Origin of the sequence: Lascolabacillus massiliensis (assembly GCF_001282625.1) — a bacterium.
Taxonomy (GTDB): domain Bacteria; phylum Bacteroidota; class Bacteroidia; order Bacteroidales; family Dysgonomonadaceae; genus Proteiniphilum; species Proteiniphilum massiliensis.
This window is the reverse complement of sequence record NZ_CTEJ01000002.1, coordinates 463,872-579,214: the sequence shown is the minus strand read 5'-3', so window position 1 is coordinate 579,214 and position 115,343 is coordinate 463,872. Positions and strand designations below refer to the sequence as shown.

Below are 115,343 nucleotides of genomic sequence, written 5' to 3'. Positions count from 1 at the left end.
GGTCATTTGGTAGGACTTGCCATGCCTGATACCTACGGAATCGAAAACTTCAAGCGGGAAAATTTACCCATACTACCGCAGTTGTTCCAGCTTATTCCCCGTCAGGTAAAAACCGACAAAGGATATAAGCCAGATAGCGGAACGGTTAAGCAACTCAAGATTATCAAAGAAGTATTCGACCAGTGCGATAAGATTATCGTTGCGACTGATGCCGGAAGAGAAGGTGAACTGATATTTAGGTATATCTACCAATATCTTGATTGCCGGAAACCTTTCGTTCGCTTATGGATAAGTAGCCTGACGGATAAAGCCATCCGGGAAGGATTGCAGAATCTCAAGGACGGGACAATGTACGATAACCTTTTCCGGTCGGCAAAGGCAAGAAGCGAAGCAGATTGGCTTATCGGTATTAATGCTTCCCAAGCGTTAAGTATAGCTGCCGGAAGGGGGACATATTCTTTGGGACGGGTACAGACACCCACGCTGGCGATGATATGTTCCCGTTATCTTGAGAACAAGAACTTCGTTCAACAGAAGTATTGGCAACTGAAATTACAAACCGGGAAAGACAGCATCAAGTTTTCAGCCCTTTCAGAAGAAAAATTCGATAGCCAGCAACCTGCCATCGGCAAGCTGCAAATGATAAAGCATAGCGGTCAGGTGCAGGTTGAATCGGTGGAATGTAAGGAAGTGAACCAGGAACCACCGCTTTTGTATGACCTTACCACCTTGCAAAAGGAGGCAAATACAAAACTTAATTTCTCCGCAGATAAAACGCTGTCTATTGCACAAAAACTGTATGAAGGCAAGCTGATTTCATACCCCCGAACCGGAAGCCGTTATATATCACAGGACGTTTTCTATGAAATACCGGAACGTATTTCCCTGCTGGATACTTACGACCGGTTTGCCGGCTACGCAAAATCAATGAAAGGTAGTAATCTGAACCGTCGAACAGTGGATGATAAAAAAGTTACAGACCATCACGCATTGATTATAACCGAGAATAAGCCCGGCAGTTTACAGGCGGATGAACAAGCAATATACGAACTGGTTGCCGGAAGGATGCTGGAAGCTTTTTCGCAAAAGTGTGTCAAGGAAGTTACTTCAATTTCTCTCACCAGTGGCGACAGTATTTTTGCAGTGAAAGGAACAGTAATAAAGTCTGCCGGATGGCGGGCTGTTTTCAACACCCAAGAAGAAGGCGAAAAAAATACCGTTTTGCCAGCATTAAAAGAAGGTGATAATTTAGCTCTATCCGATATTGAGTTGCTGGAAAAGCAGACTAAGCCCAAACCGTTGCATACGGAAAGTTTGTTGCTATCGGCTATGGAGAACGCAGGGAAAGAACTGGAAGATGTCGAACTGAAAGCCAGCATGAAGGATTCCGGTATCGGTACGCCAGCGACACGGGCAGCGATTATCGAAACTCTCTTTACTCGTCAATATATTGTCAGGGAGAAGAAAGCCCTTGTGCCGACTGAAAAGGGACTGGCGGTTTACGATATAGTCCGGGACAAGAAAATCGCAGACGTGGAAATGACAGGGATGTGGGAAAATGCCCTTTCCAAAATAGAAAGCGGGGAAATGAATCCCGATACTTTCCATAAAAGTACCGAAGTTTATGCTTCACAAATAACCAGCGAACTGTTAGGAATGCAGCTCACCTTAAAAACGCAGCTGGATTTAATCTGTCCGAAATGCGAAACAGGTAAAATTATGCTGTATCCGAAAGTTGCCAAATGTGATAATACCGATTGTGGGCTAATCGTTTTCAGGAATAAAAGCGATAAGCAGCTATCCGACAAACAGGTTATGGAACTGGTAACAGCCAAGAAAACCGGATTAATAAAAGGCTTCAAGAGTAAAGCCAGGAAGTCTTTCGATGCTTCACTGGCTTTTGACGACCAGTTCAATGTTGTATTCGTTTTCCCTGAAAAGAAAGGGAAATCAAGGAAATAATCTGAAATTCCGTATCTTTACCACAGAAAATTCCATTATGAATAGATTTTATGCTATCCGTAATTGAGGATTTTTGTGGTTAGCACCCGGTGGGGACGCCGGGTGCTTTTCGTAAAAGCTATTTATGTAGAATAATAGACAATGAGTAAAGATGTAAAAAACAAAATTATAGTTCCGAAAGACTTGCATGGTTCTAAATTGCTATGCTTTCTTCATCCTAATAGATTTGAGACTGAGGATAAAAAACAAGCTGTTGAATTATTACATAAAATTTGCATGACAAATCTGACGGATTTCCACAAGTCAAATCAAATTAAAGATTTAATCCTAACAGAGGAAGAACGGAAGCTTGTTTTATTTCACGAATGGAACAATTCTGAAAACGCAGAAGTGAAATCACGCTGTAGTGATGTTCTTTGTAGATTTGAGAAAGATAAACGTTTCATAAAAGTAATAATATCAAATAATTATCTTGTCGCTTATCAGTTATTTGGTGAGATTGAATTTTTAATCCGCTCAATTACAGTTCGTGATATCAAGATTCTTAATACTGATGATTTTTTGAAAGATATCTTATCTGCAATTAACGATAAATTTAGTCATCCATTTTGGATTCAGAGAGTTGTTGATTCTATAAAAAAATCATACCCTGTAGAAAAACTTGAAAAATTATGCAATTATATTGAATGTCAAAAAAACAGCTTGATTGACGGTAATTATTCCGAAAAAAGAGAGTATATAAAAGCCCAATGCTCACTTAAAGTAATAAGTAAGCAGATGTTTCATAAAGAAATGGCTTTATGTTTTGAAAATGAAGCAGATGCCACTGTGAATAATAAAGAGCCGAATACTTTTTATCCGAATTTAGTTGATATTTACCAAAATGCATATAATGAAATTTTTCAAATTAAAAATCAAGCACCAGAAGAGTTTGAAAGGATAAAAGGTAAGTTGCTACAAGAAAAGTCTGATTTTATGGATATGCTTTCTCTCTGCGGTATTAAAACTCAAATAGAACTTTCTGATGATTTCATTAAAAGTGTAGAAAAATCCGTTTCAAAAATCACTATAGGTAATTTTATTGACACAATTAACCTGATGCTTTCAATTCCTTTCATGACTTCGGAAGGAGTCAGTTCCTATGAAGCAGCAGTGAGAAAGGCAAGCCCTGTGTCTTCTATGTTTGGACACAATCAGTTAGATAAAAAGGGAAATGTCGTAGGCGTAGCAGAGTCAGAGAAGTCATTAAAAACAGAAGCTCATATTTATTTTCGACAAAAAAGGCTGTACGCAATATGGACATATATCAATCTTCATCAATGGTCAAATATAAAATCGGAAGAGGATTTTATCTATTTCTATTTGCAAAAGGAAAAACCAGTATATATAGAAGAAGAAAACTTGATATTTTGGACTAAAGGAATTGCCGCAGGCTTAAATAAAGACTTTATAAGTGCATCTCATATCCTAATGCCATATTTAGAGCATGCTTTGCATAATATTGCTGAAATCACAAAGGGAAACATAACTACTTTAGAGAAAAAACGTCAAGAGGCTCCTTCTTTAGGTGTAATTTTCCCGATGCTTCAAGGCGTGATTGACGAAGAAATACTATATGAAATAGAATCCTTTCTACAAAATGGGATAGATGTCAATTTCAGGAATAATTTGTCTCATGGACTTCTAACTCATTTTGAAATTGAGAAATATGGAATCTATTTGTGGTGGATATGCTTAAAACTGTATTTTGAAGGAAAGAGTATAATTAAAATCGTTCCCTAATCAGTTTGTGCACATCCGAAGCCTTATAGTAACATCTTCCATCATCTAATTTGATGTAAGGTAGAATACCCTTTGCTCGATAGCGTTGAAGTGTGCGAAGGCTGACTTTCAAGAGAAACATCAAATCCTGATTATCTAAAAGTTGTTCACCATCCAAGCAATTACGTTGGGTTGTCAATCGTTCGATTTTCTTATCCGCCATTTCGAACCTGTCCATTATACGTTCCATCCAGGCGATGAATGTTTCTCTATCTATATTCATGACAATAACCGATTAAAAATGACCTTTGATAAAATAACTCTGATTTGAAGGATCTTTGATGATAATTTCCTTCTCCCGCATAAAACGGATATAGCTTTTCGCCGTGCGTTCCTTTACATCCATAATTTGCTGTATCTGTTCGCACAAATCTATATAAGTGATAAATGTTTGTTGGTCGAAAACTTCACGGGTAACGCTAACCAGTTCCTTTTCTTTCCGTTTCTCTTTCTCTTCACGGGGCTTTTCTCCAAGATACAGGTGCATTCCGACTTCTTTGTTCCAAGTGAACTGCATTAACGGAACATCCAAAGGACTGCCTTCACGAACTTTCAGAGCCTTCACGACTGATATAGTCGGATCATTATCCAACTCAATGGAAAGAATCGCAGCCGCTTTACGTTGCAGTTCCGACCCCAAGTGCCCACGAAGCTTTAATCCGTTCGGAACATAGTGCAATACACAAACAATACAGGTCTGATATATTCCAGCCAATCGGTAGAGTTCATCGACAACCCGCAAACTTTCGGCTTCATCATTGGCGGAATGTACCAAATCGGCAATACCATCTATTACAACCAACTGGATACCGCCATATTGATAATGAAACTTATCCATGCTTTGTACAATAGCCTGTAAACGTTCTTTGCGGGACATCCCGGTAAGACAGAAGGCTTTCAACTCTTCCGGCTTTTCTGCTTGTTTTGCCCTCTTTAATAGGTTGGAAACATTCTTAAACAGCTGTACTTCGGACTGTTCTGTATCATACAGCAGAACAGCTTTATTTTGACTGTTTTCGTATACATGGATTCCCAACGTATCTATACGAACATTTTCCGGTTTTATCGACCCAGCCACCAGTGCTGCCACATAGTTGCTTTTCCCAGTTCCTTCACCGCCTGTGATACAAAGGATATTTCCTTGTGTACCCAGTGGTACATCCCCGGCAGATATGATTTCCTGTGCTTTTGCCGGAGGATTATTAAAGTCTATTTCGCACGATTTCAGCATAGTCATAGTATCGCTGTATAGAGTATCTAAAAAATCAAGGAAGAGTTTCAGAAACGATTCACGGTTATTCCCAAGCCTGAAATAATCGGATATATCTTTCTCTTCTTTTGTTCCTGAAAGTGGTAATAGAAGGCGTTTTACGCCGTATTCTGCCAACTGTTTTTTATGTTTGGAAGAACTCTCAAGCCCGGTTTTATCTACATCATAAAGTAGAATGATATGTTTGAACCGGAATGACAGTTTATGAATGATTGTTGCCGGAATGTTTACGGTTTCACTGTTAAAACAGATTGCATGGAAACCCTTAGCTACCAGGGAAAGGACATCCTTTTCCCCGCCGGTAATAAAGACCGTATCGCCTTTGGCGGGCAGTTGTTCAAGTCCGAAACAATAATTATCGCCGATATCTCCGCCATACAGGAATCGTATTTTGGAAGACGGACGGTATAGCTTTATATAGCGTTTGGACTTATAGCCAAATATCGGTTCTGCCGAAGAAGAAGCAATGGAGTACGGCTTGTTATCGGAATTTTCACTTTTGAACTCCCGAACAGAACAAACTTTATATTGTTCCAATAGCTCCGAGTTTATCCCATATTTTTCCCAATACTCTAATTCATTTTGGGTGAATCTTTGTTCCTGGAAACTGTATGGCTTGGTTTTCTTTTCGGGAAGGATGGGTATAGTTGGCTTCGGGATTGATTGGATTGGTATTTCTGTATCTTCCGATAGCCCCAGCGATAAATCACGATTTATGCTTTTCAGGATTTCTACAAAATCAATGGTATTGTTGCAGTTTAATCCTTTCAGTTTACCGACAAAGTAGAAACAATCCCCGCTGTACTCATCATTTCCGAAATCTTTCAGGTTGTATACTCCGTTTTTCCGGTCGAAATATATATTACATGAAGCCTTTTTGTCTTCATATAAAGGATTAAAGAAATTACGCCCGACACGCCATTGACAGGTGATATAATGCTTGAAAACATTCAACCCGTTATTTGTTCTTTCTAAGATTTCTTCTTTCCTTAACATATAGCCTGTGATTTGTTACCAAGTCATTTAGACATTCCGAATTACTTTTAATCAGCCTTTCTTCCAGCATTCGTTTTATCTCGCCGATTTTATAAAAATAGCGTCCTCGAATATTAGAATAAGCAATTGTTCCTGATACCCGAAGTCTTTGCAATGTTTTGTCGCTGATTTTTAAGAATGTACAGACCTCATAACTATCCACCCAGATTTCATCTTCATTTATATTATCCGCTTCTTGCTTATTAAGAACATAATCTGCAATAGCATTAATCTTAGCCTCCAATTCCTTAAAGGCTTTTGATTCAACTGTTATGACATCCATAATTGTAACTTATTGATTTGTTGCAAAGGTCAGAAAGAATAAAATGCTGATTTCACAAGATAAACCCAAGTTGGGTGAGTTTTTTTTAAATAGCCTATATGTTGTTGGTTATGAATGAAATGTGTTTATGGGGTGTTTTACAAGCTATAAAAGGTCTAATTTTGATGAAAATTGGAACGATTTATCTGTTTTATCTCTGCTACTATTTATCAGCAGGATGAAATATCAATAATTGTCAATTATTAGGTTTCTTCATTTCTGTGGTTTATTTCAAACGTGTTTTCTATTCTGTAAATAAGTTCTAATTTAGAGGATGACACATTTGTTTTCTTGAATATATCTTTAGATAGGACAAAAGCATTTAAGAGAGCTTTGTTTAGACTTTTTCTTGTGATTATAGGAACAATGGTCTGATATTTATTGTACCAATAAGAAGAAATATCGACTTCCAGTTTTTTTGTTGGACTCTCCCAATGTTTTTCTGATTGTTCATATATCCTTATCAACCACAATGTGTGTTTTTGAATATATTGAAAGATATTATGTAGATGTGCATATTCTCCCCTTTGGAAAAGATTGGATGCAAAAAGTAAATTGTTTATTAATGAATCAGCAAGCCACTCAATTTGAGCTGGAGTATTACGAATTGGTTCATAAGGAGGCTCAATGTCATTTAATACATCTGTAAGTAAACCGTCCTTATCTACTAAATTCATCTTCTCTTTAAACTCAAATGAAGTGTGTCCTTGCCAACTTTTGATTATTGAAATCTCTTTTAATGGCAAAAAATGAAATTCTCCTCTAATGAGATTATCAAATATAACTACATCTGTACCAAATTCATTTACAAACATCAACGCTATTGGATTAACAGAAGATATCCACTTGTATTTATCTATATGGCAATCATCTCGAAGAAATATATAAAATTCAATATCCGAAAACTTATCGCCTTCTCCTTTTATAAAAGAACCATACATTAAGACAGCAGAAATAGTACAGTCCTCAATAGATTTTTTCTTAAATTCGTTAATTAAATATAATTGTTTCATATTCAGATTATTAATAAGCAGAAATTATATATTCTGCGTGTTTCTTATTTTATTTAATTCACTCAACTTGAAATCACCTGCTATCTGCATCATTCATTCGTTTATTAAGAGCAACTACCAAACGGTTTAAATAAGTCGTTCTTTCTCCTTTTCGTCCTCTAATCTCCAGAAATATCCGGTAAATATCGCCTAATTCAATATTGAATATTTTTTCAAATACTAAGGCTAAAACTTTCAAGTCAATATTCCCGGAATTGACACTCTGTTCGGCATGAACAGCATAAATTAATTCAACCAGAGCAGATTTTGTGTCTGTCCAAGTATGTTTGGTGTTAGTAAGCGAATTTTTGTCAAAGAGTTCTTCTCTTTGTTTCAATCTTGTCAACTCTGATTCCAGATAGGCTGCCAACATATCATTCGCAAGAAGTTTAGCGACTTTGAAATCGTAATTAGTGGAAAAATTGGGATCTCTTTCAAAATAAAAAGATTCCAAATTTAAACCCATTTCCCGCCGATTCCTTACAAAGTAATATTCATCCAAAATTGTTTTCCCAAGTCGGTAGTATTGAATAAAATCATTGTTTTTGTGGTAAAAGAAGTTAATGTTCTCTTGTTCCTTTTCCAAATATTCTTTGATTGTATCAAAACCACATACAGGCTTGTTTAATTCGATATTGTGTATCTTTTTGTAGTAAATTAATTTGGAGAATAACTTTGGTTTTGTTTCTTTGAAAAAATGGATTTCATCAGAATTAGTTTTGAAGTTTTCACTTAAAACTAAAGACTTCATTTCCACGAATCCTCTCTCTAATATCAGAATTATAGGAGGTACATCACGTATTATATTGGATACTTCCAGTTCCTTTATTTGTATCTGATCTTCTATCTGTTTTGATATATTTTCTATTTTTCTAATCATTTCAGTAGTTTTTAATGATAAGACTATCTCTGTAAATTGTTGATTTTACAGACTAATAACTTAAAAAAGGCATAGAGTATTTAGAACAAGAATGATAAACCCTTGTCAAACACACCCTGTAAATCTCTATCTTAAAAGTAATTAGTGATAGATAATCGAATCTAAATCTACGTTTATACCCATGATCCTTTCAATTTAATTATAGTTGAATACTATTTGTTACTCCTATTTCGTTGATGAAATATTCATCGTGTGAAATAATCAAGACTGTTCCCCGATAATTCTTGATTGTTTCCATCAAAATCGACAAGCTTGATAAATCAAGATTATTTGTAGGCTCATCTAAAACAAAAATGTCAGGAATGTGATTTGATATCATTAAACAACAGAGATAAAGCCGCATACGTTCGCCTCCGCTTAACGTTTGACAATTTTTATTCCACGATTCCAGTGGAAATAAAGCTCGGTTTAATCGGATTTTAATTTCATAGTCTGCCAAATTGTCTTTATTATACTGCTCTGCTAATTCCAATACAGTGAGAGGTTGGTTTACCTGCTCATATTCTTGATCGAGATAGACATACGAAAAATCAGATCTGATAACTTTGCCTTGTATTGGAGATAATTCTCCAAGCAATAATTTCAGAAAAGTTGTTTTACCACAGCCGTTATTCCCTCGAATGTGAATTCGATCACCACTCCTTATTTCAATATCGATAGGAGATTGCCAAAGAAATTTATCTTTCACATATCCGAAATTGAGTTCGTGGGCAGAGATTAGAATTTTCCCGTTATGTAGTTTCGTGTCCTCAAAATCTATTTTCAATTCTGTGTTTTGTAGCTGGCGATCCCGTAATGCAGATAGGCGTTGTCTGGTATTGTCAATAATATTTGAATGCTTTTCTCTCAATTTGGCAGAACTGTTTTCTGCTAAATTACCACGAGCATTCATAACGATTCGAGCAATACCACCTTTTTGTTTGCTTCGTTCACCTTGCGAGGTACGTTTTTCTTGTCGTTCTCGAACTTCCTGTGCTTTTTTTCGAGCTACCCGAAGGGCAGTTTGTTCTGCATCAATTTGCTGTTCTAAAGACCGATCTTCTATCTCTTTTTGTTCTCTGTAAAAATCATAATTCCCTCCATATAGCCTAATTCCTTTTGGAGACAACTCGTATGTTGTATCTAAAAGATTTAACAGGCTAACATCATGACTGACAACTACAACTGTAGTTTTTGTGTTCTGGATGTATTCATATAATATTTTCCGAGCAGACAGGTCAAGATGGTTGGTTGGTTCATCGAGTAAAACAATCTCCGGCTTATGCAGAGCCAATCCCGCCAATAGAACTTTCGTTTTTTCTCCTCCGCTTAATAATGAGATAGATGAATCAAGTTCGATGCCTTCTAATCCCCAGTATTCTAAAGCTTGACGACATCTGTTTTCTACCTCCCAATCATCGTTTAGAGTGTCATAGTAAACCTGTTCAGAAGCTCCTCCAAAAATTGCGTTGAGAGCATTTAGTTTTTCTGATACTCCGAGAGCTTCGGCAATAGTCTGCTCTTTGATGTTTATCTGCTGGGGAACATAGTAAGGCTTGGATTCTGTTCGGATATTACCGAAAGAAGGCATAAGTTCTCCTGCCAACAACTTTAGTAGGGTTGATTTTCCTACTCCGTTATTGCCAATAAGAGATACTTTCCCGCCACGTGAAACAGAAAAACTTACAGACTCGAATAGTGTATGTTGATTGAAATAGTGATAAGAAACATCACTGACGATAATACTCATTTTGCAACAATTAATAGTGATTCCAAAGAGGAATCGGATTAAACCGAAGGTATGTAGAACTCTATGGTGTCGGTTTAATTAAAACCAATTATTAATTGTTTATTTTCATCAGAGTATTTTTAAATTCGATTGCAAATGTATGAATAATAGTCGAATAAACCTAACCATTTCTTCAAAATGCTACATACGTGATTATCTCAATAGTCTATAACTCAATTTTATAATGCCGGAAGCGTAGGCAATATTTTCTCTCAATTCCCAATTAGATTCTTTGGGGTTGCTGGGAAACAATGGAATGCCTGAACCTAAAATTACGGGGATGTAGCAGATTTGCATCTCATCAACCAAGCCTGCATTTATGCACATGGTGATTAATTCTCCACCACCAGCTAGCCAAATATCCTGACTGCTTCTATTTTTGAGATCAGATATTCGTTCGATAATATTATCTGTTATAAACTCTATGTTTTCTTTTGTATCTATCGCTTTATGAGATACCACAAAAGTTTTCTTATCCTTGTATGGCCATAAAATATCCATGCATGATAATTCATGATAAGTTCTTCCTCCCATGATAACAGTATCTACAGAAGAACATCTTTCTCACCCCCGTAATAAAGACTGTATCACCTTTAGCAGGTAATTGTTCGAGTCCGAAGCAATAATTTTTACCAATATCTCCACCATATAGGAATCGTATTTTAGAAAATGGACGATACAGTTTTATATAATGTTTATTATTGTACCCGAAGATTGGTTCTGTTAATGATGAAACGATAGAATAAGGTTGATTCTCGTTGTTCACACTTTTGAACTCCCTGATGGAGCAAACTTTATATAGTGCTAATGTCTCAATGTTAATACCATATTGTTGCCAATATTCCATTTCTTTTCGAGTGAACCCTTGTTCTTGAAAACTGTATGGTTTAGATTTCTTGTCAGGAATTAGAGTCGCTGGTGCAGGATCTAATTGTATTGGAATGTCTATTTCTTCTGATAATCCCAATGACAGTTCTTGGTTAATCGTTTTTAGTATTTCTATAAAATCATTGGAATTATTACAGTTAAGCCCTTTCAATTTACCAACGAAGAAGAAACAATCTCCGCTATATTCATCATTACCAAAGTCTTTTAGTTTATACGTTCCGGTTTTTCGATCAAAATAGATATTACAGGAAGCTTTTCTATCCTCATACAAAGGATTGAAGAAATTACGTCCTACACGCCACTGGCAAGTAATGTAATGCTTGAAAACATTAAGTCCGTTACTTGTTCTTTCTAAGATTTCTTCTTTCCTTAACATAAAACTTATGATTTGTTACCAAGTCTTTTAAACATTCTGTATTACTTCTGATCAACCGCTCTTCTAACATTCGCTTTATCTCTCCGATTTTATAAAAATATCGCCCTCTAATATTGGAGTAGGTGATTGTTCCTGCCACTCGTAGCCTTTGTAATGTTTTTGCGCTTATTTTCAGGAATGTGCAGACTTCGTAACTGTCTACCCATATTTCATCTTCGTTGATATTTTCTGCTTCCTGCTTATTAAATATATAATCAGCAATAGCATTAATCTTTTCTTCCAGTTCCTTAAATGCTTTCGATTCTATTGTAATAACATCCATAATATTACTTATATGGAAAAGAATAGCTTTACAGAGAAAGATAGTTTAGAACTAATCTCTCAGATGATTCAACAGAGCAAAAAAAATATGGAAATAGGCAGTGGTAACATCTTGTTGTATTATGGTTATCCGGCTGTAATCCTGGCAGTGGTAATTTACTTATTGGTGCATATGACTCATAATCGAACTAATGATTTATACACCACTTGCTGCTTTTGTAGTTGCAATCTATATGCTTGCTTCATTGATAACTGACACATCAGTATTTGATTGGTGGAATTTGCTTTTCGGAGCCTCCTTTTTAATAATGATGGTTATACCAGGGTATATACTAAATAATAAAGCAAAAGAATCATGCTGAAAGAACTAAACCCGCTTATACATTCCCAACTCCGACTGGCTATCATGACTCTGCTTGTTTCGGTAGAGGAGGCTGATTTCAGTTATCTGAAAGAAAAGACAAATGCTACATCAGGAAATATAAGTGTACAGCTGGATAAACTAAGCAGTGCCGGATATATTAAGATAACCAAAGAGTTCGTGGGAAAAAAGACTCGTACTACATGTAGGTTGACTGAGGAAGGAAAACTGGCAATGGAAGAGTATATTGAGAATTTAAAATCATATTTGAATTTATAGATTAACTTTAAGTAAATCACTGCTTATTTTCATTGTTTTCGATTGAGTTTTCAGTAAATTCGTTTTCCGAATCAGTTAATGAAGTTTGAATAATTAATTAATACTATGTAGATATGGTAAAAGGAAATCCTTGCTCATTGAAATTATCTGTTATCTGTTCCATTTTTTTAGTGCTGTTTACCTATAGTGAGTTACATGCACAGGTAGGAAGTACTTTACCCGCCTGGTCTGAAGGTTATCTGGATATACATCATATTAATACAGGCAAAGGTGAATCATCATTTTTCATTTTCCCTGATGGAACAACTATGCTGGTTGATGCCGGTTCCTCTTCACGTGTAAGACCACCAAGACCAAATCCACAGCCAAACGCAAGCAGGATGCCGGGAGAATGGATATCCAGATATATTCTTCAAATGATGGAAGGACAACCGGTAAAGAAAATTGATTACATACTTCTAACCCATTTTCATAGCGACCATATGGGAGATCTTCAGTATCCCGGGGTAACAGACTCTAAAAATGGACCATACAAAGTGACAGGAATCACCCAAGTTGGTGATCTTGTTAAATTTTCAAAGATAGTAGACCGTGGGTGGGATTTTCTTACTCCTAAAGATGATTACTTTGAAAACTACAGGAATTTTGTAGATTGGCAGGTACAGAATAATGGAATAGTATATGAAAAATTGCGTGTTGGTTACAATGACCAGCTGACTATGGTAAACAGACCTGACAAATACAATAATTTTGAGATACGTAATATAGCAGCAAACGGTGTTATTTGGACAGGATTTTCTACAAATGTCAGAAATCATTTTCCATCACTTGAGAGTTTGACACCGCAGGAATATCCTTCTGAGAATATAAACAGCATTGCTTTCAGGCTATCTTATGGAAGGTTCGACTATTTCAATGGGGGAGATATCTCTACTGCAGAACCTTATGACTGGAGGGATATAGAAACTCCTATAGGTTTGGTTACAGGTCCTGTTGATGTCTGTATCGCAAACCATCATGCATATCTTAATGCAATGGGAGATTCTTTCCTGAAGGCTACCCGCCCCAGGGTTCATATTATCCAGGCCTCCTGTCCAACTCACCCTTCATCAAATGCACTATTAGGGATGTTGTCAACAGAGTTATATCCTGGTCCCCGCGATGTTTTTGCAACATATATTATGGATGAAGCACAGGTAGTGATTGGTCCTACAATTGACAAGCTGAAAAGTCAGCGGGGACATATTGTAGTAAGGGTAAGTCCGGGTGGCGATACCTACATGATATATATATTGGATGACTCATCTGAAGAGTACAAGGTTATAGCAGTTCATGGACCGTATAACTCCAATTGAAAGGTATTTATTTCACCTTCTTAACTATCAACTTATTTATTTTCCTCGATCTTCTTTTCTGAATTACCTCATATACAATTGGAATTATATAAATATTAAGCAAAGTGGAAGTAATTAATCCACCCAAAACAACTACAGCCATAGGACTCTGTATTTCATTGCCCGGCTTATCTCCTTGAAATACAAGTGGTATAAGAGCCAAGGCAGAAGTTATTGCAGTCATAAGGATAGGATTTAGTCTGTCAGCTGAACCTTTTAATACTGTGTCGTGAAGATTTTCACCATCCTGCCTCATATGCTCATATCGGGAAACGAGCAGAATCCCATTGCGGGTTGCAATTCCAAAAAGTGTTATAAATCCTATGATTGAGGGAATGCTTACGGTACCTGACGTTAACAATAGCGCAAAAACGCCACCAATAAGGGCAAGAGGCAGATTAATTAAAATGATGCCTGAAAGTGTCAGATCCTTGAATTCACCAAACAATAGCAGGAATATAACCAAAATTGCAAGTGTTGAGGTTATGAAAAGTGTACGCGATGCCTTTGATGCATTCTCAAACTGTCCCCCGTACTCTATTCTGTAACCTTCAGGTAGTGTAATCTCACTGTTTATCCTGTTTCTGATCATATTAACCGCACCATTCAGGTCATATCCTGATGAAACATTTGCCGAAACAACTATCTTACGCTGCACATTCTCGCGACTAATACTGTTTGGTCCTCCAACAGATACAATCTCGGCAACCTCTTCAATTGGTACTTTTCCGCCAAAACCTGTATCAATAAGTGCAGATTTTACCTGCTCTATATTAGTTGTATAATTGTCGTTGAGCTTGATTACCAGATCAAAGCTTCGCTCTCCCTCGTAAATATCGGCAAGTTTCTCACCGGGGAAAGCAAGATTTATGAATCGGTTGAAATCATCTATCGTTATTCCATATTTTGCCAGCATAAGCCGGTTGGCTCTTAACTGCAGCTGAGGAACCTCTGTTTGTTGTTCAACTGCCACATCCACAACACCTTCAATTTCCTGAATTGAATTCTTTATCTGATTGCCCATCATGAATAGTGAGCTAAGATCGGATCCAAAAATCTTTATCGCGATATTTGCCTGAGTACCTGACAGCATGTGGTCAATTCTATGTCCCAGGGGCTGACCAACAGATGTTACTACTCCAGGAATGTTAGCAAGTCTGGAGCGAACATCTGCTAAAAAATCTTTCCTGCTTCTATCTATCAGGTCAAAGTTAACCTCAATCTCAGCACTGTTTGCCGACTGTGCATGTTCGTCAAGCTCACCGCGACCTGTTCTCCTGGCTGTGCTGGTAACTTCTGGAATATCGAGCAGTTCTGATTCTATCAGATTGCCAAGTTTATTGTTTTCATCCAGAGAAATTCCAGGTTTGGTAACTGCAGTAATTACCAGCGAGCCCTCATTAAATTCCGGGAGGAAGCTCTGTCCAAGTGTGAAGAATAAACCTAAAGCTATAATAAACAGTGCAAATGCTGGATAAAGTACCTTTCTTTTATTATTCAGTGCAATGGAGAGAGTTCTTTTATATGCCGATGATAATCTGCGGGTAAGCCAGTTGTCTTTCTGTTTTTTCTCGAGATATTTTTCATTTGTCAACAGTAACCTGCACATCAATGGCGTCACGGTCATAGCTATAATGAGAGACATCGTGAGAGAAACTAAATATGCAATGCCAAGTGGTTTCAGCATTCGGCCCTCCATTCCTGAAAGGAAGAATAGCGGCACAAATGATGCAATAATTATAAATGTTGCATTGAGTATGGAAGCACGAATCTCTACTGATGCGTTAAAAACCACATCAAGCACAGGTTTGCGTTCAGTTTCAGGCAATCTATAATTCTGACGCAATCGTTTATACACATTCTCCACATCGATTACTGCATCATCCACCAGAGAACCAATTGCTATAGCCATTCCACCAAGTGTCATAGTGTTGATGTTCATTCCCAAATAGTGAAGTACAATTATGGTTCCCAGAAGCGATAATGGAATAGCAACAACAGATATTATTGTAGTTCTACCACTTCCAAGGAAGAGGAAGAGTACAATTATCACAAACAGCGCACCCTCTAAAAGCGCTTTGCCCACATTGTTTACCGAAGCTTCAATAAAATCAGCCTGACGGAAAATCTCACTGTCCATCTTCACATCTGCAGGGAATGTTTTTCTTATCTCTTCTAGATTCCGCTCAATATTTTCAGTAACCGCAAGAGTATTTATATGAGGTTGTTTTGATACTGATATTATTACTGCAGGCTTGCCATTCATAGATGCATGTCCCATCTTTACAGCACTTCCAATTTTCAGTTCAGCAACATCAGATAGCAAAATGGGACTACCATTCACAGTCTTAATATAAGTGTTTTTTAACTCATCTATACTGTTTGTGCGGGCTATACCTCTTAAAGCATACTCATTGCCATAATCCCTCAGAACCCCACCGTTTGAGTTACTGCTCATTGAAGCACCGGCTTTAGTGAGTTCTTCCATTGTAACACCATACAAATTCATCAGTTGAGGATCTGCAAGTATCTGATATTGTTTGTAATCACCTCCAATAATGGTAACCTGCGAAACACCACCTGTTGCCAGGATAGCAGGCTTAACAACCCACTCGGCTAGTGTGCGCAGTTCCATTTGCGAAGTGCTGTCGCTCTGCATACCTATAAAAAGTATCTCACCCATAACACTAGATTGAGGAGCAAGAACCGGGATTACACCTTCAGGCAAAACATCTCCAAGTGTTACAAGCTTCTCACTCACTACCTGTCGCGTTTTATATATATCAGCACCCCAGTCGAACTCCACCCATACAAATGATGAACCCTGTGCTGATGTTGATCTTACTCGCCTTACATCAGTAGCGCCATTCATTGCTGTCTCTATATGAAAGGTAACCAGACGTTCCACCTCTTCGGCCGACATACCCTGAGCATCGGTCATAACCACAACGGTAGGGGCAGTGAGATCAGGAAATACATCAACCTCCATATCCTGAGAAATATATAGTCCCCCAACTATAAGCAGAATTGCTGCAAGCAGAATAAAGAGCCTGTTATTAAGAGAGAAGTGTATAATTTTATTTAGCATAGCTTACTTCCTTAATATTAATGAACATGACCCGAATGGACATCGATTGCACCTGCCGATTGTGATAATTTCACCAATACAGCACCTTTGGCTATTACTCTTTCTCCTGCCAAAACTCCCTCTTTGATTTCTGTTCTTCTACCATCATTAACACCAATCAAAACGGGGCGCTTCTCAAACAATTCCGGTGTCTGTTGAACAAAAACGAAGTAATTACCCATCTCCTCCACAATTGATTCGTTAGGTACAGTTATCACGCTCATATTCCCATCTGTTTTCAGATAGAGATCAACCATACTGCCAGGTAGCAAATCTTCCCCTTTATCAAGCTGAATGGTTAACGTAATAAGTGGATTATTGAGATCAACCGATCTGCTATATAGTATGTTACCTGCAGCAATTTTATCAAGTGAGAATATCTTATCACTATTTAATATCCTGAAGTTCGCAGAATTGATATTATCAAGCTGGTCATAATATCTAGACTGTAATTCAGTTTGAATGATAAGTCTGTTATTCCTCGATATTGTCATAACAGGTTCACCTGCATTCACAAACTGACCATTCTTTACCAGTAGTTCATTTATGTATCCCGAAATAGGGGAGGAGACTTGCTGACTGCCAGCTTTGAAGTTTCTACTAAGGTTATTGTAATTCGCTTCTGCACGTTTAAACTCAGCCATGGCCTGATTCAGCTCACTTTCCGAAGCGATACGTTCTGCAGCCAGTAACTCTTTTCTTTCATATTCTGCTTTTGCTCTATTGTACTCACTTTCAGCTTCAGCAATGCGAACAGAGAGGTTGTTTTCAGCCATTGAACTACCATCTATTGTAAAAAGTGATTGTCCCGAATTCACTTGAGTCCCGGCAAACAGGCTGCTTCCCGTAAACTGAATTACACCTCCCATTGAGGAAGAGACTACATGTACATTTTCCGGTCTATTTCTTATTTGACCTGCTGAACGGATAATTTGACCAATGGTCTCCTCTTTAACCAACTCTGTTGAGAAATCTATTTTCCAGCTCTGCTCCTTCGAAAAGTTTACACTGTTTCCACTGGCAGCAATGTTTTCTCCTTCTGAGTGTGCTTCAGCATGTTCATGCTCCGCCTCGTGAATATCAGCATGTACCTCAACAGGCTCCATAGACACCACTGTTGTTGTACCATACGATTCAATCTCAAAGGAGAGTATGCCTGTTCCAGCTTCTGCCGGTATAATTTCAAACTCATATATTCCTTCATGAGTTGGACTTTCAAGTGTTTGTGATACTGTTTCACTTCCCATGTTTAGTTTCACAGTCACCCTCCCTTGATTCATCGGTTTAAAATCCTCCAGCAAGGTTATATGTGCCATAACATGCGCCTCTTCACCGGCAATAAGAGGTGAGGCAGTCACATACACCTCAAATTCAGGTGTGTATGATGTCAGATGGAGATACTCATTCACGTGATGAATATGATCATGTTCATGACTGTTGTTCCCGCAGCCAATAAATGAAGCCACGAAAATTGATATAATAATAAAAATATAATATGTTTTCATTTTGGTTTATTTACTCAGTTTATCCTATACTTCATTCAAGTACCTCCTCTAAAAAAGAAGCTGTATAAAGAAGTTTGATAATTAAATTGGATAAATCAGCAAACAGGGGGTGCTCTCAATCCCTGAGAGTCAGGCAGATAGTCGGTATAATCCGGGATGGTAAAAGTGTCGTAAAACTCAGATTGAAAATCTTCTATAAGTGTGTGATACTCATCAACTGCTGAAAAAAGCAACAGGAGCGGAGTAAGATCATTTACTTCAACTGTTAACTCTTCTCTTGAGTCGTCGCCACCTTTAAGAACAATATTAGCATCTGTACAATTCTTACTGTTATCCCGACAATCCCTGTCAGAGTTATCACAGTGATTTGAATCGCACTGGTTATGATCATGAGGTGTACAGTTTGATTTATGAATGCTTAATAAAACAATTGTGGAGTCGTCGTGATGATGATGAGGTATAACAGTATGAGCAAGCAGTATAAAGCCTGCAAAAATTAAAAAAAATGGTGCTATTTTTTTAATGAATCTCATCTTTTGCTTCTCACTCTTCAATTCTTACATATTATGATTCAGAATTATACTCCACAAAGTTATAGTATTTACTTATAAACTACAATATTAATAAAATATGTTTACAGATGTCTTGTTTTTATTGCAATTTTTCAGGTAATAAAAAAACAGGAGGAGAAAATTATATTTCTCCTCCTGCCCGATCTTTTTTAAATTTTCAGTGTACAGCTATTATAACTCTGACTTATCATCTTCTTCGGTTGGAACTATAAGTTTGTATCCTTTACCATGAATGTTGATAATTTCAATATTGGGTTCAGGTTTCAGCAACTTGCGCAGTTTAGTGATATAAACATCCATACTGCGGGCATTGAAATATGTATCCTCTTCCCATATCTGCTTCAGAGCGTGGTTTCTTTCGAGTATATCATTTGCATGAGCGCAAAGAAGTGAAAGTAGCTCAGACTCTTTTGTAGTAAGTTTAGTCTGAATGTCACCAATAGTCAGAATCTGTTTCTGAGTATCAAACATCATCGAACCAAAGCTGTATACCTGCTGTTCTTTGCTCTTCTTGCCTTTAACACGACGGATAATCGCTTCAATACGAAGAACAAGTTCTTCCATACTGAAAGGTTTGGTAATATAGTCATCAGCTCCTGCTTTGAAGCCTTCCAGTACATCCTCTTTCATATTTTTAGCAGTAAGGAAAATCACTGGAATCTCAGAGTTGATTTGTCTAATTTCCTTAACCAATGTTACACCATCTTTTTTTGGCATCATCACGTCAACAATGCACAGGTCGTATTTTGTTTTTACAAACCCTTTGAAACCGGCTTCCCCATCAGGGAACAGGTCGGTATCAAACCCTTTAGCCTGGAGATACTCTCTCAACAGCATGCCAAGATTTTCATCATCTTCGCATAAAAAAATCTTCAATTTTTCTTCCATATCATTTTTGTGTTATTACGGGTAAACTTATTATAAATTTTGTTCCTTTACCTAGATCACTATCAGCACGTATAGTGCCATTCAGATCTGTTACTATTTTCTTTACATAGGCCAATCCCAGTCCAAATCCCTTCACATCGTGCCTGTTGCCTGTATGTACACGATAGAATCTCTCGAATACTTTTTTAGCATCCTCCTTTTTCATTCCAATTCCATTATCCTCAATCGAGATAATGATTTTATTTCCTTCATTACGTGTGCGAATCATCAATTCCGGCGGCACATCTCTCTTGCGATATTTCAGTGCATTATCCAGAATATTAAAAAGCACGTTTGTAAAGTGCATTTCATCCACATATATTGTAGATCTCTCAGCCTGAAGATCAATATCAAGTGTACCTTCAAGTTTTTCCACCTTCAAAACATGCGTATTGGCAACACTCGCCACCAGATCGTTTGCATCTAACTCTTTCATCTTTAGTTTGGTCTTCTGCTGATCAAACAGTGACATATGCAATACCTTTTCTACCTGGAGGCTCAAACGCTTGGTCTCATCATTAATCACGCCGGTTACATGTTTAAACACTTCCGGTGATTTCAGAATAGACTCATCCTTAAGCATCTGTGATGCCAGTGAAATTGTTGATACAGGAGTTTTTAACTCATGCGTCATGTTATTAATAAAATCATTTTTCATTTCAGACAAACGCTTTTGCCTGAATAACGATACCATTGTAAAAATAAACGTTATCAATAGGATAAACGTGAAAATCAGAGATGGTATGAAGAATGAAAGTTCGCTATAAACATAATTTCTTTTTGTAGGGAAATATACCCTCAAAGTATTAAGCTTTGCCGATGAATCGTAGGGAAACAGTGTCTGAGTATATATCGCACTTCTGTCTCTGTTCGAAAAGCCCGGTGATGAATAAACCACTTCGTTGTTGAAATTCACTACCTGAAAACTGAACGGCTCATTCAATCCATTATAGGATAGCTCTAACCTGATGTTTTGCTCCAATCGGTTGAAGTCAACCCTGTTCTCTATAGGCTCATTGCTGGCACGATTCATTATCTTAAAGATAACTTCATCCAAAAGCGATCGTTCATGCAGATAACGTTTCGATAGTATTTGCTGCATTTCATACTGCGTCTTGGAGATTGTACTGGCATTCTGCCGAGGTGTAATAAATACCCTCTCCTGATCCTCTTCCGGACGTAACGATAGTTGCGGTCTGTTCGATTCAAGTTCCTGTCCACCAACATCAGCCTGCTCACCGGCAGTAACTGACTGCTCATTTGTGATGCCTTCTGTATTGCCCGACTGGCTATACTGCTGTGTATATCTGTTTTCCGACTCAATCATATCCTGTTCCAGGTAGTATAGTGTCTGGTCCTGTTCAAGGTCCCTCATCACATTATACAAGCTTCTGTTGACCTGTTCGTCAAACTGCTGGGTACGGATATTCATACTTGTCCGCATATATCTCACCTGCAGAAACAGCAAAGCAAAGAAAGCGGTAAACATCACTACGGCAAGCAACCAAATAGTCGATTTTTTCATACTTATTTTTACTTACCTCCGTTTTTATTACAATTTTAATTTCAAAGATCGTCTTTATTAATCAATAATTTAACAAATAAACGACTTTTTTGTTTAACATATCATCTTAAAATTGAAAAAATGAGTGAAAAAACCGATGTTTCAACAATAATTAAGAAAAAAAGGCCTATTATAGTTTTAAATTATGTTTTGTTAAAATGGGATTTTAAGTTTATTGTTATTAAAATTCATTTTAAACATTCTTCTAAAAACAACAAGGTATGGTTCCATGCCCTTTTTGCCATAACTTCGTCATATTCCTGCGATTCAGGATTAGTGAAAGTGTGACCTGTGTTTGCATATATAATAATCTGCCAGTCGGCATTACCCTCCTTAAGCTCTTTCACCAGATTGTCAAAATCTTCCTCAGAAACACTCTTGTCTTCTGCAGGGTGCTCTACCAGTACTTTGGTGGTGATAGGGCCGTTTGTACGAGAAATATCCTTACTCAATCCTCCATGTATAGAAACCACTCCTTCAACATCCAATCCTCCTCTTGCAGCCTCTAAAGCACCTGTACCACCAAAGCAGTATCCAATCACAGCAACCTTTTCTGCTCCCTGAGCCTTTAACTGCTCTAAAGCTAACGAGATTCTCCGTTGATATGCCTTATAATCATTTCGGTAGGTACCGGCCAACTTTGCAGCAGCGGCATTATCTTCAGGATTATTTCCTTCTCCATAAATATCGGCAATAAAAGCAATATAACCCTCTTTCTCAAGATCCATAGCAGCCTGTCGTGCTTCATTATCCACACCTCTCCAGGCAGGCAGGATAAGCACTCCCGGTAGTTTCTGCCCCGCATTTGAAGTTACAATACCGTTTAATTTCTGAGTTTCATCCTGATATGAAACAGTTTTGAGTGATTGAGAACTTACTCCCTGAAATGCGCTCATTAGTAATACAGTTAAAATTAAGACTCTCATATTCGTGATTTTTAGAATGTTTTAATCTTAACATTCAAAACACCTTTTTTGTTGAGTGTTAATCTTTTAAGATCACTTATTGATTAAGGTTCAGCCTGACACTAACACCGGCATTGCTGTTAATCATCGGATATGAGTTGGAAGATACAGTCGGTCTATGCTGTATCCTCTCATAAAATGCCCTCAGAGTCATTGTTTTGCTTAAAGCATAATCCGCAGTTAAATAAATTGATGTAGATTTTAGTCCACTCGCTGCCTGAGTAAATCCATCCTCAAGCTTTCTGATAAGTGCCTTAGTCGATTTATGAGACAAATCCATCCTTGTAGTAAGATTTGCATACTTGTAACCCATACTAACTATGAAATCATTATCACTTGTTTCCACAACCCTGTTTGAAGCAATATTTAGATTTAGTGCACGGGTTTTATTCAGTCGGACTGACATATTAACATCGTTGTAAAGTACACTTTGTGCCTCTATCAATGGGTTGAAGCTCTCGATTATGCTGACTGCAGGAATATCGAAAGGTGTTGTAGCAATAAGCGCACCTGACGCAGGATCCCGGATATAGCCCAGATTGCTGTTTTTGTTATCAGTAACCGGTTTCCAGCTTAAGAAAGATGAGTATGACCCAACTCTGTATTGAGATACATAACGATGGTTGAGAGTGAGCGAATTAATCCTGTAACTGATATTCCAGTTGGGCAACAGAGTTAGTATATCGGGAAAAGCAGTCAATCCCGTTTTATCCGGGTTTCTGCCTGTGTATGCCGAAATAAATGCGGGTATCAGAACATCAGCAGAGTTGGATTTTATCACTGGGTTACCTTCAGGAAAAATATCCTGAAGGTTTAAATTGCGATATTGCCCATGAACTCTGGTTGCAATAATCTCCCTGTTTTGCATGAACTTATTGAAGGCTTGGGTACCATAATTGGATATAGCAACTGTTGACATAGCAAAACTTCCGCCACGGATAACAGGCATACCATCCACCATATATTGCAATTCTGTTCTCCGGTTATCCTCATATATCATGTTCAAACTGATCAGTAGTCCTTTCACCGGCTCAATAACAGCCTCCATTCTCATATTATCGGTCTCATTAAAGAATGCCGGTGTGATGTTTTCCTCATTAATAACCAGAAGATCATTGTCAAGTGCACGTTTCACGAAGTCCATTCCACCATCCAAACCAAAAGCAAAGGCAATTCCCGGCTGTAGTACCCCTGAATTGCTGTGCTGACCAAATATATCACCTATAACAGGTTTATATCCGGGCAGATCTGTTCTCGTTTTATATCCAAGGTTAATGTTTATAGTCTTCAGAGGCGATTTCCGGTATAGCGTGGTGAAATTTAACACACTGTTCAAAGTCACCGAGAGATCATTCTGCAAGAAATTCCCTATCAGAGCATCCTCTATAAATGCACCCCTTTCCCACCTGTAGCGGGAGTTATAGGCAACGCTCGAATTAATCCAGTTGAGAAATGGAATATTTGCAAAGGGTAGGGTGTAGGTTATTTCGGACGACTGCTCATAATTAAGTGGTCTGCCCAGCTCTGTTATACTATGAATTACCGAATCCCTCCATATCTCATAATCACTTCTGTTTATCTGTCTGTTCACCTGAAGGTATGGCTCCTCGATCTCTGCAAGTGTTCCAGAACGAAACGACAGGCGAAGGTTTCTGGTCATATCCCATGTAAAGGCAAAATCCCTGTCCCAGAAGAAATTACTGCTGAATGTGAGGAACCTGTTTTGTCCATCATTGGGCGACTGCGTCAGATCTCTTAACTTTATCTCCTGATAATTGCGATATAACATAGAAGATAACCTGAGAGAATTGGGTGCAAACCTGAAGTTTATCCAGTTGAAATATTTAGAGTCTGCAAATGGCTGCCATGGTTTTATAAGTGGAGAGTAACTGTATTCACCATTAAGACGCCAATCTTTTATTGTAGCAAATTCGGTATCTGGACTTTTTTGTCTGTTTACATTACTTGAATATCCAAACCTGAAATTAGCAGGGTCATATGGCATTGGCTTGCTACTTTTAATATCAAAAAAGAGATTGTTCAAGCTCAGATTCTTGTTGGTCCATGTAGTTAATGAGATGCTCTTGATGGAGTCGGTGAAGTTTTGATTGTCCGATAGTTTAAGCGACTCCGACAATAAAATATCTTTATTGAAAGGATCATACATTGGTGCTGATAGCTGATTGGTGAAAGAGTAGTATAGTGGAGCTGAGAGTTTTGCCTGTTTTGGCATGAAGCGTCCCAGTTGCAGGTTTAGAGCCAGACTAAATGATGTGAAATCATCATACCTCCGTTGCAGGATGCTCTGATCAATTGCCCCGAATCCTGCAGTCTCCTTTCTGCCTGAGATGTTGATATTTCCAATATCTGAAAGTGCCAGATTAACATTTGCCTGGGCAGCCCAACCACCTTTCTCGTCAAACTCACTAAGTCGCATCTCATTAACCCATACTTCGGCAGACTTCACTGCATCAGATCTGTTACGTATTCCGATCATCATGACCTTCACTTCTTCCAGTGATGGATTGCCGGCAATCGATACAGCATTGTATGGTTTTTCAGGATCAGGTTTTGAAAAGCGGCTGAATATGTCACTTATCAATCCCTCATGTTCTGCTTTATTGCGCTCATTTTTCAAAGCAGTTAGCAAGTCCAGCGGAAAATTAAACATATTGGCAGCAGGCCATACTTTTTCCCTATCTTCCTCGTTATGTGTGCTGTACTGCCCTTCCGGAGTTATTTTCAGCGGAATCTCATACTCATAATAGTTATTCATATAATCCGAACCCAGACGGATAAAGATGGTAAGATCTTCATCTTCCAGATTGGGGTCTTCCTGAAGCCTGCTCGCATGAACAAACATCTGCAAACGTTTATATCGCCTCATATCATATGCACTGTTACGGTAAACCGATCTTGAGTCACCCGGTTCCAGATTGGTTATTTTTAGTGACATCGACTGCTCATTCTCTTGCCTTAGTTGTGGTTGCCCGGGATCGATAATTCTGTTTACCCCAGGAGGAAGAACATAATTTATAGGTGTGCGGCTACCATTCTCCTCAATGTTAACTGTTGATATGTCAATGCTTCCTGCACCGGTGATATCACCTCCTGTAACCAGGTCACGGCGATAAGTACGCCAATCGCTTCTAACCAGTTCAAGTGTAGCAAATCTAAGGAAAACAGGCTCTTCAAAACCTGTAAGGAACATTCTCATGAAGCGGATATTATTGAAGCCGCGAATGTTGCCGATGACCGACTGATACTCTCTCACCGGTATCTTGAACTGATACCATGTTACTCTGCTATCCTTGCCATTGCGCAGTCTTACAGTTACTTCCCTGCTGTCAGATATGAAATTGCTTCCTACAACCATATCTTCCGGTCGCAGCGATATTTTATACTGATAGTATGACTCATGCTCGTTGAGCGTATTATCACCGTTAATATCTTCCACGTCAGGTGTATTGCGTGAAGCCCCATAATGGCCATCCTCCTCTGCTGCAAGTGAATTGCCCTCTGTACCGTTGAAATATTTATATCGATCAAGGATAGATAGTTGAAGGCGGTCCGGTTCGCTTCCCCTGTAATGACGGAATTTGTCTCCCGAAGGGTCATTTAAAGGTGAATGGGGATCCTCTTCCATTCTTGCAATGGTTGCACCGGAGAGTCGCGGTTTCAACTCCTCGAGGTAGCGACTATAAGTAGGGTATATTTTCTCCTCCTCACTGCTCATCCCGTTTAGTCCAACATCCTGTATCTTCCTGGCGTCAGTTCCTTCAGAGTTGTCAAAAGCGTAAACTGTTGACTGTCTCTTAGGATATTTTCCCCAAACTGAATAGCCAACTTCAGTTGTATCTCCATCAAGTGGCAAACCGTTTTCGAAGAATTTCCTGCCATCTTTTAATACATCTTCCGAAATATCCCCCAGGTTAAAGTAGAGATCACCTCCTCGTGAAACACCCAGTGAGTCGTTTACAAACGGATCCATCAGCCAGAACTCGATATACTCAATATTAGCAGCCTCAAAATCACGTATATCCATACGTCGTGTTATACCACCCCATCGACTGGCAGGGTTGAGCAATCTGCCCTCACTGTCCACCTCCGGGTCGAGATTATACGGACCTCTTTCATCCGGATAGTATGAGATGTTTAGCACTGGTATTGTTGTAGGCATACCATAATATGCATCTCTTTCAGGAAAGATTTCCCTTTCCAGTACCTCGCGTACCAGATGGTTGGAGAGCTGATCAGGGTCATTCTTTATATGAGAAGGTGTGAGATTCGAGTTGCGGCGTGTAAATATTCCATCAATGTAAAACCAAGCTAACTGAGCACGGTTCTTTCCATAATCGATGTTATTAGAAAGTGCCGCTTCGGGAAACAGGGCGTTGGGACTGTTGTTGTATGGCGTTGAGGCTAATGTCCATGTGTATGGCGAGTGTATATCTATTCCCTGTGCAGATGATTCAAAATCATCCAGATATGAATAAGCACCTGTGTATTTATTTTTGTAATGCCCAGGCATCATCTGTGCGAACTCAAGTTTGGCAGTAATCTCAGATGGCACAGAAGCCTCCACAAAAGGGAGCATATCCAGGAGATTGGTAAGCATATATGACTGCTTGCGATATTCCAAATTAGCCCCCCATAATGTGTTTTTTGAAGCCTCATCACCAAAAGCGGTCTTTGCAATAATCGGTTTTTCATAATAGTGCATCAATGTTCCACCTACAGAAAGATTCTTACTGATGTCATACAGCAAATTAATGCCCATGAGGGTTTTTCTCTGAGTCTGCATTATGGGCTGATTCTCAATTGTCACACTGATGGGAGTACCTGAGTCAATCAGCTGTCTGTTGAGTATTGTAACCATCCCCATCATGTAATCAACACTATAATCCACACCCTCAGTCAGAACCACTCCTGCTGCAGTAGCTCTTACCGAACCTCTGGCAATATTCATTACATTGAGATTTATTTCGCTGCCTGATGATCCTCTGTACTCACCGCTCATGCGGAATTTGTTTCTTTCCGGTATCTGTCTCGCAACTGTAAGTGTTGAGTCATACAGCTCCTGAAAAACATATCTGTCAGCAACAGCATCATTGCCTATAATCTGTCTAAGATGAGAGCCAAATGGCTCAACAACAGGGAAGATGATATTTCCGTTTTCAGTGTCAACAGTATATCCATCAAGGAAATCAAATATGCCATCAGGATAGGGATCACCCCTTCCGTTAAGGCGATCGAGATTCATCAGACTTAGCAATTGCCAGTCACCAATCCCATTCTCCGGTAGATAGTTAAGATAGATGCCTGTCGAATCGCTTTGATAGGCGATATCCATCCTGAATCTCTCTTTCTGAATCTCATAAATTCCATACCCCAGCGAGTAGATATTTTTCATCATCAGATTCCATGTTGGTGAATATGGTGATAGAGAAACAGGCTTCAGGAGCTTAACAAAAACAGCTCCCGATGATTCAGTATCATTTGCAAATTCACCCACCTGATAAACATCGCCATTATAGCTGAACTCAAAAGCGACAGCAAGTACCTCATCATCCTGAAGTGGCATTTTCAGGGAGATATATCCAAGCTGAGGCTGATATCTGTACTCAGCAGAAGTAAGCATTCGTGCATTCTCTAGCTTCTCGTAATCGGTACCCTGTGTCATCATTGCAGGTAACACACTTGCAACATTGATGATATCACGTGCTCCATCGTAGACTGATGTCAGCTGACTATACAAGTTGTTTGCACCATTATGGGTAATTTCTACACTGCCCTGGCTAATCCACAGGGGGTTATGTATATTATCATGCTCACCCAGATCGGCAAATGCAACTATATCATGCACCTGCTCATAATTGCTGCGCCTGTTTGTTACCCATACTTCCATACGGGTTATTGAGACGCGCGACTGCACAAAGGGGAGCTTGCTCATCGCTTTATCATATGCTTCCCTGAAATAGTGACCAAGAAAGAAATGCTGATTGACAGCATACTCATCTGCCCTGAACTCAAAAGGTGTTGTGTTGACTCCCCCGCTTGAGGTAACAGTTTGTGATTCCGACTGCTGCTGCGAGAATATTGTATTTATATGGAGGTTACCAAACTGCAAATCACTCTTTATCCCAAAAAGTGCAGCACCACCATCAATCAGCGAGTTGGTGGTAGTCATACTCACATTACCCGCTTCAATATTCTTTATTATATCATCCTCATTTCCTGTGTAGGCAAGCCTTATCTTCTTGGAGTCCATATCAAAACCTGCCTCACTATCGTAATTTATATCAAAGTTGATCTTCTCACCAACCTTTGCATTCATGTTGATATCAATATCCTGATCAAAATCAAAGTATGTCCTTCTGCGAGCTCTTTGCGGGAGAGTAGGGTTGTTGATTATATTACGTTTAAACCCTGCACCCACCTGAATATATCCGTTGGTGGTAATCTGAAGTCCGCCGGGACCAAATACCGATTCCATCGGATCTCTTTTTTTCTTTCGCTGTGGCAGCTGATAACGTTGAGGCGACTGAGAGGGGTTGTAAGTGAGTGAGTTGCGCTCTCTGAAGTAACTGGTCTGATTTTGTTGCTGATTATATCTTTTGTATTCATCAAAGGTCATATAAACCGGCTCAGATAGGAGGGTTGAACCAATTCTTTTCTCGAGGATATATCTTTGAGTCAGAAAGTCATACCTAATCGAGGTTTGTATATAGGGAGGGGTATGAAGTTTTTCAAGAGGATTTTGAAGCGAGTCGACTTCATTATTGTTTGACTCTGTTACTAATCTATCTGATGCTGTTAATGCATAAACCATCTTCTCCTGCAAAACCAGCAGGAGTATTAACATAGATATGTGAATAAACTTTTTCAGTGAGACAACAGCTAAACAGTTTTCTAATCTATTAGCGTATTACGTAAAACGCCAACTGTTTAATCTTTGTCTTCAGGATTGCTTTCCAACAACTGTTTTACTGATTTATAAACTCTTGAAGAGATTGACAACAACAGAAATGATTTATAATCTTAAAAAATTTACTGCATGGTCTCAATTTCTTCCCTTCAATTTCTTCTATTTTCAATCTCAGAAGATAGTCTATAATCTCTTTAACGCCTCTTTTATAATGGCCTCAACTGGTAATGAGGGATCCTCCTTAATGATTTTAGAAACCACTTTCTGAGATGCATTCTTAACGAACCCAAGCATAATGAGAGCAGAAATAGCAGCGTGACCGGTTTCAGTGAGATCATCCTTGGCGGATTGTACAACGTTCCCACTCTCATCGGTAAACTTGATCTTATCTTTTAGGTCGACTATAATTCTCTGTGCTGTTTTTGCTCCAATTCCTTTAACAGATTGCAATACAGCTGCATTTTCAGATGCTATCACATTCTCCAGCTCCTTTGAGCTTAGTGATGAAAGTATCACACGTGCTGTACTGGGTCCAACCCCCGAGACACTTATCAGCAGCATGAACAACTCCCTCTCATGCTTATTCATAAATCCGAAAAGTACATGTGCATCTTCTCTGATCGATTCATATACATATAACTTCGCTTCGGTCTTTCCATTCAATTCTCCATAAGTATTAAGCGAAATATTCATCTGGTAGCCTATTCCGCCACACTCCAGAGTTACAGATGCAGGAGTTATTTCTGCCACTTCTCCTTTGATATAGTCAATCATTTTAAATCAGTTGGTTTATTACGTAATACCACCCTTATAACGGTGGTTCCGGGAAAAAATTATAAAACTGCCCGCTAAATTACGATGATCAATATTTGTATATCTAAATAAATTCCTAAGTCAATTCAATCAGTTCAAGTTCAGTATTCAAGATTATCAGTGCGAGAACTCATGCCCTTTGGCAAGTCCCCCTTCCCCCGTCTCCTTATAAAGAGAAGGCAGATCGTGACCAGTCTGTTTCATCACAGCAACCACACGATCAAATGAGACCCTGTGAATACCATCAGTGAAGGAAGAGTATAAATTGGCATCAAGAGCACGTGCAGCAGCATATGCATTACGTTCAATGCAAGGAATCTGAACCAGTCCGCACACCGGGTCACAAGTCATACCAAGATGATGCTCGAGTCCCATCTCCGCGGCATACTCAATCTGAGCAGGACTGCCTCCGAAGAGCTGACTTGCTGCTGCTGCCGCCATTGCGCAGGCAACGCCAACTTCACCCTGACAGCCTACCTCAGCTCCCGAAATTGATGCATTCTGTTTCACAATATTGCCAAACAACCCTGCAGTAGCCAGTGCCCTTAGCATCCTGTTTTCACTGAATCCTCTGCTCTGCTCAAGATGATAGAGTACTGCAGGCACCACACCGCACGATCCGCATGTAGGTGCAGTAACAATCTCACCTCCCGAAGCATTCTCCTCCGATACAGCAAGAGCATAAGCAAAAACCAATCCACGTGAGCGTAACGAATCTTTATATCCCTTCGCCTTGATGTGATAACTCACAGCTTTGCGGTGCAAACTAAGCGGTCCGGGCAGTAACCCTTCATTATCCAAACCTCTTATCACAGCCTCTTTCATAACTCTCCACACCTCTTTCAGATAGTCCCAGATATCTTTCCCCTCACAATCTTCAACATACTCCCAGTAGCTTTTGCCAGTCTTTTCACACCAGTTCATAATCTCCGACATGGTGGTCATAGGGTATATATCCTTTCCCTGGTTTTCAGTGAGACCGATTATTTTCTCTCCATCTGAGAGCGCACCGCCTCCCACGCTATATAGTGTGCGGGAATCAATAATCTTTTCATTTTCATCAAAAGCATCCAGTCTCAAGGCATTAGGGTGAAATGGAAGGAAAGTTTTTGGCAGCCACTCTATGGTTGTAGGTGCAACCGGTTCAAGAACATTAAGAAGTGCCTGATCTGTCAAGTGACCCTTTCCTGTGGCGGCCAGACTTCCATAAAGTGTAACATTAAACCTGGCAGCATGGGGGTGATCATCCAGAAAAAGTTCTGCTGCTTTCTTCGGACCCATAGTGTGACTGCTGGAAGGACCATTTCCTATTCTGTATAATTCTTTGATTGATTGCATATAAAGGCGATTTTTTCTGAAACTAAGGAGTTGTAAAGTATTAAGTTGAACTGATAACAAAGATAATCATTTTTAACGGATTATTTTTAACTTTGTAACAGACAACTTAGTGAATAATTGTCAGAAAAACAAATTATATATGGGTGCAAAGAAAATATATGTTTACGATATAGAACCTCAGGATATTGACTTCAGAAGAAAGGTTTCCCTGAAATCACTTACAAATTTCATACTTATTACTGCAGGTAAGAATGCTGATGAGAATGGCTTTGGTATAATGGATCTCCAGAAGGAGGATCTCACATGGGTATTATCGAGGCTGGTCATACAGATGGATCGCATACCCCACGAAGATGATACAATCTCTATCGAAACATGGATTGAGAAGATAGGTACAGCGTTTACCACCCGTAATTTCCGGATAAGTGATGCAGATGGGATAGTAATTGGTTATGCCGCAACCTCATGGGCCATTATGGATATGAAAACACGTCGTAGTATACCTCTTGATTCAATCCCTGCAATGAAAGAGTTTATTATTAATGAATCAACACCTATTGGCGATCCTGAACATCTGCCCGGGGTTGAGGGTGAGATAGTCAACAGTTTTACTGTGAGATACAGCAAGATTGATGTAAATAACCATGCTAACAGTCTATATTACGTACAGTGGATTTCAGACTGCTTCTCACTCGATTTCTATCGAGAGCACAGGATCCGACGATTCGATATCAACTTCCTGAAAGAGCTCACTATCGACGATAAGGGTAAGGTCCACCGCGAAGAGGTTGCTCCTGATGATTTTCGCTTTGAGATTGTTACTCGCGATAAAGGTATTGCCTGCAGGGCAAGGCTCCTCTTCGAAGAAGTCTGAAACTCGGACATCAAATCAAATTGCGTGAAATTCGCAGATCGGATCCCGATAGAATTGTCTGAGGGCTGCTATACAACCATTAAATCTATTAATGCAAAAGAGGAACGAGGCTAAATCAAAGCAGATTGCTCGCTAATTCAGATAATTCGCTACGTTCGCCTTTGACGAGATTAACATGTCCAAAAATGTTCTGACCTCTCATTTTATCAATCATATAAGCCAAACCATTCGACTGCATATCAAGATAAGGAGAATCAATCTGCTGCAGGTCGCCCGTAAACACCATCTTAGTGTTTTCACCTGCACGGGTAATAATCGTTTTCACCTCATGTGGTGTAAGGTTCTGTGCTTCATCAATTATGCAGAATGTTTCTGTCAGACTTCGTCCTCTGATAAAAGCAAGAGCCTCAATCTCCAGTCTACCTGTTTTCTGCAGCTCATCAATCAAACGGAGGTCGGGACTATTCTGCCCCAGCTGTGATTTTATCACATTCAGGTTATCAAAGAGTGGCTGCATATATGGAGCAACCTTCTGTTTTTCATCTCCCGGTAAATATCCGAGATCCCTGTTCGAAAGAGAAACTATTGGTCTTGCCAGAAGTATCTGACTGTATGTTTTGTTTTGTTTCAAGGCAGAAGCAAGCGCCAGTAAAGTTTTACCTGTACCCGCCTTACCTGTCAGACCTACCAGTTTGATATCCGGATCATTCAGAACCTCAAATGCGAATGTTTGTTCAGCGTTTCTTGGGTGAATACCAAAATTCACATCCTTCTCAACTTTCTTAATCTTTTGAGTGAATGGGTTATACCTTACAAGAACACTGTTTCTCTCGCTCTTAAGTATAAAACAGTGATTAGGGTTAAGCTGGAATTCGAAGTTAAACTCACTAACATCAACACCTCCCGGCTGTGCATAGATCCTGTCAATCATATCCGGATCAAAGCTCTCAACAACATGCTCACCTGTGTCAAAAATATTCACATCAGTAACCTTATCATTGATGTAGTCCTCAGCCAGGAAACCCAGTGAGCGAGCCTTCATTCTCAGGTTGATATCCTTTGAAACAAGTATCGTTTTCATTCCCGGGTTCTTCTCTGCAATCTCAGACAATACCGAGAGAATGCGGTTATCCGGTGATCTTTCAGGAAATGCATCAGTAATCTTCTTATTATCCTTCGATGCATTCACAATATATAGTTTTCCTTTACCTAAACCCAGCTCAGCGCCGCTGGTAAACAGATCATCGTCAGTTATAAGATCTAACTCCCTTACAAAAGCCCTTGCATTATAGTTGATCTGCTCGCTGCCTTTCTTGAATTTATCAAGCTCCTCAAGCACAATAAACGGGATATAAATATCATTCTCTTCGAAATTATTGATAGCTTCGAAGTCATGTAAAATCACATTTGTATCAAGTATAAAGTTTTTCTTTGGCCCTGTTATTTCTTTTTTAATTTTAGTTTTAGACTTTGTGGTGGTACTTTTTTTAGTGGTATTTTCTACCATAGTTGCGTTTTCACTTGCTTTTGTTGCCATGTTGTTTATTTTAATGTATTAGAAACAAAGCTCAGACTACAATTATTTAAAATTATAAATCATTTGCCTGAACATGATTACAAATATAACATTTAGAAAACAATTTCGCTGAATCAGGGTAAAACAAAATTTCATTTTTTACTCAATAACCCATCCATTTGGAAGTGTGATATTTACACCTATTTCTCCCTGATAGTAAAATAATTACGTTTTTTTTCTCAAAATGTTTTGTTACAATTAATTTATACCTATCTTTGTCGGGCAAAAGTATTTTTACAGCAGGTCGTTATTTTATTACTTCACACCAATGTAAGTTATTTCCTAACTCCTCTTTTTTAATAACTTCTGCAAAATTAATTATTCAAATTTTTATTTTTTTTACATGAACATTTTTGTAGCTGGCTTAAGTTATCAGATTACTGACGCCGATTTAAAAGAACTTTTTGAGGAATATGGTGAAGTGTCCTCAGCAAAAATTATTACCGACCGTGAAACACGCCGTTCTAAAGGATACGGTTTTGTTGAAATGTCTAACGAAGGTGATGGACAGCGTGCCATTGAAGAACTAAACGATGCAGAATACGACGGACGTACATTGTCTGTTTCAGTAGCTCGTCCACGTACTGAAAGACCAGCAGGTGGCGGTGGCAATCGTGGTGGTTACGGTAATCGCGACAGAAACAGGTATTAATCTTTATAGGTTTACGATTAAACTGCATTCCTCAGGGGTGCAGTTTTTTTGTGTCCTATTTTTTGTATCTTTACTGTTCAATTAGTAGCATTTACCAAAGATATTTATTGTTTTAAATATTGTTTGCCGGTAACTATTGGTTGATTATCATACATATACATTCAAGTGTTTTATCAATTCAGAGCAGTATGCCAATTATACTTTCAATAGAAACAGCTACACCCGTTTGTTCCTGTACATTATCGCGCGACGGTGAAATATTACAAAACAGAGAGAGTCATACGGCACAGTCACATGCATCACTTCTTGGCGTCTTTGTCAATGAACATATGGAATATGCCAGGCAGAATAATTTAAAGATTGATGCAGTAGCGGTAAGCAGTGGTCCCGGTTCATATACCGGACTTCGCATCGGTGTCTCAGAAGCCAAAGGTCTGAGTTATGGTCTTGGTGTTCCGATGATTGCAATCCCCACCTCCAAGATAATGGCATCAATGATGAGAGATAAAGTAGAAGAGGGTACACTGCTTTGCCCTATGATAGATGCAAGGCGAATGGAGGTCTATGCCACATTCTATGACCAGTCGCTGAACGTAATCCGCGAAACATCAGCTGATATTATCGAAGCCGATACATATAATGACCTTTTGGATGAAAACAGGATCGCTTTCTTCGGCAATGGCTCATCTAAATGCAAGGAGCTGTCAACCCATCCCAATTCAATATTTATAGATAATGTAGATCCGCTGGCAACAGCAATGGTACCACTTGCCGAGCAGGCGTATGCTGCTGGAGATTTCGTTGACAGCGCCTATTTCGAACCATTTTACCTTAAAGAATTTGTGGCAACTACGCCAAAAAATAAAGTTATTAACGTTAAATAATAGGACTATTTATTCATTACCCGATCTGCGACGGTACCCATCGCAAGATTAGCTTTGAGGGCTAAAAACTAAGGTGCAAGCCGATGCATGGTCCAACCATCCTCTGTTTTATAGTAGACAATGCGATCATGCATACGGTTTGGTCGTCCCTGCCAGAACTCAATGCTTGTAGGTCTCACCAGATAACCTCCCCAGTGTGAGGGGCGGTGTACAGGCAGATCATCAAACTGATCTTCAATCTCCTCCTGAAGCTTCTCCAGCTCATCCCTGTCCTTAATTATTCTACTTTGCGGAGATGCCCATGCTCCAATCTTTGCACTCTCAGGTCTTGAATTAAAATATTCATCAGAAGCCTCTTCAGATATTTTCTCCACCATTCCCTCTATACGTACCTGGCGTTCAATGTCATGCCAATCGAACAGTATAGCGGCAGAAGGATTTTGCTTCAATTCCTTACCTTTTCGGCTATTATAGTTTGTGAAAAACACGAACCCCTCATGGTTAAACTCTTTTAACAGCACAACACGTGCAGAAGGTTTTCCATCGGGCGTTGCCGTGGCAATTATCATGGCGTTCGGTTCTGAAAGCCCCGCATTTATTGCTGCATCCATCCATTGTTCAAACTCTTGAATAGGATCAGAGGCCATCTCATTTTCGTTGAGGCTTCCTGCAGCATATTCCTGACGCATTTGACGTAAATTACTCATCAGCAAACAACTTAATTAGTAACTGTAAAAAGTACAAATATAAACTACTATATGAGCTATTTGCAACTTTTTGGTCGTTAATAATGCGTAAAGACGCATATTTTGCTTATTTTCGTGGAAATTTGTTGTAAATGATTAAAGTAGAAAAGATTTTCAAAAGCTTTGGTGACCTCAAGGTGCTCAAAGGCATCGACCTTGAAGTTAAAAAGGGGGAGATAGTATCAATTGTTGGTCCCAGCGGTGCCGGCAAAACCACACTTCTTATGATAATGGGAACACTTGAAAAGGCTGACTCAGGCAAGATTTACATAGATGGCAATGAGCTTAGTAAGCTGAGTGAGAAGAGGTTGTCAGATTTCCGTAATAAGAATATAGGATTTGTATTTCAGTTTCATCAGCTACTTCCCGAATTTACAGCATTGGAGAACGTTATGATCCCTGCACTGATTGGTAATACCAGTTACCACGACGCCCAGAAAAGAGCCATGGAGCTGCTTGATATGATGCGATTGAGAGACAGGGCAGAGCACAAGCCTGCAGAGCTCTCCGGAGGTGAAAAACAGAGAGTGGCAGTTGCACGTGCATTAATCAACAATCCTGCAGTGGTGTTTGCCGATGAGCCATCGGGTAGTCTGGACTCCGATAACAAGGTGGAGTTGCATCGACTATTTTTCGAGCTGCGTAATAAACTCGATCAGACTTTCATCATTGTTACACACGATGAGCATCTGGCAAGCATAACCGACAGAACAATTCATATGATCGACGGTGAAATTATCGATTGATCAATATATCCGACTATTCAACAGGCAAATAAGATAAAAAGATGAAAGGTAAATTACTATTTATGTCAATAATTATAGGAGGGAGTCTGCTCTCATGCAACGGCACTCCTGAAGAAAGCAACAGAGCAAGAATGGATAAAAACGAGATTATCGGTCAGGCCAACCCTGTAATAGAGAACGGTATTATGACACCTGAAGTGCTTCACAGCTTTGGGAGAGTGGGCAGCTTCGAGGTATCACCCGATAAAACAAGTTTACTCTATCAGGTGACATATGTCAGCATTCCGCAAAACAAATCTAACTCAGAGCTTTTTATAATGAAAAGTGATGGATCAGAAAAGAGAAGACTCACTGTCACCAATATATCAGAAAGCAATCCTCATTGGATTAATAAAGGAAAGAAAATTGCATTCCTTGGAAGCGAAACAGGATCTTCCCAGATCTGGAGTATGAATCCTGACGGAGGAGGTATGACCAAACTTTCTGATGTAGATGGAGATATAGAAGGATTCAAATTTTCACCTGATGAAACAAAGGTCCTTTTTATAAAGAGTGTAAAAAGTGTTGATACTGCATCCGACAGGTATTCTGATCTTCAGAAAGCTTCGGGAAGGGTAGTAGACGATCTGATGTACAAGCACTGGGATCACTGGGTGGAATCAGTTCCTCATCCATTTGTGGCAGACGTTTCAGGAAATAAACTGACCAACATAAAAGATCTTCTGGAGGGTGAGCCGTACGAAGCACCACTGGCACCTTTTGGCGGTATTGAGCAATTGGCCTGGAGTCCCGACAGCAAGATAGTTGCATATACATCCAAGAAGAAAACAGGAAGAGAATATGCAGAATCTACCAACTCCGATATCTATTTTTATAATCTTGAGAGTGGTGAGGTAAAAAATATGACCGAAGGAATGATGGGTTATGATATTAACCCCACATTCTCGCCTGACGGAACCATGCTTGCTTGGCAGAGCATGGAGCGTGATGGTTATGAGGCTGATAAGAACCGACTGTTTGTTATGAATCTTGCCACAGGCGAGAAGACAGATCTTACTGAGAATTTCGATAATAACTGCGATACATATATCTGGGGTGAGGATAACAGCACTATTTATATGGTGTCGTCGGTTAACGGTACCTCACAGATTTACTCGGTAACCCTTGCCACAAAAGAGATTAAAGCGCTGACGGAAGGTAAGCACAACTATCTTTCAATAGCTTTGGGAGCTGATGGAATAATAGCATCACGTCAATCGATGTCACAGCCAACCGAGATTTATAGTGTAAACCTAAATACCGGTGAATCAACCAATATCACTGAGGAAAATAAACATATACTCGATCAGCTTCAGATGGGAGAGGTTGAGGAGCGCTGGATAGAAACCACCGATGGAAAGCAGATGCTCACATGGGTTGTTTATCCTCCTAATTTTGATCCTGCAAAGAAATACCCTGCACTGCTATATTGTCAGGGAGGACCGCAAAGCAGTCTCGATCAGTTCTGGTCATACCGCTGGAATATGCAGATGATGGCAGCAAACGGATATATTGTTGTCGCTCCAAACCGTCGCGGTGTACCCGGATTCGGCAGTGAATGGCTCGAGCAGATAAGTGGCGATTATGGTGGTCAGAATATGAAGGACTACTTCTCAGCAATTGATGCAGTTGCTGCTGAACCATTTGTTGATGAGAATAGATTGGGTGCCACAGGAGCCAGCTATGGAGGATTCTCAGTATATTGGCTTGCAGGCAATCACGACGGTCGCTTTAAAGCATTCTTCTCTCATGCAGGTATCTTCAATCTGGAAGCACAGTACCTCGAAACAGAAGAGATGTTCTTTGCCAACTGGGATATGGGCGGACCTTATTGGGATAAGAGTAATGCAGTAGTACAAAAAACATATGCCAACTCTCCACACCTATTCGTAGAGAAATGGGATACACCAATCATGATCTCTCACGGAGAGCTCGACTATCGTATTCTTGCATCACAGGGAATGATGGCCTTCAATGCCGCACAGATGCGCGATATCCCTTCACGAATGCTTATTTTCCCTGATGAGAACCACTGGATAGCAAAGCCACAGAACGGCATTCTATTCCAGAGAGAGTTCTTCAGATGGTTCGATCAGTGGTTGAAATAACAGCTGTTTATATCCTTAACCTCACCCTTCTATATCTACTGTTTTAGAAGGGTGAGGCAGGGTAAGAACAGTAATAATTTAAGAAACAGGTAAAATTAATACAGATTTTGCTTCAATCTTAAAAAAAATAATCTGAAATGTTTTGCAGTTCTGAAAATATACGTATCTTTGCACTCGCTAATGAGAGCTGCACTTACAGAGAATGGAGATTCTCAGTTATAAAGTAAGAAGTTCAATAGCAAAACCAATGGTGTGGTAGTTCAGTTGGTTAGAATACCTGCCTGTCACGCAGGGGGTCGCGGGTTCGAGTCCCGTCCATACCGCAGAGTTAAAGAGCTGATAAACAGCGAGAAAAGAGTAAAGCGAGTTGGTTCAATTTTGAGCTAACCCGCTTTTTTTGTTAAAACCGACCTTATTTTTAACTAAAAACGGCATATAAGAGGTATATTTCTTTGAAATATCTTTGAACTTTCTTTGAAGTATATTTTTTGCGCTCCAAAATTGATTTGAATTAATAACTATTTAAGCAAATCAATAATGGCAACTTTTAAACCAATTGTATTCAATACTAAAAATCATATAAAGTCAGACGGAACCACTAATATAAAAATTAGAGTATATCACAATAAAGAATCGCAATACATTCCTACCGAATATTACATAGATCCGTCATTCATGCTCCCGGATGGCTCTATTAATCCTCTTCATCCAAATACAGACCTGTATAACTTTGAATTAGGCGAGGTTATTCAGAAGTACCGAAAAGCCGGCTTAGAGCTAGGAAGTGAAAGATCATCTAAAATGAGTTGTGCAGAATACCGGGATTACCTCGTACAGTCAACGCAACCAGACTATGATACTATTGATTTCGTTGAATACTGCAATCAACTTATTTCAAAAACAAAGAAAGAGAAAACTAGGGAGTGGTATCAACAGTCACTTGATAGCTTCGTGTGGTATTATGGAAAGTCGAAAATCGATGCAAGGGATATCACCCGGAATAAAATAGCTGATTATATTGAGAAATTAAAAGTATCAGGAAAGCGAGGTGAGCCATTAAAAAACGGTTCAATCAGTAACTATGTGAGAGGTCTACGTGCACTATATAACTTTTGCAAAGGAACCTATAATCAACCTGATTACAACATTATTCGAATACCAAACGAACCGTTCGCAGTTGAAATACCAGCGTACAAAAAGAAAAATGTTTCCGTCGAGAATATAAAGAAAATACGTGATCATGTCTGCACCTTTGAAAGAGCTGCATTCTCACGTGACATGTTTATGATGATGTTCTATATGATGGGAATAAATATCGGTGACTTATATCGTCTTGATCAGCCAGTTGATGGCCGACTAAATTACGAACGCTCTAAAACGGATACGGACGACAATGAAATGTTTATGTTATCTATAAAGATTGAGCCTGAACTTCAAATACTAATTGATAAATATAGTTCAAAAGGTTTTCTTTCTGATGTCAAAAACAGGTATTCATCAATCGATAGTTTCCGCAGTAGTCTTAACAAAGGCCTGAAAGAGATAGGTGAAGAAATTGGTATCTCAAAACTGAGTTCAAGCTGGGCTCGACACTCTTGGGCCAGCATAGCAAGAAATAAAGCAGATATATCAAAGCCTGACATAGATTTTTGTTTGGGGCATGTATCTAAAGAACATAAAATGACTGATATCTGCATTGACATTGATTATAGTATATGCGACAAAGCAAATAGGAAAGTTTTAAATCTTTTAACGGATCAGAAGAAAAAGAAGAAAAATGGACTGCTTTGTTTGCAGGCAATGAATTGGAACCGGTAAAGACGATCGGAACAAAACCGGACTCTCGAACTGTTCTGTAGTTGTGCTCCTGCAATCTCTTCTGCCAGTAATAAAACCTGGATTCAACGATTGACTCGTTCCGGCAAAACTCTTTTATGCGAAGCCCGCTGGACTGGTAACGATCAAATATCTCCTCAAACTGCTGTAATGTCCATATGTTATTTTTTATGGGCAAATATAGCAAGGATCAGAAGTTAAAATAGGACGGGGTTTACCGAATGCTTACAGTGGACACTAATGATATTCATATATAAACGAAAATCACCACATTCGCACAAAATATTCGATTATGGACGAATATATTGCAATAATTGAAAAGTATAACTTATGGGTAGCTTACACAAATAGGAAAGGTGACAGTAGTGCTTCAAAAATAGTTTTACACTATGATGACACTTCAATGGGTAATTTCCAAAAAAAAAGAGCTACAACTTTAAGCTGTAACCCTTTTCTTGCGGTATGAACGGGACTTTGAATCACATGGCAAACGGCTGTATAGAAACGGATAAGTTTACTGAAAATTGAGATGCAACACGAATCAACCTCGAATGAAATGCAGTCAATTAAAACTTAAACGATACACCTGCGTTTAAAACGGCTATTCCGTACCCTAATTCGGCAAAAGCAGCGAAATTATCATTAAAAAACCAGCGGCTGCCGAGAAAAATAGAGTATCCTATTCCGCTTCCGTAACTGTTTGGTCCCGTGTAATCTCCACTCGAAGAATATGTCACGATATTATAACCCAGCATCAAACCCACGTAAGGATCGAGTTGTGGAACACTTTTGAAACCGTGGTGATGGTATGCACCGCGCGCTCCCACTAACCAGTAATTCCATTTCTGAGAGTAACCTGCGTCTTTGTAGGAATATCCGGCATTTCCGAAATAGCCTCCGATGCTTATTACTCCGGCATCTTCAATATCCCACATTCCGTGGTCGTAAGCGAGTGTCACGGCAGGACGTCCGGTGCCCAGGCCGCTTAAAACGGTTCCTATACCGATTCCTAAGTTTACTGCGCCCATGTCTTTTTGAAACTGTTGAGCGGATAAAGGCATGATTGTTACGGCTGCCAATAGGGCAATAAAGATAACTTTTTTCATTGTTTTTGATTTTTAAAATGTAGAAAATAATTTATTTATTTTATCATTGAATTGAAGATTAATACCTTTTATATCAGGGATTCTTTGCGTAACGGATATTCACACTTTCCTCGTAATAGGGATTACCACTATAAGCATTTCGAAATCCCAGCCAATCGCCTTTTGCTGGTGCAGAGGCATTTCCATCACCGTTCGTGTCGCCGCCTACCGAATCGTCTTTATATGAAGTGAGAATCGCTGAGGATGGCAGGATAACGTTTGATGCCGAACTGCGTTGAATGCCGGCACCGGCCCGCTTGAATTTTATCACGGCATTAGAGCCTATGTCAATTACCTGAGAACCGTATACCTGTATATATTCATCCAATATATAAGGCACTTCGGTAACATGCCATTGCACGGTTGCATCCAAACCGCCGCTGCTGCGTATCATGGCAATTCCGTTGTGGCTGTTTTGTTGTTGTGGATTCTCCGGATTATGGAATTTATTGTTGGGATTCACCGTGTAGTGCGTCCAGACATACAACGGTTTTCCATTGTCATAGAACGAATTGTTGGTAAACTTTTGCATTTCGGGGTTGGTCATCGCCGCACCACCGTAGAATGCCGTGGCATTTTCGTAGGATGCTGACGGACTGAAAAGCGTATGCGCAAACCGGCAGTTGTCGAATTCGAAAGAACTAGCACCTACCTTTAATGCGTTATAAAATCCACCGCTGTTTTGTCCGGCATAAAAGAAATCCACGTATTTAAACAGGTGTCCCGTGCCATCTTGCAGATTGATCCTTTCCCAATCACCTTTTTCAGGCATCGTGAGTGCTGCATCACCATTGGAGTCGCCACAATAGCGGTCATCGGCAAGCGATGTGAATACAATGCGTTTTTGCGGTGTACCGGCTGCTATTACTTTTCCTTCGATAACATTAATGGAAGCATCTTTCAGCTTCACGGTTACCCCGGGTTCTATTGTCAATACATTGCGTATGGATATCGTCTGTCTGATTACATAGACGTTTCCCTCTGTCCACGTGGTAGGTGTGGTAATGTTCTCCGTTACTTCTACGATGTTGCAGCCTTGTGGAATTTCTTCCTGCAACAAATCGTCCTTTTCGCACGAAGCGAGAAACAAAAGTGCGGCAAGCATTGCCAAACAGGTAAAATTAAAATACTTTTTCATTGCTGTGATGATTTAAAATGTTGATTTAATATTTTGTATTGTGTTAAAGATGATCGTTAGTTTTTCTTTTCGATATTTTTACACATCTTTACCGATGCAAATGTACAGTGCCGCGAAAGCGGAAAATACCCCCAAAAAAGGGGTTTATCTTATGGCGGTTCAAACTTAACTTTGTCATAAGTAAAAAATTAAAGACTCACAGCTTTATAACACACTTGTAATTAAATAATTATGAGAATAAGGAATCCAATTATTATATGTCTTCCACTCTTCTTTCTCTTTTTCATGTCGATAAGGTTGTTTTCGCAGGATGTGGATTCACTTGTTTTGAAGCATACAGACAAGCATGGAAAAGTGAATGTTGATTCAATGCTGGCAGTGGGTAAGCAATACCTTTACAGTCGTCCTGCCAAGTCGTTCGAAATTACCGAAAGAGCTATCGCCATCGCCGAAGAACAGAAAGACCAGATGCAGCTCGCCAGCAGCTACAGAAGCATAGGGGCTATATTTACGTTGATAAATACTGATTTAGACTCATCGTTTCATTACCTGGAAAAAGCGGAACATGCCTACCGTAAGTTACAGACAAGGGAAGCCACTCTCGGCTTGGGAATGGTCTTTCATAATTATGGTACAGTGAAACAGATTCAAGGTGATTACGTAAAAGCCATCGATTATTACATTCAGGCATCGAAGATATTTGATGAAGTTGAGGATTCTCAATTTTCGCCTTATACACTCAATAATCTTGCCACATTATATGGTCTCGTGGGTGATGCTCAGAAATCGGAAGCGTATGCGCACCAATGTATCTCCTTGGCTGATAAAAACGGAGATGAGTTTATGACCGCAACAGGGCGTATTATTTTAGCCGATGCGTTAATGACTCAAGAAAAGTACGAAGAGGTGCTCCCTTTGCTTCATCAAATATTGGATTATGGCAAGGAGCAGGATGACCCATACAAAATATTTCTGTATCATCTAAATTACGGCAAGTATTTGATGAGTTATAAAAAAGATTATGCTTCAGCCCTGCAGGAGTATGAAAAAGCGCAGCAACTCGCCACACAAGTTGGTGATGAGTGGGAGATCATGCGCAATTACCTGGCTCTTTCCGAAGCATATCTGATGAATGAACAGTATGGCAAATCACAAGAAGCGGCAGCAAAGGCGCTGAACACTGCCAAAAAGCTGCAAGCGAAAGACAAGCAGCGCGAATCGCTGTGGGTATTGGCACATACAAACGCGCATAACCGTGATTTTGAAACTGCTTTTCAACAACTTGATTCGGCATACCTGTTAAAAGACTCTGTTTATGCTGAAAACAACCGGCAGCAAATGGCATTGTTGGAAACGGAATATCAAACAGAGAAAAAAGAAATCCGGATCAACACATTGGAGAAAGAACGTGTTCTTTATGGAATCATATTCGCGGTAAGCTTATTGGGAATAATTATTTTGCTGGGAGCACTCTATCTTCGTCAGAGAGCAAAAAAACACCTGGCTCAGCAACAGGTGATTCAATTGGAAAAAGAAAAACAACTCATTGCCACACATGCCATTCTTGAAGGAGAAGCCACCGAGCGCACACGTTTGGCGCGCGACCTGCACGACGGACTTGGCGGCATGCTTTCGGCAGTGAAACTTAATTTATTTGATATGAAAAAAGGTGGAGCACTCCTCGCTTCGGAAGATGTGATACAATTTAATAAAGTGGTGGATATGCTGGACAGCTCCATCAACGAGCTAAGGCGCGTTGCGCATAACATGATGCCCGATTCACTCTCGCGATACGGGTTAAAGGTTTCGTTGCAGGATTTTTGCGATAGCCTTTCCATCGTGCAGTTTCATTTCTTCGGCAATGATGAACGTCTTGAGAACACATTGGAGATCATGATTTACCGCAGCGTACACGAGTTGGTAAACAACGCGCTGAAATATGCCGAGGCGGAAAACATAAACGTACAGATCGTTCAGCAACCCGACAGGGTTTCGCTCACCGTGCAGGACGATGGGAAAGGCTTCGATCCAACTACTCCTGTTAAAGGCACCGGACTGAACAACATTCGCACGCGCGCGGAATCGGTTGGCGGAAGCATGAATGTCTTCTCTGAACCGGGAAAAGGAACTGAAATTAACGTGGAGTTCAAAATTTAAAGAGACTGAAGACAGGTGTCGGATGACGAATGCAAAACATAAATTTAATATGATAACCGTACATATTGTTGATGACCATAAAATATTGGTGGAAGGCCTGCAAAAACTAGTCGATGAATCGGGATTTGCCAAAACCACGGCTGTCAGTTATACCGGCAAAGAATGTATGACGCAACTGCGGCGCGAGCAACCCGATGTGATTTTGCTCGATATAAACCTTCCCGATGCCAGCGGCATTGATTTGTGCAAGGAAATAAAATCGCTTTTCCCGAAAGTGAAGATTGTGGCGTTGACAAGTTATTCTGAATACGCCATCGTGAGGCAGATGATAGAGAACGGTGCTTCGGGATACGTGATTAAAAACGCCATGCCCGAAGAAATCCTGATGAGCATCGAGTCGGTTGCCGACGGCGAGACTTTTCTCTGCGAGCAGATCGATATGCTGATGAAGCGCTCCACCAAACAGCATATCTGGCTCACACCACGCGAGAAAGAATTATTGAAATTCATTGCCGATGGCTTCACGAATGTAGAAATCGCCGAAAAACTGTTTCTCAGCGTTGAAACCGTGAACAGTTACCGGAAAAATCTGCTCCTCAAACTCGGTGCACGCAATACAGCCGTCTTGGTTAAAATGGCATATGAAGAAAAATTGATATGACTCTGTGGCGTAAGACTCTTGCCAAATAAAGTGAATATTCTTGTCTGACCTGGAACTGTCCTACAAATTGGGAAGGCTACAGAATGAAAACTTGTTTCAAAAGGCAGGTTTTTGGATGATCAATTTATTGATTCGAGAGATCGTAAGATAATTCTTACAATAGTTCCATTTTTGTTTCCGGTGTCTGACTTGTCGGTAATCGTGTAATTAATTTCAAATTGTGAGACTGTAAAGTAAACTGTGTCAAAGAATAAATCATTTTTTTATTACTTTTACACAACAGTTTACATTATGGAAGATTTTGATTACAAGTCGTTTCAAGCCAAGGCGCTGGAGCAGTTAAAAGCCGGCAAGCCTCTTTTAGGAAAAGACGGTGCATTTGCGCCATTACTGGAGAACCTTCTGAATGCTGCATTGGAGGGTGAGATGGATGTCCACATGGATGAAGAGGAGCGCTTATCGGGTAATCGCCGCAACGGCTATAACCGCAAGCAGGTTCAGACTTCTCTGGGTGAGGTTACAGTTCACACACCTCGTGACAGTTACTTCCGGTTGGACGTTTCAATTCTATATTATGAATTTTATTAAAGTACAGTAATAAACCCAATATCTCAGGTTTCATTTCTTTAAAGAAAACTATTTCTTCTTGTGTACTAATTGATTCTTTTGAAAGAAAGAAACTCCTTAAATCAGAAAGATGTTTCTTCAAAAGTTTGATCATTGCAATAGATTCTTCAATGGTGATATCGCAATCTTCCATATCAACAACACTCGTTTCTATTGAAATCTGCTCTACTAATTTGTTGAAATAATCTCTCATGTTTTATATTGGTATAGATATCTAAAATAGAATCCATAGAGGCTGTTTTATCTCAACCTCTATGGATTTCATATATTTACTGAAATGGAGCAACTCTTAATTGAGGAATTTTTCTAACACATAATTCAAAAGCACCAAACAATACACCCGTGTACACTAAATCGCCAAGGATAGTGTTGTGGAAAAATGGAATCCCTGCGGTGTAACATGTCATTAGACCGCTAAATGTGGGAGGATACATTCCTGACGTAAGCCATACTCCAAAGTTTGATACTATAAAGAATATGACTGATGCGCCCAAAGCCGATACCGCCAAGTTAGGAACTCGTACTTTTTTAAGTGTAAACATTCCAAGCACAACGATTAATGCGAATGCCCCATAGGTAAACAATGATCCACTGTAAAACCATACGAAATGGTCAAAGTACTGTCCGTAAATCACATTGTTCAAAATTAAATCACTAACCCACATAGAAACTATCGGAATAATAAAAGCCCAATATTTTTTACTAAAATAGGCAGCTCCGAAAAGAGCCATTCCGCCAATAGGCGCGAAATTTGGCGGATGAGGAAGTAGTCTACTCATCGCTGCTGATAGTATTATAAGTGTAATAACACTGAATCTAAGATTTATCTTATTTTTATTCATAATGTTGTGTTTTTATTCAAAATCATACGTGAAAAATATTCCTGCTGGAAAATGGGTATGATTCTTATAATTAACCCTTAGTTTAGACTCACTTTTGCTAAAATTGAAGACACTGATATTATTTTTAAGAAAATCCATACCATAAGCCTTAATTGTTGTTTGATAAACTTCGCCAGAGATCGGATGTACTGCAAGATTGTTATAAGCCATACCTGCATCTTCAACAATATCTTTTGCGTCAATCAAATATTCTGATTTTCCTGTATTGAAGATATGTCGATAAATTTTAGTTGTTGCATTTCCATAATAAATAGTATCGCCTTTGGCACTGATACCCGGAGTTGCACCCCATCCTGCTCCCAATTTCCCTTCGGATACTTCATTCTCTTTTATAACAGAATAATTTTTTGCATTGATCTTAGAAATTTTATTCGGTGTACCTGTGGTGGAAATATAAATATTATTATCTGATGTTTTAATAACCCCCGAAACAGCAGCATTTAGTTCTATCTTATGTGAAATTTCCGATTTTCCGGCTTCCAAAACCAAAACAGATTTATTGGCTGGAACAAAAACTTTGCCTTCGGCTACAGCCATTCTGTTTTTTTGTGCACCATTAGAGCCCTCTATAAACTTCAATTCTTTTGTAGAAGTATTGAATGAATATATTCCCTTATTGTCGCGAATAAAGACTTCATTCCCCAACACCGCTATATGTGTAGGCCAGCTAAGGACTGATAGCTCATCATCGTATGCCGCTTCTTTTTTCAGAGTTTCAGCATTGGCGATTATCAGTTTTCCATCATTCGGATAATTTCCAAGGCTACTTTTTCCATTTTGTGCAATAAAATATATTTTACCTGCACTGATAAACAAGTCTTGAGAAGTATTACCTAACTCCGTATGGTTCACCTTCCAATAGGCACTATCTGTAACTATACCTTTAGGGCTGATAAATATCAGAGAACTGTTCTCCTGAAAAGCACTTCCTTCGTTTAAGACAAACGTTCCATATTTAAATTTGCCGTAAACATTTAGGTTAACAGTCGTTTTTGTTTCTCCATCTGCATTCTGTGCTGTAAGGGTGACAGTGTAATCACCAACTTCTTTTTGAACGAATTTATAGATAGAGTCCGTTGCTACTTTATCTGATACTGAAGCAACATTGTTTACAGACCAAGTAAATGTTGTTTCTAATGGGCTTTCAATTTTTGCTTTTAAATAAATAGTGTCCTCTTGTGCAATTGATGTCTCTATAGAAAGGTTTTCTATAGCGATTGTCGGAGGAGTAGGTGTGTAAATTGAGTCATCATGGGAACATGATGCAAATAAAACCGCAATACAAAGTGTCAGTGAAAAATAAAATTGTTTCATTTTTTAATTTTAAATTGTTAATTATTTACGTGTATCAATACTAATTCCTAATATGTGGAGATCCTCTACATTGGTGATTTCGGTCGAACACTCTCCTAACCAGCCGTTTTCTTGATTTACTCCGGTATATATTTTTATGAAATCGACTCCTGGTAATTGTACTTTTTGTCCCTTGCTATTAACAGCCCAATCAATATCTATGGCAGATTCGTCTTTAGTGTTTACTTCGTTATCAGCATACCCGTAACGGAACTTATATAAAACATAGTAACTTCCTGCACCATTTTCATCTATGCCGTTTTGAGGTAAACACGTTCCTTTAAATGTGACTTTATTATCTTTTGCCCAAAGAGGGTAGTAGCATTGCTGATGGAATTGATTCTTTACTTTATATCCCGAATTACCCTTATTATCTTCCCATCGAATATAAGTTGCCCATTCTTCTTTTGAGGTTGGTTCTGTTTCTGGTTTGTAGTATGTAAGTTCATAATCACGGTATAGGTTTACATTGTTTCCTGCATCTTTTGCCTTTTGATACCAAAGCTCTTTTGTCACATCTTCGTGAGAGCTTCCCGCAATTTCATACCACTCATTTTCGTCTGGCACACCATTTTTATTGGCATCATAGGCTACCATAATAATTCCCGGTTCACAGCTTCCGCCTTCAGGTGCGTTAGAGTCTGGATTTCCCGCCGCATAAAACGCATTTGCAGTAACGCGAAAATCTCTTTTGCCGGGTTTGTTTTCAATCGTATGGTCAAATCCTACAACAACATATCCACCATATCCACCCAATGAAATCATCTCTCTATTATTATTCCCAATAGCTTTGAGTACCTTTTGATTCATTGTCTCCTGTGTATCGCCATCTTCATATTTGGGTAATTTATTGGTGAATTGACCTACCGCTGGCATAAAATCCAGCACTTTTGTGATGTAAGCGGTCGCTCCTTCTTGTGGTTTATCAATTCCGCCAAAACCAACAGTTACTTTGAAGAGATACTCATAACTTACCTGACCTTGTGCCACTTTCAGTATTAGGTCATATTCTCCGGCTTCGGCAAACATATGCTCCAAGTTTTTTGTTGTCGCTATCACTTCGTCATCAATCAACCATTGATAAACGACCCCTTCATCTGAAGTACTTATCACTTCAATTTTTAAAAGTTGGTCTACATTTGTGGTAAAGCCACCAACAGGCTGTTCTACCTTAATGTCTTCTTCTTTAAGAAGATACAGATCATCCGCATTGTCACATGAAGTGAACGAGAGTCCCAATGCGAGACAAATGGCTACTGCAATTAGAGTAGTTTTAATTAATTTTGTTTTCATTTTCTGATATAATTTATTAATTAATAGGTTGCAATTTTTTGCGTGTGAAGACAATGTGTGCAGGTATATCGCCTGTAGTTACTGACCATTTCTTAATGCCCTCTTTATTAAAGCAGTGTAATGTTCCGGGTGAAACATAGTCTTTGGCATCAGTGACAAAAAAATCACCCGTATTAGGGTTCACAGCTATACCGTACGGAACTTTTATATTTTTATCTGTGCCGTCTTTAATGAAATTGCGTGTAACGACTTGCTGGGTACGGGTATCGACTATTGCATAAGAAACTGTCCAGTCGTTATTTACGTAGCTCCATTCGGTGCTATATACATAAAGTGAATCACGGCAGAGAGTCATATTACTATTAGGAAGATCTGCAATCTCTCCAATGACCTTATCGGTTCTTGTATCTATAATGAATGTTTTTGAAGGGGTATGGTAATAATCACCTCGCGATGATACATAGATGTTCCCGTAGTTATCAGGCGTAATTCTGTGTAGGTTGATAGCAACATCTATTTTATTAATTTCCGTAAAAGTAGTGAGGTCTATAACTGATACTGTTCGGTCGTAATTGGGAACACGATATCCTCCAGAATTGGCAACATACAATTTATCACCTACAATTGCCATCTCTTCAGGTTGATAACCTACTATACACTCATCAATAACTTTAAAGCTTACTGTATCAATTTTTGCCACATAGCCTATTCGGGCATTCTGGTCAATTTCAACTGGCCCTGCATAGGCACTTACATAAGCATACTGATCCTTAAAGGCTATATACCGACAGTTAGGAATAGCAATTTTTGTGATGTGTTTCGCTGTGTTAACATCCATTACTTCCAAATAGTTGGAACAGTTGATTATGGCGTATAGCTTATCTCCATAAATCTGAATATCGTTCCCTACATCGCCCAAATCCTTTACCTCGTTCGGATTACGCTCTCCGAAAATATTGCGATGATAGATGCCCGTTTCATAGTCATAAAAATCGAGAGAGGCTTTATTACTTCCCATATTACCTTCATTAAGAAGATAGAAACCATAAATGTCACCTGTAACTTTCTCCCATGGATTTACTTCTATGGGTTTTGAAGGTAGTATCGGATCGTCCTCCCGACATGATGTTATGAAAACAACAGTCAGCAACAGGACAATAAATTGCCTGATGTGTAATGCGTTTTTTTTCATATTATTAATATTAAATTGATTTTAAAGTTTGTTCCCGGCATCGGATACCATTTAACTACTTCATATTGTTGATTGAAAATGTTATTAATCTCGGCTGTGATTTTGAATGTTGATTTTTTAATTTGGAAGTTTTTTGTGACAGACATATCGTGAGTGTACCACGGTTGAATATAGTTTTCAGGTATATTCCCACCCAGCATATACCTCTCACCTGTATATATAAAGCTGTAATTCAAATCCCATGAACGGTAAGAAGCGTTCACGATTGCCGATCCACTATGCCAAGGAATGTAGGGTATCTGATGTCCGAAGAAATTTTCGGTATGATCCGAACCTCCGCTTCCACCACTATCTTTTTCAGGGGTAAGGTCTTTTGCTGTTTGATAGGTGTAATTTAATCTCGTATTGAAGATCACTTGATCGAATTTAAAACCTTGCGTTATTCCTACATCTACACCTTTGATTTCAACATATCCCAGATTCACCATTGTCCAAACTAATTGGTTAGATGTAGGAGTGGCTATAATTTTGTCTGTAACCCGATTATAGTACGCATCGGCTTGGATTCCTATATTGGTAAATATTCCTTTGTCGAATGATTTATTATAGACAATACCCAGATTATACTGAGTTGTATATTCGGGTTTCAATAGACGATTACCTATTTGAACATAATAGAGGTCATTAAAAGTCGGCATTCGAAATATTTTTTTGTAGAAAGCTCGAAGTTCAAGATCGCTTTTTACGAAAGGCTTATATGAGGCAACAATTGTCGGAGTAAAGATGTTTTTGTCTGTAGCAACAGCCTTGTTACGAGCACTTTCGTCTGTCACAAAAGTATAAAGTAGATTCCCCTGTACTTTCAACCTTTGGATTCGCATCGAAGTGGCAGCAGCACTGAGAACTGTATAACGGCGAGGCTGAACAAAGCCTACGTTGAACATATCTGTACCATCGGCATCGAGATGATTGTATTGCATATCAATGGCAAGATTTGCACTCCACCAATCGGTAATAGAAAATAAATTAGCTGCGGACACAAATACCTCTTGTTGCCAATAATGATTATTCATCGGTTCAAGTGTACTCTCAGGTGGCATGATGTAATTCATATAGTCATTGGCATATTTTGCCTGCACTTTCAAACTATAGAAGGATGATAAATTCTTACGAAAAAGGGATTGAACAAAGAAATTACGGTCTTTTTGGCGATCTTCATTTAGAAGAGATATTCCATAATCTTTTTTTACCGCTGCCCCAGGATATCCACGCTCCGAGTTATAGAAATAGGCTTTAGCCTGCCATTCGCCATGTTTTATTTTTCCAAATAATGCCGTTTCAGCACGCAATGACCTTACATCTCCGTTTCGACGGACTTCTGTGGTATCGTATCCTCCATCTTTTTGATATCTAAATTTGTACCTCCCCGAAGTGTACATAAACTCGGCGTTTGTCGATAGACTTATATTTTCTGAAAGTTTGGTTTCCCACAGAGCTGAAGCATTGGCAAGATCAAACGAGCCTGTCTTAGCTTTTAATGTCAAATTATTCTTTCTGTTATCATCAAAGACAGGTTTGCGTGTAACCATATACACGGCACTTGCTGATGCGTAGTCTTTTGCAGATTGAAAAATTTCACTCTTCTGCCCATTGTAAACGGAAATGGTTTCCATGTTATCGAGTGAGAATTTACCAAGATCGACTGTGCCATTTTGTGCATTCCCGATCTGAATGCCATCAAAGAATACTCCGACATGCTGGCTACCCATACTGCGGACATTAACTGTTTTCAGTCCGCCTATACCGCCGTAATCTTTGATCTGTACCCCCGAAAAGTACCGCAAGGCATCGGCTACTGAAACCACGCTTAGTTTTTTTAGTTGTTCTCCCGATAGAGTTTGAGCGGGTACAATTTGGGACCTTCGACCATATATTGTAACCCCCGGCATTGTATAAACTTTGAGGCTGTCAAGCGATACTTCCGAAAGTGTTTTAGTTGTTGTGTTTTGGGCATAAGTTGTAAGTGAAATTATCAGTAATGCTACAACCAGAAGCATACCTTCCCTTACCCGTAAACGTTGCTGTTTACCGAAAAACATAAATTAACTATTTGCATGGAGAAGATTGGTGTTAGACAATAGCAAAACACCTACTTGCTCCGGTTAAACAAATAGCAATCGTGGAAAAATAATGAAATCAAATGGCAACTATGCAGATTCGCATTTGGTTCCAAAGCTCTATTCCTCGAAAGCTTTAAAAATTATATGCGCTGGCAGGTCTCCTGACTTGTCCCCGTTTTGAACTGCCTTCCCACATCCCAGCAGGGATACAGTGGCTTTTAGAATTGTCAAAACGTTGCATAGGACTTACAGTAGCGGGTCTGTTCAGGATTTGCACCTGATTCCCTCTTCGTCGAATATACCGAAAGGTATATTCAAACCAATGCAAAACAAAATTACAAAAACTATTCTGAAAAAAAAATAAAATCCAATATTTCTTTTGATGTGAAAATCCCATTTATTGATGTAAGGTATTCAGGAAAGATTCCGTCTTTGCTGCATATCGAGCGGCATCTATATCGGCTTGGGGGCTTATCACAGACGAAACAATATAATCCATACTATTTTACTGTTACAAATGTGTCAAACAAATCCAATACTTTGATTTCAGAATATATTTTCCTTTTTGCAAATTGAGCAAAAAACACTTTTTTACCCGCGCTAAGGGCTCTTAATGTTAGTCCTATCGAAGCGGTTATTTTACCTTTCCCGTTTTCGGTGTAAATTTGAATATATCCTTTCATTGCTTCTGTTTTTGAAAATGATTGGTAATATCTTCCATTTGTTCATTTGTAATTTTATATAATCGTTGATTCGTTTTCGGAGAATCTAATCCGCCCAATTCTTCTATATAAGCCCCTAATTTAATATAGTCGAAGTTGTGCAAGTTACAGGATTTAGGAATATTTTGCTTCCCCGAATACCATGCAGTTTTTATAGGCTGTTTAATTGATCTTCGTAAATGAACAGCCAGTCGATCCACTTCGTCTGGCTCGGAATCTCCGCCCATAAAACAAATACAGGTAATGGCATTACCATATTTTTCCATTAATACAGCAATGGAGCTTTCATCAAGAACTTTTCCGATGTCATTCCATAAATGTGGACTATGACATCCTTTGCAACGATTAGGACAACCTGATATATTGATTGCCAACGTTACCTCAGAGGGGATTTCCTGAAAGACAATATCATAGTTGTGAAACCGTAGCATAATGACGTTTTGCTGCTTCTTGTTGTCTTGGTTGAGAGAAATTACTTACACGCTTCATATAGCCTATAATACGGGTCAGATAGTCCAAATTCAGTAATGCCATTGTCTCGACAGGAAAAGTCAGAATGGAGCGTGTCCGCTCCTGATTAAACCATCGCATAAAGCGTTTTTGCAGCCAACTAAGCGAATCCCAATCGGGTTTGCTTCCGTCTGGGAAAACGAAGTTTTCAAATAAACTCTCAAAATAGAATTTGTCGTAATAAGAGATATTCCAGAAAACTGCTTGAAAGTTTCTTGCTCCGGTAGGTTGATTGATAGAATAGACTATTTGCTCGAAATAGTCGGTAATCATTTTATCAAGTGTGCGTTGCTTTTTCGACAAATCGACTACTTGATCTGCATTTTTGTGGTAATCCCGCCCATATTCCAAACCGATAAAATAGTTCATATACATCAAAAACTCAGGCGTGGCACATGCACCACTTAACATGCTCGATACCATAAACACCATGTTTACGAATCCGCCACTAAATGATTTTAGATTGGTTGGGGCTTTTGTGTTCCCGCCAATGGAGTTCGTACCGCCGATTAACCAAGGGTACATCGTTATACTGGCACAATAGTTAGCCAGACTGGTTTCATCATTCTTGTATATAAAATGATTGTTAAGGAGTTCGATGTATTTATCCGCAACCTCTTTCCCGTACATCTCTTTGATACGGTCGGTCAGCATTCTTCTGTTAAGACGGATAAAATTAGATTTCGGCAATTCGCCAATAAGCGTTGCCATGTTCTTGTTTTCGACATTGGCATTCGCATCAAATTTACTTCCTGTGGCTGCATTGGATGCGTTACAGTAATCCATCAGGAATTTGAGTTTTTCCGATACTTCACGATCTTCTGTGTGTTTTTGCCTGTATAGCATGTAGGATTTAGCCACAGCGAAATACTTTTCTGCCATTAAAGCTACCTCTACCTGATTCTGAACCTCTTCAACGCTGATGCCATCAGATATATTTAACATTAATATCAAACAGGAGATAACAGGAAAGGATACGCGAAGATGGGAGTAATTCAGTTGTGAAGAAACCCCGTCCTGTACCGCCTTTCACCCGAAAGCTCCAAGTAAATTTTACATTAGGCAGGTCTTTTTGACACATAGTTTTCGCAGGCCTTCGATAAAGGTAAGGGATAAACCTTTTCTATAATTATGGGAGTATTGTACATTAAGTAATGCTTTAAATTGATACTAAAGTATTTTATTTAAAACAGAAAAAGGAATATTTGTGTTTACCTGAAATAGTTAATATATAGTCAGTTATTGTTGATAATGTATAAAATGTGGAAACGTGACTTAATGCCATTATTTTTTTATTGGCAAATGTATGTATCAAAATCAATTACAAGTTGTGTTAAACTTGGTAAACCGTATTGGTCAGTCGAAATTGTAATCCACCTGAAATTTATGAGTTTATATGCATTACCTCCGTCAATAGAAACCCATTCATCAATTCCTTTTGCGCCATTTCGTAAATCACTCTTAGTGGTTAGTCCGACTGGTGCAGTATAGCTTCTTCCAGATGCAAGACACTTACAATTTGGATTTTGTGTTTGTTCTAACGACAAATATGTTGATTTTGTAAGCATCGGAAGTGTCCTGTTCACTTGCATAGGGGTCATTGTAGTTGCACACGAGTTCAGAAAAATCGAAATACATATTGTCAGAAGAATGTTTATTATCCCTTTCATTTTAGTTTTATGTTTCTTGTTAGTATTCTGACACTTTTCTTTCATCGTATTCAATAGCTCCTATACCCAGTCCATTGTTGGCGATTGCTTGTAATAACTTTTCAATGTCTGTTTCCATTGTATTAGTAATTTTTTGTTTAGTACTTTTGTTTTCTAATTAGAGGTTTTAACTGGCTGTATTCGTCCATTAATATCGCTTAAAGGAAGTTGTATGTTTTCGTAGAGTTGCTGGTTAAGCGTGTGTTTGTTTATGTGTTGTCTCGCACTTCTAAGTCTCAAAGTTAAATATTTATTTTCAAACAAGTGTGAATAGTGAGGAAGAAGATATCATAATCTTTTGCTTGAATGACTAATTTTTAAATAATTCAGAATGACTACCTAATCGTATCAATTTGATTACGTCACTTTTTTCATCACTCTTATTCTACCTCAATCTTTCCTTCACAAATTCTTCACAGTAAATTTTGATCATATCCCGCACTCTTCTGAACTCTGCCTTTATTTCATCTTCCGTTCCCACTACTTTTGCAGGATCAGGAAAATTGTGGTGAAACTTTATGGCATTGGTAGGGAAGTATGGGCAGCGTTCGCGTGCATTATCGCAGACTGTGATGACGAAATCGAAGTTGATATCACGATATTCATCTACATTATTAGAAGTATGACCTGAAATGTCGATTCCATTATCCTTCATTGTTTCAATTGCTCTTGGGTTAACGCCTTGCGTTTCCACTCCTGCGCTGTAAATATCGGCTTTACGGCATCAAAACATTCCCATCCCCTCTGATACTCTCCTGTCTGTATGCAGTAGGGGTAAGCCCTGTGTGCCTCTTGAAATAGCGAGTAAAGAATGATTGGTTTGGAAAGTTCAGCCCGTTGGATATTTCCTGAATCGACTGGTCGGTATTGGTGAGCAGGAACTTAATCAGGGCTACGGTCCTCTCGGTGATCCACTCCATGGGTAGTTTGCCTGACCGCTTTTTAATCACCATCGAGAAGTGCTTGGGAGTAAGACAGGCCTCATTTGCGTAGAACTCCACTGTGCGATGCTCCCTTACATGTTTTGCCAGCGAGATGGTGAAGTTGCGAAATATCTGCTCCTGACGCGATATTCTGGGCTTGCCTGCAGGTTGGTTCATGGCATAAAGTGTGACTATCTCCAGTGAGAGGTAGGTCATTAAAGTATTTCGTACTTCCTGAGCTAAAGGACCGGAGGCTTCGCGATAACGTTTCTCAACAAGACTGTATATCTCTTTTGCATTCTCCAGCTGATCCTCACTCAACTGCAGGTTAGGCATCTCCCGTATCTTCTCTACATAGTTCTCCACAGGATGCGACATAGCCAGCTTCTCCAGAAATCCCATTCCAGTTGCAATGAGCGTCACTTTCAGATCATCAGACACATCCACCAGTTGTATTACCGAGTAGGGCAGTACCAAAACAAAGCTTCCCCGGTGAATATGTATACGTTTCATATCCACCACAATTTCTGCCTCTCCACCAAGGCATACAAATACCACTACTCCCGCATCCAGAATAAAGGGTGTGCGCTTCAAGTGGACGTGAAAGTCGGTGGTTGAACTGTCCAGCATCAGATAGCCATTATCGGGCAATAGCCTGCGTGCTATCCTCTCTTCAAGTATGTATTGATCATTTATCATTTTCGCCTTATTGGTTGCAAATGTAACAATATTACATCGAATAAATAAGTATAAAAGACGAAAAAACCGACATATTGGACAATAAGAGGGAAATATTGGTAAACCTAACGGTATAAATAGACCTACCTTTGCGCACTAAAATAAATTTGAATGATGCAAATGAAAAAGTATATGATGTTTTTAGGGTGTCTGATGCTATTGATAAGCTGTAAAAGCACCCCGGAGAAGCACTCCACAGTGAGGAGCGTGAAAGTAGATACTGTTAGGGTTTATGGACAGGCCGGCAGCAACTTGTTTCCCGGTAAAGTGATGCCGGCATCTGATCTCAACCTGGCTTTTCGTGTAAGTGGACCAATTAGTAAAATGAACGCCAGGGTTGGTGCATATGTGCGTAAGGGTGATCTGCTGGCACAGATTGATCCGCGTGACTATGAACTGCAGCTGGCGGCTACCGAGGCTGAATATAATAGTATAAAGAGCGAGGTGGACCGAATCATGGGACTGCACGAGAAAGGGTCAGTTACCCCAAACGATTACGATAAGGCTCGCTATGGTTTCCAGCAGATAAGTGCTAAACTTAATGCGCATCGTAATGCGCTTGCCGATACAAAGCTACTAGCTCCTGTAGATGGATATATCCAGAAACGTCTTTTTGAACCGGGCGAAACAGTAGGAGCGGGTATACCGGTCATCTCTATGGTTTCCGCAGGTTCTGCTGAGGTTGAGGTGCATATCCCTTCGGGCGATTATATACGCCGCAATCAGTTCGAAAGTTATTACTGTACTGCAGATATATATCCTGGAAAGATCTTCCCGCTGGAGCTGATAGGGATAACTCCCAAAGCTAACGCCAGTCAGCTTTATTCCATGCGATTCCGACTTGCCGGTGGTGAGGGTGAGCTACCTGGACCGGGCATGTCGGTTATGGTGACTATCCTCTATCGTAATGATGAGGCCGAGACGCTATCTATTCCGTTATCAGCTCTGATACAGACTGATGGTCGTGCTTCGGTATGGGTTTATGATCCTGAAACCGGTACTGTCACTACTCGTCAGGTCACTCCATCTCAGATACTGACCGATGGAAGGGTTGTGGTGTCGTCGGGACTGAAAGCGGGGGAACTGGTGCTTACTGCCGGTATTCACTCTGTAAAAGAGGGGGAGAAAGTGTCATTGATACCAGCGAAAAGTGAAACAAATGTGGGAGGAATATTATGATTGATTTTGGTAAATGGGGATTAGAAAACCGCAAGCTGGTAAGCTTCCTTGTACTTTGTCTTCTGGTTGGTGGCTTCCTTGCCATCCGTAGTATGGGAAAGCTGGAGGACCCTGAGCTGGTAGTGAAACAGGCGCTGGTTGTAACCACCTATCCCGGTGCATCGGCTCATCAGGTGGAGCTGGAGGTGACCGACCTGCTGGAGAAATCTATCCGCACAATGAAGGATGTGGATTTTATCGAGAGCCGGTCTATGAACGACCTCTCAATGATTACTGTAGGAATTTCAACTCTGGTACCTAATGATGAGGTTGATCATGTATGGACTCAGCTGCGCCGTAAGGTGAGCGATGTGCAGGCTAAACTGCCGGAAGGGGCATCGGTACCTGTGGTTAAGGATGATTTCGGCGATGTGATGGGTATGTTTTATGCGATGACTTCCGATGGGTATAGCGACCGTGAAATGGGCGATTATGCTGAATTGATAAAGCGCGAACTACTGGCACTGGATGGTGTCTCACGTGTTGATATTTATGGTCAGGGCAAGGAGTGCATCTATATCGAGATGTATGAGGATCGAATGGCCAACCTGGGTATTTCGCCTGCGGAGGTACTTTCCACTTTGAGCGGGCAAAACAAGACTGTCTACTCCGGCAACTACAATGCAGATGATATGTCGCTTCGTGTAACTGTGAACGACCGATACCGCAATGCTGATGATATTGGTGATCTGCTGCTCAAGGGGCATCAGGGTGATCAGTTCAGACTGAAGGATGTTGCAAAGGTGTGGACAGGTTATGAGGATCCTGTTCGCAATGAGTTGATGTATGATAATCAAAAGGCATTGGGGATAGCTATCTCTGCAAATTACGATGCTGATATAACTCAGGTGGGTAAAAGAGTGGAGAAGAGGATTGATGAGCTCACTGCAAGTCGCCTGCCGATAGGTATAGAGCTTCATAAGGTGTTTTTTCAGCCCGACAGGGTAAGTGATGCACTCAACACCTTTATGATCAACCTGGTTGAATCGGTAATTATTGTTGTTCTGCTGCTTATCTTCTTCATGGGATTCCGAAGTGGTGTGATTATCGGTCTCAACCTGGTAGTGATCGTGATCGGTTCTCTGCTTATTCTCAATATGGCAGGAGGTACACTGCAGCGTGTTTCACTTGGCTCCTTTATCCTCGCCATGGGGATGCTGGTGGATAATGCTATAGTGATCCTCGATGGTATACTCATCGATATGCAAAGGGGATTGCCGAAGAAAAAAGCGCTTACCCTTATCGGAAAGAAAACAGCGATGCCGCTATTGGGAGCCACGCTAATCGCCATTCTTGCTTTCTTCCCAATCTTCCTGTCGCCCGATACAGCAGGATATTATGTGCGCGATCTCTTTATAGTTCTTGCAGTATCGCTTCTGCTGAGCTGGTTGCTGTCACTGGTATATGTTCCGATACAGGCCGACAGGATTGTTAAAATCAAAGAGGATAGGGTGGGTAAGGACCCTTATGATAATGGCTTCTACCGTGCGTTGCGTTCAGTACTTACATGGACCCTGCATAACCGAAGCCTTACCATTGGTGCAATCACCCTGCTAATGATTGCAGCGGTGGGATGTTACCGCTTCCTGCCACAGGGCTTCTTCCCCGATATGGATTACAATCAACTTTATATAGAGTATAAGTTACCCGAAGGATATACAAGCGAGAGGGTGAAGAACGATCTGCAGTCGATCACCGATTATCTCCTTTCTCGTGAAGAGATTACGCATGTCACCGCTTCCGTAGGAGGAACACCTGCACGTTACAACCTGGTGCGAAGTATGGCCGACCCGTCTCTTTCATACGGAGAGCTGATCGTCGACTACACCACTTCAAAGCAGCTGGTGGGCACGATAGATGAGATACAGGAGTATCTAACCGACCACTATCCGGATGCTTATGTGCGACTTAAAAGGTATAATCTTATGTATAAGAAACACCCCATAGAAGTGCAGTTCAATGGTTCGGACCCCGCTGTACTGCGAGATCTGACAGCACAGGCTCTCGCCATTATGGAGGAGAGTACCGCCATCACTCTGACATGCTCCAACTGGGAAGCAAAAACACCGGTGCTGATGGTCGACTACGATCAGCCAATTGCCCGAAATGTTGGAATCAGTCGTCAGGACGTTGGTCTCTCCCTGCTTAGTACCACAGGCGGTATTCCTGCCAGCTATTTCTATGATGGCAATCAGAGGCAGACCATCTATCTGAAGTCTGTAGATAAAGATGGCAACCCTATCGAGTCGCTCGAGAATGCGCAGATATTCAGCATGATACCTTCCCTCTCATTTGTCAACAGGGAGATGCTGCAAGGATTGCTCACAGGCGTATACTCAGAAGAGGATGTTATCCATGAGGCACTCCGTACTATACCGCTTAGTCAGGTAACCAATGGTATCCGTCTTACATGGGAAGATCCGCTTATAATCCGCTACAACGGACAGCGAGCCATGCGTGCGCAGGGTAGTCCCGTCAGAGGAATAGGAACAGAGGATGCAAGGCAAACCATAGCCAAACAGATCGAAGCAATCGAGCTGCCCGAAGGGTACACAATGCAATGGGAAGGAGAATGGAAAGCCAGTCAGCAGTCCAGCTCCTACCTCTTCAAATACTTTCCTCTGGCCATCATCCTTATGATAGCCATACTGATCATTCTTTTCCGCGATTATCGCAAACCTCTGATCATCGTTTGTTGTATTCCACTGCTGTTGATCGGTGTTATCTTCGGTATGCTCGCTTCCGGCAAGGCCTTCGGTTTCGTAGCCATAGTAGGTGTACTTGGACTGGTGGGAATGATCATCAAGAATGGTATTGTACTGATGGATGAGATCGAGCTGCAACTGAAGAGAGAGGATATTGATCCTGTGGAAGCTCTACTGATCAGCTCATTTGGTCGTTTCCGCCCGGTTATGATGGCTTCGGGAACAACCATCCTTGGAATGATTCCGCTGTTGAGTGACGACCTGTTCGGTCCGCTTGCGGTAACCATTATGGGGGGACTACTTATCGGTACCCTGATCACCCTTGTGGTCATTCCATTATTATACTCCATTTTCTTCAAAATAAAGATTCAGAAAAAATGAAACATTACAATACAATATATATGATAATTGCCGGTATGCTGGTTACGGTCAGTCTATCGGCACAACAACCACTCAGACTCTCAGAACAACAACCGTTAAGTCTGTCTGCCCAACAGCCACTTAGTCTGTCAGTGCAAGAACCTCTCACTCTTGAGGAGTGCCGTTCAATGGCCCTAACCAACAACAAGCAGATAGCGGTGGCTGAACAACAGGTAGAGAAGGCTGGTTATGGGGTGAAGAGCTATCGTGCCAACTTCCTGCCAAAAATCTCTGTTACAGGTAACTATCTGCTCACAACTGCTTCAATGGAGAGAGAAATCCCCTCATTCCATCTGCCAACCTATGTGCCGGATGCAACGGGTCAGCTCGTTCCCAATATACTTACCACAGTTGATGGTGTACCAATATTCAAGGAGTATGCCTTCTTTCCGGGTATGGAACTTAATCTCAAGCCTAATGGTACTTATCTGGCAGGGGTGCGACTGGAACAACCAATCTATACCGGGGGAAAGATCACCTCTGCCTACCGTATGGCACTATTGGGTGAAGAGATGGCAAGGTTAAACCGACAGAAGACAGAAGCTGAAGTAATCCTTCAGGCGGATGAGGCATATTGGACCTATGTCAGGGTTTTAGAACTGAAGAAAGTTGCCGAAGCCTATAAAGAGATGCTTGATCAGCTGGGAACAGATGTTACCAACGCATATGAAGCAGGGATGGTGCCACGCAACGATCTGCTAAGGGTAGAGGTGAAACGTAATGAGGTTGAACTACAATTACTGAAGGCAGATAATGGGGTAAGACTGGCAAGGATGAACCTATGCCACGTGATAGGCTTACCGCTTAACAGCGAAATCACAGTAGCTCCTCATACAACTGCACCACAAGAAGAGGCATTACCATTGCCGGATTTGGCATTACGACCGGAAGTGGAACTGCTCATGCATCAGGTAGAGCTTAAGGTGGAGCAGGTGAAACTTGCACGTAGCGAGTTCCTCCCACAGGTAGGCATAGGAGGCAACTTTTCCTATGCCAATGGATTGAAGCTGAACGACAACAAACTATTAGACAATACCGCCTTTTCGGCAGTAGTCTCCGTACAGGTACCAATATTCCACTGGGGTGAAGGCAAAAACAGAGTTCGCAGCGCTATGGCCGAGAAACGAATGGCTCAACTGCAGCAGGAAGAACTGACCGGAATGATGGAACTGGAAGTACAACAGGCACTGCAGAACTATCAGGAGTCGTTAGCCGCAATCCAACTCACCAACCGCTCCCTGAGCCAGGCAGAAGAAAACCTTCGCGAGAGTCGTGACAGATATGATGCCGGAATGGAAACCCTCTCCAACCTGCTGGAAGCACAAGCCATGTGGCAACAAGCCAAGTCAGAGTCAGTCGAGGCAGGATGCAACGCACAGCTTGCAGAAACAAGATACTACAAAGCAGCGGGGAAATTAAAATAAGTTTTTAAATGTGTGTGTGTGTAATCATTTACGAACCCACACATTCTTTATCTCACCAAAAACAAGCTTGTGATACTCGTTAGTTTCAGTGTGAGCATCAATGATGAACTGTCTGGCATCCTCAGTAAGGAAATCATCTGGAGAAACCGTAGTCACTTCAAACAGATCCAGTTCAATTATAATCTTGGCCTCCTTATAGCTCATATTGCCCGAAGGAGTTTCCACAGCAGTTAGGGTAGTATTAGTCATCTTCTTATTGCTATCCCTGCCAGACGACATACCAAACTTAACGATCTCATCCTGATACTCCCGGTCGAAGAAAGACATCGTATATCTGTTCTCCTTACGAATAAGTTCAAGCGTATAACGATTAGAACGGAGCATAGAAAACACCACCTGTTTGTTGAACAGTATACCCCAACCACCCCAGCTGGCCACCATCGAGTTGTAATGATCGGGAGTTCCTGCAGTCAGCACAGAGTAATCCTGGTTTATAAGAGTAAAAATATCCTCCTCAACCTCATTGGCATCAATAGTCTTGAACAGATCCTCAAAAGAAGCAGCCTTGATCTGCTCAGAAGTCAGTTTATCAACAGTTGTTACATCTCCAGCCTCTCCAGTTTGTGCCTTACCACTATTTTCTTTACATCCGGTAAGAGCGAGTAGTGAAATACAGAGTAGTGTTAAAACGATATTCTTCATAAATTAAAATAGGTATTTATAATTGTTTTTGATATCAACATTAAGAAAGGAGTTAAGATATGGACCTTTTGGGGAATATTTAGTTTTTAATTCAGTTAGCTTCATCCTTGCCATTCCTCATAACCCATGTTCTTAGCTAACGTCTTCGTCTGATCTATAATTTATCCATGGACTTAGGAATCTGTATGGAACATTTAATGTAAGTGTATGTAATAGTCTCTTAACCTTCTTGTTTTCCAAATTTCCGGTAAGACATTTGATAACATCTTCTCTACTGGAATCCATTAGCAAACCTGTTAACCATTGCAATTCGGTTACTATATCATGTAAAGAATCCATTGTTCCGAAAGAGAGGCGAAAATAGTGAATAGTGTACCATGCGTTTGCAACCATCCTTATTACTAAATCCCATACTGACATACGAACGGCTCCTTCCTCATTTCGCATTTGCAGAAGGGATTTAAACCAATAAAACTTATAGGTTGCAGATGTATTATTGAATACACAGCTTAGATTATTAGTCGATAGGTATTCTGACTGAGGTATTTTAGCCATAATTTTCCAGTGAAATTGAAGATTGTTTTTGTGTAAATATGATAAAGGTTGCTTGTAATAAATAGAATAAAAACTGATTTTCAAATTTAAGAACAAATTAGATCATATACAAAATTAAAAAATTGAATATATATTGACCCAACTCACCTCCTAAAACACTTAATAGCAGTCAAAATAGTTAATTCACTTTTAACACGTCTCATTTTTTATTCAATTTTTGTTATTATTGAGATTTGTATATATCTTTGAATACACTTATTCTTACCCCTCTATGAGCTCGCATGTTAACAATATTATTAATGAGATAACACCCTTATCTGATAAGGATTGCTTCTACATTGCTGATCGAAGGAAATCTGAATTTACCTATCCTCTGCATTCTCACAGTGAATATGAACTCAATTATGTTGAAAATGCTGCAGGAGTAAAACGTATTGTGGGTGATTCTGTTGAGGTAATTGGAAATTGGGATCTTACACTTATAACAGGCGATGATCTGGAGCATGTATGGGAGCAGCACGAGTGCACATCAAGGAATATAAGAGAAATTACAATTCAGTTTTCGAAAGATCTTTTTTTTGATAATTTCATCCATAAAAATCAGTTCAGCTCAATTAAAAATATGCTGATCAAGGCGCAGAAGGGAATAAATTTCCCTATGGAGACCATCATGAGGGTTTATCCAATGCTCGATAAGTTGTCTTCAGAAGAGTCGGGGTTTCACGCTGTTATGAATTTAATGCATATACTGTATGAACTTTCGTTGTGTGAGAATTGTCATACTCTGGCAAGTTCTTCTTTTGCACAGGCAGAGGATAACACAGACAGCAGAAGGGTAAAAAAGATATATGATTATATAAATGCCCACTATAAAGAGGATATCAGACTTGAAGAGCTTGCTAACTTGGTTGGCATGACTCCTGTAGCTTTCAGTCGCTTCTTTAAACTGAGAGCGGGAAAGACCATTTCTGAATATATTATTGATATTCGTTTAGGAAATGCAACTAGGTTGCTTGTTGATACTACCAACACCATCTCGGAGATATGCTACGAATGTGGATTTAATAATGTATCCAATTTTAACCGTATATTTAAAAAAAGAAAAGAGTGCTCACCCAAGGTTTTCAGGGAAAACTACAGGAAAACCAAGCTTATAGTATAGTAGCATATCTCCGACCTTTATCCCACAACCATTTTAACTTTTCAATAACCGTTCAATTATTAAAATGTCAATAATTGATAATATTGTATTATTTTTTCATTGATAAGCGGACTACCTTTGACAATATAATAGTTATCTATTCATAATTGCACAATTTGATACTTTATTTACTGTGAAAAGGTTGTTTATACTTATCTCGATTTTACTTATAGTTTCATTCTCATGCTCTGAAACAGGGGATGAGATAGTGGGTGAACCTAACGAAGATAATCTTACCCTGCTTTATCTTGCTGATAAAAATGCTACTTACGAGACAAAAGCGCTCTATTCTAATCTATGGGAGATTCAAAAAAGTGGCTTTATGTTTGGGCATCATGATGATCTATGGTATGGAAGAAAATGGTACAATGTTCCGGGAGTCTCTGATACCAGGGATGTTTGTGGCGATTATCCTGCCGTGTTCAGTGTTGACTTTGGATCTGTAATGGACGACAGATATTCCTATGAATTTGATATAAATGAGAATATGATACGTAAAAGAGTAATCAGGGAGGCTTACGACAGGGGTGAGGTGATTACTGCTTGTATTCATATAAATAATCCGCTCACTGGGGGTGACTCCTGGGATAACTCCAGAAAGGATGTTGTGAAGGAGATTCTTAATGAGGGTGGGGAAACTAATATTAAGTACAAGGTTTGGCTAGATAGGCTGGCTCAGTTTGCAATGGATTTAAAAGGGTCTGATGGCAAGTTGATTCCTGTAATATTTCGTCCCTATCACGAACATACTCAAACATGGTCATGGTGGGGAAGATCTTGTACCACAGAGAGTGAATTTGTGAGGTTGTGGCAGTTTACAATTAGTTATCTAAGGGATACAAAAGGTGTACATAATTTTATCTATGCTATATCACCACAAATGGATTCACCAAAGGGCAGAAGTGATTTTTTGTTCAGATGGCCCGGTAATGAGTATGTTGATTTTATTGGCATGGATTGTTATCATGGTCTTAATCCCACAACATTCGCTATAAACATGACGGCTTTGTCTAAATTGTCAAAGGAGCTTAAAAAGCCGTGTGGTGTTACAGAAACGGGTGTTGAGGGTTTGATTGATGGTAGTGGTAAAACTCAATACAGATATTGGACTGAGCAGATTCTGACGCCCTCTTTGGGGCAGTCGGTAAGTATGATTGTAATGTGGAGAAATAAGTATGACCCTAATGAGGAAGGACACCATTTTTACTCCGTATTTAAAGGGCATGCAACTGAAAGTAATTTTATCTCCATGTATGATCATCCGGCATCTTTCTTCTCTAAAGATCTTCCTGACATGTATATTATGGCAAAAGGGATTGCTGTAGAGGGTTATTGACTTTTTTTATATACGTATGTCAAAAAATGCATATGAGTTGATAAAAAAGTATCAATTTTAGAAATTTCAACACTATAAATTTGTTGCGGTGGAACGAGTAATTTCTGTTAAAATCTAGACTAGGCTCTTTTTATTGAAAAGCGATTGGAGAATAAAGCTAAAGTGAGCTTTATTAGTATGTGGTTAATATTGTGAAAAATTCAAATTCAAAAATTTATAATTAAAAATGGATATTTATTTACCTAAATTATGAGAACATCAACACTTGTTAAGGGAATAATTGTATTGGTCTTAGCCATTTTATGGTCTTGCGATAATAATCAGAGAGAGGTGCAAGATCTTGTTGATCCATGGTTAAGGGAGAGGACTCCTGTTGCTTTTAAGATTGAAGGCCAGGTGGGAGATCCCCTTATTGAGAATAATTGGCGAAAGGATGAAGAGGGAACTATCAAAGTTACCCTAATTTCATCGGCTATAAAGGACCTGAAGAATGTGAAGGTTTTAAATTTGAAACTTCAGTACAATGCTACTTCAACGCTTACTATTGGAAGCACACTGGACTTAAGCAATGGTTCTGATTCATTTGAAGTGATTGCTGAAAATGGAGAAAAGAGAACTTATGTAGTAACGTTTGATGAGTTTTATGAACCTATCGTGGGTGATTATGCAGTAGAACAGCTCTGGATGTATGGTGGAACCGGTCCGGAATATGGTGGTGGCGCGGTTTGGCCTATGATGGAGAAAAGCTGGCGATGGAATGTTGACGGAAAACCAACTGCAGAAGAGGATAATATTATTTCTCTGATTTTGATGGGTGTGAACGAAGAGACTGGTGATACTTACGGTATCAGCATCAATGATGCCGGTCCTGACGGTATGTATGCTAGCTTTGTATATGATGACAGAAATTGGGTTAAACATGATCTGAAACATTTCTACAGATGTATACCTGAAGGTGAAGGTGAATGGGAAAAGAACTCCAAGACAGGAATTATCACTTTCATTTCTAAGGATGGAGTAAGAAGATCATGTAATTTGTGGAGTGCAGGAACTTATGCTTTTGACGAGTATAATAGTATTACTATTGAGAACATGGCCTTTAACTTTCCAATTACTGAGGGAGTTTCTGATAACTGGGATGTAATCTGGGAAGATGATGCTAAATACTTATGGCATCCCAGAAACTTTGTTGTGAAGGTTACAAAATTATGATAATTACAAATTAGAGAATTAATAAATTCACGAGTTTATGATAAAATATTTAAAAGTGTTTTTGTTGTCCACTTTCATGGTTATGCTGGCCTTTACTAACGTAATCTATGGACAACAAGGTAATATCCATGGAATAGTGAAGGATGCACAAGGTGAACTGCCCGGGGCTACAATTATTATTAAGGGTACAACCGTTGGTACAGTCACCGATGCTGATGGCAGGTTTACTCTGCCTCTTGAAACATCAAGCGCCGTATTGCAGGTTTCATATATAGGGTATCACTCTAAAGAGGTGCCTGTATCTCTTGCAAGTGGAATTGTGGAGATTACTCTTGAAGAGGAAACCACTACCATTGATGAGGTTGTGGTAACTGCTTTTGCAACTCAGAAGAAGGTGAATGTAACAGGCGCTATCTCTTCTGTAGGAGGCGAGGCTCTTATCGCTACACCTGTTTCTAATATCTCGAATGCTTTAATTGGAAACACTCCTGGTGTTACCGGTTTGCAATCCTCGGGTGAGCCTGGTAGAAATGCTGCAAACCTTAGGATCAGAGGGGTATCTACCTATGGTTCGTCCACTCCGCTAATTGTTATTGATGGTGTTGAACAGGCTGCAGAACAGGCTTTTGCAGAGCTCAACTCTATGGATGCGAATGAAATTTCTCAGATAAGTATTTTGAAGGATGCTGCATCTACTGCAGTTTATGGTATACGTGCTGCTAATGGTGTAATTATTATTACAACAAAAAGAGGGCGTTCCGGAACTCCTAGAATTCACTTCTCTTCCAATTATGGTATTACAAGTGCTACAAACCTTCAGAAGGGTGTAACAGCATATGAATATGCATTAATGAGGAATGAAGGTATTAGAAATGAACAGAGGAGTTATAGCGGAACAGAGAGTTTGTCGGCTTATCTGTATAATGATTACGACTTGTGGAAATTTAAAAACAACAGAGATTTTACACCGGTAGAGGTAGATGCTATGACTAATCTGACTCCGGCTCAGAAAGAGCAGTTGAAGAACTCTCCTGCACTATATTATTCAAGTAAGGACCTTTATAGAGATCAGTTTAGCAAGAATGCACCTCAGCTGCAGACAAACATCAATATTTCAGGTGGTACAGAGAGAGTGAACTATTTTGTCTCTTTCGGATATTTCAACCAAGAGGGTATTACCAATGCAACCAAATACTATGGATCCAATACTGGCTCCAAGTTTAACAGATATAACTTCAGGGGAAACTTTGGAATCCAGATTGCAAAGAACTGGGATGTTGATATTAATATTGCAGGCCAGTTCGGAGAGACACAAGGCCCAGGTATAAACTCAGGTCCTTATGACCTGGATGGTCGTTACAAAGTGATTATGCAATATATATACGATGGTAACCCATTTATTACTCCGGGTATTATTGATGGTAAGCTTATTAACGATTTTGCAGGTGTACCAGGAACAATACAAAATCCATTGGGCGTAAAAACGGGCAGTCAAATTGGTTCACAGAATGCAGTATATAACCTGCTGATAAGCGGTAGGGGTACTATCCATAACAACCTACTAAGTAATACTGTGAAAGTAAATCACAAGATGGACTATCTGCTCAAGGGGCTTAATGCTCATGCATCGGTAAGTTATCAGGATAACTATAATAGGTATGTAACATATTCTCCTTCAATTCCTTCTTATACAGTTCAGCGTGATCTGAATGATCCTAATGTACTGCAGTTTTTTGGAGGATCCATGGATGCCGGTAGTTTCAACTCATATGGCTACAGTAACTGGAATAAATTATATCTGGATGCAGGTCTGAACTGGGCGGGAAGCATCGGTGACCATAATATTACTGCTCTTTTATTGGGTAAAGGCTCGAGATATACTATGCCTTCAGACTCATATAATGTTCCTTCGGGAATTGTGGGGTTGGTTGGTCGTGTCACCTATAACTACATGAATCGTTATATGGCTGAATATAATGTAGGATATAATGGTACTGAACAGTTTATCGAAGGCAAGAGGTTTGGATTCTTCCCAGCATTCTCTGTTGGCTGGGTTCCAACATCAGAAGAGTTTTTCCCTAAGAATGATGTCCTTACATTTATCAAGCTGAGAGCTTCTTACGGTGAGGTAGGTAACGACCAGCTAGGTGGAAGCAGAAGATATTATTACCTGCCTAATACCTATAACCTGGGACAGGGTGGCTACTGGTTTGGAAATAGTGATGGCTCATCGCAGAACTCATATTACCAGGGTGCTACCGAAGGTGCTTTGGGTAACCAGAATATCACATGGGAGCGTGCAAAAAAATATGACGTGGGTATGGAATTAGGCTTCTTCAGAGACAGACTATTCATTACTGCCGACTGGTTCAAAGAGGACAGAAATAACATTCTCACAACTTTAGGAACAATACCCGCAATTTATGGTGTACCTGGCAATTCTGTACCTCCGGCAAACGTTGGTATAACCAAGAATGAGGGTTATGAGGTTCAGATCAGATGGGAAGATCATGTTGGAGACTGGAGCTACTCTATCGAAGGAAGCACAAGCTATTCACGTAATAAGATTATATATCGTGCAGAAGCACAAAATCCTTACCCATGGATGAATGCAACAGGATTCTCTATAGGACAGCGTTTTGGTTTGAGAAGCGATGGTTTGTACAATACTGTTGAGGAGTTAAACAACAGACCTTATAATACCTTCACTTCTAACCGTGCAACTCTGGGTGATGTGAGATATAAAGATCTGAATGGTGATGGACTAATTGATAGTAAGGATATTGCACCTATTGGATATCCTAATTATCCTGAGTATCATTTCAGCTCTAAGATTAAGATTGCTTATAAGGGATTTGATCTGAATGTCCTGTTCTTGGGCTCGGCCAACGGATCATACTATCTGAACAGTGGTTATACAATTCCATTCTTCAAACGTGCAGGTAATGCATGGCAGTGGATGTATGACGGAAGATGGACAATGGAGAAATATCTGGCTGGAGAAGAGATTACTTATCCCAGGTCAACATTTGATGCAACAAATGATCATAATAATTATTTGACAAGCGACTACTGGATGAGATCTAATAACTTCTTTAAGCTGAAAAATATAGAGATTGGCTATACAATGCAACCTGATTCTTTTAAATTCCTGAAACTGGTTCAGGGTTTAAGAATCTATATGAATGCCAATAACCTATTCACCTTTAAAAATGAACTAACTGCAATTGGAATAGACCCTGAAGTAACTGATGGAAGAACTTATATTTATCCTTTGACCAAGGTTGTAACAGTTGGGTTGAGTTTTCAATTTTAATAGTAAAAAATTTATCTTATGAGAAAAATAGGAATAATACTTTTAATTATAGGTTTTTCGGTAGTTACTGCATGTGAGGACTTTTTCCTGGAAAAGCCAGATACTACCGGAACTGTTGACCTGGATGAGGTTTATAGCTCAACAAAGAATGCTGAAGCAGCTCTTTTTTCATGCTACAGGAATATTTTAATTCATGGATGGCCTGGTGGCTGGGGTGTTGGGCATGGCGCCTTGGCATCTATTAGTGGTGAACGATCATATGGTTATTCATGGCATGGTACATATACTATTGCACTGACTGGTTTGTCTGTAAATGGAACAGATGGTTCAGATGGAGGTGCAGATCATTATGGAAATAACTGGAGTGCAATAAGGGCTTGCTTTTTAGTTAAGGAGAATATCGACCGTGTACCTGATATGAGCGAAACGACAAAGACTCAGATAAAAGCTGAGGCTACAGGTTTGATTGCTTACAGATATATGGGTATGTTTTACAGATATGGTGGTTTGCCAATTGTACGCAAGTCGTTCGAAGCCACTGATGATTTGAATATTCCAAGAGAATCGCTGCAGGCTACCCTTGACTATATTATTGAGTTGTGTGATGAGGCTTACCAGGGACTGCCTGAAGGCAGATGGAGCAATGAAAAGACTGGACGTTTGACCAGAGGTGCGGTTCTGGCAATCAAAGCAAGGGCCTTAATGTTTGCGGCACGACCACTGTTTAACAGTAGTAAGCCTTATCTGGATAATGGAGAACATAATGATCTTATTAGTTTTGGCAATGAAAATGTTTCTAGATGGAATGATGCTATTACGGCCAATGAGGCTGTGCTCAATTGGGCCGGTTCAAATGGTTATGAGCTGATCAATACAGGTGGTGCAGGCTTGGGACAGCCTAACCCCAATGCTTTGAAAGACTATGGTACTGCTACATCTACTCCGTCAAACAATGAGGTACTGCTGGCTTATAAAATTAATTCAACCAATCAGTGGGAATGGCCCGCAAGTGCAATTTTCTATTATCTGAATACATCTGCCAACTGGACAAACAATAGATGGGATACAGACTTGGTTGGACTCTTAACTAACTTCCTGGAGCTTTATTATAAAAATGACGGAACTAACCAGGAGTGGCCAAAAATTGGTGAATCTTCTCCAAGAAGTGCTGAGGAATGGTTGGAGAAAATCCCTAATATGGAAGCTCGTTGTCTGGCTGATAATATTTTCCCGGGATTTGATGCTTATAATAACCCGGGAGTTTACAATTATAGTGCTTCAGGATGGGGACGTTCAACTGCCAACTCGGGTAAAGAAGGCGTTTTCCCAAATGCAATCAGTGTGGGAAAAGGTTGTGGTTTCCCTGTCAAATTCTACTATGGTGCTGGATCTAGAGTCTGGTTTGAACCACCTTTGTTCAGACTGGCAGAGACATACCTTAATCTGGCCGAAGCATATAACGAAGTTGGGAACACAGCTAAAGCTCTTGAGAATCTTAATATGGTTCATAACAGAGCCGGTTTGCCTTCTATTACTGAAACCGACAAGACGAAATTAAGAGAGATAATCCAACGTGAGAAAGCTATTGAGTTTTACAATGAGAATCACAGATACTATGATGTGAAGCATTGGAAACATAAAGATATTGCTAACGGAATAATTGGAGGAAATATGCGTGAGCTGCAATTTAAAATTAAAGCAGATGCGAGCGGTAGCAACAACCTAGCAGTTAATTTGGAGTCATACTGGGATGCAGTGACATATACCGCATTCTGGAGTCCAATGATGTACCTTGAACCAATTCCTCAGTCTGAGGTAAATAAAGGGATAACTGTCCAGAATCCTGGATATTAATATAATATCATTTATTTAAAAGATATGAAAGAAATCAATATGAGAAAATATAATATTTTTCGAGTAATCTCAATCACGCTTATTTTCCTTGTGATTAAGGTATCGGCCTTTGCACAAAATTCTACAGCTGAACCAGACTCGTTGATTCAAAATAAGATTGATGCATTTGGAATATTACCACTGGAAATAAACACAAGTACTGCGGCTGTATCCAATGTTGGTTCTGATAAGCTTTATCGGACTACATCCTCTAACCTGACAAATACTTTACCCGGACTGCTATCGGGAATGACTCTGATTCAGGGAACAGGTGAGGTTGGGAATAACAATGCTCAGTGGCTGATCCGTGGTATCGGTAGCTATGGTAATAACGGATTTAATGCAGCGAAGATATTTGTGGATGGTTTTGAAGTGAATAGCAACTATCTGGCATACCTTTCACCAGTTGAGATAGAAAGTTTTTCTATTCTTAAGGATGCAGCTACTCTAACGGCCTTTGGTGAAAGAGGTGCTAATGGAATTATATGGATTGAAACAAAACGTGGTAAGGTTGGACCTTCTACTGTTTCTGCTCAAATGCGCTTTGGTTCTCAGTCGGCATCAAGTATAAATAAGCCTTTGGACTCTTATGGCTATGCATCATTGTATAATCAGGCTATAAGTAATGATAATGGAACATGGGCTCCATTTTATTCTCAAAATCAGCTTTCAGACTATATGAGTGGCAGAGGGGTAAATGTTGACTGGTATGATGAGGTTCTTCGCAATTCAGCTAATTATGTTGATGGTGATGTTACATTCAATGGTGGCAGCTCTAAGGCAAGATATAATGTGACTCTGGGATATGTAGACCATCAGGGATTACTTAATGTTAACAATAGCGACTCTACCTCAAATCTGAGATACACAAGGTATAATCTAAGAGCAAATCTCGATTTTAGCATGCTGGATATTTTTGAGGCAAGGGTTGACTTGGGAGGCCGAATTGAACAGCGCAAGAGACCAAACATTGCTGTATCGGATCTTATGTCAGTTCTTTCCCGTTATCCTTCAAATATTTATAATATTTATGATGATGAGGCTGCAAATCATTATTCTGGAACTGCTATTCATCCTAATAACCCTGTGGGTTCTATCAAGGGTTTGGGATGGGCATCCAACCAATCGCGTATTCTGCAGGGTAACTTCTCACTTAAAGAGAAACTCGATTTTATTACTCCTGGATTATATTTGCAGGAGGTGTTCTCATTTAATGCTTACACTTTAAGCACTTATAGCAAGACCAAAAATTATGCACGTTATTTTAATGGTGCAACAACTACAACTGATGAGACCACTTCTATCAGGGCCAGTGGTTATGGTTCTGCAGCAATGGAAGACTGGAAGCAGGGTAAATTGACGGCAGGATATGATCGTGTTTTCGGTAAACATGCTGTATCTTCTTCTGTTAACCTGAATATTTCAGCTTTTAGTGGTGATGGGTATTTTTCATATAAATATAATTATCTGAACTATAATGGTAATGTCAACTATAATTACGATAACAGATATATAGGACAGATTTCATTTTCATATTTTGGAAACGACTCATATGCTCCTTCCAACAGATGGGCATTTTATCCTGCAGTTTCAGGAGCATGGATAGTCTCTAATGAAGATTTTATGAAGGATGCCGAAAGTGTTGATTTCATGAAAGTAAGAGCTTCTGCTGGACAGTCTGGTTTTTCTGATTCAAATGTAACAGGTGTTCTTGCATCATTCAACTCCAACGGAAGATTCCTGTTCAAGGAGTATTTCACTTCAAGTTATGTAGGATCGTTCTATACTGGTGCTACATCGGGAACTTGGCAGAACACAATGGTGCCAATGTTTATATCTAATCCTGATGCACATGCCGAAAAGAGTACCAAATATAATTTGGGTTTTGACCTTGGTCTGTTTGATAAGCTTACACTTATTGGAGATGTTTATCTTGATAAACGTACTGATATTCTAACTTTGGATAATTCCTTAATGGATTACTATGGTACTAACTATTACTTCTCCAATATTGGCAAGATGACCAGCAAAGGGTTTGAACTTACAGGTATGTGGCAGGATAAGATAGGTAGTTTCAATTATTCGCTCAATGGTATGTTGTCTTACAATACCAATAATATTGATTATATGGCAGAAGTGGCAACAGCATATGAGTATAACGCCAAAACAGACAGACCTTTTGGAACTTTCCTGGGTTTGGAAGCTGATGGGTTCTATGATTTAAGCGACTTTAATTCTGATGGTTCTCTTGTTGATGGCCTGCCATTGCCTGCATTTGGCAATGTTCAGCCGGGTGACATCAAGTATGTGGACTTGGATAACAATGGTGTTATTGATCAGAATGATATTACCAAGATTGGTAAATCCATATATCCTGAATGGACATACGGGTTCGGTGCTTCAGCTGAGTTTAAAGGTTTCGATTTCAATATTTTATTTCAAGGTATAGCCGGTGCTTCAGTTAATTTACTGGATAACTGGAATCAGACTGTAGCTTTTGTTGATAATCGCACAGTTTATCCATTGGCTGAAAATGCCTGGGCATATTATCCTGAGCAGAATATTGATACACGTAGTTTTGCAAAGTATCCGCGACTGACCACGCAGAGTAACGATAATAACTACAGATCCAGCTCTTTCTGGATCAAAGACAGAGACTTCCTGAAAATCAGGAATATTGAATTGGGATATGATTTTGGAAAGAATAGCTCCCTTAACATGGATAATGTTGAGAAGCTGAGGATTTTTGTTAGTGTTGTAAATCCATTTACCTGGAGTAGTTTATTAAAGGATTATAATATGGATCCAGAAAGTATTTACGGAGGATATCCAACTGTAAAATCTTTTAATGCAGGTGTTTCATTTACATTTTAACGTTTAAAACTCTTGAATATGTCATTAAAATATATGAAAAAAACAATACTGGTATTTCTATCTATCCTTTTGTTATCGGGATGTGCAGATTTTCTCGATACTAGTTTAGATACAAATCCTACATCTGAAACAATAGAGACAAACCGTAATACTTTGTGGAATCTGGCGAATGCATTTTATTCACCTATCACATATGGATACTCTGTGATAGATAATAATATATTTGCTTCGGCTTCTGATGAGGCACAGCAGACTGCGGTTTCGAGCAATGTTCTTTACTTTAATAAAGGTATCCTCAATGAGGGTGTTAATCCTCTGTTTTACCTCTATAGGAATTATTATGAAGGTATTCGTGCTGCCAACTATTTCTTGGATTATGTAAAGGATGGCAAGGGTGAAGAGCTTCTTAAGCTGAATCGTAATATTGAGAATGATATCTACTCCTATATGCGTGATGTGGCTTCATTGAACTGGTATATTGCCGAGGCTCATATTGCAAGGGCATACTACTACTCTGAATTGATAAAAATGTATGGTGCTGTTCCAATCATAGAGAAAACAATTGAGCAGTCGGATAATGAGAAAGTAACTCAGTCTTCTTATGATCAGGTTGTAGAATATATTCTCAATGAAATTGATACATATAGTGGAGAACTTGCAGTGAACTGGGATGAGTTTGCCGATCGTGAAGGGCGATTTACACTTGGTGCTGCACTTGCCATCAAATCACGTGTTTTATTATATGCAGCTAGCCCGTTGCATAACCCTGAAGGTAATCTGAATAAATGGATAAAGGCAGCTGAGGCAGCCCGTGATTTTATAGATAATGAGGAGTTGGATTATAGTTTGGACCAGAACTACGGTACTTACTTTATTGGTGCAAATTCACTTTCAAGTCCTGAAACCATCTATGCAGTGAGAAGGGGAGTTTCAAACAGTATGGAGGTTAATAATTATCCGATCTCCACTCCCGGCGGATATAGTGGTGTAACTCCTTCGCACAACCTGGTTTCAGCATATGAATATGTTGGAGAGCCTGATCCCAACAATCCTTATGCAAACAGGGATCCCCGTCTATATGCTTCTGTTGTTACCAATGGCAGTACATGGAACGATCGTGTAATTGATCAGCTTCCGGGAGGCAGTGACGATATGACAAAGGCAAATGCAAGTCGTACCGGTTACTATCTGAAGAAATTCCTTACCGATAATTTGAATCTTATTCAGGGGCAAACCGCACAACATAACTGGGTTGCTTATAGGTATGCAGAGATTTTACTTAACTATGCTGAAGCTATGAATGAAGCATTTGGACCTACAGATGTCCCAGCAGGCTTCACTCTTTCGGCAACAGATGCAATAAATATGGTGAGAAACAGGGCCAGTGCAGATCTGCCTCTTATTTCAACTGAATCTAAAGATGAGTTCAGGAGTGCTATAAAGCATGAAAGGAGGATTGAGTTGGCATTTGAAGATCACAGATATTGGGATCTGCTGAGATGGAAGGATGCAATGCAGGTACTCAATCAGCCAATTATGGGAGTAAAGGTTGTAGAAGATGGTGAGAGTGTAAACTATGTTGAAATTAAAGTGGCAGATCGCGTGTTTAATGAAAGAAATTACTACTTGCCATTCTTGCGCTCTGAGATAGTTAACTCAAATAATACATTGAAACAAAATGAAGGATATTAAAAATAAAAAGGTATGAATAAGCAATTAACTATAATACTATTCATCCTGGTTTTACTGGGATGTGAGAAAGGGGATGGTTTCAAAGAGTTTGGATATGAATTTATATTTATGCCGCAAGCCATGGTTACCGGAGGCATAAACAACAACTATTCAGTCCCCGCCGGAGGTGGAGAGTATACCAATAACTTTATCGTCAATAACGGCAAGGTGGATGTTCTCCTGGGTGTTTTGCGCTCAGGCAGTTCTGGCAGTGCAGCTTATAGTGTTGATATTTTGTCCTATGCACCATCGGCCGAAGTCTTGGAGTCGTTGGAAGGAGAGGCTCTTCCATCTTCAATGTATACTCTTCCTAACAAGGTTGATGTTAGTTCTGACAAGACAGGAGAGGTATTCTATCTGTCAATTGACTCTCAGGCACTGTTAACTGAAGCTTATGATGGCAAGATATTGGTACTTACTGTAGAGATTACTAATCCCACTTTTTATGAATTGGCGGAAAAAGGAACTAAAGTAAATGTTGTGATTGACGTTGATAAATTAAGAACTTATCTGTAGTAATATCATGAATGTCAGTCAGGTATTATTTATTAAGCAATAAACTTAAATTATGAAACTAAATATTCTAACAACATCAATTTTATTACTGTTTTCATTTATGATACATGCCCAGATTGGGAATGTAAGGCAGCTTACAGAGAAAATCACCCAATACGACAGATCCGATTTCCGTATTGAACTGAAAGGTAAATGGACCAATCCATACCTACAGGAGGAGGTTACTTTGGATATGCTGGTGACTACACCAAGTGGTGAAAATCTGGTAGTCCCATGTTATTATGAGTCGGGCGAAAGTGGAAAGGTATCAGTCTGGATGGCTCGTTTTACACCGAGAGAAAGCGGAGAGTATCAGTATCAATTTGAATTGAAAGGAAAAAATGTGAAGAGGAATGTTTCCGGGAAACAGAGCTTCACTGCTGAGAAATCTGATCTTAACGGGTTCCTGAATACAGAAAACGACTGGATATTGAGATTCGACAATGGAATGCCTTTCAGGGGTGTGGCTGAGAATATATGCTGGGAATCTAGAATTAATGATGATTCCAGGTTCTTTAAAGAGCTGCATGAGAGGGGTGATATTTTTAACTACGATAGAATGATTCCTAAGTTCGCAAAGAATGGAGGCAATTTTGTAAGAGTGTGGATGTGTTCATGGAACTTTCCTATCGACAGGAAGGATAACTTCAATAACAGCAGATATGAGCCATCTGAAGAGTACTTCAACAGAAGTGTTGTGGAAAGGTTGGATCATTTTATTGATTTATGTGAAAAGGAGAACGTATATGTTATGCTTTGTTTGGGGCAGGGTGATGTAAATGCAGATAACAATTTCTTTATTGATAGTGAAGCGAAAAAGCGTTACAAAAACAGACTGCGTTATATTGTGGCAAAATGGGGATATAGCCCAAATATTGCTATGTGGGAGTTTTTTAATGAGATCGACAATATCAAGTTCAGAAATGAAAAAAATCCTATACCTGACGAAGCTATCGTATCCTGGCATGAGGAAATGAGCACTTACCTCAAAGGTCTTGATCCCTATAAACATATTGTAACTACAAGTATATCTCATCGAGATATAGAAGGGTTGAATTCAGTTAAAAATATAGATATCAATCAAAAGCATATTTATAACAATACTGATATTTTATCATCGGAGATTGTGAAATATGTTGAGGAGTTCAACAAACCATATATCATAGGGGAATTTGGTCGCGAATGGGACTGGTCGAAGAATTTTGATGATTTCTCTCATGAGATGGATATCGACTTCAAGCGTGGTTTGTGGTATGGAATATTCTCGCCAACACCTGTAACACCTATGAGCTGGTGGTGGGAGTATTTTGATGCTCGTGGAATGACTCCCTATTTCAGAGGTGTCAGGGAGATAAATGATCGTATGCTTTCTGCAGGAAAAGGTAAGTTTGAATCATTGACCGTAAATGCTGGTGATTTTCATGCTTATGGTGTGAAATGTGGTGATGAGGTCTATGTCTATCTATACAATCCCAAGAATTCTACCATCATTACAGATATAGAGATTGATCTTCCCGGAACTGTTGGAAACTACAGATGTGAAAGCTATGAGCCTGCAATGAGGGTTTATAATGAAGTGGATCATATCTATGCATCAGATGGAAAAATCACTTTGAAGGGTGAGATATTGGGTTCCAACTGTGAGTTACTTTACATAATTTCGAAAAAATGAGGAAAATATTGATTTGCTACTTGCTGGGTGTATCTGTTGCTGTCATGGCACAGACAGAGGTTAAAATATCAGGTGCTCCCGAAATTGAGGCTTGGGTTACTAATGCCGACCGATCAGCGCTTTTTGAAAGAGTGCCGGAGAAGATCAAGTTTGGCATGGAGGAGGGCAAAGGTTTGCCTATCATTATCAACGATAGGCAGGAGTATCAATCAATAGATGGATTTGGTTTTGCGCTGACCGAAGGGAGTGCTTTTCACCTGAATAGAATGAGTAAAGATTCCCGTGCAAAGATCCTACGTGAGATGTTTGCCCATGATGGTGATAATGTGGGGTTTAGTTATATTCGTCTGACTTTGGGAGCATCTGATCTAAATAACTTTGTATACTCTTATAATGATCTGAAGGAGGGAGAAACAGACCCTGAACTGAAATATTTTAGCCTGGGGCATGACAGAGATGATATTATTCCTGTTATGAAAGAGATACTGGAAATCATACCTGACATAAAGATTATGGCATCTCCATGGTCTGCACCCGTATGGATGAAGACAAGCGGTGACGTGCGGGGTGGTGCTCTTAAAAAGGAATATTACGGCACCTATGCAAATTATTTTGTGAAATATGTACAGGAGATGGGCAAAGAGGGTATCGTGATAGATGCAGTAACTATTCAGAATGAGCCTCTAAACTCTAGAAACACACCAAGCATGCCATGGTATTGGCAGGAGCATAATGAGTTTGTGCGTGATCATCTTGGACCGGCTTTTAGGGAGGCTGGATTGACTACAAAGATTGTAATATTTGACCATAATTGTGATCGTCCAGATTATCCTTTGGCTATTCTTAGTGATCCTGAAACTTCTCAATATGTAGATGGTTCGGCATTTCATCACTATCGGGGTTACCTTAGTGGTATGTCAACAGTACAGTTGGCACGTCCTGATAAGAATATTTATTTTACTGAACAGATGCTCACAGAGCGTCCCGAAAGCAGTACAATCAATATTGCTCCTTCTGTGAAAAGGTTGATTATTGATGTGATGCGTAACTGGAGCAGAAACAGTATTCTTTGGAATTTAGCTGCCGACCCTCTAAATGATCCGCATACCGATAATGGAGGATGTTCCATGTGCCAGGGTGCTTTAACAATTGATGGAGATAAAGTGGTTCGTAATATAGCCTATTATACCATTGCACATGCATCCAAGTTTGTACGTCCCGGCTCTGTTCGCATTCATTCCACCCACCCATTCGATAAAGGTGTTGATATAACAGAGGATGAAGAACGTGCCGAAGTCAGACGTGCCACCTTGGTTGAACATAGCGACGTGTTGCCAAATGTTGCTTTTAAAACTCCGGAAGGGAAAATTGTTCTGATTATAGCCAATGACTCTTGGTCTGTTAGAAATGTGAAGATCCAGCACAATGGGCTGTATGCCAATATTAGCCTTGACCCGGGTTCGGTAGGCACTTATATTTGGTAATGCCGGGTGATATAGATTGGTATTGTAACAATTGTTCGGTTTTACTTAATAGATAATTAATTATTATTTGAATGATGTATAAAAAAATATATTTCACGGCTAAACAGCTGCTTTTTTTACTGTTATTGATTAATCTTGTAGCTTTCACTTCTTATGCACAGGATAGTAAAAACACTTTTTCTACAGAGGGTTGGTGGAAACCTGCAGAGCCTCCATTTTCTCCTGCTGTGCACGACGATGGAAGCATCACCTTCAGACTGAAGGCACCGGGAGCAAAAAAAGTGACTCTCAATTTCGATGAGTGGGATGTGTCGAAATGGGATATGAAAAATGATGGAAAGGGTACGTGGGAGGTAACCATCCCTCCTGTATCACCCAGAGTGTATCAGTACACATTTGAGGTTGATGGTATGCAGGTAGTTGACTTTGCAAATCCCGATGTAAAGGCTGGCACATCGGTGTATGGCAGTATAGTGGAAGTGCATGGTAAAACTCCAAGATATGACGAGATACAGGATGTGCCGCATGGAGAAGTACATATACTTACATATAAATCCACTCCTCTGGGAAGAATACGCTCAATGTATGTATATGTTCCTGTACAGTATGAACGTCAGCAGAACCGCTATTTTCCGGTGCTCTATCTACGCCACGGAGGTGGTGACAATGAAAGTAGCTGGGTTAAGGATGGTCGTGCTGCAATAATTATGGACAATCTTATAGCTGAAGGGAAAGCTGTGCCAATGCTGGTGGTAATGTCTAACGGACTTACCGATGGCTCATGGGCAGGTGGCAGTTCCGTAGAAGGTATGAAGATACTGGAGGAAGAACTGCTGAAGGATATAATTCCTCTTATAGAATCGAGATACAGAGTGAAAAAAGAGCAATCTGGCAGAGCTATAGCTGGTCTCTCAATGGGTGGTGGCCAATCCTTTGTGATAGGTCTGAGAAATCTGGATAAATTTTCTGCAATTGGCCAGTTCAGTTCAGGTCTTTTGAGTGATAAGAATTTTAATTTCAAAGAATATATATCTGACTTTCCATCTGATCCTGAAGTGGTAAATGACTCTCTTTCATTGCTCTGGATCAGTTGTGGGGAAAAGGATACAAGATATCAGGGTCATCTCGATTTTGTGAACGAACTAAAAAAAAGATCCATTGCTCATGAGTTTTATTCTGCTCCATATGGTCATGAATGGGAATTTTGGCGTCAGCAACTGAGAGACTTTAGTCAGCGTCTGTTTGTTGATCAGCCAATAGAGCTTTCAATGGTTGATCCTCTTGCAACCGCCGAAACAAAAGCACTTTATGCTAACTTATACCTTATATCAAGGCAAGGTACCATGTTCGGACATCACGATTATCCATCATATGGTATTGGATGGAAAGGGGATAGGGATCGAAGCGATGTAAAGGACCTTGTGGGGGATCATCCTGCAGTTTACAGTCTTGATATGCATCGTATAGACGATGTTAAAATCAGTTTCGTGAAAGAGGTTTATAAACGTGGAGGTGTTTCAATGCTTGTATGGCATCAGAACAATCCCTTGACAGAAAAAGCTGGAGCACAATATCCAATTGGTACTGCTTGGGATAACACCAAAGTGGTTGATCAGATTCTTACTGAGGGAAGTGAGATGAACATCAAATATAAAAAAATACTTGATGGTGTTGCCGATGCACTACATGCAATGAAAGATGATGATGGAACACCAATACCTGTAATATTCAGGCCGTTGCATGAGCATACCCAGAAATGGAACTGGTGGGGGTCAACTGCCACTACGGATGCTGAGTTTGTGGCTTTCTGGCGTTTTATTGTTCATTATCTGAGGGATGTAAAGAATGTACATAATGTTATTTATGCAATCTCTCCACAGATGGATGAGGTATATGAGAATGCGGAGAGCAGACTGCTTTACAGATGGCCAGGCAGTGATTATGTGGATTTCCTTGGAATGGATTGTTACCATGGTCGCAATGCAAAAGCGTTTTACTCTAACCTGAAAGCAATGCATAAACTATCCACATTTCTGGGTAAACCGGTGGGAGTAACTGAAACCGGACTTGAGAATAATCATACTGCTGATTACTGGACCTCTGATGTGCTCAAACCACTTAGAAGTTACCCTGTAAGTATGGTAGTTGCATGGCGCAACGAGAGACCGGGACATGCATATGGGCCATACCCCGGAGATGCTTCGGCCGACGATTTCATACAATTCTACAAGGATGGTTTTACCCTGTTTGAAAGTGATCTGCCTGATATGTATAAGATGCCCCATGGTGTAAAGGTAAAATAGAACTAATATCAGTTGACAGTAAATGAAAATTCAACTGAAACTTTAAGGAATATAAATCAAAATAAAGGATATAATGGATATAATGGATAAAATGGATTTCAAGTATAGACTTAACGAAATTAATAAGAACTACGAACAATTAATATCAATTAAAAATACTCCTTTACTACCGGGAAATGGTATCTTTCTGAGATATAAAAATCCTGTGTTAACGGCAGCTCATACTCCTCCATTCTGGCGGTATGATCTGAATCCCAAGACCAATCCCTTTTTAATGGAACGTATAGGAATAAATGCTGTAATGAACTCAGCTGCCATAAAATGGAATGGTAAATATATATTGATGGCACGTATGGAGGGAGCCGACAGGAAATCATTCTTTGCAATTGCTGAAAGTCCTAACGGTATTGATAATTTCCGTTTCTGGGATTACCCGGTGATAATACCGGAGACTGATGATCCTGCCACAAATGTATATGATATGAGACTTACTCTTCATGAAGATGGCTGGGTTTATGGAATTTTCTGTGTGGAGAAATTTGATGAAACTGCTGAGGAAGGCGACTTGTCAAAAGCGAAAGCTTCTGCAGGGGTAGTAAGAACCAAGGATTTAATAAATTGGGAGAGACTGCCTGATATTGAGTCGAAAAGCCAGCAGCGTAATGTGGTGCTTCATCCCGAATTTGTTGATGGAAAATATGCTTTGTACACCCGTCCACAGGATGGATTTATTAATGCAGGCAGTGGACTTGGCATTGGGTGGGCTTTGGTTGATGATATGACCAATGCCAGGATTAGTGATGAGAAAATAGTTGACCAACGCTATTACCATACTATTAAAGAGTTGAAGAATGGAGAGGGCCCTTCACCTATCAAAACATCTAAAGGATGGCTACATCTTGCTCACGGGGTAAGAGCATGTGCTGCAGGTCTAAGATATGTACTATATTTGTATATGACATCGCTGGAGGATCCATCCAAACAGATTGCTGCGCCGGGAGGGTATTTTATGGCCCCGGTGGGAGAAGAACGTGTTGGAGATGTCTCCAATGTTCTCTTCAGCAACGGCTGGATAACCGATGATGATGGTACCGTATATATCTATTACGCTTCTTCTGATACAAGAATGCATGTAGCCACATCAACAATAGACAGACTGGTTGATTACTGCCTCAATACACCTGAAGATAAGCTAATGACATCTAAATCGGTGGAGACATTGTATAGACAGATACACAGTAATATGATGCATTTGAAATCAGTAAAAGAGATTTAACATGATATCATTCAAAGAAAAATTAGGATATGGATTTGGCGACGCTGCATCGTCGATGTTCTGGAAGTTATTTGGTATGTACCTGCTGTTTTTCTATACTGATGTGTTTGGTATGGAGGCAGCGGCAGTAGGTACGATGTTTCTAATTACCCGAATCTGGGATTCCTTTTTCGATCCGGTAGTAGGTGTCATTGCCGATCGTACTGAATCGAAATGGGGAAAATTCAGACCATATCTGCTATTCCTGGCGATACCATTTGGTGTAATTGGTGTATTCACCTTTTACACTCCTGCTTTTTCAACTCCCGACAAGGTCATTTATGCATATGTTACCTACTCTTTGATGATGATCATCTACTCAGGTATTAATGTACCATATGCATCCTTACTAGGAGTAATAAGCCCTGATCTCAAAGACAGAAACGTTTTGTCTACTTATAGAATGGCGTTTGCCTACATAGGCAGTTTCGTAACATTGCTTCTTTTCATGCCATTGGTAAATTACTTTAGCGATTATAGTAAAGATATTGAAGATCAGCGGTATGGCTGGTTGATGGCTGTGGGAGTAATTGCTGTTGTATGCATAATCCTGTTTTTCCTTTGCTTTGCATTTACAAGGGAGAGAGTAAAACCTTTAAGAAAAGATCAGACACCCCTAAAGGATGATTTGAAGGATCTTGTTAAGAACAAGCCCTGGTGGATTCTTCTAGGCGCTGGTATTTCTGCACTTATTTTTAACTCTATACGTGATGGTGCAACCATATATTATTTCAAATATTATATCGAGGAGGATGTATTTGGTACCATAAATCTCTTTAATATACCTTTTGTTCTCAGTGGGTTGTATCTTGCACTGGGTCAAGCCGGCAACCTCCTGGGTGTTATTCTGGCTGCACCCGTGAGCAACAGTATTGGCAAAAGAAACACGTATATGGGAGCAATGACAATCGCCACGGTACTGAGTATTATCTTCTACGGACTTGGGAGCCATAACCTGGCATTTATATTTATTCTACAGGCACTAATTAGTATTTGCGCAGGTAGTATATTTCCATTATTGTGGTCAATGTATGCTGATTGTGCCGATTATTCTGAATATAGTACAGGCAATAGGGCAACCGGACTTATATTCAGTTCTTCGTCAATGAGTCAAAAAATCGGCTGGGCAATTGGTACGGCACTTACCGGATGGTTACTGGCCTATTTGGGATTTGAAGCAAATCAGGTACAGAATAGTTCTACTATAGATGGAATCAAGATGTTCATGAGTTTTCTTCCTGCAATTGGTTCTTTCTTATCTATTATCTTTATATTTTTCTATCCTTTATCTGAGGGTAGACTTAAAGAAATTACTCAATCATTGAAAGAGCGCAGAGAAAATACAAAAGAGAACAGGGATGAATGAAAAGTGCACTGGAAAGATTAAAATATTGAACAACATTAAATGAAAAGCATAAATTGTCAGACTACAGAATGGATTTATGGATTTAAAAAGGAATTGACTGAAAATATTCTTCCATATTGGATCGAAAAGATGCAGGATTTTGAGCATGGAGGCTTTTACGGACGCATCGATGGCAATGATGTTATTTACCAAGAAGCCAACAAGGGAGCAATCTTGCATGCGAGAATATTATGGACATTCTCTGCTGCCTACCGTATATTAGGAAATAATGAATACAGGGATGTTGCTCAGAGGGCTTTAGATTATATAGAGTCTCATTTTATAGACAAAGAGTATGGTGGAACCTTTTGGGAACTGGATTATATGGGTAACCCTGAAAACACCAAGAAGCAGATGTATGCACAAGGCTTTATGCTTTATGGATTCTCTGAATTTTACAGGGCAACCGGATCTGAAAAGGCCTTAGCAATGGCAGTAGATACATTCAGGCTGATAGAGAAGTATAAAGATTCAGAATATGGTGGGTATCCTGAAGCCTTTACCCGAGATTGGGAACCAATATCCGATATGCGATTAAGTGAGAAGGATGCAAATGAAAGAAAGACAATGAACACTCATCTTCATATTCTTGAACCATATACCAACCTTCTTAGGATATGGAGACATGAGGATATTATGAATGCCCAGAGAGATTTGATCTCTATATTCATTGATAAGATTATTGATTCTGAATCATATCACCTCAATCTTTTCTTTAATGATTTCTGGGAGGTAAAATCTTCTGCAATTTCATACGGACATGATATTGAGGCCTCATGGTTGTTGACAGAAGCTGCTGAAGTATTGGGTGAGAATGGTCTTCTGGAAAGGGTCAATGAAGTTTCATCAAAAATCGCGAAGGCTGCTGCCGAGGGTTTGGATTCTGATGGTGGTCTGAATTATGAAAAAGAGGACACTGTTATTGATAGAGAAAAACATTGGTGGGTTCAGGCAGAGGCTGTTGTAGGATTTTATAGTTTGTATCAGAATATTAAGGATACCACCTATTTGGATTTAGCTTTTCGGATTTGGAGCTATATACAGAATCATTTGATTGATAAGACAAATGGAGAATGGTACTGGAGTATTAAACCAGATGGTATGCCCAATTTAGTAGACGATAAGGCAGGTTTCTGGAAATGTCCGTATCACAATGGTAGAATGTGCATGGAAATGATGGAGAGGATTAAATAAACCACTCAGATTTTTCTTTTCTAAAATCCCCTCCAATTCCATACATAGTCTTTACCAACATCAATAAATTATGATGGGGATATGAAGTTTGAATACTGCATAGAGGTTTGTGAAGATGAACCGGAACCAGAGGTGTGCAACGAAGAGGAAACAGCATGGGCTGCAGGTGATCGCTATCAGAATCCCGGAAACTGGGCAACTTATACTACTTATGCTCCTAACCTGACAGTTAATGTTTTTGCAGCACAGACATACCTGGTTGGCACCGCTCATTTCTCACCGGTTGTAAATGGTAAAGTGACTATTACTCTCACATCACTCAATGATGCAATATTGCAGGATGGTAATGAAACTGTTAAGATCCAGGGTTATGATTCTGCCCCAAGTGGCAATCCTGCACCGGGTCAGTTTACAACCTATAAAGGAACTGAAACAGTGATTGAAGTAGATGCATTCGCTTATTATGGAATCCACTTAGATGTTAAGCGTGTTGTAGATTGTCCAGAAGAAGAGGTTATAGAATGAAAAAAATAATACAATCAAAGGCGGTCATGTACCGCCTTTTTTATTGTACTTGAGAGTTTTTTTATTTAACCGGAGAAAATTTTTATTTAACCGGAGGGCTCTTTAATTAAATACCGAATATTTAACCTGTCAGAGATATATCATTTTCTTCGTCATACCTCCATCTACCACTATGTTCTGCCCGTTTATGAAATCATTGTCGGACTCACACAGGAAGAGACAGGTGCGGGCAATATCTTCTGGTTTGCCTACTCTGCCTGAGGGGTGCTGATTGTGATCCAGATCGTTTAGAAGTTCATAGTTTCCGGTTTCAATCCAGCCGGGACTATGGAGTTGACTATTATCCTGTACTTGCTTAACGACATTGATAATGCGTGGGTGAGTGAGTATATACCTCCTTTTGATGCTGCATATGCTTCTGAATTTGGTTCGCTCATCAGAAAGCGGGTGGATGCAATATTGATGATGCGTCCATAGCTGTTTAATTCGGGGTTGGCGTCTCTGTGTTTTGCAAGTGTGCGGGAAGTAATGAATATGGGTCGCAGGTTAATATCCAGCACCTTATCAAACTCTTCGACTGTAATGTCGAGGATTGAGGAGAAGCGACTTACTCCGGCATTGTTTATTATTATATCTATATCTCCTTTATCTTTTATTAATTGGCTAACCGACTGCTCAAGGGCTGCTGCATCTGATATATCAACTTCGTGAAATGTGCATTTAAAGTCAGATAGCTCACTGCAAAGCTTTTCGGCTGCTGCCTTGTCTATGTCGCAGAATGTTACATCATCTCCATTTTTACAAAAAAGGGTAACGATAGCTTTTCCTAATCCGTTGGCTCCGCCAGTTACATATACTATTCTATCCATTCTGTTTTAATTAATTTAAACGCTGATGATACACAGGATCTATTATGATCCATCTTGATTACTGATAAAAACCGGGCAATAATAATTCGTTTTGCCTACAGAAATGTTTTCAAAGCCTCGGTGTAAAGATATGAAGTAGTTTTCATATGAATACCGCAACCTGTAGAAAATTTAACTGTTTGTGAAGCAGTTTTTTTTATATATTTTTGCAAACCATTCCAGGTTAGCTGGACCATAAGATATTAAGGAGTTTTTGCCAGATGAAAGTTTATAACGAAGCAGATGTAATAAAAGATTTAAAAAGAGGTTCGGGAGAGGCTTTCGAAATTATATACAACAGGTATGTGGGTAAACTTTATAACTTCATGTTAGGCATTACCAGGGGAGATGAGTATATGTCTGAAGAGATGGTGCAGACAGCTTTTATCAGGCTTTGGGAAACACGCGAAAGAATTGATACCGGAAAATCATTGATTTCCTATCTTGCAACAATCGCCAAAAACACTTTGTATAATAAGTATAAGAGACAGACTGTTGAGCTCATCTATCGTGAGATGGTTTTGAGAGAAGAGACAGAGATAGATCATACAACCGAACAGCAAGTGGAGGGAGAGTGGCTTAAGAGGTCGCTGGATGATCTTATTGATCAGATGCCCCCGGGAAGGAAAAATATTTATAAGTTGAGTCGCCAGCAGGAGATGTCAACCAAAGAGATAGCAGAGAAACTGGGAATTTCTGTCAGTACCGTGGAGACCCAATTATCACTCGCTACAAAGTATATGAAAAATGAGTTACTGAAACATAGAGATAAACTGATTTTTATAGCACTTCTGTTTACTCTGTTTTTTTAGTTAAATATATGTAAATAGCAGTTAGCCAATAGCGGCAAACAGCTTTTAGAATGTATTATAATTGAGACACCTTTGTTTAATAATGTAGTTAGCGATGAGTAATATTGAAAAGAGAGAGCTGTTGGAGAGATTCCTAAAGGGAGATGTTGCTCCTGATGAGGAGGTTACGGTTGCGAGACTTGTAGAAGAGGACTCTCACATTCAGCAGATTATAGAAGATGAATTGATTAGCTCTGTTGGTGAGATCGATCCATATAAAAAAGAACAACTGCTCAAAAGGATAAAATCGGTAATACCTGAGAGATCCTCCAACCAACGCAGTCTGGCAACCAGAGTGTTACGCTGGACAGCCATTCTATTGCTACCAATTGTCTCATCAATAATCACATACTATGTAGTTAGCTCAGGCATCAATTATCAAAACTCTCCGGTTACATTTGCTACAGGATATGGAGAGAAAGCGGAAATCACACTTCCAGATGGCAGTCAGGTATGGCTAAACTCCGGCACAACAGTTACATATAATTCATCATACAACAATAAGGACAGAGTACTGAATCTCTCAGGTGAAGCATATTTTGAGGTTGCTAAGGATACGAAAAGACCGTTTATAGTGAGGACAAACGATATTGTTGTGGAAGCACTGGGAACATCATTTAATGTCACCTCTTATGAAGAGGATCTCTCTTCCTCCTCAATACTTATAGAGGGTAGTATCAGGGTTAGTGCAGAAGGGCAGGAGCGAATTCTGAATGAGAATCATCGTGCAACTTATTACAGGGAGGGTAATGTTCTGGCAACTGATGCTGTTACGGCATCGGATTATATCTTGTGGAAAGATGGTTATCTCTATTTCGATAACAGCTCTTTTGAGGATATTGCCAAAAGATTATCAAGAATGTTTAACGTGAAGATTGTGTTCACATCAGATAAACTGCGTCCGATAAGATTCACCGGTACACTTGGTAACAGTAGTATAAAAAATGTTCTGGATATACTTTCGCTGACTTCGCCGATGTATTACAAAATGAATGGAACCACAGTTGAATTGTATTACAGCGAGGGATGAATTTAAACATACTTAATCTGACAGGGTATAATTTGTTTTAGGCATGAATTAAATCTGACATTTGATATTTTACTGCTGTATTATCACATTTTATTTTTAAAAAACAAAATTTTCTGATCATTGTAATGAAATGATCAGCATGCCTTTAATGGGCTTCTATATTGAGTTACGAGTAGACAATATTAAGCTTTGACCAAATTATCAGGAGAGAGTTTCCTGGTTAAATAATATTAATGAAAGTTAATCGATTAGTGCTTTTTATTCTCTTTATTGTAAACAATATAACGACCTTGAAACTATACTGAATAGTACCAAGTTTGAGAGAGAATGAAAAAAAATAGAATTTGTTAAATCCTAAAACAAAAATGAATGAAAAGTAAACTATTATTGCTGCCGCTACTTTTGTGGATGTTTGCAATCACTGCAAATCCACAGGTTACAGTAAATGTTACAAACAAATCAGTGAGAGAAACACTGAAAGAGATCGAGAAAAAAAGCGAGTATAAATTCTTCTTTAACGAGTCGCTCGCAGGACTGGAAAAGAGAACTAGTCTCAAAGTAAATGATGCTGATATCACACAGGTTATGAGTACTCTCTTAGCAGGTACAGATATCGATTATAGAATTGAAGAAAATAACCTTATCGTACTGGTATCAAAGAGTGCAACTGCCGCTCGCCAGTCGACCGCCCAACAATCAAACAGAACAGTTACCGGTACCATTACCGATGCGTCGGGCGAACCTATTATCGGTGCAACTGTTGTTCTCAAAGATGAGCCTTCAACGGGTACTGTTACCGATTTTGATGGTAATTTCACTCTTCAGATTACAGGAAACCCAATTCTTCAGGTTTCATACATCGGTTATGAAACAAAAGATATTGCAACACAGGGGTTGAACAGACTTAACATTATCTTATCAGAAGACACACAGCAGCTGGAAGAACTTGTTGTAGTGGGTTACATGGTACAGCGTAAAGAGAGTCTCACCGGTTCTATGCAATCACTATCAAGCGATAAGCTTAAAGATATCACAACCCCTTCGGTAGAAAATATGCTTAACTCAAAAGCTCCGGGTGTTTATGTTGCACCGGGATCGGGACAACCGGGATCTGCCGGTACAATTGTAATCAGGGGTAAATCCACAGTTAATGGTAGCACCGACCCCCTATGGGTAATTGATGGAGTAATTGTTGGAAGCTCTCCCGGTTCACTCAACCCTGCTGATATTGAGTCGATGACTATCCTTAAGGATGCTGCATCTACAGCTATTTACGGTTCGCAGGGTGCTAATGGTGTTATTGTAGTAACAACAAAAAATCCTTCAGCAGATAAGCTGAATGTTACTTTCTCTGCAAAAGCAGGTATCACAAATCTTTATAAAGGAAATCTGCAGGTGATGAATGGTCAGGAGTTATATGACTACTATTCATCATTCTCTAACAAAGAGGAGATTGTTTTCCCAAGATGGAATCCTGAACTGAGAAATGCTAATTTCGACTGGTGGAATCTTGCCTCTCAGACAGGTAAAATACAGGAATACAATCTTTCACTTTCGGGAGGTTCAGAGCAGCTTCGCTCACTGGTTTCAGTTGGTGTATATCAAGAGGAGGGTGCTGTTAAGGGTTATGAGTATACAAGGTATAACCTTCTTTATAAGACTGATTATCGTCCGGCCGACTGGATCACTATCAAGCCTTTTATTTCAGGTTCACGCAGGGATATCGACGACCGTCAGTATTCTGTTTCTGCAATGTACTCAGCTTTACCATGGGACAGCCCTTTTGATGAGGAGGGAAATATTGTAGGTCACTATTCTGACAGATGGGTTAACAGTAATAGTACCAATTATCTTTACGATCTGCAGTATAACTTCAGCAACTCTGCTACTTATGAGTTTATGGGTAATTTCGACTTCGATATTAAGTTTACCGATTGGCTTACTTTCTCTTCTGTAAATAATATCAAGTATAATAATCATAAATCAAGAACATATACAGATCCACGCTCTTCAGCCGGTGAAGGTGTTGATGGCCGTATCAATGAGTATCGTACAGATATGACACGCCTATATACTAACCAGTTGCTTCGTTTCAACAAGCTGGTCGGCAAACACTCTCTAAGTGCATTACTTGCTTATGAGTATAACGACTATTCAGGCGAAACATTAAGCTCTACAGGTATTGGATTTGTTCCTGGATTTCAGATTCTTGATGTAACAGCAAAGCCGGAGCTTGCAAGAGGAGGTGTATCAGAGTGGGCGGTGCAGTCGGTCTTCTCAAACTTCAACTACTCATACGACAACCGCTACCTGGCACAGCTTTCGCTTCGTCGCGACGGTGCATCTAACTTTGGTGACAATGCTAAATATGGTAACTTCTTCTCAATCAGTGCCGGTTGGAATATACATCAAGAGGAATTTTTCCGGAACGATGCAGTAGATCAGCTTAAACTGAGAGCTTCATACGGATCGGTGGGTAACAGGCCATCAAGCTTGTATCCGCAGTACGACCTCTATGCAGTTGCTGCTGGTAACAGCTACAATGGTGAGTCGGGTGCTCTTATCAGCCAGATTGGTAACAGAGATCTGACATGGGAGAAATCATATACTACTGGTGTTGGGATCGACCTGTCACTATATCAGAGATTGAGACTTACTCTCGACTATTATGATAAAAATACCAGCGACCTGCTTTATCAGGTTCCTGTTCCCGGTGTTACCGGTGTAACAAGAGTGTGGAGAAATATTGGTGCTGTAAGAAATAAAGGGTTCGAGGCTATCCTTGGTGTTGATGTAATCAAAACTGATGATTTGCTATGGACAATTGATGCTAATATTGGTCTCAACCGCAATAAAGTAACCGAACTTTATGGGCAGCGTGACCCGCAGACAGGTGAAGTTGCACCTATAATTTTAGGCGATGGAGTGGGTATTGCAGGATCAGCCAACAGAATTCTTCGCGAAGGTATCGATTCTGATACATGGTACATCCCCGAATGGGCAGGAGTGAATCCCGAAACAGGAGCTCCGCAGTGGTACCGCACAGTTAAAAATGAAAATGGTGAAGAGGTTCGTGAGATTACCGAGAAATATGCACAGGCAAATCAGGTTGAGATGGGTGCATATACTCCAAAGTTTTTTGGTGGCTTCTCTACAACGCTAACCTACAAGCAGTTTGATGCAAATATGGTATTCGGATATTCAGTGGGCGGAAAGATATACAACTACACACGTGCCGAGTATGACTCTGATGGTGCTTACAGCGATCGTAACCAGATGCGCCTGATGCCTTCCTGGAAACGTTGGGAAAAGCCGGGCGACATTGCTACACACCCTGTTGCAAGTTATAACAACCCGTCTCTATCTAATAAAGTATCTTCCCGCTATCTCGAAGATGGAACATACCTGAAGATGCGTACACTTTCTCTGGGTTATAATTTCAAGCTTCCTCAGTTGAGTGTTGAGAATGTGAGAGTATTCCTTACAGGAGAGAATCTGTTTACAATTACCGACTACTCAGGAGTTGATCCGGAGATACCTTCTTATGATGGTAAGGTGGTTGGTGTTACTACCACAGTATATCCTTCTACAAGGAAATTCCTATTAGGTTTTAATCTTACTTTTTAATTGATTGATCAGTAATGATTATTAGTGTAAATCAATCAGGAGAACAATAAAAATCAAATCGAATGAAAAAAATAACTATTTATAGCATTCTGGCGGCAGTTTTGCTTTTCACTGCTTGCGATATAGACAGATTACCATATGGATCGATGCCCGATGAGAGTATTAAAAATGATCCGGGTGCTTCGCTCAACACATTGCTTACAGGAACCTACTCACAGCTTAAGGGATGGTCTGATGTTATGCACCGCTGCGGTGAGTATGCAGGTGATAATATAATGATTCGCGGAACATCTACCGACGCATTTTACGAATTTATATCATACTCAAGAACACCAAATAACTATAGGTTGCAGACCTTCTGGGACAACAGCTACAAGGTGATTGCGCAGTCGTCCAACATCATTACAATGATTGAAGAGGGACAGAGTCCTGAGATTGACAGCCAAATCGGCGAAGCTTACTTCCTGCGCGGGATGATGTACTACTACCTGGTGAGAGCTTATGGCAGACCGTTTGCCCAGAACCCAGATCAGAATCTTGGAGTGCCCATCGTAAACGGTACACCTGACGACGTATTTGGTGAGATGGCCGATCGCTCAACTGTACGTGAAACTTATGAGCAGGCTATAGCCGATCTTGAGAAAGCAGCCAGTCTTATCACAGTAAACAGGGGTAGTGCCTATGCATCAGAGATGGCTGCAAAAGCGCTCTTGTCACGTATCTATCTTTATATGAGTGGTACATACGACAATCCTAATGTTCAGTATGCCGAGCTTGCAGAGAGATATGCCGATGAGGTGATCGCTTCAGGCGAGTATGAACTACTTCCACGTGAGGAGTTTATGAGATACAACACCTTCACACCTGAAAACAATGCAGAAACAATCTTTGCTATCAAGCGTGTTGCTTCTGAGTTCTCGGGATATGACCACTATTACGGTATCGGTGGTATGTATGCCAATATCGGTGGAATGGGCTGGGGCGAGATGTATGCCAGTGCAGAATATTTAGCACTGCTTGATGAGACTGGTCGCAACGACTGGGCAAACAACAAGCTGGTAGATGCTCGTGCTGCTTTTATCGAACCACAATATACAGATGATGGAACAGAGGTTTTCCGTTTCATTAAAGATGTGTACAATGGTAATGGAACACAGACAGGCTATGGCTATGTGCAGGCACCTATCTCGGAAGTTAATGGTAAACTGTTTTGTACTGAAGAGAGCACAACATTCGAAATGACACCTGTGGATGAAGAGCAGGGTATCTATTCAATTGAATATACTAATGGAAAGATCTATACAGGGGTAGTTGACAAGCTTATGAGACTTAACCGTGCATTCCCGATGTTCTACATCACTAAATGCTCACGCGAGGGAGAGGAGTCGCACCTTCACTCACCTGTAATCTCACGTCTTGGAGAGATCTACCTGAATAAAGCAGAAGCAGCAGCAAAACAGGGTGATTATGCAACTGCACTTACAGCTCTTAATACTGTACGTGAACGTTCACTTCCCGGAGAAGGATACACATCACTCAATGCAGAGAATGCAAGTGAGCTGATCGACAAGGAACGTCGTCTGGAACTTGCTTTCCAGGCAGAGCGCAGCTATGATGTGTTCCGTAACGGAGATCCTCTGACACGCAAATATCCGGGTCCCCACAACGCCATGGAAGTGGTTGAGGCAACCGATTACAGGGTGGTGTATTACATTCCTCAGGATGCAATAAATGCATACAAGGGAACAGGAAGTACGCTTACTCAAAATCCAACATCTAATTAATTTATTTAAGAATTTAACTCAAATCACACTAAATTTGGAGTATATTTGTGGTTTGAATAGATGAAAAGGTTATGAAGGTTGTTAATTACCTGTTTAGTCAGTTAATTTAAGGCCTGAAGTTTAATATAGACAATATATTTAATGTTTTTAATTAATAAATTAGATGAAGTTTTTAAAATTTAGTTTGTTGCTTTTTATTGCAACCATCGCATTTTCCTGCGTCGCTCCAAGTGAGAACGGGGTGCCGCAGATGATTAAGACAGAGGTGCCTGAAAGGCCGGCTGGACAAACCGACATGCTGCAGTTTGCTGCAGAACCCATTCCAACAGTAAGAGTAGGGTTTGTAGGTTTAGGAATGCGCGGTCCCGGTGCTGTACAACGTTTCACTCATATACCGGGAGTAGAGATTGTTGCACTATGCGACCTCAGACCAGAGAGAGTTGATGCTGCTCAGGAAATCCTTCGCAAAGCTGGTTTCCCCGAAGCGGCAGGTTACTCAGGTGATGTAAACTCATGGAAAGAGCTTGTAGAGCGTGATGACATCGATTTAGTGTATGTAGCAACCGATTGGAATTCTCATGCCGAAATTGGTGTATATGCCATGGAAAATGGCAAACACGTTGCTATTGAAGTTCCTGCAGCAATGACACTTGAGCAGATATGGGCACTTGTTGATACATCTGAGAGAACACGCAAGCACTGTATGCAGCTTGAGAACTGTGTGTATGATTTCTTTGAACTTACCACACTGAACATGGCTCAGCAGGGCGTATTTGGCGAGATTATCCATACAGAAGGATCATATATCCATGAGCTGTCAGCATTCTGGGATTCATACTGGAATAACTGGCGCCTTGATTATAACGAGAAAAACAGAGGTGATGTTTATCCAACTCACGGAATCGGACCGGCTGCTCAGCTTCTTAATATCCACCGTGGTGATAAAATGAACTACCTGGTATCAGTTGATACTAAACCAATCGTTGGTCCGGAAATAGTGAAAGAACTGTATGGACGTGAAGCTCCTGATTTCCGTAATGGTGATCATACTTTGACACTGATAAAGACTGAGAAGGGTAAGACAATCAACATTCAGCATAATGTGATGACTCCTCGTCCATATTCACGTATGTATCAGCTTACAGGAACAAAAGGATTTGCTAATAAATATCCTGTACAGGGCTACGCTATCCAGTCTGGTCAGGTAGAATCTGAAGGTATTCCTAATCATGAAGATCTTAACGCACACAGCTTCGTTTCTGAAGAGGTTAAGACTGCCTTGATGGAGAAGTACAAACACCCTATCCACAAAGAGCTTGAAGAGAAAGCTAAAACAGTAGGTGGTCACGGAGGTATGGACTTCATCATGGATTACCGTCTTGTTTACTGTCTGCAGAATGGTCTGCCTCTGGATATGGATGTTTATGACCTTGCAGAGTGGTGCAGTCTTATTCCTTTGACTGAGATCTCACTGGATAATGGCAGTGTGCCTGTTGAAATACCCGACTTCACACGTGGAGGCTGGGATAAAATTGATGGTCTTAAGTTTGCTTATTAATCTAAGTCAAACCGATCAGATATTCTTGTGAGATTATTGAATCAGATATTTGAAAGTTTATCAAATTAAATATTCTTGTGAGAGTATCGACCACAATTAATCAATATTCTAAATCGTAATACTCTTTGTAACTACTTTTCAGAATAACTCTATCAAAGAAAAGTGCCGGTGGTTTTAATCTCCGGCACTTTTTATTTTATCACTGATTATCTTAAATCACATTCACTTGAGTCCCATAAATCACCTGTTTAAATCACACTTCACGAGGCGATGTTATTCTTAACGAAGATCCCCTAATCACCAGATTCGACTTAAACAGATCTATCCTGTTCTTATCATATTTTTTATTTGAACTGATTTCCAATGCAAGCTCTCCAATCTTTCTGCCTATTTCAGGGAGTGGTCGCTCAATACTTGTGATTGCAGGAGATGAATATCTGCATTCAGGATCTTCGTCAAAGCTCACAATAGCCATCTCATTTGGGATATCAATTTTGTATACCTTTGATATTGAGATTGCCTGCAATGCAGCACTGAATCCCGGAAGGATTAATGCATCGGGGTGTGGATGAAGATTTATAAATCGCATAATAACCTCTGTGATATCCTCATTTGTGAGTTCACTGTAAATTATATAGTCGGGATTAAATGGTGTCTGATTTTCTGCGAGAACATCACTATATGCCTGAATTCTCTCTTTGTAAATTGGGCAGTTGAAGTGTTTTGCTGCAAATGCTATTCTTTTGTAATCAGACTTGACAAGATGGTTGGTCAGCAGATAAGAATCCATATAATTGTCGATAACAAACTTTGGGCAGGTGTAATCAAAGTCAACCCTGTTGAACATGATTACAGGTATACCCCTCTTCTCTGCCTGGGCAATATGATGGCTGTTGGTTGCATTCATACTTTGAGTGATAATGAGGCAGCTCACTTCTGAAGGCGACAGCTTTTCCACAATTGCCTTTTCTGTTTCAAATGAATTGAAAGAACAGAGTATGGAAACCAGGTATCTGTTATCTATTTTTTGCTGTATGCTCTTCAGTACCTTATGGTAAAAGTAGTTATTAACCTCTGGTACAACAATCGCAATCGTGTCACCCTTATTAACCCTGAAGTTCCTGCTGCTATAACCCATCTCCATTGCCTTCGCAAGAACCTTTTCCTTCACTTCATCACTAATTAAATCGCTTCCTGCAATTGCTCTCGAGATAGTGGAAGGAGAAAGATTCAGCTCCCTGGCTATATCATATATGGTTACCTTTGTTCTCTTCATATTCATATTGACTAAAGATACAAAATTAAAACGTTTCAGTCTAAAAACTGCAAAATTGTGTGAAAATATTTTTATAATAAATAAAAAAATATCCGTATATCATAATCGAATATACGGATATTAACCACATTAACTATCAACTATTCACTTTTCTATACTAATTATCAAGATTATAACCCTGCATTAGAATCTCCATCTGTTCCGCTCGGTTATCCTTGGCAGTTCCTTTTAATATTCTGGTTTCACCAGGTAATAACGATATATAATTATCATTCCAGAAAACAGGCAGTACAGGTTCACCCGACACCTTGTCAGAAAGAATAAACTCCATAAAGAATGCAATCTTATCCGTAGGGTTATGCACAATCGCCTCAAATTCAATCCCTTCTGAATCATTGGATATTGAGTATTCAAATTCAACTCGGATGTTAAATGGGAGACTTCGGAGCAGCTTAACTTTGGTTTGGATGCGCGTCTTTTCAATTCTCGCATGGGTGTGAATTTCGACTGGTATAGAAAGATTACTAAGGACTGGCTGGTGGTTGCTCCTGTGTTAGGTACGAGTGGAGCTGCAGCACCTTATATTAATGGTGGTGACGTTGAGAACAAAGGTTTTGAACACAAGATCGAAAAAAATAACTAAGCAATATCAAACCTTCAATCCCGCCTTTTTAAAAATATCCTTAGCATTCAGCAGTCTCTCCTCCGACAAAGCAGGCAGATCACCAGGTCTGTAATCCATACCCATCTGCTCATACTTATTCACACCCATCTTGTGGTAGGGCAGAAGCTCCACCTTCTCAATACATTTATAAGGTTTCAGGAAATCAGCAAGCCTGTTCAGAAGAATATCGTTGTCGGTCCACCCCGGCATAACCACATGCCTGATCCAGGCCCTGATATTTTTCTCCTCAAGATAGTTCAGGCACTTCAGCGTATTGTCAATCTTAACACCGGTAAGCTCCCTGTACTGCATCTGGTCAATCGACTTAATATCAAGCAACACAAGATCCACAATATCCAGCACCTCCTTCACCGTCTGATTGAAAATTGCTCCCGACGTATCAAGAGCAGTATGAATACCATTCTCTTTGCAAAGCATGAAAAACTCCTTCACAAAAGCCGCCTGCATAATCGGTTCACCACCAGTTACAGTCACACCCCCCTTAGCAATAAAGTTCTTATATTTCATCACTTCAGCAAGCAGCTCCTCCGGCGAAAGCTGATATTTGCCCTCTCCCTTCTTATCCCATGTGTCTGGGTTGTGGCAGTAAACGCAGCGCAAAGGACAGCCCTGCAGGAATATTACGAATCTTATTCCGGGACCATCTACTGTTCCAAAGCTTTCAAGAGAATGTATATTTGCTTTCATATTTCTGTGATTTTAAACTGATACTAACCAATAATGTTTATTTGGACTGCAATGTTTTTTTCGTCTGTAATATTTCTTTCGGCTGAAGTATTTCTTTCGGCTGCAGTAAGTTTATCTTTTGCGTCAAGTGATTGAACTGTTGTTACGAGGACCTCAGATAATTTTATCGGGACCCGCTCTGTGAAGTTCACGTAATTTTATATACTGTTTGAGCGAAGCGAGTTTATATAAAATAGTGAACAATCAGCAAGCGGATGATAAAATTATCGCAGTCCGAGGAATAATTGTTCAATCATAGAAAAAGATAAACGCTCCTGTCTTATTGTATTGGCAGTCTTTAAAAAAACATTGCTCCCCGAAAATCAGGGAGCAAGTTACCAAATAAATATAAATATTATAGAGACTGATTGATAGTCCTTGAAATAACATCAAGCTGCTGTTCACGAGTAAGCTTAATGAAATTCACAGCATAACCCGAAACGCGGATAGTAAGCTGCGGATACTTCTCAGGATGATCCATCGCATCAAGAAGCAGATCCTTGTCAAACACATTCACATTAAGGTGCTGACCACCATCAGCGGTGAAATAGCCATCAAGCAGGTTAACCATATTATTAACCCTCATATCAGTATCTTTTCCAAGAGAACCCGGCGATACAGCAAAAGTATATGAGATACCATCATGAGCATGCTGGAAAGGAAGTTTTGCTACAGATGCAAGAGCCGCAACAGCACCCTTAGAGTCTCTTCCGTTCATAGGATTAGCACCCGGAGCAAAAGGAGTGCCTGCAGGTCTGCCATCAGGAGTAGAACCAGTCTTCTTACCATAAACCACGTTAGAGGTGATGGTCAGGATCGACTGTGAAGTGATGGCATTTCTGTAAGTCTCATGTTGACGCAGATAACCCATAAACTTCTTCACAATATCCACCGCTATCTGGTCGGTCCTGTCATCATTGTTACCAAAAGGAACATAATCACCCTCACGTTCAAAGTCAACAGCAATACCACGCTCATCACGAATCACCTTCACCTTAGTATCACGTATTGCAGCAAGTGAGTCAGCCACAATTGAAAGTCCCGCAATACCGGTAGCCATGATCCTCTGAACATTACCATCATGCAGAGCCATCTCAAACGCTTCGTATGCATACTTATCATGCATGTAGTGAATAATCTTCAGTGCATTCACATACACCTTGGCCAGCCAACGCATAGTCTGCTCAAACTTCTCCATCACCTCGTCATAATCAAGATATTCCGAAGTGATAGCCTCAAACTTAGGAGCCACCTGAACACCCGACTTCTCATCCACGCCACCATTGATAGCATAGAGCAAGCACTTAGCCAGGTTGGCACGAGCACCAAACAGCTGCATCTGCTTACCAATTCTCATTGGCGATACACAGCAGGCAATACCGTAGTCGTCACCATAATCAGGACGCATCAGATCGTCATTCTCATACTGAATAGCAGAAGTCTCCACCGACACCTTAGCACAGAACTTCTTCCAGTTCTCAGGAGCGCTTTGCGACCACAATACAGTCAGGTTTGGCTCAGGAGCCGGTCCCAGGTTATACAGCGTATGCAGATAGCGGAAAGATGTACGGGTTACAAGCGTCTTACCCTCAATATTCTGTCCCCCCAGCGATTCAGTCACCCACACAGGGTCACCCGAGAACAGCTCATTATATTCCGGAGTACGAAGGAAACGCACAATACGCAGCTTGATAATCATCTGATCGATAAGCTCCTGCGCTTCACTTTCAGTAATCACTCCCTCTTTAAGATCCTTCTCAATATATATATCCAGGAAAGTAGAAGTACGTCCAATCGACATAGCAGCACCATCCTGATCCTTCACAGCAGCCAGGTAAGCAAGATACAAGAACTGAACAGCCTCATGAGCGTTCCTTGCAGGCTGCGAAACATCAAAACCATAGCTCTGGCACATCTTCTCAAACTTCTGCAGAGCCTTTATCTGGTCGGTAACCTCCTCACGACTTCTGATAACATTCTCATTAAACTCCTGAATATCCAGCTGTTTCTGGAAAGCCTTTCTCTCCTTAATCAGGATAGCAGTACCATAAAGAGGCACACGTCTATAGTCACCAATAATTCTTCCGCGACCGTAAGCGTCAGGCAGTCCGGTTATAATTCCCGATTTTCTTGCAGCCAGTATCTCATCATTATATGCAGAGAAAACACCCTCGTTGTGAGTCTTCCTATATCTTGTGTAAATATCCTTAGTAAGCGGATCCAGCTCATAACCATAAGCAGTAAGTGAGTTTTCCACCATTCTGATACCACCTTTAGGGAAAATACCCCTCTTCAGTGGAGCATCAGTCTGCAAACCCACAATCACCTCATTATCCTTATCAATATATCCCGGTCCGTATGTATCAATCTCCTGCGGAAGCTTAGTTTCGGCATCATAAACACCCTTAGCCTGCTCTTCCTTGAACATCTCTGTAAGCTTGTTCCACACCTTCTTCGTGCGTTCAGTAGAAGAAACAAGAAAACTATCATCACCCTCATAAGGTGTGTAGTTATTCATGATAAAATCCCTTACGTTAATCTCTTTTCTCCATAGGTCGCCTTTGAAACCTTTCCATGCCTCGTTATTACTATCCATGATAAACTTTAGTTTGATGTTATATATTTAAATATCAGGATATTAAATTAAACTCATTAGGTTGGGTAAGTTGATCAATGCTGTGGTTTTTAAAAAAATCGGATGCGAATTCTATAAATAAAAAACGAATCGATAACCTCGATAATCTTTGATAACCTAAATCAAATAACATAAAATCCCGATTTGAGGCTGCAAAGATAACTCTAAAATCCTGAATAAAGAAATATTTCCTTAATTAAAACCGCATTTTTTATTGTAAATTATACAATTAATATGTCGCTATTATTTCAATATAATCTCTCATAATCTCTCATGGTAATATTTATTTCGTATATTTGTCCGAATTACAAAAACGGAAAACTGATTATGATTATAGCCGTAGACTTCGATGGTACTATTGTGGAACATGAATACCCGGCCATTGGTAAACCAATACCTTTTGCTATAGAGACCTTACTTCATCTTCAGAAAGATGGACACAGGCTGATATTGTGGACTGTACGCAGGGGCGATCTGCTAAAGGAGGCGGTTGACTACTGTGCATCTCAAGGATTATATTTCTATGCTGAGAACGAGAACTATCGGGGTGAGACTATCGAGAAGCAGGACTTCTCACGCAAGCTCAAGGCTGATCTTTTTATTGATGACCGAAACCTGGGAGGGCTGCCCGACTGGGGAGTTATATATAATGTAGTTCAGGCCATGGTTGATGGTCACGACAACCCACTTTCTCTTATGATCAATCATTCAGCCATGCCACAGAGAAAGAAAAAAGGTTGGTTCAGACGTTAGGAAACGAGAACCAACCTTTTAAAAATATATTCAACCTTTAGCTTTTCTTTCTTCTTTTACTCTTTTTCTTGTTGCCGTAACCATAACCAAATCCATACCCGTAGCCATAACCATACCCACGGTGGAAGTCAGCCACATCATTAATCACCAGCAACATATTGTTCAGCTTGTTCTGCTGCATCAGATTGTTTGCAAACCTGATATTTCCCTTGCTTGAGAAATCCATCCTGCATACATATAGGGTAGCATCCGTCACCCTGTTCATCACCAGAGTATCAGTCACCAGAGCCGAAGGAGATGAGTCGATAAATATATAATCAAACTCCTCCCTTAAGCTGCCGATCGCTTTGTCCAGAGAAGGACGCGAAAGAAGCTCAGCAGGGTTAGGCGGAACAGGTCCCGCAGCAATAACAAACAGGTTAGGATGCAGTCCCGATTGAACAATCAGATTATCGATATTCTTCTCAAAGCCCGACAGATAGTTTGTCATACCATTCTTAGTCTCCAGCTTCAAATACTCCCTTAATCGTGGAATTCTCAAATCGAGACCTATCAGCAGCACCTTCTTATTCAGGAATGCTGTACTCAATGCCATATTTATAGCAACAAATGTTTTACCCTCACCGGAAACTGTAGAAGTGATTGTAACCACTTTATTGTCAGTTCCCAAAGTGAGCAGCAAATTGGTGCGAGCCATTCTGAAAGCTTCGTCAATTGAGTCATTCCCCTGCTCATCCACCACAACATTCTTCTCCTCTTTATGTTTAGGTATTTCGCCAAGTACAGGAACCTTGCTGAGTCTGTCCACATCAGATCTTGTGCGAACCTTATACTGCAGCAGCTCGTTCAGATAGATAATACCTGCAGGGATCAGCACACCAAGCATCAATGCAGCAAGCAGCAGAATCATCTTTCGTGGAGACACCTGACCTTCGGTAAGAGCTTCATCCAGCACTTTTGCACTATTAGCCGTAGCAGCCAGTTCAAGAGCATTCTCCTCACGCTTCTGTAACAGCATCAAAAACAGACTTGCCTTGATCTGCTGTTCACGTGAAAGCTCCATAAACTCCCTCTCCTGAGTTGGCATCACACCAATACGTCCACCATATATATTAGCCTGGTTACGTGCATCACGGCGCTGAATATTCAACCCCTGCTGCACACTGCTGATGGAAGAGTTAATATTCTCCCTCAGTCCCGCAATCTGCTCCTCAAGCCTTATCATTGCAGGGTTGTCAGCCGTCATGCTCTGCGACAGACGCTCACGCTCCAGAACCAGTCTGTTATACTCACTAGTAGTAGCAGCAAGATTAGGATCTTCAATACCCACATTAGCAGGAATAGTCTTATTCGCATTATTAGGATTTTTCACATACTCACTCAGCGAGTTTACAATATTCAGCTGAGTCTCCACCTGCACAAGCTGCTGCTCATACTGACTACCCATCTGCATATTACGCTGAAGGTCGATCTGCAAATCACTCAATCCCTCCTGCTGTTTATAATCCTCCACACTCCTTTCAGCATCACTCAGCTCTCTGTCAATAATAGCAATACGCTCATTTATAAAAGCCTGAGTATTAAATGCCTCCATCTTGTTATCCTCAATGGTTTCGTTGTTATACACCTCCACCAGCATATTAAGGAAATCCTTACCTTTTTCAGGATAGGGAGTGTTAATAGACAGATTCAGCACAGAAGCCTGTTTCGATGCCTGCTGAACAGACAACCTTTTTCTATAATGGCCGATCACCTCATTAGGATGCATTATAACCACATTCATCTCATAATGCCCCAGTTCGGTATCAGGTCTTTTTGTAAAGCTGATATGACCCTGAGGAGTATCAATTATAGCCGGTAACGTAGTAAACACAGTATCAACCTCTTTCTCATTCTCAAGACCCGAGATAGTAATCGTACCATCACTCTCATTTGTAGTCATATTGAAAGAGATATTCTGAGTCAGTTTATCCAGGTTCCCCTGATCCATACTCACAATCACCGGACTCCGTTTATACAGGTCGTTACTCTTAATCCTTCCACTCACAACATAAGAGGTATGCAGATTAAGACGATTAATTACATTTCTTATGATCGACCGGCTCTGCAGGATATAAATCTCATTCTCCAGATTAGCTACAGCACCAAGTCCACCCAGCTGAATACCATCCATCCCACTTATCGATGGCTCCATACGCTGATCCCTCGCCTCCTTTAGAACTATACTTGACGAAACATTATATACAGGAGTAGTATATCTCAGATACAAAAATACTCCGGCAAGCGCAAGTACGATACCCAGCACAAACCATTTCCAGTAACGTGCAAATCTCAAAACTATCTCCAGTAGGGAGATCGATTCGCTATTTTCTAAATCATTCTGTTCCGATACGGAATACAAATCAGTCATTATAGAATAATAAATAGTAAATTAAATAAAGAATGAGTTTTTCTATTTTCTCAGGATATTAACCAGCAGTCCCGCCAGCGATATCAATATTGATGTACCTGAAATCCAAAGGCTTGTAGCACTTCCAATCTCCGAGCTCTTTGCTTTTGTCTTGTTAGGCTCCACATACACCACATCGTTCTGCTGCAGAAAATAGTATGGAGAGTGAATAATAGAAGGATCATTCAGGTTCAGCACAATCACACTCTGGTTGCCATCAGCATCCTCCCTGATAACCTTAACGTTATCACGCTTACCATAGATAGTCATATCACCCGCCATGGCCAATGCTTCAAATATGTTAACCTTCTCATTCACAATAGTAAAAGTGTTCGGACGAGCCACCTCACCCAGTACCGAGATCTTATAATTCACAAAACTCACAGTCACCACCGGAGGCTCCTTCAGATACTTTTGAAGCAGTCCCGTAATCTTCGTCTCCGCTTCCCTTTTAGTCAATCCGCTAAGAGTAACCATACCCAATACCGGGAAATTTATCTGTCCGTTATTATCCACCAGATATTTCTGCAGCGCAGGTTGAGAGTAAGTACTTGAACCGGTAGTCAAACTCGGCACAGTAAGGTTAAAAGGTTTCACGGCCTCCGGATCGGTTGCCGACACTGTAATCGTCAGCAGATCCTTAGGCAAAATGCGTGCATCATACATAGGACTGGTCTGCACATAGCCCGCCATATCATTTTCACCGGCACCCTGTATATAAGCCACATTCTTGGCACTATTACAGGAAATTACACCTAAAATTATTATTATAGATGAAATTAAATAAAACAATTTGTTCATGAAACTGAGTTCTTTGATAGTCAACTACAAAATTAATACATTTAATGCAAACAACAAGATTAAAACCAAAATCATATTGTTATATTGTGAGTTATAATAAAAACAACTAAATTTGCTCTCCAATCCTTAATTAATTAAGAAATAAGAATGAAATTAAAAAGGTACCATCTTACCGGTCTTATCTTTCTATTTATTACCGGCAGTCTTTTTGCACAGATGAGTGATCAGCAGATAATTGATGAGTTCAGAAGATATCAAAATTCAGGCATGTCACAAGAACAGATTGCTGCTGAGATGGTAAAAAAAGGGGTAACCACAGCACAGTTACAACGAATACGCGAACAGTACAATCAAACACAAAGCACAGGTCAGCCCAACCAGCAAGGCACTGATCCACAGACAAGACAGACAGCCGAATATGTAAGTCCATACGACTACACCCTCATACCTCAGGATACCACTGCCCAGCAGGATAGAGTGTATGGACGCGAACTGTTTCAGTCACAAAATCTCACCTTTGCACCAAACATGAATATGCCAACCCCTGCAAACTATATACTGGGTGCGGGAGATCAGTTAATAATAGATGTATGGGGAGATTCAGAGCTTAATGTACAATATACAATAGCACCGGACGGACATATCACGGTTCCGGGTATCGGCAGAATACAACTTAGCGGCATGAATGTCAAACAGGCCGAAAGTCGCATCCGCACACAATTTTCAACAATATATTCCGACTTAGATTCATCTGAGCCGCACACCTTCCTGGCTATATCAGTAGGAAATGTAAGAACCATAAAAGTGAATGTTATGGGAGAGGTCAGAACCCCCGGTACATACACCCTAAGCTCCTTCTCATCAGCATTCCACGCCATGTATGCAGCAGGAGGAACAACCAATATTGGTAGTCTCCGCAACATCCGCATCTTCAGGGCAGGGCGTCAGGCTGCTGAGATCGACCTCTATGAGTATCTCATGAAAGGCAACAGCATGTCAGATATCACGCTTCAGGATGGAGATATAGTAATGGTAGAACCTTTCGGATCACTGGCACAGGTAATAGGCGAAGTGCGCCGCCCCATGTGGTATGAGATGAAACCCGATGAAACCCTCGAAGATCTTATCCGATATTCAGGAGGATTCAGCGGTAACGCTTACACAGCTGCACTCACACTCATCAGAAGCGGAGAGGAAAAGCTGGAAGCATATACCCTCAGTCAGCCCGAATACTCCACCTTTCAGATTAAAGATGGCGACAGGGTAGAGGTGAACAATATCCTCGATGAGTACGCCAACATGGTAGAGATTACCGGTTCTGTATATCGTCCCGGCAGATATGCAATCGGCGACAAGATTATTACAGTGAGAGACCTTCTCGAGGTTGCACTGGGAACCACAGGCGATGCCTACCTGCAGCGTGCACTTCTCTATCGCGAAAATGATGATCTGACACGTTCAATTGAGTCGTTCAATGTGAGCGACCTTATGAGCGGACGTATCAACGATATCACGTTAAAGAAAAACGACCTGCTCCACATTCCTTCTGTACTATCACTCGATGACAGGTTCACGGTATATATAGGAGGAGAGGTTCGTAAGCCCGACAGCTACCCCTATGCAGATAATATGCGTCTTGAAGATATTATCCTTCAGGCAGGCGGTATCACAGAGGCTGCATCCACAGCACGAATCGATGTATACCGCAGAATAAAAGATCCCGGAAGCACCACTCTTGGAGATCTATCCAGTATAATGCAATCATTTACACTGGTCGACGGAGAGATAGTCTCCAGCGATCCCGACTTCGTGCTTCAGCCATAATCACCTTCAAACAGCACTTCGCCGCATACGAGATTCAGCAGATGGTCACTGTTGAGGGCGAAGTGCTGTTTGAAGGTGATTATGCTAAGATTTCAAAGGATGAGCGACTCTCATCACTAGTAAACAGGGCAGGGGGGCTAACGAAATATGCATATATAAAAGGAGCACGATTATCACGCCGACTTACAGCTGATGAACAGGAGAAGGTAAAAGAGTCTCTCCGTATAAAAGCCCAGGTAGATCAGTTAGATACAGATTCACTCCTGCAGCAGCAACTTGAAGCTGTTGATCTCTCCACTCAATATGTTGCAATTAATCTTGAGAAAGCACTTAAAAACCCGGGAGGACAGGAAGATATTATCCTCAGAGAGGGAGATGTTCTAACTATTCCTGAATACAATGAGCTGGTTAAGATATCAGGAGGAGTACTTTATCCTAACCTGGTAACCTACAGGAAGCATAAAAAACTTGGATACTATATCGATCAGGCAGGAGGATACTCCCGTCTTGCATTGAAGAGCAAACCTTTTGTTGTATATATGAACGGAGAGGTGGCTTCAGGACGCTGGGCAAAGATAGAACCCGGTTGCGAGATAATTGTACCTGAAAGACCCGAAAGAGAGCCAATGAGTTTGCAGGGAATACTTAGCCTTGGTACTTCAATCGCATCAATAGCACTGTTAATTTCCAATCTGGTAAGATAATAAGAAATGGAACAAGAAAATAAGCCTATAATTACAGTAAATAATTCTTATGAAATTGATATTACAGGATTTCTAAAAAAACTTTGGTTAAAACGACGTTTTATACTCATTACAACTGTAATATTTCTTCTGATAGGACTCTTTTATGCAATGATTGCACCTGTCCAGTACACTTCTACCTGCACGGTTGTTCCTCAGACCGGTAACAGATCCGGAGGCAGCAGTCTGGGTAGTGTAGCAGCAATTATGGGTGTAAATCTTGGAACAGCAATGATGACAGAAGGCACCCTTTCACCTAATATCTATCCCGAGATCATAAAGAGCGTACCGTTCACTCGTGAGATAATGAAAACAGAGGTGATAGTAAAGAAATCCAATGGTCAGCCCATCACCCTTTACGATTACTATGCTGATAAACAATACAGAGAGTTCAACCTTTTAGGTGCAATAAAAAAATATACAATCGGCCTCCCCGGTGTTATTATAAGTGCAATCAGGGGAGGAAATCAATCCGCAATAGTAGAAACTTCTCCGGTGGTTGATTCAACCAACGTGTTTAATCTTTCATCAACTGAAAGAAGAGTATATAATGCTATTCAGAAAGCAATAGATATAAACCCAAACTCAAAAAGTGGAACAGTAGTCATTGGCTATACATTCCCAGAAGCAAAAGTTGCAGCAGAGGTTACAGATAAGATATATAATACACTCGAGGAGTATGTTTCACAGTTCAAATCAGAGAAGCTAAACGACAATCTGGAGTTTATAGAAAAGAGTTACGAAACAGCACGTGAAGATTTCCTAAACGCTCAGGATAGACTTACATCATTTCAGGATGCAAACAGGGGCCTCACCACAGCATCAGCGCGCTCAATGGAAGCCCGCCTTCGCAACGAGTATGACATTGCATACACAATCTATCGTGAGCTTGCAACACAACGCGAACAGGCCAAGATTGCCGTAAAAGAGAATCAAACAATTCTAACATTGGTAAATCCACCCGTAGTTCCACTTGTAAAAAGTGCACCCAGGAGAAGTATAATCATCGTAGGTTTCCTATTACTGGGAGTAGTAATTTCCGTTGGATGGGTGTTTATATCGCCAATATTTAAAGCAATAAAAGAAGAGATTACAGAATAATCAAAAGGGAGGAGTACCCACTCGTACTTCTTCCTTTTTCAAATCAAAATTCATCACCACACAATAACACAGCACACAATAACCTGTTTTCAGATACTGTCAACCAATATAAAATTTAGCTGTTTATCCAAGTTATTGTATTATATTACTGAAATTCCAAGCCTGAATGTGTCGGATACCTTTATTTGAAGGAAAAGCTATATCATCAAGAGAAACAACAAATTTTTCATAATTATCTTCTACCGACTCCAAAGGCGAGTATTCCCTTTGGATAGTCTGCTCATCAGTCAGAATATAAGAACTTTGTATATATACCACTCTGTCCTCTTTTTTTGCGACAAAATCAATCTCTCTATCTCTGAAAGTACCAACATATACTTCATAACCAGACCTTCTAAGTTCCAGATAAATCAGATTTTCCAGCTTATAGCCCACACCATAGCCGAATCCCTGATAAAGATAGTTTTTGAAAGACAGATCATTAATATAGTATTTGTTATTTCCCGATAAAATCTCCTTTCCACGAATATCATAACGCTCAACCCTGTGTATGATAAAAGAATCTTCTAAATAACCTATATAGTTAGAAACAGTATCATATGTTGTATTACGTCCTTTACCCTTAAAGTAGTTTACTATATTAGTTATAGAAACCAGATTTGAAGCATTGTTTACTAGATATACAAATATGTCCTCCAGTAGTTTAGCATCCTTAATATTATGCCTCTGAATTATATCACGCAATAATACGGTATCTTTTACAGCAGAAATATAGTTGCGTTTAGTTTCTTCATTTGGCAACATGAAAAGCTCAGGCAATCCACCGCTTTCCATATAATTAATATAGCTTTGTTTGGAATTTTCCTTCTTAGTGATCCCTATATATTCATTAAAACTAAAAGGGAATATCTGAAATTCAATATAACGACCGGATAAAAGAGTAGCCAGTTCACCCGACAGCATCTTGGAGTTTGATCCACTTATAAACACTTCATAACTATCTACAAAATCCTGTGAATAAGAATTTATTAGATGCTCCCATCCTTCCACATTCTGAATCTCATCAATAAACAACCACACTTTACCCTCAGGATTTAGCTCTTCACGATATACTTTTATCAGCATATCCAGATCTTTATAATCTTTGATAAAGTCGAAATCAGCAAATTCCTTGTTGATATAAATTATGTTTCTATTATTTACGCCACCTTCAATCAAACGATAGATTATCTGGCGCAGGATGTAGCTTTTTCCAACGCGACGCTGGCCAACTAATACTTTAATCAACCTATTGCCAGTTGATTCATAAATCTTATTAGTATATAAATCACGTGGAAAACCAAGTTCCGGATAATTATTATCCCAAAAGTTGTATTTTTTCAGAGCCTCAAAATTTTCTTCCATACTCGAATATTTTAATGCAAAGGTGTAAATATTCTTTTACACTCGAAAATATTGGCTCAAATATAGTAATTTTCTTTTATACTCGAAAATAATGAGTGATGAATACCTCCGCATTATTTCTCCTTCAAAAACAAATACCAATAAACACACCCCACCAGCAAAACACCACCCACTAAGTTACCCAGCGTGGCCGGCAGTAAATTATCAATCAGGAAGGCACCCCAGGTGATATCCGCACCCGCATAAATTGCTGCCGGAATAAAAAACATGTTGGCGATAGAGTGCTCATAACCAAAGGTAACAAACAGCATAACAGGAATCCATATACCAACAGCCCTGCCAATAATATCTTTACCTGCATAACCCATATACATACCAAGACACACCAGCCAGTTAGCACCCACGCCCTTCCAGAAGACCGTCATGAAATCCTGGTTAACTTTAACATTCGACAGTTCAAACAGATACGTACGCCACGGATCCGCGTCAAGCATACCCACGTTGGCCGACAAAACATACGCAATAAACTGAGCACCTACGAAATTAAACAGGTAAGAAATCAGAAGAAACAATGCTGCTTTGCCAAAATCAATCTCTTTGTGAAGTACAGGGAAAGTAAAAGAGGCACAATCACTGGTAAACAGGTCAGCCCCAGTTATCGACACCATGATCAGTCCAACAGGGAACAAAGCACCCGCCACAAACTTCACTATTCCTGGGTTATCCAATGCCACACCCGGCATACCACCTGCAACCATCACAGTGAGCAAACCTCCCAATGCAATAAAAGCACCACCCAAAATGGCCATTAGTGCAAACTTCGTAAAAGACTTTTTAGATTTATCCAGAGCACTCACTCTGAAAAGATTAGCAGCTTCAGCAGCGGTAAAATAATTCATATGTTAATAACCTAAATTATAGTGCAAAAATACAACAATAGAGTCACACTCACAAACAGATAAAAAAATAACCCCTGATTTTTTTATCAGAGGTTATTCAGTTTAATCATATTATTTAATCTAAACCTGTTTCATAAATCTAAATTTCATCGAATACAGTCCCATCAATATAAACAGCAGAACCACAAACATCCACCAGCCAAGGGTAGGGTAAAATGCAATTATAAGAGCTGAGCATACCAGCTGAACAGTAAAGTATATAATACTCACCAAACGATGAGGCATCTTCTTCTCGTTGGCCAGAATCTGATAAAAATGCAATCTGTGAGCCTCCATTATGTTTTCTTTAAGGTAAATCCTGTGCAGGATAGTCATTACAGCATCAACCCCATATACCATTAGGAAGCCCAGCCATATTATATTTTTTGTTTTCAATATCAATAACAGCAATAATGTCACAATCCAGAAGGCAATACTCACGGCACCCACATCACCTGCAAAGCACTTAGCCCTTTTGCGGAAATTGAAAAATAGGAATACAACAGAGGCTATCAATGGGTACCAGATCATGTCAGGATTCACAAAATTCCCATAAACAAGATTCACATATTGCAGTGATCCCAGCACAGCAATACTATACAACCCCGTGATACCATTAATCCCATCCATAAAGTTATACGCATTCACGATACCAATAAACACGATATAACCAATGATGATAGCCCACCAGGGGAAACCACCAAACACACCCGCAAGGTAAAAAGCACAGCTCATGGCAAGCAAATGAAACAACAGTCTCACCTTCTGTCCCAGACCAGTTATATCATCAATGAAACTCACCCCGCCAATAAGCGTAATACCTGTAAAAAACAGCAAAACATCACTGGAGAAATTAAACAGCAGGTAAAGCAGAGCAGCAACCCAGTAGATCACGCCACCCCCACGAATAGTTATATAATCGTGCGAACTCCTCAGGTTGGGTTTATCAATAATATTGAATCTGTCTGCAACCTTGAAATATGATAGTTCCGCGATAATAAGTAAGGCAAATATGATTATGTAATACATTC

At 39.9% G+C, this 115,343-nt stretch carries 84 protein-coding genes, 1 tRNA gene, 6 pseudogenes and 1 riboswitch (1 of these 92 only partly in view); of the genes and pseudogenes, 44 read left to right on the top strand and 47 right to left on the bottom strand.

Features of this window, described 5'->3' with window-relative positions; genetic code table 11:
• Positions 1-1,962, top strand: the 3' portion of a protein-coding gene (locus tag BN1354_RS07165; protein WP_053826696.1) for a type IA DNA topoisomerase. It extends 120 nt beyond the left edge of the window; 1,962 of the gene's 2,082 nt are visible here — the last part of the coding sequence; the start codon falls outside the window, past its left edge; the stop codon is at positions 1,960-1,962.
• A gap of 141 nt (positions 1,963-2,103) precedes the next feature.
• Positions 2,104-3,744, top strand: a complete 1,641-nt coding sequence (locus BN1354_RS07160) for a DUF4209 domain-containing protein (protein WP_053826695.1) — start codon at positions 2,104-2,106, stop codon at positions 3,742-3,744.
• Here the strand turns inward: BN1354_RS07160 and BN1354_RS07155 are convergent.
• From BN1354_RS07155 to BN1354_RS07115, 9 genes and pseudogenes are all read right to left on the bottom strand, one after another.
• Positions 3,728-4,006 carry a helix-turn-helix domain-containing protein gene (locus tag BN1354_RS07155; RefSeq protein WP_039417024.1) on the bottom strand — a complete coding sequence of 93 codons (279 nt, stop codon included), beginning with the start codon at positions 4,004-4,006 and terminating at the stop codon, positions 3,728-3,730. The genes BN1354_RS07160 and BN1354_RS07155 overlap by 17 nt on opposite strands.
• Before the next feature lie 12 nt (positions 4,007-4,018).
• Positions 4,019-6,049, bottom strand: coding sequence for a bifunctional DNA primase/helicase (locus BN1354_RS07150; RefSeq protein WP_039419385.1), 2,031 nt, complete (start codon positions 6,047-6,049; stop codon positions 4,019-4,021).
• A complete protein-coding gene (locus BN1354_RS07145) occupies positions 6,012-6,371 on the bottom strand; it encodes a helix-turn-helix domain-containing protein (protein ID WP_039419388.1) in 360 nt (119 codons plus the stop codon). The genes BN1354_RS07150 and BN1354_RS07145 overlap by 38 nt, the downstream gene beginning before the upstream one ends.
• A gap of 242 nt (positions 6,372-6,613) precedes the next feature.
• Positions 6,614-7,423, bottom strand: a complete 810-nt coding sequence (locus BN1354_RS07140; protein WP_045089082.1) for a hypothetical protein — start codon at positions 7,421-7,423, stop codon at positions 6,614-6,616.
• 73 nt (positions 7,424-7,496) lie between these two features.
• Entirely contained in the window at positions 7,497-8,342 is an 846-nt protein-coding gene (locus BN1354_RS07135; RefSeq protein WP_039419389.1) for an RteC domain-containing protein, read from the bottom strand.
• Positions 8,343-8,541: 199 nt separating this feature from the next.
• Complete coding sequence (gene abc-f, locus BN1354_RS07130) at positions 8,542-10,131, bottom strand: ribosomal protection-like ABC-F family protein (protein WP_053826694.1); 1,590 nt, start codon at positions 10,129-10,131, stop codon at positions 8,542-8,544.
• 192 nt (positions 10,132-10,323) lie between these two features.
• Positions 10,324-10,704, bottom strand: coding sequence for a dihydrofolate reductase family protein (locus tag BN1354_RS07125; RefSeq protein WP_082057320.1), 381 nt, complete (start codon positions 10,702-10,704; stop codon positions 10,324-10,326).
• Positions 10,705-10,729: 25 nt separating this feature from the next.
• Positions 10,730-11,434, bottom strand: a pseudogene (locus BN1354_RS11940) (bifunctional DNA primase/helicase); the annotation flags it as partial.
• On the bottom strand, positions 11,397-11,756 hold the full coding sequence (locus BN1354_RS07115; RefSeq protein ID WP_053826692.1) for a helix-turn-helix domain-containing protein: 360 nt from the start codon (positions 11,754-11,756) through the stop codon (positions 11,397-11,399). The pseudogene BN1354_RS11940 and the gene BN1354_RS07115, both read right to left, overlap by 38 nt.
• 190 nt (positions 11,757-11,946) lie before the next feature.
• Here BN1354_RS07115 and BN1354_RS12160 point away from each other — a divergent pair, with 190 nt between their 5' ends.
• The 3 genes from BN1354_RS12160 (at position 11,947) to BN1354_RS07105 (ending at position 13,750) form a co-directional block, all read left to right on the top strand.
• A complete protein-coding gene (locus tag BN1354_RS12160) occupies positions 11,947-12,117 on the top strand; it encodes a hypothetical protein (RefSeq protein ID WP_231623089.1) in 171 nt (56 codons plus the stop codon).
• Positions 12,111-12,395: a winged helix-turn-helix domain-containing protein gene (locus BN1354_RS07110; RefSeq protein WP_053826691.1), complete on the top strand. Its 285-nt coding sequence runs from the start codon at positions 12,111-12,113 to the stop codon at positions 12,393-12,395. Before BN1354_RS12160 ends, BN1354_RS07110 begins: the two co-directional genes overlap by 7 nt.
• A 113-nt stretch (positions 12,396-12,508) precedes the next feature.
• Complete coding sequence (locus BN1354_RS07105) at positions 12,509-13,750, top strand: ComEC/Rec2 family competence protein (RefSeq protein WP_053826690.1); 1,242 nt, start codon at positions 12,509-12,511, stop codon at positions 13,748-13,750.
• Between the two features lie 7 nt (positions 13,751-13,757).
• Here BN1354_RS07105 and BN1354_RS07100 read toward each other — a convergent pair whose 3' ends face one another.
• From BN1354_RS07100 to BN1354_RS07060, 9 genes are all read right to left on the bottom strand, one after another.
• Positions 13,758-16,877, bottom strand: coding sequence for an efflux RND transporter permease subunit (locus BN1354_RS07100; RefSeq protein WP_053826689.1), 3,120 nt, complete (start codon positions 16,875-16,877; stop codon positions 13,758-13,760).
• Positions 16,878-16,894: 17 nt separating this feature from the next.
• Positions 16,895-18,421 (bottom strand): efflux RND transporter periplasmic adaptor subunit, encoded by a 1,527-nt coding sequence (locus tag BN1354_RS07095; RefSeq protein ID WP_053826688.1) that lies wholly within the window; start codon positions 18,419-18,421, stop codon positions 16,895-16,897.
• Positions 18,422-18,516: 95 nt separating this feature from the next.
• Entirely contained in the window at positions 18,517-18,954 is a 438-nt protein-coding gene (locus tag BN1354_RS07090; RefSeq protein ID WP_053826687.1) for a DUF6769 family protein, read from the bottom strand.
• 210 nt (positions 18,955-19,164) lie between these two features.
• On the bottom strand, positions 19,165-19,881 hold the full coding sequence (rprY, locus tag BN1354_RS07085) for a response regulator transcription factor RprY (RefSeq protein ID WP_045089090.1): 717 nt from the start codon (positions 19,879-19,881) through the stop codon (positions 19,165-19,167).
• A 1-nt stretch (position 19,882) separates the two neighbouring features.
• Positions 19,883-21,445 carry a sensor histidine kinase gene (locus BN1354_RS07080; RefSeq protein ID WP_053826686.1) on the bottom strand — a complete coding sequence of 521 codons (1,563 nt, stop codon included), beginning with the start codon at positions 21,443-21,445 and terminating at the stop codon, positions 19,883-19,885.
• A gap of 227 nt (positions 21,446-21,672) precedes the next feature.
• Positions 21,673-22,410 carry a dienelactone hydrolase family protein gene (locus tag BN1354_RS07075; RefSeq protein ID WP_053826685.1) on the bottom strand — a complete coding sequence of 246 codons (738 nt, stop codon included), beginning with the start codon at positions 22,408-22,410 and terminating at the stop codon, positions 21,673-21,675.
• A 76-nt stretch (positions 22,411-22,486) separates the two neighbouring features.
• Positions 22,487-29,314, bottom strand: a complete 6,828-nt coding sequence (sov, locus tag BN1354_RS07070) for a T9SS outer membrane translocon Sov/SprA (protein ID WP_053826684.1) — start codon at positions 29,312-29,314, stop codon at positions 22,487-22,489.
• A 246-nt stretch (positions 29,315-29,560) separates the two neighbouring features.
• Entirely contained in the window at positions 29,561-30,151 is a 591-nt protein-coding gene (gene ruvA / locus BN1354_RS07065) for a Holliday junction branch migration protein RuvA (RefSeq protein WP_053826683.1), read from the bottom strand.
• A gap of 156 nt (positions 30,152-30,307) precedes the next feature.
• Positions 30,308-31,528, bottom strand: coding sequence for an L-serine ammonia-lyase (locus tag BN1354_RS07060; protein ID WP_053826682.1), 1,221 nt, complete (start codon positions 31,526-31,528; stop codon positions 30,308-30,310).
• A gap of 139 nt (positions 31,529-31,667) precedes the next feature.
• On the opposite strand from BN1354_RS07060, the gene BN1354_RS07055 reads away from it, so the two are divergent.
• A complete protein-coding gene (locus BN1354_RS07055; RefSeq protein ID WP_045089094.1) occupies positions 31,668-32,402 on the top strand; it encodes an acyl-[acyl-carrier-protein] thioesterase in 735 nt (244 codons plus the stop codon).
• Between the two features lie 115 nt (positions 32,403-32,517).
• Here BN1354_RS07055 and BN1354_RS07050 read toward each other — a convergent pair whose 3' ends face one another.
• A complete protein-coding gene (locus BN1354_RS07050) occupies positions 32,518-33,939 on the bottom strand; it encodes a PhoH family protein (protein ID WP_231623088.1) in 1,422 nt (473 codons plus the stop codon).
• Between the two features lie 382 nt (positions 33,940-34,321).
• Here BN1354_RS07050 and BN1354_RS07045 point away from each other — a divergent pair, with 382 nt between their 5' ends.
• A complete protein-coding gene (locus BN1354_RS07045; protein ID WP_045089095.1) occupies positions 34,322-34,630 on the top strand; it encodes an RNA recognition motif domain-containing protein in 309 nt (102 codons plus the stop codon).
• Between the two features lie 188 nt (positions 34,631-34,818).
• Positions 34,819-35,514 (top strand): tRNA (adenosine(37)-N6)-threonylcarbamoyltransferase complex dimerization subunit type 1 TsaB, encoded by a 696-nt coding sequence (gene tsaB, locus BN1354_RS07040; protein ID WP_045089096.1) that lies wholly within the window; start codon positions 34,819-34,821, stop codon positions 35,512-35,514.
• A 68-nt stretch (positions 35,515-35,582) separates the two neighbouring features.
• Here tsaB and pdxH read toward each other — a convergent pair whose 3' ends face one another.
• Positions 35,583-36,221: a pyridoxamine 5'-phosphate oxidase gene (gene pdxH, locus BN1354_RS07035; RefSeq protein ID WP_045089097.1), complete on the bottom strand. Its 639-nt coding sequence runs from the start codon at positions 36,219-36,221 to the stop codon at positions 35,583-35,585.
• A 131-nt stretch (positions 36,222-36,352) separates the two neighbouring features.
• On the opposite strand from pdxH, the gene BN1354_RS07030 reads away from it, so the two are divergent.
• From BN1354_RS07030 to BN1354_RS07015, 4 genes are all read left to right on the top strand, one after another.
• On the top strand, positions 36,353-37,006 hold the full coding sequence (locus BN1354_RS07030; protein WP_045089098.1) for an ABC transporter ATP-binding protein: 654 nt from the start codon (positions 36,353-36,355) through the stop codon (positions 37,004-37,006).
• 62 nt (positions 37,007-37,068) lie between these two features.
• Positions 37,069-39,153 (top strand): dipeptidyl-peptidase Dpp5, encoded by a 2,085-nt coding sequence (locus tag BN1354_RS07025; protein ID WP_197272037.1) that lies wholly within the window; start codon positions 37,069-37,071, stop codon positions 39,151-39,153.
• 249 nt (positions 39,154-39,402) lie between these two features.
• Positions 39,403-39,476 (top strand) — tRNA-Asp (locus BN1354_RS07020).
• A gap of 214 nt (positions 39,477-39,690) precedes the next feature.
• On the top strand, positions 39,691-40,971 hold the full coding sequence (locus BN1354_RS07015) for a phage integrase SAM-like domain-containing protein (protein ID WP_053826680.1): 1,281 nt from the start codon (positions 39,691-39,693) through the stop codon (positions 40,969-40,971).
• A 49-nt stretch (positions 40,972-41,020) separates the two neighbouring features.
• On the opposite strand, the pseudogene tnpA reads toward BN1354_RS07015, so the two are convergent.
• Positions 41,021-41,167 (bottom strand): annotated as a pseudogene (gene tnpA / locus BN1354_RS12205) (IS66 family insertion sequence element accessory protein TnpA); the annotation flags it as partial.
• 114 nt (positions 41,168-41,281) lie between these two features.
• Here tnpA and BN1354_RS12030 point away from each other — a divergent pair.
• Positions 41,282-41,455, top strand: a complete 174-nt coding sequence (locus BN1354_RS12030) for a hypothetical protein (protein WP_157360200.1) — start codon at positions 41,282-41,284, stop codon at positions 41,453-41,455.
• Between the two features lie 100 nt (positions 41,456-41,555).
• On the opposite strand, the gene BN1354_RS07010 is transcribed toward BN1354_RS12030, so the two are convergent.
• Both BN1354_RS07010 and BN1354_RS07005 read right to left on the bottom strand, forming a co-directional pair.
• The gene (locus BN1354_RS07010; protein WP_154904834.1) at positions 41,556-42,017 is read right to left on the bottom strand and encodes a hypothetical protein; all 462 of its coding nucleotides are present in this window, start codon (positions 42,015-42,017) and stop codon (positions 41,556-41,558) included.
• A gap of 151 nt (positions 42,018-42,168) precedes the next feature.
• Positions 42,169-43,272 carry a hypothetical protein gene (locus BN1354_RS07005; RefSeq protein WP_053826678.1) on the bottom strand — a complete coding sequence of 368 codons (1,104 nt, stop codon included), beginning with the start codon at positions 43,270-43,272 and terminating at the stop codon, positions 42,169-42,171.
• Positions 43,273-43,503: 231 nt separating this feature from the next.
• On the opposite strand from BN1354_RS07005, the gene BN1354_RS07000 reads away from it, so the two are divergent.
• The 3 genes and pseudogenes from BN1354_RS07000 to BN1354_RS06990 all read left to right on the top strand — a co-directional run.
• Positions 43,504-45,429 (top strand): tetratricopeptide repeat-containing sensor histidine kinase, encoded by a 1,926-nt coding sequence (locus BN1354_RS07000; protein WP_053826677.1) that lies wholly within the window; start codon positions 43,504-43,506, stop codon positions 45,427-45,429.
• A 49-nt stretch (positions 45,430-45,478) separates the two neighbouring features.
• Positions 45,479-46,090 carry a response regulator gene (locus BN1354_RS06995; protein WP_074010783.1) on the top strand — a complete coding sequence of 204 codons (612 nt, stop codon included), beginning with the start codon at positions 45,479-45,481 and terminating at the stop codon, positions 46,088-46,090.
• Positions 46,091-46,381: 291 nt separating this feature from the next.
• Positions 46,382-46,630, top strand: a pseudogene (locus tag BN1354_RS06990) (transposase); the annotation flags it as partial.
• Here BN1354_RS06990 and BN1354_RS12155 read toward each other — a convergent pair.
• The 12 genes and pseudogenes from BN1354_RS12155 to BN1354_RS06935 all read right to left on the bottom strand — a co-directional run bounded on the left by BN1354_RS12155 (position 46,608) and on the right by BN1354_RS06935 (position 58,140).
• The gene (locus tag BN1354_RS12155; protein ID WP_231623119.1) at positions 46,608-46,712 is read right to left on the bottom strand and encodes an RteC domain-containing protein; all 105 of its coding nucleotides are present in this window, start codon (positions 46,710-46,712) and stop codon (positions 46,608-46,610) included. The pseudogene BN1354_RS06990 and the gene BN1354_RS12155 sit on opposite strands and share 23 nt — an antisense overlap.
• Positions 46,713-46,986: 274 nt before the next feature.
• Positions 46,987-47,559 carry a DUF6580 family putative transport protein gene (locus BN1354_RS06985; RefSeq protein WP_053826675.1) on the bottom strand — a complete coding sequence of 191 codons (573 nt, stop codon included), beginning with the start codon at positions 47,557-47,559 and terminating at the stop codon, positions 46,987-46,989.
• Positions 47,560-47,571: 12 nt separating this feature from the next.
• Positions 47,572-48,933 (bottom strand): DUF5074 domain-containing protein, encoded by a 1,362-nt coding sequence (locus BN1354_RS06980; protein ID WP_053826674.1) that lies wholly within the window; start codon positions 48,931-48,933, stop codon positions 47,572-47,574.
• Between the two features lie 21 nt (positions 48,934-48,954).
• Positions 48,955-50,265 carry a PKD-like domain-containing protein gene (locus BN1354_RS06975; RefSeq protein ID WP_045089103.1) on the bottom strand — a complete coding sequence of 437 codons (1,311 nt, stop codon included), beginning with the start codon at positions 50,263-50,265 and terminating at the stop codon, positions 48,955-48,957.
• 16 nt (positions 50,266-50,281) lie between these two features.
• Positions 50,282-51,457, bottom strand: coding sequence for a DUF5074 domain-containing protein (locus BN1354_RS06970; protein ID WP_053826673.1), 1,176 nt, complete (start codon positions 51,455-51,457; stop codon positions 50,282-50,284).
• Positions 51,454-53,406 carry a TonB-dependent receptor gene (locus BN1354_RS06965; protein WP_053827238.1) on the bottom strand — a complete coding sequence of 651 codons (1,953 nt, stop codon included), beginning with the start codon at positions 53,404-53,406 and terminating at the stop codon, positions 51,454-51,456. The genes BN1354_RS06970 and BN1354_RS06965 overlap by 4 nt, the downstream gene beginning before the upstream one ends.
• A 305-nt stretch (positions 53,407-53,711) precedes the next feature.
• A riboswitch (cobalamin riboswitch) is annotated at positions 53,712-53,916 on the bottom strand.
• A 161-nt stretch (positions 53,917-54,077) separates the two neighbouring features.
• A complete protein-coding gene (locus tag BN1354_RS06960) occupies positions 54,078-54,260 on the bottom strand; it encodes a cob(I)yrinic acid a,c-diamide adenosyltransferase (RefSeq protein ID WP_045090796.1) in 183 nt (60 codons plus the stop codon).
• Positions 54,257-54,730: an anaerobic ribonucleoside-triphosphate reductase activating protein gene (gene nrdG, locus BN1354_RS06955; protein ID WP_053826672.1), complete on the bottom strand. Its 474-nt coding sequence runs from the start codon at positions 54,728-54,730 to the stop codon at positions 54,257-54,259. Before nrdG ends, BN1354_RS06960 begins: the two co-directional genes overlap by 4 nt.
• Positions 54,731-54,812: 82 nt before the next feature.
• Positions 54,813-55,751, bottom strand: a pseudogene (nrdD, locus tag BN1354_RS06950) (anaerobic ribonucleoside-triphosphate reductase); the annotation flags it as partial.
• A 350-nt stretch (positions 55,752-56,101) separates the two neighbouring features.
• Entirely contained in the window at positions 56,102-56,401 is a 300-nt protein-coding gene (locus BN1354_RS06945; RefSeq protein ID WP_197272035.1) for a hypothetical protein, read from the bottom strand.
• A 502-nt stretch (positions 56,402-56,903) separates the two neighbouring features.
• Entirely contained in the window at positions 56,904-57,227 is a 324-nt protein-coding gene (locus BN1354_RS06940) for an arsenate reductase ArsC (RefSeq protein ID WP_082331554.1), read from the bottom strand.
• A gap of 7 nt (positions 57,228-57,234) precedes the next feature.
• Complete coding sequence (locus BN1354_RS06935; RefSeq protein ID WP_053826671.1) at positions 57,235-58,140, bottom strand: helix-turn-helix domain-containing protein; 906 nt, start codon at positions 58,138-58,140, stop codon at positions 57,235-57,237.
• 150 nt (positions 58,141-58,290) lie between these two features.
• On the opposite strand from BN1354_RS06935, the gene BN1354_RS06930 reads away from it, so the two are divergent.
• Genes BN1354_RS06930 through BN1354_RS06920 form a run of 3 tightly spaced genes read left to right on the top strand, consistent with a single transcriptional unit; the run spans position 58,291 to position 63,946 of the window.
• Positions 58,291-59,358 (top strand): efflux RND transporter periplasmic adaptor subunit, encoded by a 1,068-nt coding sequence (locus BN1354_RS06930; RefSeq protein WP_231623087.1) that lies wholly within the window; start codon positions 58,291-58,293, stop codon positions 59,356-59,358.
• Positions 59,355-62,483, top strand: a complete 3,129-nt coding sequence (locus BN1354_RS06925; RefSeq protein ID WP_053826670.1) for an efflux RND transporter permease subunit — start codon at positions 59,355-59,357, stop codon at positions 62,481-62,483. The genes BN1354_RS06930 and BN1354_RS06925 overlap by 4 nt, the downstream gene beginning before the upstream one ends.
• Positions 62,480-63,946: a TolC family protein gene (locus BN1354_RS06920; protein WP_053826669.1), complete on the top strand. Its 1,467-nt coding sequence runs from the start codon at positions 62,480-62,482 to the stop codon at positions 63,944-63,946. The genes BN1354_RS06925 and BN1354_RS06920 overlap by 4 nt, the downstream gene beginning before the upstream one ends.
• A 24-nt stretch (positions 63,947-63,970) precedes the next feature.
• On the opposite strand, the gene BN1354_RS06915 is transcribed toward BN1354_RS06920, so the two are convergent.
• Both BN1354_RS06915 and BN1354_RS06910 read right to left on the bottom strand, forming a co-directional pair.
• Positions 63,971-64,648, bottom strand: a complete 678-nt coding sequence (locus BN1354_RS06915; RefSeq protein WP_154904833.1) for a flavin reductase — start codon at positions 64,646-64,648, stop codon at positions 63,971-63,973.
• Between the two features lie 132 nt (positions 64,649-64,780).
• A complete protein-coding gene (locus BN1354_RS06910; RefSeq protein ID WP_053826668.1) occupies positions 64,781-65,203 on the bottom strand; it encodes a hypothetical protein in 423 nt (140 codons plus the stop codon).
• A 271-nt stretch (positions 65,204-65,474) separates the two neighbouring features.
• Between BN1354_RS06910 and BN1354_RS06905 the strand changes: the two genes are divergently transcribed.
• The 15 genes from BN1354_RS06905 to BN1354_RS06835 all read left to right on the top strand — a co-directional run bounded on the left by BN1354_RS06905 (position 65,475) and on the right by BN1354_RS06835 (position 89,219).
• Complete coding sequence (locus BN1354_RS06905; protein WP_053826667.1) at positions 65,475-66,365, top strand: AraC family transcriptional regulator; 891 nt, start codon at positions 65,475-65,477, stop codon at positions 66,363-66,365.
• Between the two features lie 172 nt (positions 66,366-66,537).
• Positions 66,538-67,740 (top strand): glycoside hydrolase family 26 protein, encoded by a 1,203-nt coding sequence (locus BN1354_RS06900; protein WP_053826666.1) that lies wholly within the window; start codon positions 66,538-66,540, stop codon positions 67,738-67,740.
• A gap of 249 nt (positions 67,741-67,989) precedes the next feature.
• Positions 67,990-68,952 (top strand): hypothetical protein, encoded by a 963-nt coding sequence (locus BN1354_RS06895; protein ID WP_053826665.1) that lies wholly within the window; start codon positions 67,990-67,992, stop codon positions 68,950-68,952.
• A gap of 37 nt (positions 68,953-68,989) precedes the next feature.
• Positions 68,990-72,268, top strand: coding sequence for a SusC/RagA family TonB-linked outer membrane protein (locus BN1354_RS06890; RefSeq protein WP_082331553.1), 3,279 nt, complete (start codon positions 68,990-68,992; stop codon positions 72,266-72,268).
• Positions 72,269-72,286: 18 nt separating this feature from the next.
• Complete coding sequence (locus tag BN1354_RS06885) at positions 72,287-74,122, top strand: RagB/SusD family nutrient uptake outer membrane protein (RefSeq protein ID WP_053826663.1); 1,836 nt, start codon at positions 72,287-72,289, stop codon at positions 74,120-74,122.
• Positions 74,123-74,146: 24 nt separating this feature from the next.
• A complete protein-coding gene (locus BN1354_RS06880; protein WP_053826662.1) occupies positions 74,147-77,035 on the top strand; it encodes a SusC/RagA family TonB-linked outer membrane protein in 2,889 nt (962 codons plus the stop codon).
• A gap of 33 nt (positions 77,036-77,068) precedes the next feature.
• Positions 77,069-78,727, top strand: coding sequence for a RagB/SusD family nutrient uptake outer membrane protein (locus tag BN1354_RS06875; protein WP_197272031.1), 1,659 nt, complete (start codon positions 77,069-77,071; stop codon positions 78,725-78,727).
• Between the two features lie 12 nt (positions 78,728-78,739).
• On the top strand, positions 78,740-79,282 hold the full coding sequence (locus tag BN1354_RS06870) for a hypothetical protein (protein WP_053826660.1): 543 nt from the start codon (positions 78,740-78,742) through the stop codon (positions 79,280-79,282).
• Between the two features lie 52 nt (positions 79,283-79,334).
• Positions 79,335-80,993 carry a DUF5060 domain-containing protein gene (locus BN1354_RS06865; RefSeq protein WP_053826659.1) on the top strand — a complete coding sequence of 553 codons (1,659 nt, stop codon included), beginning with the start codon at positions 79,335-79,337 and terminating at the stop codon, positions 80,991-80,993.
• On the top strand, positions 80,990-82,477 hold the full coding sequence (locus tag BN1354_RS06860) for a glycoside hydrolase family 30 protein (protein WP_231623086.1): 1,488 nt from the start codon (positions 80,990-80,992) through the stop codon (positions 82,475-82,477). The genes BN1354_RS06865 and BN1354_RS06860 overlap by 4 nt, the downstream gene beginning before the upstream one ends.
• Positions 82,478-82,548: 71 nt before the next feature.
• On the top strand, positions 82,549-84,780 hold the full coding sequence (locus BN1354_RS12150) for a glycosyl hydrolase (RefSeq protein WP_231623085.1): 2,232 nt from the start codon (positions 82,549-82,551) through the stop codon (positions 84,778-84,780).
• 82 nt (positions 84,781-84,862) lie between these two features.
• On the top strand, positions 84,863-86,056 hold the full coding sequence (locus BN1354_RS06850) for a glycoside hydrolase family 130 protein (RefSeq protein WP_394331737.1): 1,194 nt from the start codon (positions 84,863-84,865) through the stop codon (positions 86,054-86,056).
• Between the two features lies 1 nt (position 86,057).
• A complete protein-coding gene (locus BN1354_RS06845; RefSeq protein ID WP_053826658.1) occupies positions 86,058-87,461 on the top strand; it encodes an MFS transporter in 1,404 nt (467 codons plus the stop codon).
• A 39-nt stretch (positions 87,462-87,500) separates the two neighbouring features.
• Positions 87,501-88,694 (top strand): AGE family epimerase/isomerase, encoded by a 1,194-nt coding sequence (locus tag BN1354_RS06840; RefSeq protein ID WP_197272029.1) that lies wholly within the window; start codon positions 87,501-87,503, stop codon positions 88,692-88,694.
• Between the two features lie 81 nt (positions 88,695-88,775).
• Positions 88,776-89,219: a hypothetical protein gene (locus BN1354_RS06835; protein WP_053826657.1), complete on the top strand. Its 444-nt coding sequence runs from the start codon at positions 88,776-88,778 to the stop codon at positions 89,217-89,219.
• Positions 89,220-89,348: 129 nt separating this feature from the next.
• Here the strand turns inward: BN1354_RS06835 and BN1354_RS06830 are convergent.
• Positions 89,349-90,088, bottom strand: a pseudogene (locus BN1354_RS06830) (SDR family NAD(P)-dependent oxidoreductase).
• Positions 90,089-90,348: 260 nt separating this feature from the next.
• Between BN1354_RS06830 and BN1354_RS06825 the strand changes: the two are divergent.
• The 5 genes from BN1354_RS06825 to BN1354_RS06805 all read left to right on the top strand — a co-directional run bounded on the left by BN1354_RS06825 (position 90,349) and on the right by BN1354_RS06805 (position 98,977).
• The gene (locus tag BN1354_RS06825; RefSeq protein WP_053826656.1) at positions 90,349-90,939 is read left to right on the top strand and encodes an RNA polymerase sigma-70 factor; all 591 of its coding nucleotides are present in this window, start codon (positions 90,349-90,351) and stop codon (positions 90,937-90,939) included.
• Between the two features lie 94 nt (positions 90,940-91,033).
• Positions 91,034-92,008 (top strand): FecR family protein, encoded by a 975-nt coding sequence (locus tag BN1354_RS06820; protein WP_053826655.1) that lies wholly within the window; start codon positions 91,034-91,036, stop codon positions 92,006-92,008.
• A gap of 408 nt (positions 92,009-92,416) precedes the next feature.
• Positions 92,417-95,635 (top strand): TonB-dependent receptor, encoded by a 3,219-nt coding sequence (locus BN1354_RS06815; protein WP_154904865.1) that lies wholly within the window; start codon positions 92,417-92,419, stop codon positions 95,633-95,635.
• Positions 95,636-95,697: 62 nt separating this feature from the next.
• Entirely contained in the window at positions 95,698-97,419 is a 1,722-nt protein-coding gene (locus BN1354_RS06810; protein WP_053826653.1) for a RagB/SusD family nutrient uptake outer membrane protein, read from the top strand.
• Between the two features lie 163 nt (positions 97,420-97,582).
• Positions 97,583-98,977 carry a Gfo/Idh/MocA family protein gene (locus BN1354_RS06805; protein WP_053826652.1) on the top strand — a complete coding sequence of 465 codons (1,395 nt, stop codon included), beginning with the start codon at positions 97,583-97,585 and terminating at the stop codon, positions 98,975-98,977.
• A 253-nt stretch (positions 98,978-99,230) separates the two neighbouring features.
• Here BN1354_RS06805 and BN1354_RS06800 read toward each other — a convergent pair whose 3' ends face one another.
• Positions 99,231-100,253: a LacI family DNA-binding transcriptional regulator gene (locus tag BN1354_RS06800; protein WP_197272027.1), complete on the bottom strand. Its 1,023-nt coding sequence runs from the start codon at positions 100,251-100,253 to the stop codon at positions 99,231-99,233.
• A 157-nt stretch (positions 100,254-100,410) separates the two neighbouring features.
• Positions 100,411-100,656, bottom strand: a complete 246-nt coding sequence (locus BN1354_RS12145; protein ID WP_262494910.1) for a hypothetical protein — start codon at positions 100,654-100,656, stop codon at positions 100,411-100,413.
• Between the two features lie 15 nt (positions 100,657-100,671).
• Between BN1354_RS12145 and BN1354_RS11855 the strand changes: the two are divergent.
• Positions 100,672-100,893 (top strand): annotated as a pseudogene (locus BN1354_RS11855) (TonB-dependent receptor domain-containing protein); the annotation flags it as partial.
• A gap of 9 nt (positions 100,894-100,902) precedes the next feature.
• Here BN1354_RS11855 and pflA read toward each other — a convergent pair.
• Positions 100,903-101,625: a pyruvate formate-lyase-activating protein gene (pflA, locus tag BN1354_RS06790; RefSeq protein ID WP_053826649.1), complete on the bottom strand. Its 723-nt coding sequence runs from the start codon at positions 101,623-101,625 to the stop codon at positions 100,903-100,905.
• Between the two features lie 394 nt (positions 101,626-102,019).
• On the bottom strand, positions 102,020-104,260 hold the full coding sequence (gene pflB / locus BN1354_RS06785) for a formate C-acetyltransferase (protein ID WP_045089126.1): 2,241 nt from the start codon (positions 104,258-104,260) through the stop codon (positions 102,020-102,022).
• Between the two features lie 366 nt (positions 104,261-104,626).
• Between pflB and BN1354_RS06780 the strand changes: the two genes are divergently transcribed.
• Complete coding sequence (locus BN1354_RS06780) at positions 104,627-105,052, top strand: BT0820 family HAD-type phosphatase (RefSeq protein WP_053826648.1); 426 nt, start codon at positions 104,627-104,629, stop codon at positions 105,050-105,052.
• 37 nt (positions 105,053-105,089) lie between these two features.
• On the opposite strand, the gene BN1354_RS06775 is transcribed toward BN1354_RS06780, so the two are convergent.
• Positions 105,090-107,462 carry a GumC family protein gene (locus BN1354_RS06775; protein WP_053826647.1) on the bottom strand — a complete coding sequence of 791 codons (2,373 nt, stop codon included), beginning with the start codon at positions 107,460-107,462 and terminating at the stop codon, positions 105,090-105,092.
• A gap of 42 nt (positions 107,463-107,504) precedes the next feature.
• Positions 107,505-108,302, bottom strand: coding sequence for a polysaccharide biosynthesis/export family protein (locus BN1354_RS06770; RefSeq protein WP_045089134.1), 798 nt, complete (start codon positions 108,300-108,302; stop codon positions 107,505-107,507).
• 147 nt (positions 108,303-108,449) lie between these two features.
• On the opposite strand from BN1354_RS06770, the gene BN1354_RS06765 reads away from it, so the two are divergent.
• Genes BN1354_RS06765 through BN1354_RS06755 form a run of 3 tightly spaced genes read left to right on the top strand, consistent with a single transcriptional unit; the run spans position 108,450 to position 111,970 of the window.
• Positions 108,450-110,126 carry an SLBB domain-containing protein gene (locus BN1354_RS06765; RefSeq protein ID WP_053826646.1) on the top strand — a complete coding sequence of 559 codons (1,677 nt, stop codon included), beginning with the start codon at positions 108,450-108,452 and terminating at the stop codon, positions 110,124-110,126.
• A gap of 41 nt (positions 110,127-110,167) precedes the next feature.
• Positions 110,168-110,830 carry an SLBB domain-containing protein gene (locus tag BN1354_RS11925; protein ID WP_053826645.1) on the top strand — a complete coding sequence of 221 codons (663 nt, stop codon included), beginning with the start codon at positions 110,168-110,170 and terminating at the stop codon, positions 110,828-110,830.
• 6 nt (positions 110,831-110,836) lie between these two features.
• Positions 110,837-111,970 carry a Wzz/FepE/Etk N-terminal domain-containing protein gene (locus BN1354_RS06755; RefSeq protein ID WP_053826644.1) on the top strand — a complete coding sequence of 378 codons (1,134 nt, stop codon included), beginning with the start codon at positions 110,837-110,839 and terminating at the stop codon, positions 111,968-111,970.
• 132 nt (positions 111,971-112,102) lie between these two features.
• On the opposite strand, the gene BN1354_RS06750 is transcribed toward BN1354_RS06755, so the two are convergent.
• The 3 genes from BN1354_RS06750 to BN1354_RS06740 all read right to left on the bottom strand — a co-directional run bounded on the left by BN1354_RS06750 (position 112,103) and on the right by BN1354_RS06740 (position 115,341).
• Entirely contained in the window at positions 112,103-113,374 is a 1,272-nt protein-coding gene (locus BN1354_RS06750; protein WP_053826643.1) for an ATP-binding protein, read from the bottom strand.
• A gap of 113 nt (positions 113,375-113,487) precedes the next feature.
• The gene (locus BN1354_RS06745) at positions 113,488-114,273 is read right to left on the bottom strand and encodes a formate/nitrite transporter family protein (protein WP_053826642.1); all 786 of its coding nucleotides are present in this window, start codon (positions 114,271-114,273) and stop codon (positions 113,488-113,490) included.
• A gap of 120 nt (positions 114,274-114,393) precedes the next feature.
• Complete coding sequence (locus tag BN1354_RS06740) at positions 114,394-115,341, bottom strand: MraY family glycosyltransferase (RefSeq protein WP_053826641.1); 948 nt, start codon at positions 115,339-115,341, stop codon at positions 114,394-114,396.
• Positions 115,342-115,343: the final 2 nt, after the last annotated feature.

Bases quoted from the DNA above. Each gene is read 5' to 3' on its own strand.
- BN1354_RS07160 (WP_053826695.1), top strand. From the start codon at position 2,104: ATGAGTAAAGATGTAAAAAACAAAATTATAGTTCCGAAAGACTTGCAT.
- BN1354_RS07155 (WP_039417024.1), bottom strand. From the start codon at position 4,006: ATGAATATAGATAGAGAAACATTCATCGCCTGGATGGAACGTATAATG.
- BN1354_RS07150 (WP_039419385.1), bottom strand. From the start codon at position 6,049: ATGTTAAGGAAAGAAGAAATCTTAGAAAGAACAAATAACGGGTTGAAT.
- BN1354_RS07145 (WP_039419388.1), bottom strand. From the start codon at position 6,371: ATGGATGTCATAACAGTTGAATCAAAAGCCTTTAAGGAATTGGAGGCT.
- BN1354_RS07140 (WP_045089082.1), bottom strand. From the start codon at position 7,423: ATGAAACAATTATATTTAATTAACGAATTTAAGAAAAAATCTATTGAG.
- BN1354_RS07135 (WP_039419389.1), bottom strand. From the start codon at position 8,342: ATGATTAGAAAAATAGAAAATATATCAAAACAGATAGAAGATCAGATA.
- abc-f (WP_053826694.1), bottom strand. From the start codon at position 10,131: ATGAGTATTATCGTCAGTGATGTTTCTTATCACTATTTCAATCAACAT.
- BN1354_RS07125 (WP_082057320.1), bottom strand. From the start codon at position 10,704: ATGGGAGGAAGAACTTATCATGAATTATCATGCATGGATATTTTATGG.
- BN1354_RS07115 (WP_053826692.1), bottom strand. From the start codon at position 11,756: ATGGATGTTATTACAATAGAATCGAAAGCATTTAAGGAACTGGAAGAA.
- BN1354_RS12160 (WP_231623089.1), top strand. From the start codon at position 11,947: ATGATTTATACACCACTTGCTGCTTTTGTAGTTGCAATCTATATGCTT.
- BN1354_RS07110 (WP_053826691.1), top strand. From the start codon at position 12,111: ATGCTGAAAGAACTAAACCCGCTTATACATTCCCAACTCCGACTGGCT.
- BN1354_RS07105 (WP_053826690.1), top strand. From the start codon at position 12,509: ATGGTAAAAGGAAATCCTTGCTCATTGAAATTATCTGTTATCTGTTCC.
- BN1354_RS07100 (WP_053826689.1), bottom strand. From the start codon at position 16,877: ATGCTAAATAAAATTATACACTTCTCTCTTAATAACAGGCTCTTTATT.
- BN1354_RS07095 (WP_053826688.1), bottom strand. From the start codon at position 18,421: ATGAAAACATATTATATTTTTATTATTATATCAATTTTCGTGGCTTCA.
- BN1354_RS07090 (WP_053826687.1), bottom strand. From the start codon at position 18,954: ATGAGATTCATTAAAAAAATAGCACCATTTTTTTTAATTTTTGCAGGC.
- rprY (WP_045089090.1), bottom strand. From the start codon at position 19,881: ATGGAAGAAAAATTGAAGATTTTTTTATGCGAAGATGATGAAAATCTT.
- BN1354_RS07080 (WP_053826686.1), bottom strand. From the start codon at position 21,445: ATGAAAAAATCGACTATTTGGTTGCTTGCCGTAGTGATGTTTACCGCT.
- BN1354_RS07075 (WP_053826685.1), bottom strand. From the start codon at position 22,410: ATGAGAGTCTTAATTTTAACTGTATTACTAATGAGCGCATTTCAGGGA.
- sov (WP_053826684.1), bottom strand. From the start codon at position 29,314: ATGTTAATACTCCTGCTGGTTTTGCAGGAGAAGATGGTTTATGCATTA.
- ruvA (WP_053826683.1), bottom strand. From the start codon at position 30,151: ATGATTGACTATATCAAAGGAGAAGTGGCAGAAATAACTCCTGCATCT.
- BN1354_RS07060 (WP_053826682.1), bottom strand. From the start codon at position 31,528: ATGCAATCAATCAAAGAATTATACAGAATAGGAAATGGTCCTTCCAGC.
- BN1354_RS07055 (WP_045089094.1), top strand. From the start codon at position 31,668: ATGGGTGCAAAGAAAATATATGTTTACGATATAGAACCTCAGGATATT.
- BN1354_RS07050 (WP_231623088.1), bottom strand. From the start codon at position 33,939: ATGGCAACAAAAGCAAGTGAAAACGCAACTATGGTAGAAAATACCACT.
- BN1354_RS07045 (WP_045089095.1), top strand. From the start codon at position 34,322: ATGAACATTTTTGTAGCTGGCTTAAGTTATCAGATTACTGACGCCGAT.
- tsaB (WP_045089096.1), top strand. From the start codon at position 34,819: ATGCCAATTATACTTTCAATAGAAACAGCTACACCCGTTTGTTCCTGT.
- pdxH (WP_045089097.1), bottom strand. From the start codon at position 36,221: ATGAGTAATTTACGTCAAATGCGTCAGGAATATGCTGCAGGAAGCCTC.
- BN1354_RS07030 (WP_045089098.1), top strand. From the start codon at position 36,353: ATGATTAAAGTAGAAAAGATTTTCAAAAGCTTTGGTGACCTCAAGGTG.
- BN1354_RS07025 (WP_197272037.1), top strand. From the start codon at position 37,069: ATGTCAATAATTATAGGAGGGAGTCTGCTCTCATGCAACGGCACTCCT.
- BN1354_RS07015 (WP_053826680.1), top strand. From the start codon at position 39,691: ATGGCAACTTTTAAACCAATTGTATTCAATACTAAAAATCATATAAAG.
- BN1354_RS12030 (WP_157360200.1), top strand. From the start codon at position 41,282: ATGGACGAATATATTGCAATAATTGAAAAGTATAACTTATGGGTAGCT.
- BN1354_RS07010 (WP_154904834.1), bottom strand. From the start codon at position 42,017: ATGGGCGCAGTAAACTTAGGAATCGGTATAGGAACCGTTTTAAGCGGC.
- BN1354_RS07005 (WP_053826678.1), bottom strand. From the start codon at position 43,272: ATGAAAAAGTATTTTAATTTTACCTGTTTGGCAATGCTTGCCGCACTT.
- BN1354_RS07000 (WP_053826677.1), top strand. From the start codon at position 43,504: ATGAGAATAAGGAATCCAATTATTATATGTCTTCCACTCTTCTTTCTC.
- BN1354_RS06995 (WP_074010783.1), top strand. From the start codon at position 45,479: ATGATAACCGTACATATTGTTGATGACCATAAAATATTGGTGGAAGGC.
- BN1354_RS12155 (WP_231623119.1), bottom strand. From the start codon at position 46,712: ATGAAACCTGAGATATTGGGTTTATTACTGTACTTTAATAAAATTCAT.
- BN1354_RS06985 (WP_053826675.1), bottom strand. From the start codon at position 47,559: ATGAATAAAAATAAGATAAATCTTAGATTCAGTGTTATTACACTTATA.
- BN1354_RS06980 (WP_053826674.1), bottom strand. From the start codon at position 48,933: ATGAAACAATTTTATTTTTCACTGACACTTTGTATTGCGGTTTTATTT.
- BN1354_RS06975 (WP_045089103.1), bottom strand. From the start codon at position 50,265: ATGAAAACAAAATTAATTAAAACTACTCTAATTGCAGTAGCCATTTGT.
- BN1354_RS06970 (WP_053826673.1), bottom strand. From the start codon at position 51,457: ATGAAAAAAAACGCATTACACATCAGGCAATTTATTGTCCTGTTGCTG.
- BN1354_RS06965 (WP_053827238.1), bottom strand. From the start codon at position 53,406: ATGCCGGGGGTTACAATATATGGTCGAAGGTCCCAAATTGTACCCGCT.
- BN1354_RS06960 (WP_045090796.1), bottom strand. From the start codon at position 54,260: ATGAAAGGATATATTCAAATTTACACCGAAAACGGGAAAGGTAAAATA.
- nrdG (WP_053826672.1), bottom strand. From the start codon at position 54,730: ATGCTACGGTTTCACAACTATGATATTGTCTTTCAGGAAATCCCCTCT.
- BN1354_RS06945 (WP_197272035.1), bottom strand. From the start codon at position 56,401: ATGCAAGTGAACAGGACACTTCCGATGCTTACAAAATCAACATATTTG.
- BN1354_RS06935 (WP_053826671.1), bottom strand. From the start codon at position 58,140: ATGATAAATGATCAATACATACTTGAAGAGAGGATAGCACGCAGGCTA.
- BN1354_RS06930 (WP_231623087.1), top strand. From the start codon at position 58,291: ATGATGCAAATGAAAAAGTATATGATGTTTTTAGGGTGTCTGATGCTA.
- BN1354_RS06925 (WP_053826670.1), top strand. From the start codon at position 59,355: ATGATTGATTTTGGTAAATGGGGATTAGAAAACCGCAAGCTGGTAAGC.
- BN1354_RS06920 (WP_053826669.1), top strand. From the start codon at position 62,480: ATGAAACATTACAATACAATATATATGATAATTGCCGGTATGCTGGTT.
- BN1354_RS06915 (WP_154904833.1), bottom strand. From the start codon at position 64,648: ATGAAGAATATCGTTTTAACACTACTCTGTATTTCACTACTCGCTCTT.
- BN1354_RS06910 (WP_053826668.1), bottom strand. From the start codon at position 65,203: ATGGCTAAAATACCTCAGTCAGAATACCTATCGACTAATAATCTAAGC.
- BN1354_RS06905 (WP_053826667.1), top strand. From the start codon at position 65,475: ATGAGCTCGCATGTTAACAATATTATTAATGAGATAACACCCTTATCT.
- BN1354_RS06895 (WP_053826665.1), top strand. From the start codon at position 67,990: ATGAGAACATCAACACTTGTTAAGGGAATAATTGTATTGGTCTTAGCC.
- BN1354_RS06890 (WP_082331553.1), top strand. From the start codon at position 68,990: ATGATAAAATATTTAAAAGTGTTTTTGTTGTCCACTTTCATGGTTATG.
- BN1354_RS06885 (WP_053826663.1), top strand. From the start codon at position 72,287: ATGAGAAAAATAGGAATAATACTTTTAATTATAGGTTTTTCGGTAGTT.
- BN1354_RS06880 (WP_053826662.1), top strand. From the start codon at position 74,147: ATGAAAGAAATCAATATGAGAAAATATAATATTTTTCGAGTAATCTCA.
- BN1354_RS06875 (WP_197272031.1), top strand. From the start codon at position 77,069: ATGAAAAAAACAATACTGGTATTTCTATCTATCCTTTTGTTATCGGGA.
- BN1354_RS06870 (WP_053826660.1), top strand. From the start codon at position 78,740: ATGAATAAGCAATTAACTATAATACTATTCATCCTGGTTTTACTGGGA.
- BN1354_RS06865 (WP_053826659.1), top strand. From the start codon at position 79,335: ATGAAACTAAATATTCTAACAACATCAATTTTATTACTGTTTTCATTT.
- BN1354_RS06860 (WP_231623086.1), top strand. From the start codon at position 80,990: ATGAGGAAAATATTGATTTGCTACTTGCTGGGTGTATCTGTTGCTGTC.
- BN1354_RS12150 (WP_231623085.1), top strand. From the start codon at position 82,549: ATGATGTATAAAAAAATATATTTCACGGCTAAACAGCTGCTTTTTTTA.
- BN1354_RS06850 (WP_394331737.1), top strand. From the start codon at position 84,863: ATGGATAAAATGGATTTCAAGTATAGACTTAACGAAATTAATAAGAAC.
- BN1354_RS06845 (WP_053826658.1), top strand. From the start codon at position 86,058: ATGATATCATTCAAAGAAAAATTAGGATATGGATTTGGCGACGCTGCA.
- BN1354_RS06840 (WP_197272029.1), top strand. From the start codon at position 87,501: ATGAAAAGCATAAATTGTCAGACTACAGAATGGATTTATGGATTTAAA.
- BN1354_RS06835 (WP_053826657.1), top strand. From the start codon at position 88,776: ATGAAGTTTGAATACTGCATAGAGGTTTGTGAAGATGAACCGGAACCA.
- BN1354_RS06825 (WP_053826656.1), top strand. From the start codon at position 90,349: ATGAAAGTTTATAACGAAGCAGATGTAATAAAAGATTTAAAAAGAGGT.
- BN1354_RS06820 (WP_053826655.1), top strand. From the start codon at position 91,034: ATGAGTAATATTGAAAAGAGAGAGCTGTTGGAGAGATTCCTAAAGGGA.
- BN1354_RS06815 (WP_154904865.1), top strand. From the start codon at position 92,417: ATGTTTGCAATCACTGCAAATCCACAGGTTACAGTAAATGTTACAAAC.
- BN1354_RS06810 (WP_053826653.1), top strand. From the start codon at position 95,698: ATGAAAAAAATAACTATTTATAGCATTCTGGCGGCAGTTTTGCTTTTC.
- BN1354_RS06805 (WP_053826652.1), top strand. From the start codon at position 97,583: ATGAAGTTTTTAAAATTTAGTTTGTTGCTTTTTATTGCAACCATCGCA.
- BN1354_RS06800 (WP_197272027.1), bottom strand. From the start codon at position 100,253: ATGAAGAGAACAAAGGTAACCATATATGATATAGCCAGGGAGCTGAAT.
- pflA (WP_053826649.1), bottom strand. From the start codon at position 101,625: ATGAAAGCAAATATACATTCTCTTGAAAGCTTTGGAACAGTAGATGGT.
- pflB (WP_045089126.1), bottom strand. From the start codon at position 104,260: ATGGATAGTAATAACGAGGCATGGAAAGGTTTCAAAGGCGACCTATGG.
- BN1354_RS06780 (WP_053826648.1), top strand. From the start codon at position 104,627: ATGATTATAGCCGTAGACTTCGATGGTACTATTGTGGAACATGAATAC.
- BN1354_RS06775 (WP_053826647.1), bottom strand. From the start codon at position 107,462: ATGACTGATTTGTATTCCGTATCGGAACAGAATGATTTAGAAAATAGC.
- BN1354_RS06770 (WP_045089134.1), bottom strand. From the start codon at position 108,302: ATGAACAAATTGTTTTATTTAATTTCATCTATAATAATAATTTTAGGT.
- BN1354_RS06765 (WP_053826646.1), top strand. From the start codon at position 108,450: ATGAAATTAAAAAGGTACCATCTTACCGGTCTTATCTTTCTATTTATT.
- BN1354_RS11925 (WP_053826645.1), top strand. From the start codon at position 110,168: ATGGTCACTGTTGAGGGCGAAGTGCTGTTTGAAGGTGATTATGCTAAG.
- BN1354_RS06755 (WP_053826644.1), top strand. From the start codon at position 110,837: ATGGAACAAGAAAATAAGCCTATAATTACAGTAAATAATTCTTATGAA.
- BN1354_RS06750 (WP_053826643.1), bottom strand. From the start codon at position 113,374: ATGGAAGAAAATTTTGAGGCTCTGAAAAAATACAACTTTTGGGATAAT.
- BN1354_RS06745 (WP_053826642.1), bottom strand. From the start codon at position 114,273: ATGAATTATTTTACCGCTGCTGAAGCTGCTAATCTTTTCAGAGTGAGT.
- BN1354_RS06740 (WP_053826641.1), bottom strand. From the start codon at position 115,341: ATGTATTACATAATCATATTTGCCTTACTTATTATCGCGGAACTATCA.